The following is a 115,343-nucleotide window of genomic DNA, read 5'->3' as shown; positions in this document are numbered from 1 at the left end:
TTTAGACAAAAGTCTAAAAATCTATGAAGCTACGATCTGGCTAGGTGCTAGTAGTCCAAGCATGGATAATGAAAATATCACTGAAATTTCAAATGTAAAAGAGCTAAATTTAGAAAAACTTGAAGCCATTAGAGATGAGTTAACCGGCAAGATAAGCTACATCCCGCCAAAATTTAGCGCCAAGCACGTAAATGGTACAAGAGCCTACAAGCTAGCTAGAAACGGCGAAGAATTTGAGCTAAAGACAGAAACGATGGAAATTTTTGATAGCCAAATTTTAAACTATTCTCACCCATTTTTAACCATTCGTCTAAGCGTAAGCGAAGGAAGTTATATCCGTTCGTATGCAGAAATTTTTGGAAAAAAGCTTGGTTATAATGTAACTTTAAGCTCATTAAAAAGGATAAGTGAAGGCAAATTTTGCTACGAAAATGAAAAATTTTTGAATATTTGTGATTTTTTAAACATTCAGAATAATACATACTTTGGGGACATAAATGATATTCTTGATGGTAAGAAATTAAAAATTAACGATTTTGAAACACAGAAGCAAGGAATTTATTTGCTAAATTATGATAAATTTATGAGCGTAATCCAAATCACGGATGATACTATAAATTACACTCTAAATAAGGTTGAAAAATGTTAATCCTAGCAAGAAAAGAAAATGAAGAAATTTTAATAGGAAATGACATAAAAGTTGTCATAGTAAATATTTCAAAAAATACTGTTAAACTCGGTATCGAAGCGCCACGAAACACAATGATACTAAGAAGCGAACTAGCAAACGATATCAAAAACGAAAATATCCATGCCACAAAAACTGCAAGTGAAGCCGATATTCATGAGCTAGCTAAAAAAATCGAGAAATGAAAAGCTTTGCAAAGATAAATATATTTTTAAAGATAGTTGGCACTAGAGGCAGCTACCACGAAATTTTATCGCGCTTTATCCTCTGTGAGCAGCTTTTTGATGAAATTTATTTTGAAAAGTCAAATTCTTTTACTATCGAATGCAACAACAAAGAGATAAAAGAAAACATCATCCAAAAAGCGATAGACGAGCTAAAAAAAGCTGGCTTTTTAAACGAGCTAGATGAGTTTTTTAGCTCTCATAAAATCATCATCAACAAACAAATCCCAATAGGTGCTGGTCTAGGAGGAGGCAGTTCAAACGCCGCCACCTTTTTACTTATGGTAAATGACGAGCTAAATTTAAATATAAAACGTGAAAAGCTAATGCAAATCGCTGCCAATATTGGCGCAGATGTAGCTTTTTTTGTGAGTGGCTACAAGGCAGCAAATGTGAGCGGCATAGGCGAGATCATAGAAGAATTTGACGATGAAGTACCAAATTTAAATATTTTCACACCAAATGTTTTTTGCTCTACACCTATGGTTTATCAAGAATTTAGAAGCAATTTCTTACAATATATAGACGTTAATGTTGCAAAAAAGATGCAAAATTTAAAGAGCAAAAAGCTACTTGAAATTTATAAAAATGGGGAGTTAAACGATCTTTTTGCGCCATGTTTTAACCTCTATCCACAGATGAATGAGTTTAGAGATAAATTTCTAAGTGGCAGTGGCAGTAGTGTATTTAGTGTAAATTAAAAGGTAAAATTTTGATAAAAGATCTAGCAAAAAACAAGAAAGCTTTGCATGACTTTAGCATACTTGAGACCTTCGAGGCTGGTATTGTACTAAAAGGCAGCGAGGTCAAAGCACTAAGGGCTGGCAGGGCAAATTTAAAAGATAGCTTTGTGCGTGTCATAAAGGGCGAGCTTTTCTTACTAAACGCCCATATCAGCTATCTTGAGACTACACACAGCGCATTTCGTCCAAATGAGCGAGCAGCTAGAAAACTTTTGATGCATAGAAAGCAGATTGATAAAATTTTTGGTCAAGTCTCGCAAGATGGACTAGCACTAGTTATTTTGGCACTTTATCTAAGCGATAAAAACATCGTAAAAGCAAGACTAGCTCTTGCAAAAGGTAAAAATTTACACGACAAGCGCGAGACTTTAAAAAGACGCGAGGCAGACAAAGAGGCAAGAGCTGCCATAAAAAGATATGTTTAAGGGATAAGATGAAAAATTTGCTTGTTTTAATAATCGCTTTATTTGCTTTTTTTGGGTGCGGTGATGATGAGAGTAGCAGTGCAAATTTTAAAGAATTTAGTCCAAATGAAGAGGTGAAGCTCGTAGATGTGAGCGGCAAGGAGCTTACTTTAGTTAGAAAAGATCACGGCTTTGCTATCAAAAATGATGAAAATAAGGTTTTAATGATCGATATTTTTGGTACATTTTGCCCGCCTTGTCAAAAAGAGGCAGCTGAGCTTACAAAATATCAGCTTGAAAACAAAGATAAATTTACACTAATTGGACTAACTCACTTTGAAAATGTCACAAATGAGTATGTTTTGCACGAATTTATGCAAAAATTTAACGCCTATTATTTCATAACAAACGATCAAAAGATAAATGACAGACTTGCCGAGCAAATCGTAAGAGACATCGAATACAAACACGAGATCGCACTACCTTTTAAGGTCGTGATAAAAAATGGCGAATATCAAATTTTAACAGACGTAGATAGCGGACAATACGGGGTAAAATACTATCTTGGTGGTATAAAAGTCACAAAAATGAAAGAAGATCTGGCAAAAATTTATGAGACAAAATAAATTTACCCTATATTTGGAACATCGTTTGCTTATAAAAATGTGAAATTTCATAAGGATTTTAAATGTTTGTTTTAGATAAATCAAAATCTAGCCCACTTGTTGAATCAGCTCTTGCAGGCAGAGAACTACGCCAAAAACTAATCTCTGGCAATCTTGCAAACGTTGATACACCATTTTATAAAGCTAGAGATATAAGATTTGAAGATGTTTTAAAAGAAAAAGCAAATGAAATTTATAACACTTCAAGCCAAAAAAAACTACAACTTGCTAAGACAAACGAAGCGCATATGGCTGTGGTTGATTTTCCAAAAAGCGATACGGCTCAAATTTTCTTGCGTGATGGTCACATGGCCAGAAATGACGCCAACACGGTTGATCTTGATGTTGAGACAACAGAAATAGGCAAAAATACAGTTATGATAAACGCCCTTGATAACGCATACAAGGCTCAAAGCAATATCTTTAAAAGCGTAATAGACGCAAGCGCTAAGAACTAGGAGAGATGATGTCATACTTAAACGATTTTGATATTAGTGGATACGGACTAAGCGCACAACGCTTCAGAATGAACGTCATCAGCTCAAACATAGCAAATGCTCAAACTACAAGAACGGCTGAAGGTGGCCCTTACAGAAGGCAAGAGGTGATCTTTAAAGAGATGAATTTTGATAAAATTTTAAACGATCAGCTTAAAAGCTCACAAAGTCTGCTCGAGTATGAAAATCCACTAGATGATCCAAGCTCACCAAGAAATGCTTACCCTGCCCTAACTAGCGTGATTGTGGATAAAGTAGTACGTGACGATAAGGACTTTCAGCTAAAATATGACCCAAGTCATCCAGACGCAAATGCAAATGGCTACGTCGCATTTCCAAATATAAATCCAGTCATCGAGATGTCTGACCTACTTGAAGCAACAAGGGCATATCAAGCAAACGTGGCAGCCTTTCAAAACGCAAAAACAATAGCACAAAGTGCGATATCACTTATTTCAGGACAAGCATAATGATAAATAGTATAAATTTAGACAAAATAAATAAAAATGAAAATTCAAATAAAATAGCAAAAGCAGGCGAAGGAGGCGGCTTTGAAAATGCCCTAAACGACTCTTTAAAAGAGCTAAACAAGGTTCAAATAAACGCTGATAAAGCCATAGCCGATCTTGCGACTGGCGAGGTAAAAGATCTTCACCAAGCTGCTATTGCGATAGGCAAAGCAGAGACTAGCATGAAGCTTATGCTAGAAATTCGCAACAAAGCACTAAGTGCTTATAAAGAAATTTCTAGAACACAAATTTAAGTCATTAATGAATTCCAGAAAATCAAAAATAACCATACTTTTTTTATTAATTACTTTTGGAATTTCAATATTTGTACTTGTCATATTTTATAGAGCAAGTATCGAGCGAAAGCTTCCTAGGCTTCAAACAAGCGATATAAACACAGCAATTCGTGGCAATATAATCACAAAAGATGGCTTTAGCATCTCTTCAAGCCAAAAACTCTACAAAGTGATGCTTGATACTAGAAATATTGATCCTAATAAAAAAGAGATGTTTATCAAGCTATATTCGCTTTACAGCGGCGACGATCCAAACAAAGTAAGAAAGATCATAAATGGTACAAAAGGCATCGTTACACTCTCATATAGTATTGATGCAAAGGGTGCTACTTATCTTCAAGAGCTCTCAAGAAAGCTAAATCGCAAGAGCATTTTGGTTTCATACCTTGATCCAAAAACAGGACTTGCTTCATTTCAGGGCATGAGAGTAATGGAGAGCGGCCAAAATCGTAAATTTATGTCAAAAGATGCCCTCACACCAGCTATTGGCTACGTGAGCAAAACTGAAAGTGACGCACTTACAAAAAGCAAAGGCGTAAAAGGTCTTGAGAGATATTATGAAGATTATTTAGCCCCTATACAAAATGCAAAAATTTTAGGGCCTCGCGATATTGGAAATAATATTATTTTAACAAGTGACTCAAATTTAGCAACAAGAGTAGATGGCTACAATGCAGTACTTTCTATACCATTAAAATTTCAAACTAAACTAGAGCAAATTTTAGATGAAAAGCGTGAATTTCTAGATGCAAAAGAGTTAGTCATCTGCATAATGAATAGCAAAAATGGAGAAATTTTAGCCCTAGCTTCTAGCTCAAGATATGATCCTTCAAACATAAGAAAGCAAGATTATAGCGCTCTAAATTCGACCGTTAGTGAATATGCTTATGAAGTTGGCTCAGTTTTTAAGCCATTTATATTTTCCATCTTACTTCAAGAGAAGAAAGTAAATCCATTTGAGCTTGTAAATACCTATAATGGCCGATACCAACTTGGCAAAAGGATAATCAAAGATACCCACCCAGAGCCTTTTATGAGTGCTGAAGACATAATTGTACACAGTTCAAACATCGGCATGATTCAGCTTGTTGAACGTTTAAATGGGCCACAAATTTATCAAGGACTTTTAAATTTTGGCTTTTCAAGAAAAACTGGCATAGATCTACCTTACGAGCAAGTAGGCATGATGCCAACAGTTACAAAGCTAAACTCATCGACATATAAGGCGACTGTGAGCTACGGATACGGCTTGCAAGCTACATTTATGCAGCTTTTAAAAGCCTATAATACATTTAATAATAAAGGCATTGAAGTTACTCCTCACATGGTTGCCTACTTAGAGAGAAATGGAAAAAGATATGATTTGCCAAAGTCCGAGCCAGCTCAAGTTATATCACAAGAGACCGCAAAGATAATGAAGAGAATTTTAATAAAAACGGTTGAGAAAGGTACTGGACTAAAAGCCTTTACGCCAGGACTTGAGATAGGTGGCAAGACTGGAACTGCACACATTGCCTCAGGTAGTGGTGGATACAGCAATACCTACAATGGCTCATTTTTTGGCTTTGTAAATGATACAAGAGGCAATAGCTACACAATAGGCGTTTTAGCAAGGGATCCTAAAAGACCTTACTACTACTTCGGTGCTCAAAGTGCCTTGCCTATGTTTAAAAAAGCAGTTGATCTGATGGTTGAGGATGGATATTTATTTCCTGATGCAAATGTAATAGCTGAGTTTGAAGCCAAAAAAGATAAGCTTAAAAATGATAAGGCAAAACAAAAACCTGCTTTGGACTAAAATTTTAAAAACAAGAAAGATATAAAAATTTCTTTTGCTTTTATTGCTTTTAATAAATTTCTCTAATTACAAAGTCTTTAATACTCTTAAAATACTTTTAGTTTCTAATAGCAATTAAATTATAAATAGAAAATCTAAACTGATCAAAAAATTTAAAGTCTTTAATATTTTTAGAAGTTATCTCTTTGTCATCTTTGTAGTTCTTTCCGCCTAAAAAGATTAGATAAGTAAGCGGCGTAACATAATTAAACCTTAAGAAAAGCGCTACAATGCAATGAAAAAAGCCGTGATTATATTTGATACAAACATAAAAGCCATAAATTATATAAGCTATCATTAGAATCAAAAAAGCATAGAATACAAAGCTTAAACCAGCATAATCTGAAATATTTAAAAAGCTACAAACTAAAATAAAAGTACCTACCAAAGCAGGTAATATAATGATTGGAAAAATTAGATGAAGTCCGATTAGATCAAATTTACTCGCATAAACCTTTATATTATATCTACCTGCTGGGATTATCAAAAATATTGGCAATACGATTGAAAAGAAAATAAGAAATATCACATAGATAGAATCAATATCATAAGAACTCATTTTTATACCAAATTTAATTTTAAGATATTTTAACTACACTTTTTTTAATAAATTTATCTACGATTTTTGCGATTTTCTATGCCGATTTTTTCACTCTCTTCTATTTCGACAATGTAGCTTGGATTTTTCTTTTTAGCCTCTTTGTCTAAAAAACTAATGAGCTTTGCATCAGAATTTTTATGAGAGCAGATTAAAATTATAAAATTTATATAGTTATTTGCCTCTTTTGGCATGACTTGGTTATTTTTAGCTGGTATACTAAAATTTCCTACAAAAATTTGAATAAGTTCGAAAAGCTCGTTTTTACTTAGACTATTATCACCCGCAAGCTTTTCAAGCTTTTCGATCGTTATCTCTTCTTTTTCTAATGCAAGTTCCTTTGTTTCGGTGCTATAATCCCTATTTCTTAAAAGTATATAGATTAACACACAAATTGCAATTAATAACAATACAACAAAGAAAACTATTAGGCCTTTTATTAGCATCTAAAGCCTTGAGCAAAGTGATCGCTTTGTAAATGCTAAAACACTCATAAGCACCATTATTACGATACTAATCCAGACAAAATCAGGCACTGGTAATGGATCGCCAGCTGCATATGAGTGCATGCCAGCTAAATAAAAATTTACGCCAAAATAAGTCATAATAATCGACCAATAAGCAAAGAATGAAGCCACCGCAAATGCATACTGGTTGTTTAGCTTTGGAATAAATCTTATATGAAGAACTGCGGCATAAACAAGTATCGAAACTAGCGCCCAAGTCTCCTTACTATCCCAGCCCCAATATCTGCCCCAGCTCTCGTTCGCCCAAACACCGCCCAGGAAATTTCCAAGAGTAAGCAAGCTAAGTCCTAGTATCATTGCCATCTCATTTATACGGGTAGCTTCGAGGATATTGCGAGAAATTTCTGGATTTGGCTTTTTCTTATTTTGTAAAATGATAAGCAATAGTGTAAAGCCACCAAGTAACGCGCAAAGCCCTAAAAATCCATAACTTGCAGTAATGACAGAGACATGTATTGTTAGCCAGTAGCTTTGAAGCACTGGCACAAGTGTAGTGATCTGCGGATCCATCCAGCTAAGGTGCGCAACAAACAATGTAACACCAGCCAATATAGACGTAAGAGCAAGAGCGATAGGACTACGTTTTGCAAAGACGATACCAGAAAATCCTAGAGCCCAAGCGATATAGACCATTGATTCATAAGCGTTACTCCAAGGCGCATGCTCAGCAATGTACCAACGAAGTCCAAGTCCAACAGTATGAGCAAGAAAAGCCAGCAAATTTACAATGTATACAACTCTTACAATACCATTTATCTGAACCTTTGGAGCTAGCATTTTGACAAAAACAAAAAATAAAAGCGCAAGGCCAGCCAAAAGATAAACTGGCGTCAATCGCTCAAAAATTTGAATTTTATTAAACAAAATTTCTATATTTATCTTTTCTTCACTTGGCATTACAGCAGAGCCATACTTTTGCTGATAGGCTGAAATTTTATCAAGTGCAGCATCAGCCTTGCTCCAATCATTATCTTTTGTTGCCGCATCAACTGCTGCAAAATACTCTCTCATCATATTGATGACCAGATCAGCCTCTTTAGGCGGAAAGTACATCATTGCACTAGCAGGCGAATACCAAGAGTTTGATGGGTCATCTTGTTTTGGAAAAATTTTAAAAATTTCACCAATAAATATCATATAAAAAACGTTCAATCTCTCGTCAATCTTTATCACATCTTTATCAAATGTATTGCGTGATCCAGGGTGCTTACGATTAGCAATTTCGGCAAATTTTGTGAGTTTATATTCACTTCCACCATCTTTTGTGGCTCTAAAAAAATCATTAAAACTTGCATATTTTGCATTTTCATCTATGCCAAGCTCTTTTTTTAGCTCCTTGCTTTGTCCAAGTGAGATAATTTTTTCACTTCGCCAAAAATCAGGCGTTACCATTATTGAAAGCATCGCTTGATTCGAGTTTAGGCTATTTATGTTCTCGCTTCTATGTATTTTATTTAAAATTTCTTTGCTAAGAGTGTCAAATGGCTTCATTCTACCATCTGAGCTTTGTACAATAAGTCTAGAAAGCTTTTGTGTGTGCTCTTTGCTGATATTAGGCAAAAAGTCTTCAGCCTTTAATGAGCTAAAATTTAAACTTAAAAGCATAATGGCAATGATAGCAACAATCTTTTTACTGCCTTTTGTTGATTCATTATCGATTAACTTAGCTAGTTTTCTAAAACGGCTACCAGGATTTACAACATTTAACACAAAGCCAAGTCCAAGCAAAAAGTAGCCGATATAAGTTGGTATCTTGCCTGGATCTTTATTGACAGAGAGAATGGTTCCCTTTTCATCTGTATCGTATGAACTTTGGAAAAATCTATAACCATCATAGTCAAGCACGTGATTCATATAAATTTTATAGTCAAGCCCCGACATGTTTGTATCATCTTTTACAATAACTTCACTTGAATAGCTCATAGGAGAATTTGAGCCAGGATATCTTTTAAGCTCAAAGTCTTTTAAGTATAAGCTAAACGGAAGTTTAACTTGCTGCGCGCCCCATGAAGCGTTAAATTTTTGTCCAGCCACAGCCAAGCGTGAAGGCTCTGTTAGGTTATAAAAAATATGCATCTCTTTACTCTCGCCTTTATAATTTAATTCAGCTATCAAGGCGTTAAATTCGCTATCTTTTGTACTAACTAGCTTTCTTGAAGCATGAGTCGAAACTAATCTTGGAGCAAAATTTATATTTGAAATAGTATAAAGACTGCCTATGCCAAAATCACTTACACTACCAGCTTTTAACTCAGTTTTTGAACTATCACTCATTGTAAATTTTGAAAGATCAGCATTTGAAGTAACTGTGAAATTTCCGTCCACTAATTTAAAAAGCACATATTTTTTGCTCTCGTCTGGCTTAGCATTAAAGATAAAACTAATATCTGCAACTCTTGCTTCCTCTTCTTCTAACAAGAAGATTTCTTCACTTTCGCTCTCGTTTGAAACCACAAATTCCACTACTGGTTGCCCATTTTTATCATCTACAAACTTATAACTTGCATTTGGCACAAATTCTTTAAATTTTAAATTAGCTTCATTATCTGCTATTTTTAGCTTTAGATCAAAACCTTTTTTTGCATCAGAAAGTCCTAGTGGCAAAGCAGCGTTTAACTCTTCTCCATTATCGTTTAATGCGGTTAAATTTAAATAGGATATTTTTGTCGTAACGATATTTGACTGAGTTTTTTCTCTTATATGCATATCAGCCTCAAAGCCAATGTATCTTGTTGTACCAGCACCTATTAAGATAACGATAAAACCAAGATGGAATATAAGCGAAGGGAGTTTTTTAGGATCTATTAAGTTGTATCTAAAGATATTATAGGTCAAATTTATGCCAAGAAGTAGTTGAATGAGAGCAAACCAGCTAGCACCATAAACATAGTACCATGCAGCTTCTGTGCTAGTTTTACTTTCTATTATCGTAGCGGCTCCGCTAGCTATGGCAAAGATTATCATCAAAATGATAGCTGAGCCCATACTTAAAAATAATGATTTTGGATTTAACATCTGCTTCCTTTTATTTACATTATGACAAAGCTATCAAAGTGAAACTTATCTTAAATAACTGCCTTGCTTTGTTTGGGTAGAGACTGGCTTGTTTTCATTTGTGTCTTGTTCAGCAAAAGCATCTTTGCCTTTTAGATAGGCAAGAATCGCGCCAAGATCATTATTTGAAAGAATTTTAGCTTGGTTTTGCATTACATTTTTACCGCTTCCACCAAAACTTGAGTCGCTTCTATAAGAGATGATACTATCTTCAATATCCTTAGCATCCATATTTTTTAGAGGCGTTGAACCAAATGGTCTTTTATCAGCATTTTCACCATGGCAGCTAGCACATTGCTTTTCATAAAGCTCCTTACCCAAAGAAACACTATATCTGCCCTTTCTATCAACGCCCAATTTTAAAATTCTATTATCTTTATAGCGTCTTGGATCTTCATCGACATAGACATTTACTTTTTCATTTCTATCATTAGCCTGCTTTTTTGCCATTTCAGCAAGTTCTTTACCAAACTCACCACGAGCTTCTATATAGTAGACTTGTGAAGCTGCAAAGGCATTTGCCACCAAAAAACACGCCAAAAAAGAAATTTTAATACTTTTCATAACTTTCCTTGAAATTTTGCTCTAAATTTAAAAATCCCGGATCAGATTACTCCGACCCGGGATTATATCATAAGTTGATTAATGAGCTACGATTAGAATGAGTATTTAGCTTCAAATCTGAATTGATCTTCTTTGTTTTTAGCCTCATCAGCAAATTTTGAAGTTTTGAATGCATAGTATGAGCTAAATGTTAGCTTTTTGCTATATTCATATGCAAATCTTGGGGTAACCTCTTCAACTTTTTCTTTACCATTTTCGCCAGCAGCTGCAGCATGTTTAATGTGACCTTTTATATAATCAACACCAACTGTAAATTTATCAAATGTATATCCAGCTGTTCCATATACTAGGTTTGCTTTTCCATCAGCCCAAGTTGGATCAAGTGTAAGCTCACCAACATCTATTAGACTACCTTTATCCTCAAAAGCAAATGATGTTACGCCTTTATTATCAACTTTCCAACCCATATAACCAGCTCTCAAATCAAAGCCGAATAATGAAGCTGTAAGTTCGCCAGCATAGAAGTTACCATCATTATAGTTTGCAACGCCATTAGATTCACTTATAGCTTTAGAAAGATGTGCTTTTGCACTTTTATCTACAGTAGTATTTATATAGTTAACTCTACCACCTAAGCTAACATCATCATTAATAGCAAAATTTGCTGAAACATCAGCTGCAAGTAGGTCAGCTAGATTTGTTAAGCTAGCATACCATAGTTGGAAATTGATAGGATCATATGAACCAGCGATGCCAGCTGCATATAGATTACCTGCATCATAATCATTTAAATTATTTGTAATTTCATACAACTCGCCATCACTTTCAACACTATCACCCTCAATTGCGTCAAAAGCTAGAGCTGTTAGAGTAAGTCCTTCAATATCTTCATTTACTACTCTTACACCAGTACCAATAGCATCATCTGTAAAGAATGAGCCGATCTCTTGTTTGCCAGCTGTTATAGTAGTGTTTCCAGCTTTATAACCAAGATAGAACTGATGAACTCTAAATGGCTCAGTTGTATTAGTTTTATCTGTGCCAATTCCTTGACTACCTTGATCGTTCTGAGTATTATCACCAGAATTATCAGTAGCGTTATATCTTAAACCAATAACGCCAAAGAAGTTATCATCAATGGCAGCTTTAAAATTTGCTACAGCTTTAAATTGATGACCAGCTTTTGAGCCAGACTCTGATTTTGTATTAGAAAATTCACCGTGTTTTTTATCGTTTGTGTATCTATATCTTGCAAATCCTGAAAGATCTACATTTTTTATAGCTTCTTCAAGTGGAGTAGCACTTGCTACGCTTGAAAATGCACCTAAAGCAACCAAAGTGGCTAAACTAATTTTTGTTAGTTTCATTTTTTCTCCTTTTAAGGTTTTGTGCTGACGATTATAATCAATAAAATTTAACATGAAGCTTAAAATTTTTAATTTCAGTTACCGATCGTTTACCGTAATTAATCAAAAATAGGTAAAAATTGATAATTTTAAACAAACTAAGGATAAAAATTAAAATAAGTAAAAAGAAAAAGGGGCTATTGCTTTGCCCCTTAAAAGGAGTTCTAGTTTTGATTGCTGTTGAAATTATATAAGCAAGCAGTAAATCAACGGTAATTAAAAAGAAATTTTTTCCTCTTTTGGTACTTCGATATTTGTTTTTACACTTTTTCTTTTAATAACCACTTCATTTTGCGGCTTTTTTATACCATTATATAAGCCACTAGAGCCACCCTCTTTTATAAGCAACATATCTATAAGTTTATCTGCATAAAAGGTCGCATAGACCAAGTCACCTTTATCATAATAGTATCTATTTGCACAAAAATTTGCTTTATTGAGTTTGTGATTTTTTATATCGCTCGCCACTATTTCATAGCAGTATTTTGAATCTTTATAAGTAACCTCTTTTATAAAACCTTTAATCGAGCTTTTTACTGGCGTATTTTGCATGACCTGTCTTGGCTGTTTTCGTACTGGTGGGTTATCCTCAAAAAATGAGCAACCCAAAAACATGATAGTAGTTGTCAGTGGAAGTAAAATTTTAGCTTTCATCTCTTATCCTTAGTGTAAAACGGCGAAGTATAACTTTTAAGATTAAATAAATTTTGCGGGAAATTAAAGGCTCGTATCTAAATTTATATACACGATCATATAAATTTATCTTAGGCGAGCCTGCCTAAGATAGTTAAGCTGAAACATTTAAAACGTTACCGCCAAGCTCGGCGATCTTTTTATCAAGTGTCTCAAGAGTCTTTTCGATAGTCTTTTGTGAAATTTCAGGAAGCTCACCTCCCCAAATTTTCTTCGCATCCTCAAAACCCTTTGCCGCGCCCTCTCTACCAGCTTTTAGTTTTTCCACGTCATCGCCTGCACCATTTAGCACAAAGCTAGCTATCCTATCAGCCGTATTTGCGATACCAAAAAATCCATTCTCGCTAATAAGATCATTTGCCTCGTCACTACTTAGCTCGTTTAAAGATTTACCGTTATAGCCGATACTTGTAAGATCAAGGCCTGATAAAATTTCTGATAAATTTTTAGGCGCATTAAAGCTTAAGCCACCTTGAGCTAATAAATTTGAACTACTACTTTTAACGATCTCTTTTTGATACTGCAAAAAGTAGCCATTTGAAATGTCTTTGGCTGTTAAATTTGTAATTTCAGACTCTTTTTTAGAAATATCCTTTTCATCTTTATGAAGTGAAATTTCTGATTTTACATTTTCTTTTAGACCTAAATTATCGTATGAGTTTGCAATTTGAGAAATCTTCATTTTGGCTCCTTAGAATTTATAAAATCAATATCGCCAAAAAGTAGAATTTATTTAGGTAGAGCGGGAAAACTCCCGCTAGTAGTTATTTGCTAAGTGTTGCGTTTAGCATCCAGATCGCTTTTTCAAATTTTGCGATTTGATCTTGTGCATACATTTGAGTTGTTGTATCACCTTCTGCAAGCTCGTCAAGCTTTTTAAACTCACCCAAAAGGTGTTTATAATCAGCCAAGACAATCTCTAAAACCTCAGTTGGAGTGTAAATTTCTTTTGGCTCGTGTTTGATATGAGTAACTTTTGCTAGCTCCTCAGCCTTGACGATAGGTCTGCCACCAAGCATAAGAGCTCTCTCAGCTGCATCGTCAAATATCTCACTCATATCTTCGTAAGCTTTTTCTGTGTATTCATGAACGCTAAAAAATTGAATACCTTTTACATTCCAGTGAAGATCGTGAAATTTAATATAAAGTGCATTTGCATCAGCCTGAATAACATTTAATTGTAAAATAACTTTTGACATTTTGTCTCCTTCTTTATTGTAAATATGATGAAATTATATATAGCTAGAGTTAATCGGTGGTTAATCAAATAATAAATTTTATTATTTGATATAAAATTTGACTACAAAATAAAATTATCTTGTAGTCAAACGTAGAATCATAAATTTTTCTATTTTTTATATGGTGTAGTTTTGTAGCCTTGCTCGATCAAACTGCTCATACCTCCATCTAAATTTATTATCTTAAGATCTGAGCTATCTATTGCTGCGGCTGCTGCTGTGCTTCTTCTGCCACTTCTGCAAACAAGAGCAATAGGTTTTTTGATATCGACTGCCTTTGAAAGCTCCTCTAAAAATGCACTCTTATCATTTGGATTAAAAGTTATAGTCTTTGCACCTGCGATAACGCCAGTCTCTTGCCACTCAGATGGAGTTCTAATATCAATAATCTGATCATATTTTTTGATCTCATCTGGGCTTATATTAACGGTTTTAACATCAGCTGACAACATACAACAAACAGCTCCTAAAAGTAAAATTTTTTTCATCTGCTCTCCTTAAATAAATTTTTGAAATGTTAGCACAGATTATTAAATATATAAAAATTTTTGTTGATAAAATTTATTAGTTTAGATAAAAATTAATAATATAACGTGTTGATAAAAAAGCTAAACCCACTACGAATACATATATAGATAAACCGACTAGATTGATGAAAATATAGTCATTTACCATTACGCTTTTTATAAAATTTCTTTGATATTAGTGATCTTGTTTGCATATAACTTATAATCTTTTTTATAAAGTCCATTCTTTGCATTTTTTCTTTTACTCTATTATACTGATCAGCATAAGAGCATTTTTATAAATTGCTATATCTTATTATACGTTTTAGTATATTTTAAAAAACACTTGTTTGAGCACTTTGTATTTTACAAAGATGATTGCATGATGGATGGTGTCCCCAACAGGATTCGAACCTGTGGCCTTAGAATTAGGAATTCTACGCTCTATCCAGCTGAGCTATGAGGACAATTCACATATTTTGTAGATAGATTTTATCAGAATAAATAATTTTTGAAGGACAGATTACTCTGCCCTTCTTTGGTTAATTAGCCATTTCTCTTTTTAATGATTTCATCACTTACGTTTTTAGGAACTTCTTCATAGTGATCAAATTCCATTGAATAAGTTGCACGACCTTGAGTCATTGAGCGAAGATCTGTTGAATAGCCAAACATTTGAGCTAATGGACAATAAGCTGCAATGATCTTCACACCATTTCTATCATCCATTGAATTTACTTGACCACGGCGTTTATTAAGGTCGCCTATAACATCACCCATATACTCTTCTGGAGTTTCAACTTCAACCTTCATCATAGGCTCAAGAATAACAGCACCTGCTTTTCTAGCACCTTCCTTAAAGCCCATTGAAGCAGCAAGTTTAAATGCCATTTCAGATGAGTCAACTTCATGGTAGCTACCATCAAAAAGGGTAACTTTAACATCTTCGACTGGATAACCAGCAAGAACACCGCTTTGAAGTGCCTCTTTGCAACCTTTTTCAACAGCTGGGATATATTCTTTTGGAACAACACCACCTTTGATATCGTTAACAAACTCAAATCCACTAGCAGCTGGAAGCGGCTCAATACGTAAAAATACGTGACCATATTGACCACGACCGCCTGATTGTTTAGCATACTTATACTCTTGCTCAACTGTTTTGCGGATAGTTTCGCGGTAAGCAACTTGTGGTTGACCAACTTCAGCATCAACTTTAAATTCACGAAGCATACGATCAACTATGATCTCCAAGTGAAGCTCACCCATACCGCTAATAATAGTTTGACCACTCTCTTCGTCTGTACTAACTCTAAAACTTGGATCTTCTTGAGCTAGTTTTTGAAGTGCTATTGCCATTTTTTCCTGGTCTGCCTTTGTTTTTGGTTCAACTGCAACACTAATAACTGGCTCAGGGAAGTCCATTCTTTCAAGGATAACTTTATCTTTCTCGCTAGCTAGAGTATCACCTGTTAGAGTATTTTTTAGACCAACAACAGCACCGATCTCACCAGCAAAAAGCTCAGTAATCTCTTCACGTTTATTTGAGTGCATTTTTAGCAAGCGACCGATTCTCTCTTTGCAGTCTTGAACTGTGTTGTAAGCATAGCTACCACTTTCAAGGCTTCCTCTATAAACACGGATAAATGTTAGCTGTCCAACAAATGGGTCAGTCATAATCTTAAACGCAAGAGCGGCAAATTCGCCATTATCTGTACTTTCAACAGTTACTTCAGCGCCATCTTCATAAACACCATTTATTGCTGCGATCTCATCTGGAGCTGGTAAATAATCAACAACAGCATCAAGTAGAGGTTGGATACCTTTGTTCTTAAACGCAGTTCCGCAAAGCATAGGCGTGATAGTCATTCTCAAGCAGCCTGCTTTTATGCCTTTTTTGATCTCTTCTTCACTTAGCTCTTCACCAGCAAAAAATTTCTCCATCAAGCTATCATCTGTCTCTGAAACTGCTTCGATTAGTTTTGCACGGTATTCCTCTGCTTTATCTTTAACTTCAGCTGGAATTTCTTCTTCAACATAGTCAGTTGGCTTTTTCTCATCATTCCAAACATAAGCTTTCATTCTTACAAGGTCAACTACGCCCCTAAAGTTATCCTCGGCGCCTATAGGAATTTGAATAGGAATTGGGTTTGCTTTTAGTCTTTCCCTGATCTGCTCTTCAACTCTAAAGAAATTTGCACCGATTCTATCCATTTTATTAACAAAAACGATTCTTGGTACGTGATATTTATTTGCTTGTCTCCAAACAGTTTCTGATTGTGGTTGAACACCGCCAACAGAACAAAATACTGAAACAGCACCGTCAAGAACACGCATAGAACGCTCAACTTCGATAGTAAAGTCAACGTGTCCCGGAGTGTCGATTAGGTTTATTTGATAACCCTTCCAAAATGCCGTAGTTGCAGCTGAAGTAATAGTAATACCACGCTCTTTTTCTTGTTCCATCCAGTCCATGGTAGCAGCACCATCATGAACTTCACCTATTTTATGGCTCATACCAGTAAAGAATAAAATTCTCTCGCTAGTAGTTGTCTTTCCAGCATCAATGTGAGCCGCAATACCGATATTTCTTACCTTATGTAAAGGCGTTTTTCTCTCTGCCATATTAATTCTTTCTTACCAGCGGTAGTGAGCAAATGCTTTATTAGCCTCTGCCATCTTGTAAGTATCTTCCTTCTTCTTGAAAGATGCACCTTTTGAGTTTGCCGCATCTAAGAGCTCATTTGCTAGTTTATCTATCATAGTTCTTTCGCTTCTTTTTCTGGCGTAAGTTATAAGCCAGCGGATAGCAAGAGCTTGTTGGCGAGCTGGGCGAACCTCAACTGGTACTTGATAAGTAGCACCACCAACACGGCGTGATTTAACTTCTAAAATAGGTTTTACATTTTCAATAGCATCATTAAAAACGTCGATGCCTTTAACCTCAGCATTTTTCTTTTCTATGGCTTTAATAGCACCATACATTATCTCAGTAGCGACGCTTTTTTTGCCATCATACATAAGAGAATTAATAAATTTAGTGATTATTTTATTTCCGTAAATCGGATCAGGTAAGACTTCCCTTACAGGGGCTTTTCTTCTTCTCATTTTGATCTTTCCTTCAAATTTTTATGAAATTTTACTCAAACGTTTGCAAATTATAGCAACGTCTGCGAACCTAAATTTTTACTTTTTTGTTGCAGCTGCAGCGCCAGCTTTAGGGCGTTTTGCACCATATTTAGAACGAGAAACTGTTCTTTTTGCAACACCAGCAGTATCAAGCGCACCACGAACGATGTGATATTTAACACCTGGTAAGTCTTTAACCCTACCGCCGCGAACTAAAACGATACTGTGTTCTTGTAGGTTGTGACCTTCACCACCGATATAGCTGATGACTTCAAAACCGCTTGTTAGCCTAACTTTGGCAACTTTCCTCAAAGCCGAGTTTGGTTTTTTAGGAGTTGTAGTATAAACCCTAGTGCAAACTCCTCTTCTTTGAGGGCACTCTTTTAACGCTGGAGATTTTGACTTAACAGTCACTTTCTTGCGTTCTTTTCTGACCAATTGATTTATGGTTGGCACAATAATTCCTTTCAACTAAATTTATTAAAAAGACCTAATTTTATTTAAAATAAACTTAAATAACGGTTAATAAGTTAGACTTGTTCATCTAATTCTTGATTTTATAAAAACTCTGCTGTCTTTATTTTGTATTAGTCTTGTTTGACAGCATATTTGCCACTACCTATCAAAAGAATACAAAGTGAAATAGCAATATAAAGGTAAATAAGCTCTGATTTAAATCCATTAACCTCGTTTAATGCAAATAAATTTGCAAATCCATAGTACGAGTATAAAATAGTAATACTAGTACCTAAAACTAGGATAGCGCCTACCCTTGAATAAAAACCAATAATTAACATAATTGGCGCTAAGACCTCTCCAAGGTAAGAAAAATATGCCAAAAATCCAGGTAAACCAGCATTTACTAGTATACCTTTTACCCCACTAAGTCCATGTAAAATTTTACCAAAACCATGCATAAAAAGGCAGATACCAAGTCCTAAACGTATAAATAAAAGTCCAAGATCAATGTTTTTCATAAATTCTCCATGATGTGATTTAAAGATAAGGATTTTATTAGGTGATAGTTAATAGCTTGTAAATTTTTAATTGATTTAATTTTATAAAGAGGTTAAGCCCCAAAATAGGGGCTTGAAGTATTAGTTTTCTTTGATTTTTACTTTTTTATCCTTATAAAAACCAGTTCCAACTGGGATCATACGTCCAAGGATGACGTTCTCTTTTAGATCTTCAAGATAGTCAAATTTAGCAGCAATCGACGCTTCTGTTAAGACTTTAGTTGTCTCTTGGAATGATGCAGCAGAGATCACGCTATCACTTCCGATAGCCGCTCTTGTAACACCAAGAAGGATTGGCTCAGCAATAGCTGGCTCGCCACCCATTTTCATTATGCGCTCGTTCTCTTCTTTAAATTTGTTTCTTGAAACCATATCGCCAACGATGAAATTTGTATTTCCACTATCAACAATTTTAACTTGGCGAAGCATTTGAGATACGATGATCTCGATATGCTTATCAGCGATCGCAACACCTTGACGGCGATAAACTTGCTGAATTTCGCTGATTAGATAGTAATGAAGCGCTTTCTCGCCAAGAATTCTTAAAATATCGTGGCTTGAGATTAGCCCATCAGTTAGTTTCTCACCAACATGGACAAATTCACCGTCTCTTACTTGTATCTGACGACTTTTCTCGATCAAATACTCAGCAGTTGTGCCATCTTCAGCTTGGATGATTATGCGCTCTTTTGAGCGAAGTGGCTTGTCGAATCTAACCACACCATCAATCTCTGCAACAATAGCTGTATTTTTAGGGCGTCTTGCTTCAAATAGCTCACTAACTCTTGGAAGACCACCAGTGATATCTTTTGACTTAGCGACGGCTTTTGGAGTCTTAGCCAAAATATCAGCCTGTGCTACTTCATCTCCGCTTGAAACAAAGATCGCAGTTTTTGGATCAAGCGGATACTTGATTAAATTTCCTTTTTTAGTAGCGATAATAATCGCAGGTTTTACACCGCTTGGCAAATACTCATTGATAACAAGACGTCTTTGTCCAGTCGCCTCATCTGCTTGCTCAGTCGCACTATATCCTGGTTCAATATCCTCAAAGCTAACCACACCAGCTTCTTCAGCAATAGTTGGAGTTGAGTATGGGTCCCACTCAGCAATAATCAACTTATCATCTTTTTCAGGTAACGAAACCACTGTCGCTCTCTCAACTGTATCATTATCAGAAACTTGAATGATAGAATTTCTTGGGATATAATGGCGAACCGCCTCACGTCCATCTTTATCAGAAACAACTACAAAGAAACCTTTTTCAGTTACTTTGTGACCTTTTTTGATATCTTTAACCCTATCAAGATAATCACCTTTTAATATGAAAAATTTAACTACACCATTTGCGTCAGCTAAAATTTTACGAGTTACCGGATCTCCGTCTGAAATTTTAAGTTCACTAGCGTATGGGATACGATTTGGGATATTCCAACCCTCTTTTATGATCTCAACGATACTTTCATTCTCTTTTACTTTATCGCCACTTACATAAGGTATATACATCTTTCCTTCGATCTTTCCGCTAACACCAGCTAATTCATTTGGCTTAGCAAGATCGTTTCTTCTAATTGTATATTTAACCTCTTCTTTTTTACCTTTTATCACGATATTTACATCTTCGTGGGCATATTCGATCTCTATTTTGCCGTCAATCGTTGATTTAATCTTTGGCTCAACAAGTAGCACAGCCGCGCTTCTTCTATTTGCAACGATCTTCTTATCGCCATTATCATAAGTATTAAGGTTATAATATCTGATGAATCCCTCTTTTTGAGCGATTACTTGGCGATCTTGTTGCTCAGTAGAAGCCGTACCACCGATGTGGAATGTTCTTAATGTTAGCTGCGTACCTGGCTCACCGATAGACTGAGCTGAGATAATGCCAACTGCTTCACCTGGTTTTACAAGTTTGCCCTCGCCCAAGTTTAAGCCGTAGCATTTTGCACAAACACCTTTTGGTGCCTTGCACGTAATAGGCGTTCTAATGCTCACTGATTTTATGCCAGCTTCTGTTATAGCTCTAGCTTTTTCTTCATCAAGTAATGTGCCTTCGCTAAATAAAATTTCATTTGTTATAGGATCGATCACATCATCTGCTAAAACACGCCCCAAGACTCTCTCTTCAAGGCTCTCTATTAGCTCGCCACTCTCTGTGATATCTGTGATCTCAACACCCTCGTGCGTACCGCAGTCGTGCATTGTGACTTTAACATTTTGAGCAACGTCGATTAGTTTTCTCGTTAAATAACCAGCGTTGGCTGTTTTTAGCGCGGTATCTGCAAGTCCTTTTCTAGCTCCGTGGGTAGAGTTAAAGTACTCCATTATATTTAGACCTTCACGGAAGTTTGAAATGATTGGCGTTTCAATGATCGAACCGTCAGGTTTTGCCATAAGACCACGCATGCCAGCTAGCTGGCGAATTTGCGCTGCACTACCTCTCGCACCTGAGTCTGCCATCATATAAATCGAGTTAAATCCACCTTTATCGTTTTGGATAAGTTTCATCATCTCGCTTGCAACGCTATTGTTTGTATCTGTCCAGATATCGATAATCTTGTTGTATCTCTCACTATCTGTTAAAAGACCAGCGCCGTATTGCTTTTGAATTTCTCGAACTTTTTTCTTAGCTTCGTCAATATATTTTTGCTTGCTATCAGGCACGATGATATCAGCAATAGAGATAGAAATTCCCGCTTTTGTAGCATATCTAAAGCCTAAATTTTTAAGCTTATCAAGGAAATCGGCCGTTACTTCAAGGCCGCCATTTCTATAAACATAATCAACCAAATTTGCAATGTCTTTTTTCTTCATGATCTTATTCCACATATTTTCAGGGACAAAATCAGGAAGTATCGCTCTTAAGATCAAGCGACCAGCTGTTGTAAAGATGATCTTGTTATCAACCATTGTCTTAATTTTAGCGTGAAGACCAAGAGTATTAGCCTCTTCAGCGATCATTACTTCATCAACGCTTGAGAAAATTTTATTTGCACCTTTTTCGTCATTTCTCTCTAGGCTTAAATAATAAATTCCTAAAACCATATCTTGTGAAGGGACTGCGATAGCCTTACCACTTGCAGGAAGCAAGATGTTCATTGAACTAAGCATCAAAATTTTGCACTCAGCGATAGCTTCCTGCGATAGTGGTACGTGAACAGCCATTTGGTCGCCGTCGAAGTCAGCGTTGAACGCCGCACAAACTAGTGGATGAAGTTGGATAGCCTTGCCCTCAACAAGCACTGGGTGAAATGCCTGGATAGAAAGCTTGTGAAGTGTTGGAGCACGGTTTAGCATAACTGGATAGTCTTTAACGACCTCTTCTAGGCACTCCCAAACCTCATTTGTCTTATCTTCTATCATCTTTTTAGCTTGCTTAACAGTTGTTGCATAGCCTTTTTCTTCAAGGCGAGCAAGCAAATGTGGCTTAAATAGCTCTAGAGCCATCTTCTTTGGAAGACCGCACTGATCCATCTTTAGCTTTGGACCAACGACGATAACAGAACGTCCAGAGAAGTCAACACGCTTACCTAGCAAATTCTGGCGGAAGCGGCCTTGCTTACCTTTGATGATCTCACTTAGTGATTTTAGTGGGCGTTTGTTTGCACCTTTTACTGCATTTGCTCTGCGGCCATTGTCAAATAACGCGTCAACTGCCTCTTGAAGCATTCTCTTTTCATTTCTTATAATGATCTCAGGTGCGTCAAGCTCAAGTAGACGTTTTAGACGACTGTTTCTGTTTATTACACGGCGATATAAGTCGTTTACGTCTGAAACAGCAAATTTGCCACCATCAAGGCTAACTAATGGTCTAAGATCAGGTGGAAGAACTGGTAAATTTGTTATCATCATCCACTCTGGGCGGTTACCTGAATTTAAAAAGCTCTCGATAACTTTTAGACGTTTTACGATAGTTTTTTTCTTAGCCTCAGAATTTGTAGACTCCATCTCTTCTTTTAATTGATTTAAAATTTCCATCAAATCAAGCTCAGCTAGCATGTCATAGATGACCTCGCCACCCATTCTAGCTGTAAAACCAGTCTCTTCGTATCTTGAAGCTAGGCTTTGATATTGCTCTTCGTTTAAAACGTCGTATTTTTCAACTTTTTTAGAATTTTCATTGTCGTAATAAGCCTCGCCAGCATTATCAACAATGTATGCCTCATAGTAAAGTACGCGCTCAAGATCTTTCATCTTAATACCAAGAAGTGCGCCAATACGGCTTGGCAAGAAATTTACATACCAAATGTGAGCTACTGGAGTTACAAGCTCGATGTGGCCCATGCGAGAACGGCGAACTTTAGATGTCGTTACTTCAACACCGCACTTTTCGCACTTGATGCCTTTATAACGCATCTTTTTATATTTGCCACAAAGGCACTCGTAGTCACGGATCGGTCCAAAAATTTTCGCACAAAATAAGCCGTCACGCTCAGGTTTTAGCGTACGGTAGTTGATAGTCTCTGGTTTTTTAACCTCGCCATAACTCCAAGATTTTATCTTCTCAGGACTTGCTAAACGAAGTTGAAAAGCTTCAAAATCACGAGGTCTATGCTCTTCTTTTATCTCAACTGGTTTTAAATTAGTTAGTTTCATTTGTCTCATCCTCATCATATACTTCTACATCAAGAGCTAGTGATTTTAGCTCGTTTGTTAGAACAAAGAACGTCTCAGGGATACCAGTCTCAGGAACGTTTTCACCTCTTGTTAAAGCTTTGTAAGCAGAAAGTCTTCCCTCAACATCATCTGATTTTACAGTTAGCATCTCTCTTAGTGTATGAGCGGCACCATAAGCCTCAAGTGCCCAAACCTCCATCTCACCAAACCTTTGACCACCAAATAGCGCCTTACCGCCGACAGGTTGCTGTGTAACAAGGCTATATGGTCCAGTGCTTCTTGCGTGAACTTTTTCATCAACCAAGTGGTGAAGTTTTAGCATATACATACAACCAACATTAACACGTTCTCTTATCTTTGAGCCTGTGCGTCCATCGTATAGCTCAGTTTTACCATCGCTATCTATCTTTGCCATCTCAAATAGTTTTGCAAATTCGTCAGCCTTAACGCCTTCAAAAATCGGAGTTGCAAATCTTACGCCATTACTCCAATCTTTTGCATACTCAAGAAGCTTCTCATCACTCATCTTACCAAGAGCTTTTTTAGCATCCATTAGCTTAGCAACACCCGCTATCTCTATCATCTTAGCTCTTAGCTCTTTTATCCACTCGCCTTTTTTGGTTTCAAAAATTTCATTTATCTGCTCGCCTAAGCGGTAGCCAACAAGACCAAGGTGGCTCTCTAAAATTTGACCAATGTTCATACGGCTTGGAACGCCAAGTGGGTTTAGCACGATATCAACGATCTGACCGCTTGGAAGATACGGCATATCGACTTCTCTTACTATATTTGAAACGATACCTTTGTTACCGTGACGTCCAGCCATTTTATCGCCGACTTTTAGTTTGCGTTTTGTAGCTATGTAAACTTTTACAAGCTTTACAACGCCGCTTGGTAAAATGTCATCTTTTTCTAAAATTTCTATCTTAGCATCGTGCTCTTCTTTGAGCTTTTTCTTCTCATTTTGGAAGTAATTTTTTAGCTCGTCATATTTCTTTTGGATATCTTTTGAAAAGCTTTTAACGATAGCATTTAGGGTAAATCTATTTATATTTTCAAGATCAGCCTTATTGATCTTTGATCCTTTCTTATACTCTTTTTTATTTACCTCTTGATCACTTGCTAGTGGATTTTTAGAAAGAAGTGCTGTAACTTTTAGCATCTCTTCGCGGTCTAGCATAAGTAGTCTATCGTGATGTTCTTTTTCTAAAAGAGTCTTCTCTTCTTCGTAAGCTTTATTTGTTCTGCTATCTTTTTCATAACCTTTTTTGGTGAAAATTTTAACATCAACAACCACGCCTTCCATCGAAGCTGAAGCGTAGAGCGATTTGTTTACAACGTGACCAGCCTTTTCACCAAAGATCGCACGAAGCAACCTCTCTTCTGGAGTTGGCTTAACTTCGCCTTTTGGAGATACTTTGCCAACAAGGATCATACCAGGCTTAATCTCTGTACCAATTTTGACAATACCACTTTCATCAAGGTGCATGAGATCCTCTTCTTTGACGTTTGGTATATCTTTTGTTATCTCCTCAACGCCGTCTTTTAACTCACGAGCTTCGATCTCTTTTTCATAGATATGAACACTCGTAAAGGCGTCTTCACGTATCATTTTTTCACTAATGACGATCGCGTCTTCGTAGTTGTAGCCATTCCAAGGCATAAATGCTATTAGTGCGTTTTTACCAATGGCTAGCTCGCCTTTTTCCATACTTGGACCGTCAGCAATTATTTGACCAGCAACGATCTCATCGCCTTTTTTAACAATTGGATGTTGTGAAAATGTCGTATTTTGGTTTGTTCTTAAATTTTTCTCTAAAGAGTAGTGATCGATATATGGACCAGCTTCGTCTTCGCCTAAAATGAATATATTTTTATTATCAACCTTTTCAACCACACCACTACGTCTTGCTTTTACGCTTTCCCATGCATCTCTTGCAATAACGCTTTCCATACCTGTTCCAACAATAGGAGCAGTTGAGCGAAGTAGTGGTACTGCCTGACGTTGCATGTTTGAACCCATTAGAGCACGGTTAGCATCATCATGCTCTAGGAATGGAATAAGTGAAGCCGCAACACCAGCTATCATACCAGAACAAAGGTCGATCAAAGTAACATCTTCTCTACGCGCAAGCATCATCTCGCCATCTTTTCTAACCTCAATCAAGTCCTCAACGATATGCCCATTTTCATCAAGTTTGGTTGATGCTGGAGCTATAACATTACCCTCTTCTTGAGTTGCGGTTAAATAAACTATCTCATCAGTTACTTTGCCATCTATAACTTTTTTGTAAGGAGCTTCAACAAAGCCAAGATCATTTACTTTTGCATAGGTTGAAAGCGTATTGATAAGACCAATATTTTGACCTTCTGGAGTCTCAACTGGACAAATTCTACCGTAATGAGTTGGATGAACGTCGCGCACTTCAAATCCAGCACGCTCTTTTACTAAGCCACCCTCGCCAAGTGCAGATAGACGGCGCTTGTGAGTAACTTCACTAAGTGGGTTTGTCTGGTCCATAAACTGGCTTAGCTGACCGCCTGTGAAAAATTCCATAATTGTGGCAGTAATCATTTTTGGATTAATGAGGTCATATGGCATAATCTCTTCAGTATTATTGCTTAAGCTTGTAAATTTGTCACGGATTGCCTTTTGCATCTTTACAAAACCAAGGTGAAGTTCGCTAGCGAGTAGCTCACCGATTGACCTTATACGGCGGTTACCAAGGTGGTCGCGATCATCAATGTGACCTTGTCCGTTTTTAACCTTTATAAGATATTTTGCAGTTTTTATGATATCTTCACTTGTTAGTAAAGTAACGTATTCTGGCACATCAAGAGAGAGCTTATGGTTCATTTTCATACGACCAACTTTTGTTAAATCGTATCTCTCGGGGTTAAATAGCATATCATTTACAAAACTCTTTGCAGCCTCTTTTACAACTGGCTCTCCTGGTCTCATAACCTTATAAATTCTAATAGCCGCAAGATCATTTTCATCATCCACGCCCTCAGTTTGTTTTAAAACCTTAAGCATATCGTTGTCAGCTATAAAAGAATTTATAATTGCATCATCAACACCAGCAGCAGAGTTATTTATAATCTCAATACTTTCATGCTCAGCTAAAATTTTTGCAAGTTTATTCTCGTCAAGAGCAGATAGTGTATCATATAAAATTTCTCCACTCTCTGTATTTATTACAGGATTTGCCAAATATCTACCAATAAGTGCTTCAACTGGGTATTCAACAAATTTTACTCCATCCTCGATCAACTTGTCAGCTTTTTTCTTAGTAAGACGTTTGCCTGCTTGGTGAAGAATTTCTCCATCTTCGTTTTTTATATCATATTCAACTCTTCCCAAATAATCTTCAGGATTAAAAAGAGTTAAAAATTTGTTATTTTTAATAATTAAATTTTGTATCGGGTAAAACAACTTAATAATATCTTGTTTTTTATATCCAAGTGCCCTAAATAATATAGTTACTGGTACTTTTCTGCGTTTATTTATCCTAACATATAAAATATCTTTTGTGTCATATTCAAAGTGTAGCCAAGAGCCACGGTCTGGTATTATTTGAGCTGTATAAATTAATTTATTTGCAACGGTCGCGCTCTCTTCTTGTTTAAAAATAACACCTGGGCTTCTATGAAGTTGATTTACAACAACACGCTCAACACCATTTATAATAAATGAAATTCTATCAGTCATTAGTGGAATTTCACGTATAAAAATTTCTTGTTCTTTTATATCTTTAACACCGACTTTATCACCTGTCTTATCATCTTTCTCATGAACGATAAGGCGTATTTTCATCTTTAAATTTACAGAGTATGTAAGACCTCTTTCTATACACTCTCTGATCGTATATTTTGGTTTTCCAATTTCTGAGCCAACATATTCTAAAGTCAAACGATTTTGCGGATCATGTATTGGAAAGATTGATTTAAAAACTTTTTCTATACCGCTTTCTGCTTGATTGTTATTTAAATTTAAAAAATTATCAAAGCTCTTTTTTTGTAGTTGTAGTAGGTTCGGAACGTCTATCTCCTTAACGACATTAGAGAAGTCAACCCTAAGACGATTTCCTGAGTATAAGCTATTTAACATTGCATCTACCTCGTGGTAATTTTGAAAGAAAAGTATAGCCTTTTAAAAAGGCATCTAAAATTTAAAAAAGAGAGGGGCTTTGCCCTCTCTTGAAATATTAAGCTCAAATAATAAAAAATTATTTAAGTTCAACCTTAGCACCAGCTTCTTCAAGCTCTTTTTTAGCTGCCTCAGCCTCATCTTTGCTAACGCCTTCTTTAAGAACAGATGGTGTTCCCTCAACTGCGTCTTTAGCTTCTTTAAGACCAAGACCAGTAAGCGCTCTAACAACTTTAATAACGTTGATTTTCTTATCACCAGAATCTACCAAAACAATGTTAAATTCTGTTTTTTCCTCTGCTGCAGCTGCTGCACCACCTGCTGCAACAGCACCACCTGCTACCATTACAGGAGCAGCGCTAACACCAAATTTCTCTTCGAACTCTTTTACAAGTTCACTAAGTTCAAGTACAGAAAGATTAGATATAAACTCTAATACATCTTCTTTAGTAATTGCCATTTTTAATCCTTATTATTTTTTTTAATTTAAATTAAGCTGATTGTTCTTTTTTCTCTTTAAGCGCATTCAAACCAATTGTGAAATTTTGAATTGGCGCATTCCAAACTTGTAAAAGCATCGCAATAAGCTCATCACGGCTAGGCATTTTAGATAGAGCTTTAACTTTATCAACGCTAGCAACTTCGCCATCAATATAAGCTGTTTTTATTTTGAAAATATCAGCATTAGACTCTTCAAATTTTGCGGCTACTTTAGTTACTGCTAATTGATCTTCGCTCCAAAGATAGATATTTGTATCTTTGAGTTCCATTCCGACTTTATCAGAATTTTTAAGAGCAATATTTGCAAGAGTATTTTTAATAACCTGAACTTTTACATTTTGTTCTTTAGCAGAATTTCTTAAAACTTCAAGTTTCTTTACTGAAAGGCCACGATAGTCACAAACTATAATAGCTTCAGCAGTTTTAAATTCACTCTCTAATTTTGCAACAACTTCAGTTTTTTCGTTACGTGTCACTTTTTCTCCTTTCCGACCGGTAATTTCAAGCAGAGCGGGTCGAATCAATTAAGCCCAATGGCCTCGGCTATCTCCAATCTAAGATATAAATTTTAATTTTTAGTTTTATTTTAAGTCCATAACTTCTTGAGTATCAAGAGCTATAGATGGGCTCATTGTCAAAGACAACGAAGCATTTTTAACATATCTACCCTTTGCAGTTGCAGGCTTATGTTTATTGATCGCTTTAATAAATGTTGAAATATTTTCATTTAATTGTTCTTTAGTAAAATTAACTTTACCAAGGCCTGCATGTATATTTCCTTGCTTATCAACACGGAAATTTACTTGACCACTTTTTGCATTATTAACTGCTTGTGCAACATCCATTGTAACTGTACCAGTTTTTGGATTTGGCATTAATCCTTTTGGTCCTAAAATTCTACCGACCTTACCTACAAGGCCCATTAAATTTGGAGTAGCTATAAGAACATCAAAATTCATTATACCTTTTTGAATATCTTCAACTAAATCATCTGCACCAACAATATCAGCACCAGCTGCTTTAGCCTCATCAGCTTTAGCATCTTTTGCAATAACAGCAACTCTTACAGTTTTACCTGTACCAGCTGGCAAAACTACTGAACCACGAACCATTTGATCAGCATGTCTTGGATCAACATTTAATTTTAATGCGATCTCAACTGTTTCATTAAATTTAGCAGAAGCCAGAGTTTTAACTGTGTCAATAGCCTCGCTAAGGTTATAAATTTTATCTTGCTCTACTTTTTTGAGCAATTCTTGAAATCTCTTGCTAGTTTTTCCCATAAATTTCTCCGCATATATATTGCTTCCGTCTTTTGCTAATCAACCTGACGGTAAAGGCTTTAGTCTACTACTTCGACACCCATTGAGCGAGCTGAGCCAGCAATAATCTTGGCTGCTTGCTCTTTATCATTTGTATTCAAATCAACAAGTTTTTTCTCAACTATTTCCAGAACTTGAGCTTTTGTTAATTTACCTACTTTATTTTTTAAAGGATTATCAGTTCCTTTTGTTATACCTGCAGCCTTTTTAATAAGATCTGTAGCAGGAGGCTGTTTTGTGATAAATGTAAAACTCTTATCAGCATAAACAGTTATAACAACTGGAATATTAAACCCAACCATGTCTTTTGTTCTTTCATTAAAGGCTTTACAAAATTCCATAATATTAACACCTTTTTGTCCAAGAGCTGGACCAACTGGTGGACTAGGATTTGCTTTTGTTGCAGCAATTTGTAATTTTATTTCACCTATAACTTTTTTAGCCATTTCTTGCTCCTTAAATTATCTTCTCAACTTGTGAATACAAAATATCAACAGGGGTACTTCTACCAAAAATAGAAACATTAAGTCTAAGTTTACCATGTATCATGTCATATTCTTCAACAATACCTGTAAAGTTAGCAAAAGGACCTTCTGTTATACGAACACTCTCACCATCCTCAAAGAATATCTTAGGTTTTGGTGCAGCCCTTTTTTGAACTTTTTCCAAAATAGTATTTATATCTTTTTCAGATAATGGCGTAGGTTTTTTGGCCTCACCAATAAAACGTCCAACTTTTGGTAAAGATTGAATCCTGTGCCAAAGAGCCGTATCAAGATCTAAGCACGCAAAAGCATAACCTGGGTAAAGAGTTCTTTCGTTGATTTTTTGCTTACCATTTTTTATTTCTATTACGTCTTCTGTAGGAACTATAATTTCTTTTAGTTGATCTTCTATTCCATGATCTTTTACTAAATTTTCAATTCCTCTTTTTACTGCCATTTCGCTTCCAGCGTAAGTCTGTATAGCATACCATTTATGTGACATTACTTTTTCCTTATATCATATAACTTTAGATAAAACAAAGGACATAATAACATCAACAAGAGCTAAAAAAAGTGATACAACAGCAACTACGATAAAAACTGCAAAAAAAGCATTTCTAATTTGTTCTTTTGTAGGATAGATAACCTTCATTATTTCCAATTTAGAAAGCCTAATATAATTTATAATTTTTTCCATAATCTTAACCTTAGTCGTGGCAGGGCAAGAGGGATTCGAACCCCCAACCATTGGATTTGGAATCCAGCGCTCTACCGTTGGAGCTATTGCCCTAATAGCTTCTTAATTAACTTTTTAATTTAACTTCTTTGTGAATAGTATGTTTTTTTAATCTCGGGCAATACTTTTTAAGCTCAACTTTGTCTGTAGTAGTTTTACTATTTTTTGTTGTTGTATAATTTATATCACCACTTTCGGAGCATTTTAAACCAATTTTAATTCTCATATAAGTCCTTATCAAGATATCAAAGGGAATATCCTCCCTTTGACAAATTTTTATAAATTAACCAAGTATTTTTGAAACAACACCTGAACCAACGGTTCTACCACCTTCACGGATAGCAAAACGAGTGCCTTCCTCAAGTGCTACTGGAGCAATCAATTCAACAGAAATTCTTACATTATCACCTGGCATAACCATCTCTGTTCCTTCTGGAAGCGTAATTGAACCAGTAACATCAGTTGTTCTTACGTAGAATTGTGGTCTATAGTTATTAAAGAAAGGAGTATGGCGACCACCTTCTTCTTTTGTCAAGATGTAGACTTCGCCTTCAAATTTTGTATGAGGGGTAATTGATTTAGGCTTGCAAAGAACCATACCACGCTCAACATCCTCTTTCTTAGTACCACGAAGAAGAACGCCGACATTATCACCAGCTTCGCCTTGATCCATCTCTTTTCTAAACATTTCAACACCAGTAACTGTTGTTGTTTGAGTTGGCTTAATACCAACAATTTCAATTGTGTCACCAACCTTTATAACACCTTTTTCAATTCTACCAGTTACAACTGTACCACGACCTGAAATCGAAAAAACATCTTCGATTGGCATAAGAAGGTCTTTATCTGTTGCACGAACTGGAGTTGGAATATAGCTATCAACTGCATCCATTAATTCCATAATTTTTGCTGACCATTCGCCATCTTGACCAGCTTTTGCCTCTTCAAGAGCTTTAAGTGCTGAACCAGAAACAATAGGTGTATCATCGCCTGGAAAATTATACTCATTAAGTAATTCGCGGATTTCCATTTCAACCAATTCAAGAAGCTCAGCATCATCAACCATATCAGCTTTGTTCATAAAAACAACAATGTATGGAACACCAACTTGGCGTGATAACAAAATATGCTCTCTAGTTTGTGGCATTGGGCCATCAGCTGCAGAAACAACCAGAATAGCTCCATCCATTTGTGCAGCACCTGTAATCATATTTTTTACATAGTCGGCGTGACCAGGGCAGTCAACGTGAGCATAGTGGCGTTTCTCTGTCTCGTACTCAATATGTGAAGTAGCAATTGTAATACCACGCTCTTTTTCTTCTGGAGCATTATCAATATTATCATAATCTTTTAGCTCAGCAAGTCCTTTGCGTGAAAGAACAGCAGATATTGCAGCTGTTAATGTAGTTTTACCATGATCTACGTGACCAATAGTACCTATGTTTACGTGCGGCTTGTTACGTGAAAATTTTTCTTTAGCCATCTTTTCCTCCGTATGTGATATATGTCTTTTTCTTACCAAATTTGTATAATCATAATAAAATCATATTAACCAGTGGAGCTCATAGCGGGACTTGAACCCGCGACCTCTTCCTTACCAAGGAAGTGCTCTACCTCTGAGCCATATGAGCGAAAAACGCTTGGCAGAGATGATTCCAATTAAATAATACAAACAACTAAAAATTTTGAAAATAAAGTAAGGAATAACTGTGTTTAGTAAAATCTAGATACAGCTCCCAGTTTATTTTCCCAAATTTTGGAGCGGGAAACGGGGCTCGAACCCGCGACCCTCAGCTTGGAAGGCTGATGCTCTAGCCAACTGAGCTACTCCCGCATAACAATGGTGGTGAGACGTGGATTCGAACCACGGAAGACATAGTCAGCAGATTTACAGTCTGCCCTCGTTGGCCGCTTGAGTATCTCACCTTAAACATTAATAAACTATTTTGGTATTTTCTGGTCAAACACTGTTACAAAAAATGGAGCTGGTGAACGGACTTGAACCGCCGACCCACTGCTTACAAGGCAGTAGCTCTACCAACTGAGCTACACCAGCACCTGTTTTGTGAAGTGGCAATTATATATCAAAACAATGTAAAAGTCAAGGGAAATTTAAAAAATTTTCATAAAAATTAAAATTATAAAATACAGCCATTTAAGAATACAAATTTTTATTAGATTTAAATTCATAATACATCATTAAGCATTTATGAAAAATGTATAATTTTTATAGTTTTATTTTTTTTAAAAGCTAAAATTTCTATAATTACAAAAAATATATAAGGATTTAATATGCAATTTTTACCTTGGGCGATAATTTTATTACTAATTTACGTAATTTATTTTCTAATGATACGTTATGAAAAAAGAATATCAACTCTTAGCAAATTAATTGAACAAAATAGTGATGGTATTAAGGAAAATAGGGATTTGATTGGACAAAATAGATCACTTATTGAAAAAAATAAACACGATATCGAAAAAAATACAAAAGACATCATAACAAATGTTGAAAAAGTAGATATCGATTTGGAAGACTAAAGTTTCTGATTTCTTATCTCGGCTATTAATAAATTTGCTAGAATTTTTTATTTAAGATTTTAGCAAATCATTTTTTATTTGAGAATTTTATATTTATTGTATTCTTCAGCTAGTAAAAGTTGTGTATGTATTTGTTATGAGCGGATGTATAAAAATTTATAGTTTTTGAAGAAGAATCTTAATTTTTAAAAAATAAGTCAAGATTTTATGCGTCGAGCTGCTTCATCAAAAGCACAAGCCCTATTCTATCCTTTACATTTAACTTACTATAAATCGAGCTTGTATGTGCTTTGACTGTTCTTAGTGTAATGCCTGTTTTTTCTGAAATTTCATTATTTGTTAGACCCTGATAGATTAAATCTGCAATTTCTCTTTCCCTTGAACTAAGCTCAGAGAGGTCGGTCTTTTTGTCTACCTTTTCACTTTCGCTATTAATATATGAGCCGGTTAGCTCACTAATCATTGCCTGAACAAATTCTTGGTAAAGCCATATATTTCCATTGAAAATAGTTTCAAAAGCATCTTCAAAGTGAGTCTTTCTCATGTGAGAATTTGCATAGCCCTTGATTCCAAGCGTAAGCAGATGCTTGCCTTCGTTTATCGTTGGCCTATTTGAGAGTATGAGTATTTTTATATTTGGGGATTTTTCAATTATATTTTTTATAACATCATCAATATTATCTTTAAAAACATCAATATCAATGCCTATAATATCAACATCATCATTTATATGAGAAAAAAACTCTTTTCTATTATGTATAAATTTCACATCGCTATTGCCAGTAAAATAGCTTCTCCAAATATTGTTTAATGCACTATTTTGTGTAAATAAAATAACTTGCATTACCTTTCCTTGGATTATTTATATGATTCTTTCATAAATTTTTTTACTATTTATAAAAAATTCTACGTGACGACTTTCGCCATTTTTGTGTATCTTGTAATCTATTGATGAGAAAAATTTAGTAACCACTGAGGATTTTTCTTCTAAAAAAATAGTCATTTCAAAAAAATCTTGTGATATAGCATATTTATAAGGAGTATTTAAATTTAAAATTCCAGGATCAAAGTCAAATTTATCCAAACTCTGGTCAAAGCCTTTTATTAAAATTTTAATGCTTCTTACTATATCATCTTGAATTTTTATACTTTCAAATAGTTTTTTATGTCTACTAGCAACATCTACTAATCGTAAAAAATCTATTTCACAATCACTAAATTTAAATCGTTCAATTTCATCATTAACTATATCGCAGCAATGATCATCTTTTACGAGATAGAAATTTTGTAAATTTTGAAATTTTTCAATATCGTATTCACCAAATTTCTTATCATAAAAAGCGATCTTGCCCATTACCTCTCCGTTAAGGCATTTTGTTTTGCCTTTAAAATAGGCTTTAATAAATAATCAAGTATTGTCTTTTTGCCGGTAATGATATCAGCTGAGACTATCATACCAACTTTTATCCTAAGTGGCTTTTCTTCGCTACCAAGATAATTTTTCTCAGTTTCTATCCTGACCAAATAATAGCTCTCGCCAGTTTTTTCATTAGTCTCTGTATCGGCACTAATCTGCGTTACTTTGCCTTTTAAACCACCGTAAATACTAAAATCATAGGCCGTAAATTTAACCATCGTATCAAGCCCAGGCCTCAAAAACGCAACATCGGCTGGTTTTACTTTTACTTCGGCAACCAGTTTATCCTCAAGAGGAACGATCTCGGCAATATTTTCACCAGGCTTGATAACTCCTGATACGGTATGAACCATCATTTTGCTGACGATACCATTTACTGGAGATCTTACATATGTTCTTTCCACTCTATCACTTAGACTGATTTGTGATTCATTTATCCTTGCGATCTCTGCTGAAACTTCATTTAGCTCTTTTTTTGCATTATTTTTAAATGCAAGTTTTGCTTCTTCGATCTTATTTTTAGCTTCTTTTATAGTTGATTCAACTCTTGGCACAGCAAGAACGGCTGCGTCAAGCTCGCCTTTTAGGTCATTTACGCGTCTTTGAAGCTGGATATACTCGACCTCGCTAACAAGACCTTTTTTAAAGATAGGCTCCATGATAGCTTTTTCTTTTAAAACAAGGTTGTAGCTATTTTGAGTTTGAGAAATTTTATTTCTAAGCTCATTTAGCTCACTTTGGCGTTGATGGATCTGCTCTGTTAGAATTCCTATTTGCTCATTTAAGTGATCGATGTTTGAGTTGTGCAAGCTTATCTCGTATCTTACGGCCTTGCTATTGTTGGCATCTCTTGTTTCGTTATAGTCAAATTCTTTATCATTGGCTTCAGCGTCAAGCCTCATAAATTTTGCTTGAAGTTCATCAAGTCTTAGTTTTGACTCACCATAACTACTCGTAAAATTTTTATTATCTAGCCTTATTAGAATTTGATCTTTCTTAACCTCATCACCCTCTTTTACAAAAATTTGATCGACTATACCGCCTTCGAGATTTTGTATCGCTTGGTTTTTTCCAGATGGGATGATTTTACCACTGCCTCTTGTAATCTCATCTATTTGTGCCCAAGAGGCCCAAACAAGAAGCCAAAACATAGTTATAGCAACCGTATAGAGTATCTTTTTAGATGTAGATGGGGCTTTAGCCAAAACAGCCTCAGAAAGACTTGACATAAATTTCAAATCATAAGCATCATAATTTTTTGTTTGAAGATTCGACTTTATATCATCTACGCTATTTAAAATTTTATTACTAGCTTCTTCTTGTTCTTTTATGTTATTTTCAGAAATTAATCTTTTTTCAGTTTTTGGATTTTCATTTTGTTTATTCTTGATATCTTCTTGCATGATCACTTCCCACTAAGTCTTGCTAAAACTTCATCTCTTGGTCCGTCCAATAAAATTTTGCCATTATCCATAACTATAAGTCTATCAACAAGATCTAGCATCGACGTCCTATGTGTAACAAGCAGCATCGTTTTATTTGCTGTATTTGTCTTTAAATTTATTTTTAACTTATTTTCAACTGTATTATCAAGAGAATTTGTTGGCTCATCAAGCAAAATAATAGGACTATCTAGCAAAAATGCCCTAGCCACAGCTATGCTTTGACGCTGTCCGCCACTTATGCCGTCACCTCTTTCAAAGACTGGCATGTCAAATCCAAGTGGATGGGCATTTACATATTCATCAACTCCGCTTACTTTAGCTGCTTTTATAATCTGAATATCATCAACATATGGCGCTTTTTGAACAATATTTTCTCTAACCGTTCCTTTAAAAAGTACAACATCTTGCGGAACGTAGCCAATGTTTCTCCTAAGATCGGCTGGATCAATTTGATTAATATCAATACCATCGATTAGCACTGAGCCCTCAGTTGGTGAGTAAAGTCCCAAAATGAGCTTTTGTAAAGTAGTTTTTCCAGAGCCATTTTTGCCTATAATGCCAACTTTTTCACCTGGCTGAATAACAAAATTTATCCTATCAAGCGAACCCTTTGTGGTATCTGGATATGTAAAGCTTACATTCTTAAACTCAATCTTTCCATCAAAAGAATTTCTTCTAACAAATTTTTTGCCTTCTGGCCTTTCAACAGGCATTTGCATAATCTTACTAAGACTTTGATATGCTGTTTTTGTCTGCTCAAAATTTGCAGCAAGTGAGGCTACCTGTCCCATAGGAGCGATAGCACGAGAGCTAAGCATAACCGCAGCGATAAGACCACCCATTGTAAGATGTGTATCTTGTATCATATAGACGCCAAGAACGATGATGGCAATAGTATTTAATTGCACTAAAAAAGATGTAACAGTGGTTATCGAAGTTGTGATAATTTTTGATTTAATGCTTCTATTTGCTATCTCACCAGTTGCCTCTTCCCAGTTCCATTGTATATGGCCACTAGCACCAAGAGTTTTGATAGTCTCAAGACTACTAAGGCTCTCTATTAAAATTCCATTTTTTATAGCCGAAGCCTCAAATGTACTCTTAATAGCATTTTGAAGTGGATCTTTTATAAAAAACGTATAACATAAAATAGCTATCATAATAACAATCGGCACAAGTACGATATAGCTTCCTATAAAATAAGTAACTATCAAGAAAATGATCGCAAATGGAAGATCGACAATGGCTGCCAATGAGGCTGATGAGAAGAAATTTCTAACCGTATCAAACTCTTTTAGATTACTAGCGAATGAACCAACAGATTTTGGTTTATTGCTAAATTTCATATCCATAACGCGCTCAAATAAAATAGAGCTCATTATGATGTCACTCTTTTTGCCAGCAATCTCAAGAAAATATGATCTTACAAATTTTAAAAAAAGATCTATGCCATAAACTACACTTACACCAAGTGCCAAGACCCAAAGTGTCTCAACCGCATTATTTGGCACGACACGGTCATATACGTTCATCGTAAAAAGTGGACTAGCAAGAACAAATAAATTTATAATAAAACTTGCAAGAACAACATCAAAATAAATCTTTTTTGAACGTTTTAGAGTTCCCCAAAACCAGTGGTCATTGCCAGCATCAATTAGCTTTGTTGAGCTAGTATCCTCTGGAACAAACTCGCGCTTTAGATAGTATGCATAGCCTAAATATTCTTCTTTTAATTTACTTATTTCTATCGTGCTAGTACCAGTTGAAAGTTCTGGTGTTATGATATTTGCTGTCTTTTTATCTTTACTAAAAGATTGCAAGATGCAAGCTTTTTTGCCTCTAAGCATTAAAATGCAAGGTAAAACTAAAGGAGAGATTTGTTCAAGATCTTTTCTTACAAGAGTAGAAGCAAAGCCAGCACGAGAAGCAGCACGAGAAAATAAAGACCTTGAGCTTTTAAGTGAAAAAAGCTCAATCTCATCGCCATCTTTTACTGGCAAGCCAATAGTTAAAGCATCGGCACTGTATGGATTATTATGGAGCTTGGTAAAAATAACCAAACATTGAAGCAACTCATCTTTTATCTTATCACTATGCATCTATCATCCAATGTTCTTAATTTCATCTATATAAATTCCTTGCATATTTTTAATGCCAAGATCGATTAACTTTTTCTTCTGCTCTTCGCCTTCAACACCGATTGCGATCAAAATAATGTCTTTTGAGCTTAAAACAACATCAAGTGATTGTTTTGTATTTACTCCTGACTTATCACTTAAGAAGTCAATCAAGACATTTGACTGAATTTTTACATAATCAGGGTTAAATTCTTTTAGTTTCTCGATACCTTTTGCGTTAAGCTCGAAGTGGTCAAAACCAAATCCAAAGCCAAGTTCTTTTAATTTTTTAGTAAGCTTAACTATACTTTCTATGCTAATATCGTCTTTATTTGGAATTTCTATATAGTTTTTATATTTTGAAATTTGACTTATCTTTTTAAGTGTAGCTTCGAGTTTTGAAAAATTTTCATCTGAATTTAATATCTCTTTTCCCAAATTTATGGCTAAATTACCGCTTGGTAAGATATTCTCCGGTAAAATTCTGGCTACCCTATTTAAGATATGAAGATCAAGCATTGCACCTAAATTTAGCTCATTAACCATCGGCATGAAATATGAGGCCATACGCCATACGCCATCTTTATCAACAAGCCTCAAATAAAGCTCATACTGCTCAAAATTTGAATTAAGATCAATCACTTTTTGAGCTGCAAATTTAAATTCATCCTCTTTTATTGAGTCAAAAATAAGCTCTTTATACTTCTCTTTACCAATCACTAAAGTATTTTGATTTTCATTAAATACCTTATATGTAAAGCTTCCAGCAAGTCTTGAGCTAGCCAATGTAACGTCAGCTGAAGTAAGAAGTGTCTTAATATCAGAATTTGGTGAATACTCTACTATCGCAGCATTTACTGGATACTCACTATCATTTAGTGCAAAATTTGCATAAAGCTTTTTAAATTCGTTCATAATTTCATCACATAGAGCCAAGAAATTTGATGAATTTCTACCATACGAAAGTACGATGAAATCATTATCGTTGAGCCTTGCAACAACCGCATTTTTATCATTATGAATTGATTTTTCTTGTAAAATTTGAGCTATTTTCATTACAACGCTTTGCCATTTTTCAAAGCCAAGCGTACTTTTTAAATTTATTAGATCTTTAAAACTAACAAGTAAAGCAACACCACTTGAATATTCTTCACTTGCTAGATACTCACTAAATTTAGTTTGAAAAAATCTTCTGTTATTAGCACCGCTCATTGTATCTTTATATAAAAGTTCTTGATACTTACTAAGTGTGGCTGCCTCTCTCTCAAAAATGTCTTTTACCTTGCTAACCATAGAGTTCATAGCTAGAACCATTTTTTTAAGATCAGCTGTAAATGGAATTCTTTTCTGAATAATAAATTTATTATCAAGTATGGCCTCAGCCTGATCTTGAACCTTCATAAGCGGTCTAAAAATAGCTTTTAGAGCGAAATATGCCACCACAAGAGTGACAATTATCATTAGAAGAAGAAAATTAAAAATATTTTTTGAGTTAGTATAAAGCTCATTGTAGGCAAGTGCAGTGCTACCTTGAACATAAAGAGTACCAAATTTTGCCCAGCCAGTCATAATCTCACTATCTGCTATTGGTGCTTCGAACTTGGCTATTTTGTAAAACCACTCAGGAATATCTTTAACAACAGTTTGTTGAGAATTTTCAATAAGAACCTTACCATCAACATCTTCAAGCTTGATAAGCTTGTATCTGCCGCTGTCAAACATAGAATTTATCATTGTTTGAGCCAAGGACATATCGTCTGGATCGATAATAGGCTTTAAAGCAAGTCCAAGCGAATTTGCTGTATGCCTTGCATTTTCACCAAGCTGGTCATTAATATATCCATTTAGGCTCTTAAAATTTAAGTAGCCAACAGCCATAAAAATCATGATACCAAAAGTTATCACGGCGATCATAATTTGTTTAAATAGCGTCATAAATCCTCTTTTCCTATCCTATCTATTAGTTCCACCCACTTAGGATTTTGTTTTTTATTTCCACCTGGTATTGCTTGACCAAGACCTTCTTGTTTTGCCAAGTATAGCGAATCACCATTAAAACTATAAACTGGAACAAGGTCTGTTCTTTGAGTTGCGATTTTTATTTTACCATTTATGTTATCTAAAATTAATGGAATAGATTTTGGTGTATCATAGTATGCTAAAACCATATGAGCTTGATTGTATCTTAAGGCTTTAACATATGTGAAGTATAATTTTTGAGTTGGAATTCCTAGCTGCTTTAGTGTAAAATATTTTGCAATAACGTAGTCTTCGCAGTCACCAGCACCTTTTCCTATAAATTCCATTCTAGTAGCCCAATAATCCTTTTTGTGCCAAAGCTGCATATCATCAACCCATCTAAAAGAGTTAAAAAAGTCATTCACTTTTATTAATTTCTCTTGTTCAGTTGCATCTTGCAATGAAGTCATTAAAGAATTTAGAGCAGAGGCCCTTCTTCTTGCATCTTCTCCATAAATTTTAGCTACCTTTGCTATAGTTGTTGATTTTATAAAATCTCCAATAGCACTCGCTAATAATAAAAAAAGGACGCTTACAATAAGCGTCCAAAAATTTGTCTTGACCCTCATGGTCATTACTTTTTACATTTTTATCTTAAATCGTTTTGAATGCTGCAAGCACCTTGAATGTATCTCTTTGCAAAACCTGGTTCAAAGCTATCTGAGATCATTCCCATATTATCTAACAGTCTGTATCTTGCATAAGATAGTGCTGTCTCAGTTGTAGCGATCTCTTTTAATGCAGAGTTGTATTCATTTTCGGCATCAAGCAAGTTTATAAGATCACGACGACCGATTCTAAATTCATCCTGATAAGCATCAAGTGTAGCTTTAGCATATTCAACGTGTTGATTTAGATATCCCATTTTTTCTTGATTAAGAACATAATTTTGCCATGAAAATTCCAAAGATTCTTTAAGCTCTCTTACAAGATTATCTAAAGTTTGTTGCTCTTGTTGAACGGCAAGTTGGCTTTTTTCTTTATCTAGTTTATCATTACCTTTATTGTAAAGGTTATAGTTTAGTCTTAAAAGTGCGTCAAATGTTTGTTCTTCATAATTGTCATATAAAACATTTGAATGATCATACGCACCAGATACAACAAGATCTAATTTTGGTAAGAAAGGCGCATTTTTCTCTTTTACAACTGACTCTGCCATAGCAATATTTGATTTTTGAACCAAAAGTGACGGATTGCAAAGAATTGCTTTGTTATAAACAGCTTCTTTTGTGCTAGGCAAAGGAAGGCTAAACTCAGGCATTACTAAATTTTTAGCTGCAACTTTTTTTCCATATAATTTCTCAAATGTAGAAAGTGCATCTTCATAGTTATTTTTAGCGGCTGTATAGTTTGATTGAGCTAGAGTATAGCGCGATCCAGCTTGTCTCTCTTCGGAAGCTACGCCATAACCTGATCTTGCTCTATCTTTAATTTGACTATAAATTTCCTCATGACTCTTTACGTTTTCTTCTTCAATGTCTAAAATTCTCTTAGTTTGAAGAACTTGCAAGTAAGCATTCGCAGCATTTAATGTAAGTCTATCTGCAGCTTGTGCTACTGAATAAGCAGCTGAATCAAGCCTTGCGCTTTGGGAATTTATTCTATTTTTATCAGCACCACCATTGTATAAATTTTCAACTAAGGTTAGAGATGTGCCAGAAATTCTTCCATCTCCTCTTCTTGTAGAAACTCCATCATCAAGGCGTTTTTTCTCATATCCCACTCTAGCAGCAGCGTCAAGTGTTGGATAATAGGCATTTTTTGCTATTTTTAGATCTTTGCCAACTTGTAGATAGTTAAATTCTGTAGCTTTTAAACTTGGATTTTCATTTAAAATAGTCTTTATAACTTGATCTAAAGTCAAAACTCCATCATCAACTTGTGCTACTGGTTTTACTTCAGTTGATATAGCTTGTTCTATATTAGATTTTTTTGTTGTTTGAGTATCAGCTACAGGTGCTTTTGGTCTCATTAAAGCATCCTTATAGCCTGATTCGTTTTGAACTTTAACTAATAGACTATTAGCTTCATCCTCAGAGACTGGGGTTGTGTCAACATATAAAAATTTTCGTCCACCAACCTCATAGATGCCTGTGGTCAGCCTACTGTCAGAAATTTTACTATTAACTTTATTAATAGCACTGTCGATTCTAGCCTGATTATCATCTTGTGCAAATGAAGCTAGAAAAATCCTATAAGGAACATCTTGAGCTGACAGCACAGTTACTGCCAAAGCACTAATTGCTAACATCTTTTTCATAACTAAGATCCTTTTACCTTTATTTATTATTAAGTCTATACTTAAAATTTTAATGCGAATTATACATCAAGAAATATTAAACGTATTTTAAATATCTTATGACAAAAAAATAATTTTTATATAGTTTTAGAAAAACGCCTTAAATTCTCGGGAATTTTCTTTAGATATTCATCAAAACACATTGCAATATTTCGTATTATTAGCGTACCTGTTTCATTTATGTTAATTTTTGTGGGTGTAACATCAACAAACTCACTTAAATTTTTTAGCTCCACAAGCTCTTCCTTGAAGTGTTCAAAGAAATTTATATTAAATTCATCCTCAACTGCCTTGATATTAAGTCCAAAATTACTCATTAAGTTCATAATCACGCTCTTTCTAAGCAGATCTTCATCACTTAGATAAATTCCCTTTGCATATGGCAGCTTTCCACTATCAATTGCCTTTTCATACTCATCCATATCTTTATGATTTTGTGCGTAGTGTCTTTTGCATTCGCCTATGCTGGTCACTCCAATACCAATCAAGTCAGCACCACCTTTTGTTGTGTAGCCCTGAAAATTTCTATGTAAAGTGCCATTTGCTAAAGCGCCAAAGAGCTCGTCATTTGGTTTTGCAAAGTGATCCATGCCTATCATTTTATAGCCATTTTTAGTTAAAAACTCAGCTGTAAATTTCAAAATCTCAAGCTTTACTTCAGGATCTGGCAATGTCATCTCATCAAATTTACGCATTGATTTTTTTATCCATGGCACATGAGCATAGTTAAAGACTGCAAGTCTGTCAGGATCAAGCGTGAGAGCTAGCTCGAGTGTCTTTTTAAAACTATCTAGACTTTGATACGGCAGACCGTAGATTAGGTCCATATTTATCGACTTTATGCCCTTTTCTCTAGCCATTTTTACAGCATTTTGAGTGATCTCATAGGGCTGAATTCTGTGAATTTCTTTTTGCACCTTTTCGTCAAAATCTTGCACGCCGTAGCTTATGCGGTTAAATCCATGAGAAACAAGTACATCAAGCTGCTCTCTTGTTAAAAATCTTGGATCTATCTCGCAACTTATCTCAGCCTCTTTTGAGAAATTTTTAAATTTAGATTTGATTAATTTAATTATCTCATCAAGCTGTACTGCGTTATAAAATGTAGGTGTACCGCCACCAAAATGCATCTGCAAGACCTCAGTGCTGGTGTCCAGGTGACGAGCTAAAATTTCAAGCTCTTTTTCTATATATCTTATATATCTTTCTTTGCGGTCCTCTTTGCTAGTGTAAATGACGTTACAGCCGCAAAAATAACAAGCACTTCTGCAAAATGGCAAGTGCAAATATAGTGAAAGCGGTCGCTTTAGATCACGGTCTTCAAGCTCTTTTATATATGCCTCATAGCTAAATTTATCACTAAACTCTGGCGCTGTCGGATAGCTAGTATATCTTGGCCCTGGCCTTGAATACTTCACATAAGCACTAAAATCAATCATCTGCCCTACTCCTTGCCATTTGAATCACCTCTTTTATGTCTACAAATAAATTTGGATGCTCTTTTTTGATATTTTTTACCAGCTTATCAAGGTCGATGTTAAACTGCCTGCTCTTTTTATCGTGAGCGATCTTTTTTATCTCATCCATAGCAACTACCCAAACATCACTAAAATCAACCGGTATATTTTGCCAGATCGTCTTTTCAAGCCTTAGATCAAAATTTTCTTTTTGAGACTCTTTGTAAGCCTCAATCAAAGCCGAAAGCGATTTTACAGAGATTACTGTGTGTAAATTTTGATTTTCATCAATACCAAACCATGGTTCTTTTGAATCCCAAGAGCCACTTTTTAAATTTAAAATATGCTCATTTGGATTTTTGGTTGAAACTATCTCAAAGATCGTCTTTTCAGGATTACTCAGCCCAAGACTATTGCCGATCTCATCTATCTCATCATATATACTTTTCTCTTTGCTCATATTCTTCTCTCATTTAGCCAGACCATAACGCCTTTTTGGGCATGAAGTCTGTTTTCAGCCTCGCTAAAAATTTCATCCGCGTGCTTCTCAAAAACTGTCTCGCTCACCTCATAGCCTCTATAAGCTGGTAGGCAGTGCAAAAATATCGCATCTTTTTTAGCTAGGCTCATCAAATTTTCATCCACGCAGTATCCAGCAAAGTCTTTTAGTCTCTTCTCTTTCTCGGCCTCTTGCCCCATCGATACCCAAGTATCCGTAGTCACTACATCGGCACCATTTACCGCTTCTTTTATATCATTTGTGATAAAAATTTTCGCACCTGAAATTTTTGCGTTTTCATTAGCCATTTTTAAAATTTCAGCGTCCGCCTCATAGCCTTTTGGCGTAGCCACTCTTAGTTCAAGTCCAAGTTTGCTTGCTAGCATGAGCCACGAGTGGGTCATGTTGTTGCCATCTCCTACGTATGCGACCTTCTCGCCTGCGCTAAATTCAAGCATAGTTAGATAGTCTGCCATGAGCTGCACTGGGTGAAATTTATCGCTTAAGCCGTTTATCACTGGCACACTTGAAAATTTAGCAAATTCTTCTAACGTCTCGTGCCTATCGACCCTTAGCATAGCCATGTCGCACATCCTGCTTATCACTCTAGCGGTATCTCGTATAGGCTCGCCGCGGCCTATTTGTATATCATTTTTGCTTAAAAATAGCGCATATCCGCCAAGCTCGTGCATGCCAACATCAAAGCTAACTCTAGTTCTAGTTGAACTTTTTTCAAATATCATCGCAAGCTTTTGGTCTTTAAGATATGGCTTAAATTCTCTAGCTTTCGCCTCTTTTTTGATCTTGCGGGCTAAATTTATCATCTGCTCGATTTCATCTTTGCTAAAGTCATTTAGCGTCAAAAAATGCCTCATCTTAGCCCCTTAAAATTTTGGCTGCTTCTTTTGCGTGATAAGTGATGATCAAATTTGCCCCTGCTCTTTTAAAGCCGATAAGCGTCTCCATCATAACACGCTCGTAGTCGATGATGCCAGCTTTTGCGCCAGCTTTTAGCAGTGCATACTCACCGCTTACGTTATAGACGCAGATTGGTAGAAGGGTTAAATTTCTAAGCTCTCTAACAACATCAAGATAGGCTAGCGCTGGCTTTACCATCAATATATCAGCGCCTTGCGCCTCGTCCTGCAAGCTCTCATTTATGGCTTCAAGGCGGTTTGCGCTGTCCATTTGGTAACTCTTTCTATCGCCAAAGCTTGGTGCACTTTGCGCCACGTCACGAAATGGTCCGTAGTAGGCTGAGGCAAATTTAGTCGAGTATGCCATCACTGGTAAATTTTCATAGCCATTGCTATCAAGCGCCTCTCTTAGCGTTGCGATGATACCATCCATCATACCGCTTGGTGCGATCATATCAGCGCCATTTTGAGCGTGTATCAAGGCTTGTTTGGCTGAAATTTCAAGTGTGGCGTCGTTGTCAATGGTGTTGTGCACGTGGTCGATAATGCCGCAGTGGCCATGATCTGTGTACTCGCAAAAGCAAAGATCTGTGATGACAAATAAATTTGGAAATTTATCTTTTATGGCTCGAAGTGTCGTGGCGATGATACCGTCGTTGCTTAGTGCGTCGCTGCCAACGCTATCTTTTAGGCTTGGTATGCCAAATAAAATGATCGATTTTATGCCTAAATTTACTATCTCTTCGCACTCTTTTAAAATCTCATCGATACTCATTTGATAGACGCCTGGCATTGAAGAAATTTCGTTTTTAATGCCCTTGCCTTCGACTACAAAGAGTGGATAAATAAAATCATTTACGCTAAGGCTCGTCTCTCTTATCATATCTCTTAGGGCTGGATTTATTCTCAATCTTCTAAAACGTTTAAACATATTTTTGCCTTTTCTTTGTTAAAATGCTTGATTTTTAGCTAGTTTAGCATAGTTGGAGTAAATTTAAAATGAAAATAGAAATTTCAAATGTAGCAAATCTACCCTCAAGATTTGGCACTTATAAGGTTCAAGCCTTCAAAGAAGGGGCAAAAGAGCACCTCGTGATCTACAAAGAGCCTCTAAGCGAAGTGGTAAATCTTAGAATTCACTCCGAATGCCTAACTGGCGATGCGATCGGAAGCCTAAAGTGCGACTGCCGCGACCAGCTCGAAGCGAGCCTAAAATATATCGAAGAAAATGGCGGCATGGTCATCTACCTACGTCAAGAGGGTAGAAATATCGGGCTTTTAAACAAGATAAACGCTTACAGCCTCCAAGACAAGGGCTTTGACACGATAGAAGCCAATCACCAGCTAGGTTTTAAGGCTGATGAGAGGACATACGAAGTGGTTGACTTTATCTTAAATCACTACGGCATAAAAGAGGTAAATTTACTCACAAATAACCCATTAAAACTTCACGGACTAAACTCAGTAAAGATTGTAAAACGCGTGCCTATCGTCATAAAACCAAACAAATTTAACGAAGGCTACTTGAAAGTAAAAAAAGAGCAAATGGGACACATCTTGTGATGAAAAATGAGCTTTGCTTGCCAGCTGAATTTAACAAAAAAGTAAAGGCTTACGCTCAAATTTTTGCTAAATTTAATAAGGTTCATAGCTTAAGCAATTATAAAGACATAAGCGAGCAGGTGCTTGATAGCATAAAGCCGCTTGAAATTTTTGATCTAAGTGCTAAAACTGCGATCGATGTTGGCAGTGGGGCTGGCTTTCCAGCGATATTTCTAGCACTTGCGATGCCGCACACTAAGTGGCACCTTTTTGAGCCGATAGCCAAAAAGTCATCATTTCTAAGCTACGCTAAGATCGAGCTTAGCTTGCAAAATTTAGAAGTTCATAGCCAAAAGATCGAGCTTGCAGATAAATTTACGGCTGATCTCATCACTTCAAGGGCGCTTAGCAAGACAAAAGAGCTTATAAAAATTTGCAAGGGATTTTATGATGAGAGCACTAAATTTCTCATCTACAAGGGCTCTAGCGTCATGGAGGAAATTTCAGGCATAGACGCACAAATTTATAATGAAAAAAACAGAAACTACATATTTTTTAATCTCAAAAACCGAGGGGAGATACATTGAAATACTTGCTTTTTGTAGCGATTTTGGTTGCGATTTACATCATATTTTTTAAAAATAGAAAAAAAAGCGACAAGATAAGCACCAGCAACTTCGAAGAGTGCAGCAAATGCGGCGTCTTTAGCGACATCGATCAAATGGTGCTAAGGGACGGAAAATACATCTGCAAAGAGTGCATAAAGGGTGAGAGATGAAAATTTTAGGTGATGAGCTGATCAAATTTGAGCCACTGTTTCTTTGTGAGGGCGAGGCAGATGTGCTAAGTGGTAGGCAAAATCTTTTTAAATTTGATAGAAATTTGATAAAAAAAGCGTTAAGTCTTGGTGCTAGCTTTAGCGTCCTTGTCTCAAATTTAAATGAAGCTATCGTCGCAAACGCTGCTGGAGCAAAATTTATTATTGCCGATATTGACATTGCAAAAGATTTAGCAAAGATTGCTGAGAGTTATTTATTTGACGCGCTTATAGCTGTTTTAATAAAAGACGAAATCGAACTGACACAACTTGTAAAATTTAACATCGATGCTGCGATCTTGCCAAATGCTATAAAAGAATAAGGACAAAAATGGAAATTTTTAAAACTGCTTTTTTAATGGTTACTTTAATGCTGATTTTTATCGCTGTTGGCGGATATATTGGCGGTGAGCATGGCATGATGATCGCCTTTTTGATAGCAACTGGCACAAATATCTTTTCATATTTTTTTAGTGATACTCTGGTGCTTAAAAGATATAACGCTATCCCAGTCGATGAGAGTAACGCTCACGGGCTTTATGAGATCGTATCTCGTCTCACACAAAAGGCAAATTTGCCTATGCCAAAAATTTACATCATACCAGAAGAGGTACCAAATGCCTTTGCCACGGGCAGAAACCCAAGCCATGCAGCCGTTGCAGTAACCGAGGGGCTTTTAAAAATTTTAAATGAAAACGAGATCGAGGGTGTGCTAGCTCACGAGCTAAGCCACGTAAGGCATTACGACATCCTAACTGGCTCAATCGCTGCCATACTAGCTGGCGCTATCGCAATGCTTGCAAATTTTGCTAAGATTGGTGGTATTGCTGGGCAAAGCAGCGGTTCAAGAAGAGGTGGCGGTAATGCCATCGTTATGCTAGCACTTGCTATACTCATGCCAATAGCTGCCACAATCATCCAAATGGCGATCTCAAGGGAGCGCGAGTACAAGGCGGACAAAGGCGCAGCCTATCTAACAGGACACCCAGAGTGGCTTGCAAGTGCTCTAAGAAAGCTTGAGAGCTACTCAAATTCTTACATTATGCAAAATGCAAGCGAACAAAGTGCTCATATGTTTATCGTAAATCCATTTGGCTCGCTAACTAACAAGCTTGGCGTACTTTTTAGAACGCATCCAAGCACTAGCGATAGGATCGCTGAGCTTCAAAGGCTTGAGCAAGAAATAAAAAGAAGTATGTAAAAATTTAGCCTTTAGTAAAATTTGGGCTAAATTTCTTTTTCTGTCATCTTTTTTGGCTTTAAATTTATAAATTTACAAAAATTTTAAATTTCATGAGCGAGTAATTTCGGCTCTGATTTTAGTGGCAAACTTTTCGAGGCCTAAAATCAGTAGTCGATTCTTGTAAGTAAATAGAATTTTAAAATTGTAAAGGATCAAATTTTCAACCAAAAAACCGAAATTTAGCCCCAAATTTCACTGCAATATCTTGCAGTCACGATCTTCTATAGTATACTCAAAAATAAGCTCACCATTTTCTGAATAGAAAAGCTCATCCAAGGTGACACCGATGCTTAGCATATTTAAGATCTCTTTATCTTTGCAAGCAGTTCGCAAATTCTCTTTTTTGATAGCTTCGATAAATTCTAAAAGCTCTTTCTCTTCAAGCCTTTTAATCTCTTGCTTTCTTGCGTGTTTGATGGCATATCTATAAATGAGCGTATCACCGATATTTAAGATATCATTAAGCGTAAGTGTTGGCGTGCAGATAAATGGGAGCTTTTTTTTGTAGTAAGTTGCATGATTTTTCGCTGCCATATCTGGCGTAAGAGCCAGGGCAAGCGAGTAAAAAAACAGTAAAAAAATGACTACTCGCAACTACTTTTATCCAAATTTATATCAAAAAAATGCCTACCCTCAAAGCTGTAACTACCACTTAGAGTGATGCCACGATTTAGCACAGCTCTTGCCATACCTGAATTGCAAAGCGCATCTTTTCCATTTTTATAAAACTCATCTTTTAAAGCTAAAATTTGAGCTTTGTTGTAGCCTTTTATTCTCTTTGTCTTGGTCTCGTTTAAAACAAACTCACCGTGTATGTTTAGCCCGCTGCTGCTTACATCTTTTAGCGTAATCATCTCATCGACCCTGCTTGGCAAATTTGGCTTTGCAGTTTGGACGACAAAAGCTGGGATCTGCTTAGTATCAAGCTGATTTAATATCTGCTCATAAATTTTAAACTCACTCTCTTGCACACCAAAAGCAAGGCTAGCAAGAGCTAATAAAACAATCTTTTTCATATATTGCCTTTATATAAATTTCCTAGTGATATTTGGCGAGAGCTTTACTAAAATATCATAACTTATCGTATCAAAAAATTTTGCCCAAATATTTGCATCCTCAAAGACACAGACCCACTCGCCGCTATCTTTACAACTAAAGCTATCCATAGAAATTTTGCCCAGTATTGGCTCGTTATTGGCAAGTCTTAGCTCACCACATCCATTGTATCTTAGCAATCCATCGCCATATCCAAGATCATAAGTGGCTACATTTATATCTTCTTTTGCGCTAAATTTAGCGCCATATCCAACACTTTGACCACTTTTTAAAATACGCCTACTAACTCTTTTTGCCCATAGTGAAAGTACCGGCTTTAAGCCCAAACTATCACCAAACTGAGCGTATCCATACTGAGCGATGCCAACACGCACCATATCATCATCGATTTCGCTTACTCTTTCAAGAGCAGCTGAGTTGTGAGAGTGAAAGATCGGTTTTTTTATACCAAACTCATCGCAAAGAGCTAAAATTTTCTCTTTTGCTACCCTAAAATTTTCCCTTTGCACAAAATAGTCAGCATTTAGCTCATCACTTGCACGAAAATGAGTATAAGCTCCAAGAAGCTCCAAATTCCTTCTTGTTAAAATTTCAAACGCATAATCAAGCTCGCTAATATCAAGCCCATTTCTATGCATACCAGTGTCAATTGCAAGGTTGATTTTTGAGCCATCTTTTATCTTTAAAAGCGCCTCTATATCATTTATCGCATAGATAAATTTGCTGCTTTCATTTCCAGTTGGGATATGTGAGAGAATGAGAATATTTTCAAATATGTCAGAAATTTCATTTGCCTCAAACTCACTTTTTACAGCACAAATTTCTATACCAAATTTTTTAGCTTCATTTGCAATAAGTCTTGCGCCATGACCATAAGCATTGTCTTTTAATACAATTATTACTTTTTCTTTACCACCGGCTTTAGCACAAATTTGAGTGAGGTTATGAATATATGAAGCTTTATTTAGGCGTATTTCAGACATTAAAATTCACATTAAAAGCCGTATAAACATCCGGTAAAAGTTTTCTTACGTTGTAATCAAATGCATAAAATTTAGCGTAAATTTCTTTCAGATCAGCCTCTTTTACTTTGCTAAAATCAAAAACATCAGTACCATTCTTCTTTGGAACCTGACGGTCAAGCTCAGCAAAAAAAGCAGCTCTTGCCTCTAAAATTTTTTCGATTTTTTCTTTTACTTCTTGAGATTTTTCCACTTTTACTCCTCTATAAAAATTTTCATATCATCGTTATAAAGCTTCACATAAAGCGTCTTTTGCCCAGCAAATTTGTGCGTATCTGAAACATAATCCTCATAAAAACTCACACGAAAAAGCCTATCATTTTTAAGATTTGGATAAGGCGTGATGAGAAAATTTGAAAAACTAATGCGTTTTTTCTCTTTTTTAGAAAAAATAGCCCGCTTCATACTTTTAAATTTTTCCAAGCTCATACCATCGTATCGCTCAAAGTTTTTATCGTAAAATTTAAGATAGTTTTCAATGTCGCTCTCACTCCATGTCTTTTTCCAGCCCAAAAGTCCAGAAATGATAACTGCAATATCTTTTGCGCTAGCTTCTGGACGCTTATCTTCATAGATAAATGCAAGTGTTTTTTTGTGATCCACAATATCATCGAATTTCATCAAAGTATCATTTTGCATAGCCACGCAGCCTTTTGTTTTTAGCTCATCTGTCCTTTGACCATCAAGTGGATAGCCATGTATCCAAATGCCACCGCCATTTCGCTTTGCAAGCTTATCAAGCAAATTTGGGTATGAAAGCGAAAATGCAAGTGGGCCAAGATATCTATCATTTGGCGTAAATCTACGTGTAAGCTGATACACTCCAACCGGTGTTTTTAGATCGCCTTCAAGAAGCTTATCACCATTTTTGCCAACTATAACGCTTGAGCTAAAAAGCTTTTTTGTAATGCCGCCATTATAAGAGATCACTTCAAGCTTCTTTTTAGTTTTATCAACTACACTTAGAAGTATCTCGTTGTCATAATATCCATATCTTACATCCTTGCCCTCAAGCTTTTTTAGCCAGTAATCCTTACTTAAAATATTTTTTTCGATGGCATCAATAACAGCAGCTGAGCCATTTTTTAAGTAAATTTCTTCGTAATTTTGGGCAAAAAGACAAGGCGATAACGCGATGAAGAAAAATATAATTTTTTTCAAGTGAAATATCCCAAAAAGTAAAATTTAGTCCGTAATTATATCCTAAAAAATTTATATTTTTAGGTTTTAAAGGTAAATTAAGTAATCCTAAGTGTATAATGTGAAAACCATTATTAATTTTATCACAAAGGAAAAATATGAAGAAATTCGTTTTTGGTGCGATGCTTGTAGCTTCTACCCTTATAGCGGCTGATATCAGCCTAGAAAATGTTAGAGCTAGAGATACAAAACCTGGCACAAACAATAGTGCAATTTTTATGGATATAAAAAATGCTTCAAATTCTGATGTAAAGCTTATTGGCGCTCATTCAAGCGTTTGCAAAAGTACAGAAATTCATACACACAAAATGAATGATGGTATGATGGCTATGGTTCAAATCGAAGATGCAGTGATCCCAAAAAATGGCGAAACAAAACTAGCTCCTGGCGGTTTACACATTATGCTTATGGATCTAAATAAACCATTAAAAGATGGTGATAAAGTTGATTTAGAGCTAAAATTTAGCAATGGCGAGAGCATAAAGCTTGATAATATCGGAGTAACTAAAAACTTTAAATAATGAAAAAAATCATAATTATTTTTTCATTTATCTTTATTGTTCTAGGTGCTTTTTCGATAGGCTATAAGCTTATGACAACAAGCAAAGAAGATCCACCTGAATTTGCCGATGTAAACACATCGCTAGATCCTTTAAAATGTGATCTAAACAACAAATCTTGTGAGATGGAATTTAAAGGCGTAAAGCTAAAAATAGACATCTCACCAAGACCTATTTATGCTATGAGGCCTTTTAGCTTTAAAATCATTAACGGTAAAAATTTAGGGCTAAAAAATCCTAGTCTTGAAATAGACGGCATAAATATGAATATGGGATCGATTAAAGCAAGGCTTGAGCCAAGAGGCGATAACTTAACTGCTCAAGTAGTGCTAAGTGCTTGCGTTGTCGAGCTTATGAGATATAGATTTAAAGTGCTTGATGACGAAAAAGAAACTGGTTTTTTTGTAGATTTTGATCTAAAATTATAGAGGGTAACGATGAAAAAGGCATTTTGGGGCTTAATAATAATCTTAATTTGTATAGGTGTTGCACTTTTGCTAATAAAGCCAAACAAGTATGATTTTAAGGCACTTTCACAAAATGGTGAAGTAAGTCTTAAAAATTACGACGGAAAGTACAAAGTTATATATTTTGGTTATCTTTTTTGCCCCGATGTCTGCCCTACTGCGCTCTCTTTGATTGGCGATGAACTAAACAAGCTAAAAAGAGATGACTTTGAGCTACTTTTTATTACACTTGATCCTGAACGCGATACTCCTGAAAATTTAACTCTAATGGCAAAAAATTTCTATAAAGATGCCGATGGATTAAAACTAAACGCCTTAAAAGAAGTGGCAAAAACCTATGGTGTAAAATTTCAAAAAGTCCGTCTTGAAAACTCAGCCATGGGCTACTCTGTTGCTCACAGCTCTTCAATATATTTAATAGACAAAAAAGGAAATTTTTATAAAGAAATTTCAAATCTAACAAATGAAAATATTGGAGAAAATTTATTAAATTTGATCAAAGATAGACCTTAGGCTATAAAATTAGTAAGCCAAAAATGGCCTACCAAAATTCTTTATGCAAGCATCATCTCAAGATCTTCTAAGCTAAAATTTAATTCACTTACTATAACTTTTGATTTTAATGCTTGCTGAGTAATTTTTTTCACCCGAAATCTATTAACCCTTGAACATAAATTTAATCTACAAGCCAAACAAAGTTGATTAAATATAAGCAGTACTAGCAATGAATTTGTTAAGAAGATCTATACGAAAGGTAGGCTTTTGCACTATAAATTTTAATCACAATACAAAAGCTAAAAATTTAAGTTTTACTATTTCACTCTATGATGTACGCTGCCGCCATAAGTAATATCCTCAGCCTTTACCTCATCACTTGTTAAAATTTCACTTATCTTGCCATTTTCTTCTAGTTTTTTCCTATTTTCTTCGGCATCTTCTTGATAGCTATAAACCATCGCAACGCTCACTACTCCGCTGATAACTTCTATCTTTTTAAAATTTTTTATCTCATCTTCAATACTATCTGAGCTAACTACCACTACGATTCTATCGTCTGCGTCAGTTATTATTTCACACTCTTTTAGCTTTTTTATTTCGTTTTTTACACTTTCATTTTTATTGTCCGTATAAACTATCAAACTTGAAATATTCATTTAATTCTCCAAAACAAAATTTTATTCTCATAGGCTGAAGTTACGACTTCGTTATCGCTTATAAAAACTATGCTATTTATCGTGCTTTGTCCAGTTTTTAGCATTGCGATATTTTCTAAGCTTTTGCTATCAACTAAATTTACATCGCTCATCTCATCGCTCATATAAGCCGCCACTCTGCCATCATCGCTAAGGCCGACGCCATAGACCAAAAAGCCAGTATTTATCTTTTTTAGGCTTCCAGCTGAAAATATCCCCACGATCCTGTCGGTGCCTCCGCTGATCATGACGCCATTTTTATATGAGATGTCGTAGATATTGTCTGTATGAATGTCTAAAATTTGATCCATTTTTTTAGCTTTTATGTTATAAAAGTAGACCTTCCCACTCTCGCAAGCGATAGCTAGCGTGCTTCTATCTTCGCTTATCTCCATATCTGAAAGCATCGCAATTGAAATTTTAAAGCTATCATAAATTTCGCCACTTTTTAGGTTTAAAAAGTAAATTTCATTGCTAATTGAAGCAAGTGCAACATGCTCATTATCTAAAAATAATGCCTTTTTTATCGCTTGATTATCCATTTTTATGCTTCTCATCTGCCCATTTTCTCTTAGATGAAGCACCTTTGTAGCGTAATCACCTTCGCTAAGTATAAGAGTTTTGCCATCAATTTCATCAATGCTTAAAATTTTTGGTCTTTCATGATCACTAACGTAGGTTTTTATATCATCCATTTTGATGATCTCTTCAAATTTAGACTCTTTAGGATCATAAATTTCAACCGTCCCTCCATCAGTTGCAATAAAAAGTTTGCCATTTATTAACGTTGTGCTTAGCACATTTGCACTAGCCTCTATTTGCTTATATGGAGTGGTGATCTCGCTTGCAAAGATAAAATTTAATAGACAAAAAATAAAAAACAAAGCTCTCATAAGGCCTCCATTTGAAGTGAATTTTTAAAGCAAACATCAAAGCACTCGCCGCAACTTACGCAGTTTTGATTAACAATAGGTCTAAAAACGCCAAGAAATTCGACTGCTTTAAATTTGCAAGCATCAAGGCAGTTGTAGCAGATTGTATCGTTCCATGCTAGACAGCTAGAAACATCGATGCTAACTTTTGCATTTATACTCTTTGGTGAGTTTAAGCTTAATGTCTTCTTACCAAGACTCTCACAAGCCTTTGCGCACTCTTCGCAAAAGTCACAGCCCAGCTTTTTAACTTTAAAAACTACCCTTTCATTTTCAAAGCTAAGAAGCTCTTTTTCACAAGCATTTACGCAGCTAGCATCGCATCCACCGCAGTCAAACTCTCCGCTAAAAAATGGCGGAGTTATAAATTTGGGAGCAAATTTTGCCCCCAAAATTTTACTAAAAAGCTCTCGCCTGCTTTGCATTATTTAACACCATCGTTTAAAACATCTAGTAAGTTTGACTTATGAGTGCCGTTTTTATCTCTAAAGTCAGGCTTAAATTTATTACCAACCAGCTGAGTTAAGCCAGTTTGTTGCTCAACGTGGCATGTTGTGCAGTTATATCTTTCATCATCAAGCTTGCCTGCAAGATCTTTTTTATTTCTGATGTCATAAAGATGAGATGATGGTATCGGTGTTGCTCCACTATCTTTTGCAAACTCAGGCATATGGCAGGTTACGCACATATTCATATCCTTTGTGATAGGTACTAAACCCTCAGTATCGTGTGGGATAAATGGCGGTGCATTTTCAAAAGACCTATCAAATTTCTTTGACATACCAGCTGGCTCTTTTGTGTAGTTCACATCTTTTAGTACAACGTCTTTATCGTCTAGCAAATCGATATTTCTAAAGCCGATTTGCGAATCACTAATACTTGGATTATTAAAAGTACACGCCGCAAAAAACGCAGCACACAATCCTCCAAGCATCATTATTTTTATTTTCATTTTTCTCTCCTTAAATTTCTAATACTAAATTTCAAAGCTCCGTCTCCACAAACATCAATGCACCTGCCACAGCTTATGCACTCGCTTGAGCTTACCGAGCGGCTCTCTTTACCGATCATGTCAAGCACTTGCATCTCTGGGCAAATAAGCTTGCATTTCATACATTTTGTGCAAGCCTGGGCATCATGTTTTACTCTAATTAGGGCAAATTTTGAGATGATGGCGTAAAAGGCACCAAGCGGACAAACGTGCGAGCAAATACCACGCTTTAACACAAACATATCAAAAGCAATGATCGCAACCGCTATGCCTAAAGCACTAGCTGAGCCGTAAATAACGCCACGCTGAATAATGCCAATATAGCTAACGCTCTCAAATACTGGATAAGATAAAGCAAGGCTTAATATAAGAGCAAGAGCCAGCAAATAATAACGTAAATTTTTACTCACATTTAAGACCTTCTCGCCCTTAAAACCAAATTTCTCTCTTAGTTTAAAAGCAATATCAGTTAGCAAATTTATCGGGCATATCCACGAACAAAACGCTCTTGGAGCAACCAGTGCATAAAATGCAAAGATAATGCCAGCTCCAATAATTGCATTTATGCCAGCGCTAAAGCTCGCAAGTAAAATTTGAACCAAAGCAAATGGATCGCTTAGTGGAATTTTTCCAAAAAGCAAAGATGAGCTTAAATTTCCGCCAAGTATCTTAACTCCGTAAAAATTTCCTAGGACAAATAGTGCTAGGATAGAAATTTGAGTTATTCGTCTTAAGATTAAAAATTTCATAGCTCACCACCATTTAGATAATCAGTCGCCTTTTTAATGTCAAGCTTTATTTTGCTGTCTGCATCGTCTATGCGTCTTTCATCTTCTTTTATCCAGCCTTTGACGTAGTTATCGCCTACTTTGCCAAGCACCGCATCGCGGTTTAACACGGTAATGGCTGCTTTTTTAGTGATACAGGCTCGCTCGCATAGGCCACATCCGGTGCAGATGTCGCTATCGACCACTGGAAGCAAAAAGGCATGCTTTTGCGTCCTTTCGTTACGGCGATATTCAAGATACAAGGCTTTGTCCAAAAGAGGACAAGCCCTGTAACAAGCATCGCACTGTATACCCCAGTGTGCCACGCAGTTTTTCATATCGACCACCGCAACACCCATTTTGGCCTTATTTATGTCAAGCTTACCTTTTGTGCTTACTAAATTTACGTCCAAAGCTCCGGTCGGACAGGCTGGCACACATGGGATATTTTCACACATATAGCAAGGAATTTTTCTAGGCTCAAAATAAGGCGTTCCAATGCTTATGCCATCTTCTAGCGATGAGAGCTTTAGCGTATCAAATGGACAAGCCTCTACGCAAAGCCCACACCTAATGCAGCTTTGTAAAAATTGCTTCTCTTCTTTTGCACCAGGAGGCCTAAGAAGCATAAGTGGCGAAGCTTTAGCGCTAAGCGACCAAACAAAGCCTCCACCAAGTGCTAAAATCGCAGCCTTAGCTCCAAATTTTAAAGCCTCTCGCCTACTTGAAAATTCCATATCAGCCATATTTACGCCTTATAAATTTTAACCGCACACTTTTTATAATCAGTCTCTTTTGAGATTGGGCAAGTAGCGTCAAGGCAGACTTTATTTATAAATACGTTTTCATCAAAGAAAGGCACATAAACAAGACCTACTGGCGGCTTATTTCTGCCTTTTAGATCTACTCTTGCTTTTACCTTGCCACGGCGTGATTCGACCCAAACGATCTCGTTTTGAAGTACACCAAGTTTTTTAGCGTCATCTTCGTGCATGTAGCAAAGCGCCTCTGGGACGGCTCTATAAAGCTCAGGAACACGCATAGTCATCGTACCTGTATGCCAGTGTTCTAGAACACGGCCAGTACATAGCCAGAATGGATACTCTTTGTTTGGCATCTCGCACGGATCCATGTAAGGGCGGAAGAAAATTTTTGCTTTATTTGCAAGAGATGTTTTATCTTTATTTGTAACGCCTTTTAGATCTCCTGTTGGAAGTGCTGCATTTTTGTTGCCATAGAATGCAAATTTCTCATTTGGAGCAGCTTTTTTAGCATATGGGTCAAATTTAGTATTAAATCTCCACTGAGTCTCTTTGCCATCAACTACTGGCCATCTAAGACCTCTTACCTTATGGTATGTGTCAAAGTCGGCTAGGTCGTGGCCGTGGCCAACGCCAAATTTTCTATACTCTTCCCAAAGATATTTGTGAACGAAAAATCCATATCCTTTAAATTCTTTACCATCTGAACCGATCACTTTTCTGCTATCGCCAAATACTTCTGTATTGTCGTAGTTTTCCATAATAGGATCGTTTGCACTAAATTTCTTAGCCTCTTCGTTAGCAAAAAGTACATCAAATAGCGTATCTTCTTCGCTATATCCCATAGCTTTTGCAGCATCAAGCACGTTTGGAAGTGTAACTTTGTCATTTACTTTTTTCTCACCCCAAACATCTTTTAGCTTAAAGCGCTTACTAAACTCCATCATTTGCCAAATATCAGGCATAGCCTCACCAACAGGAAGTACTTGCTGTCTCCAGTGTTGCGTTCTTCTCTCAGCGTTACCGTAAGCACCCCATTTTTCATAGATCATCGCAGTTGGAAGAATAAGGTCGGCTACTTTTGCAGAAATTCCTGGATAAGGATCACTTACAACGATGAAGTTATCCATCTCACGAGCTGCTTTTATCCAGTGGTTTGCGTTTGCAGTATTTTGCCATGGGTTGTTTACTTGAACCCAGATAAATTTAACCTTGCCATCTTCAAGATCACGCATCATTTTTACGTAGTGAGAAGCGAGTACACCACTTAGTGTTCCGGAAGGAAGTTTCCAAATTTTTTCAGTTATCTCTCTATGTTTTGGATTATCAATAACCATGTCAGCTGGCAAGCGGTGAACAAATGTTCCAACCTCTCTTGCTGTACCGCACGCACTTGGTTGACCAGTTAGAGAAAATGCTCCTGAGCCTGGAAGTGCTTGTTTACCGAGTAAGAAGTGAACCATATAAGCTTGCTCATTTACCCATGTACCACGTTGGTGTTGGTTAAAGCCCATCGTCCAGAAACTAACAACTTTGCGGTTTTTCTCTATATAAAGATCAGCAAGTGCTTTTAGTTTTGCTTTAAACTCATTAATATCTTCGTTAGGATCGCCTTTTGCTACCTTTGCTGTAAAGTCAAGCGTGTAAGGCGCAAGAGCTTTTTTAAACTCTTCAAATGTTATTTGCCAATGTGCGCCAGCTTTTGCAGCATTTTTATTTTCTAGTGTATCGCCAGCTTTTAGTCCAAGATATGCAAGTGTAACACCCTCAGCCTCACTTACCACCTTTGACTTCTCGGTAGCAGCAGTGTCTAGTTCGCTTGGAGCATATTTTTTATGATTAATGTCTGTGCGAAGACCATATCCGATATCGGCTGGACCGGTTGTAAATACACAGTGTTTTTTAACAAATTCTTCATCAATCATCTCTGGGTGGTTATAAACTATCTCACGAGCAATGTAGTTCCAGATAGCCAAGTCAGATGATGGAGCAAAAATGATCTCGATGTCAGCTAGGTTTGAAGTTCTAGTTGAATATGTGCTTAAATTTACTACCTTTACTTTATCAGGATCGCTAAGCTTTCTATCGCTCACGCGTGCCCAAAGGATTGGGTGCATCTCAGCCATGTTTGCGCCCCAAGCTACAATAGTATCTGTAAGCTCAATGTCATCAAAACAGCCTGATGGCTCGTCTATACCAAATGTTTGCATGAAGCCAACGACCGCACTTGCCATACAGTGTCTTGCGTTTGGATCAATACTGTTGCTTCTAAAACCACCTTTTATAAGCTTAACGGCAGCGTAACCTTCTGGAATAGTATATTGACCAGAACCTAAAACTCCGATACCGTGAGGTCCTAGTTCATCATATGCTTTTCTAAACTGAGTCTCCATGACATCAAATGCTTGTTTCCAGCTTACTTGCTTAAATTTGCCTTTTTTGTCAAATTCTCCTTTTTCGTTTACACGTAAAAGTGGATGAGTTATCCTATCCTCACCGTACATGATTTTGGCGTTAAAATAGCCTTTGATACAGTTTAGACCACGGTTTACAGGTGCTTCTGGATCTCCTTTCACAGCTACTATCTTGCCCTCTTTGGTTGCGACCATGATGCCACATCCAGTTCCGCAAAATCTACAGGCAGCTTTGTCCCAACGCCAGCCTTTTTCTGCTTCGCTTGCTGCACTTAGCGAGCTTGGCACAGCTATACCAGCACTTGCGCAAGCAGCACTAGCCGCAGCACTTTTTATGAATTCTCGTCGATTCATTCTTTCTCCTTTAAAGATTTAAAACAAATTTAATTGATATTAACCTTGCAAAACTTATTTACAACTGATTTATATTTACAAAAATTTCAAAAAACTTAAGCTAAAAATGTAAATATTTTTCTACATAAAAATATTAATTTTCTCACAAAGTACGATTTTAAAAGAAAATCCTATTTAATAAAATTTAAAAATTTTAGAGTAGTTATCAAAAAGCTAAAGAAAACAAAGTAAAATTGTTTTTAAATACTTGAGTAAAAAAGTAACATAAAGTATTATTAAAAATTTTATCTCCTTACTGAAATATCAATAATTGCAAGAATAAATTCTAATAATTTTCATTACTTTACGGCAAACATAATCTATAAAAATTTAACTAGCAATATCACTATAAAGCTATAAAAATTAGATAATTTTTAAAAATTTTATTATATTTAAAAAACAAAAAATAATTTTAAGATTATAGATAAAAAGGAGTTATTTTCATCCTCAAATTTTGAGGATGAAATATTAATAAAATTTTAGGTGTTAAGCTATAAGGTTAAAATTTATTCTTTTTAACATCAGCTACTATTGTCTTAGCCATTTCATCGATTTGGGCGGTGATTTCATTCGTTGAGCTCACGATATCAACATTTTGCTTTGTAATGCTATCTATCTGGCTTACGCTTTGATTTATCATATTTATGCCTTCGCTTTGCTCTCTGATGCTCTCACTCATCTCGTTAATGCTTTGAGTAAGTATATTTGCATTAGTTTCGATCTCACCAAGTGATTTTTGAGTTCGTTCAGCTAGTTTTCTAACTTCATCTGCGACCACAGCAAAGCCTCGTCCATGCTCACCAGCACGCGCCGCTTCGATAGCTGCGTTTAGAGCAAGTAAATTTGTTTGATCGGCTATATCTCTAATAATAACGATGATGTTTTTAATCTCTTCAGATTGTTTTATAACATCTACAGTCTTTTGGCTAATTGCGCTCATTGAGCTACTCATTTGCTCGATCGCAGCAGCACTTTCTTGGAGAGAATTTGCCTGTGTGCTAGCACCTTGAGTTACTTGCTTCATTGATGCATCTAAATTTTTAGCTTTTTCTTCTAAGAATTGTGCTTGTTTTAAGTTAAACGCAAGCATATTAGCTATCTCTTCGCCAAGCTCATTTGTTACTAGTTCGACATTGCCTTTGGCATCCAAAATTCTTGAAGTAAAATCAGAATTTCTAAAATCATTAAAAGTTTTTTGGATCATATTTAAATCGCTACCGACTCTTTTTTCCAAAACATCTAGCATTTTATTTAAGACATCTTTTAATTCAATTAGTTTTGGATTAGCTGGAACATCTACTATTCTTGCTTTTAGATTTCCATTTTCTATCGCCTTTGCAGTCTCAACAGATTGAGATACCACTCTAGAGTCTTGATCGGCATTGTCAAAAATTTTAGTAATATTATCATTTATTAGTTTGCTCATTACGCCAAATTCATCTTTTGTTGCCACCTTTGAAACAACTGGCTCTTTTATCTCAAAATTTAAAAATCTAAAGAAACTAACCAAAGCATCTGTAATAGTTTTAATCGGATTAAGCGATCTTTTTAGTAAGAAATATACGAATGCAGACAAGACAACTATAAATATAAAGGCTAAAATAATTTGAACTTTTAAAATAGGCAAAGTATGCGAGCTAAAGATATTTTGATCCATAGCTGTTATTGCCAACCAACCTTTATCATTTATCTCTAACATATAGACATAGACATCTTCGCCTTTTGTATTTTTATATGCTATTAATCCATTTTCATCAAATTTCTTTTCATTATATTGTTTTATTAGACTCTTTGCGATCTCATGAGGTTTGCCGACTAATTCTTTATTTGGGTGCATTATTACGTTGCCATTTTGATCTGTAACAAAAGCATAGCTGTATTCAGTCTTACTGATTTGCGATATATTATTGCTCAACTCCTCAATAGATGTATCTATGCCCGTAACTCCAATATTTTTAATAGGTGCAGCAAAGGTTATAACCATTGCATTTAATGAAGCTGCCATATATGGATCAGTATATATTGGTTTATTCTCGGCTTTAGCTTGTTTATACCATCCTCTAACTCTTGGATCATACCCAGCTTTATTTTGCCCATTTGATCTAAACATAGCCCCATTCTCATATCCAGCGTAAACAAGAGTGATCTCTTTTCCAGATATAGCTTTTGCTTGAGATAAAGCTAAATTTATGCCATCAGCATTCATCGAGCCATCACTTTTCTCGCTTATTTTACTAAGAGTCTCAGCCATTTTCTCTATAGCATACTGATTATTAGTAAAAAAGCTATTTAGTGCGATTTTCACATCTTTTAAGATTTGCTTTTGAGTTTGTATTACTAACTCAATGGCTTTATCATGAGCTGTGCTATAGCTAGCTAAAGATATTAGCGAGAATGATATGAATAATGCCAGTATGAGCATTAAAGATATTTTGTTTGCAATTGATCGCATTTACTTTCCTTTTACAAAAAATTAAGATACGATTTTATATTTTTTTATATTAAATAGTCTTAAATAATATTAATTACAAAATAGTGATGTATACATTAAATAATAATTTTGAATTATTTTTTTATTTTAGATAGTTAAAATCAGCGAGATAAAATTAGAATTTAGGGGAAGCAAACCCCTAAATTCGGTCTAAGATTAAAATTTATTCTTTCTAACGTCGGCTACTATTGTCTTAGCCATGTCATCTATTTGGTCAGTAATTTCATTTGTTGTACCAACAATATTAATATTTTGTTTTGTAATACTGTCGATCTGACTTACGCTTTGATTTATCATATTTATGCCTTCGCTTTGCTCTCTGATGCTCTCACTCATCTCATTGATGCTTTGAGCTAGAACATTTGCATTAGCTTCGATCTCACCAAGTGATTTTTGAGTTCGCTCTGCTAGTTTTCGCACTTCGTCGGCAACTACCGCAAAGCCTCTACCGTGCTCGCCCGCTCTAGCTGCCTCTATAGCTGCGTTTAGAGCAAGTAGATTGGTTTGATCGGCTATATCTCTAATAATAACGATGATATTTTTAATCTCTTCGCTTTGTCTTGTTACGTCGCTGGCCTTTTGACTAATGGCGTTCATAGAACTGCTCATCTCTTCTATAGCCGCCGCACTTTCTTGGATGGAGTCGGCTTGCTTATGAGCTCCGTCGGTTAGGGTTCTCATGGACTCTGCTAGGATTTTAGCTTTTTCTTCTAGAACCTGAGCTTCTTTTAAATTTTCCCTTAGCATATTGCTTACTGCGTCGCCCGCGCTTTGAAGGCCTACTATCATATCTCTTAGATCGCTTTCAAGCTCCGGTTTTAGCTCTAGTCTAGGAGTGTAGTCGTTTTTATTGTAAGAAGCTAAAACTACCGCTATTCCTTTTAAATTTTCAGAAATTGACGCAAAGAATTTATTTAGCAGATCTTTTAACTGAACTAAAGCCGGATTATTAGGGACGGAGTTAATCTTAGCCCCCATGTGTCCTTTTATCATGAGATTTGCTATACCGTTCATCTCCTCTATTAAGGCGCTGTCTTTTTTAACGCCGTTAAGGACTTTTTCTATATTATCGTTAATAGATTCGCTCATTCTGCCGAATTCGTCTTTGGTAGTTACTACTAGCTTTTCCGGAGCGTTAGGGGTTTCGTAGGTGATGAATTTAAACGCGTCTTCAAGCTTGGTTTGAATAGTTCTAATAGGGCTAAGGGATTTTTTAAGAAGAGTAAATACGATAGCCGAAAGTATGACTATAAAAGCTACGGCTAGGATTATTTGAGCTTTTAATAAAGGTAAGGTATTAGACGAAAAAGTATCTGCTCCGATAGCGGCTACGGCCAGCCAGCCCTGATCATTTATAGGAAGGACTTTAGCGGTTACGTTTTCGCCTTTATAGTTTGTATAAGGGATAAGTCCATTTTCATCAAATTTTTTAGCTGCAAAAACCTCAGCAATATATTTGCTAGCAGGAACGGTTTTACCAACATTGTTTGGGTCATTGTGCATTAGCATTAAGCCGTCTTTGTTCATTAAAAAGACGTAACCGTATTTCGTTTTACCCATTTCGAGAATTTTTTTACTTAAAGCATCTATATTTAAATCAAGCCCCAAAACACCATCAAAATTTCCATTTTTATTTACTGGAGCGGCAAAGCTAATTACTAAAGCATTAGACAAGGCAGCTTTGTAAGGTTCGGTATATATAGCACCATTTGCACTCTTTGCTGCTTTATACCAGCCTCTAGTTCTAGGATCGTAGTTATCGGCTGGAGTTGTTCTAGTTCCATCTGATTGGAAAAAATGTCCATCACTCTCGCGACCATAAAAAATATCAGTAACTAGATGACTAACGCTTTCTTTTTGCATTTTTGTTTTTTCCATGTACGAGTCATCATTATTTGGTATTTGTGCTATATCTGAAGCAGACTTTTTGGCAACTTCTAAATAATCTTCAAAAAAAGAATCCGTAGTAGCTTTGATGTCACTTAGAATCTGATCCTGGGTCTGGCTGACCAACTCTACTACCTTACTTTCCGCTGTATAGTAGCTGACTGCTGAAATAGCAGCAAACGAAATAACTAGCAATGAGATGATAATCATCGCTATCTTTGAAGTTATGGACTTCATCTTTCCTCCTTTAAAAAGTTATAATCGCTTTAATCTATCGAAAAAGAATTAAAATTAGTATTAAATTTACCCTCTATTTAATGCTTTTTAAAAATTAATAAAGATATCTTGATAATTAAAAATTTTTGAATAAATTTTAGATCACAAAATGCCATTAAATAAGCTAGTTTTGTTTTTTGTTATTTTGCTAGATATAGAGTATAAATTTTTACTTGAAAATCAATAAAATAACGCCTGAAATAATAAGACAAATGGCTAAAATTTCTTTGTAATTTAGCCTCTCACCAAGAAAGATGACAGCCAAAATAATAGCAATCACAACGCTAAATTTATCAACCAGCGCCACTCGATAAACCTTGCCAACTTGCATCGCTTTAAAATACATTAGCCAAGATAGCCCGGTAGCTATGCCACTTAGTATGAGAAAGAGCCAGTTTTTAGGGCTTAGCGAGCTTAGTGGCTGCCATTTTTTAGCCACACTTAGAAGTAAAACAAGCATAAAGACGACAACAATCGTTCTTATAAATGTTGCAAAATCGCTGTCGATGTCCTTTACGCCAAGCTTTGCAAAGAGTGCAGTGAGTGCAGCAAATATAGCCGAAAGGGCTGCGTAAATAAACCACTCTGGCATTTTTATTTAAAATTTAAAAGGGTAAGTTGCCTCACCCATTTAAATTTAGCCCTCATAATCGCTTAACATATCAACTGTTGGCACAAAATATAGCGCACCAGTAACAGGTGTGCTAAAGTCAAGTAGCCTATCTGAGTTGCCCTTTGGCTCGCCGATAAACATCTTTTTAAGCATAAGCTCAACTGTTGAAAATGTGCTCGCATAAGCGATGAAGTAAGTGCCAGTTTTGCTACCCTCAGTAAATGGCATATTGCCGCGCACAACCTTTTTATCATCGCCTACGTTTGCAGCAGCTGAGTGTGAATTGCTAGGTTTTACATCATCGCTCATCTCGATATCAAGTTCTTTTGAGCGGCCTATAACCTTTTCTTGCTCGCTTACGCTTGTGGCGTTCCACTCTTGCATTTTATGAAAGTATTTTTGCACAAAAACGTAGCTTCCACCCTTAAATTTAGCATCCTCGTCGCCAACTTTAGCAAAGAAATCTCTCTCCTCGCCCTCAGGATTTTCAGTGCCATCAACAAAGCCTATTATCGCCCTACCGTCATGATACTTAAAGCCTTGCGTCTCGTCTGTAAGCTCTGCAAATTTAAAAAGCACGGCCTTTATCGCTTGAGCCATATCGAAGCAATCAGGCGCATTTAAGGCGCGGATATGGATGTGGATATCGCCCTTTGTGCTAACAGCCTCATGTTTATCGCCTTTTATTGCTTTAAAATTTACAAGCTCTTTTGGCAGATCTTTTGAAATTTCAAGCTTTTTCCAAGCATCATGACCCACGCCAAGGACGCAGTTTACATTTTCATTTGCGCCAAATCTAATCTTGGCAGTTTTATTTAAATTTACAACCAAGGCGCAAAGCTCGGCAAAACCCTCTTTACAAGCCTTTTTATCATCTTTTAAAACCCAAGTTTGAAAGACCGTGTTGTTGCCTGGTGTCTGCGTGACTTCCTGTGAATTTACGCTCATTTTTTCTCCTTTTTAAAATTTTATGCAATATTTTCTAAATTTAGTTGCGAGCCGATCTGCTCATCATTATCGTCAAAAATAAACTCAACTTTGTTTGCCCCAAAGCTCTTTGCGATCGCTTCAAGCGTATCGCGAGCTGATTTATGAATTTTACTTTGAAGCTGTGAGATAAGGCGAACGCTCATCTTTTTGACTTCGTTTCTAGCTTCTTCTATTAGTCTATTTTTATCTTCTTCTGTAAAAGTGCTACCAAAAAAGCCATTTAGCGAGTCAGGCAGTAAAAATGGTATAAATTTGCCGTTTTTCTCATCGTAAAATTTCATATCGGCGATTGAGAATTTATACTTGCAAGGAGGCATTTTTATCTTATAGCTAGAGTTTGCGATCTGCGTGATCTCGAGCTTTGGGCTAGTTAGATCGTAGATGAAATTTATCTCAAACTCAAATATCATCGAAAGCTTCTTCTCGCTTATAAGCCATCTTAGATACTCTTTGCCAAAATTTCCAAACGCATGATCGGTTTTTGTGACGATCTCTTTGCTATAAACTTGAAAAACTGAAAGCTCGCCAATGCTTTTAAGCTGTGAAATTTCAGTGCTGACTGAGAGATTTTCGCTATCATCTTTTGCCTTTTTTAACGCCTTATTTGACCTATAAAATGCAAATGCCAAAACAGCTAGTAAGATAGCTAATATCAAATTTGCATATTCGCTCATTTTTTCTCCTTTAAAGCTTGCTATTTTAGCTTAAATTTGTAAAGCAAAAGGAATTTTAGCTTGTTTTTTTGCTACCTTGAAATCCACAAAATAGCAAAAAATTTTTAAAACAATTGAGAAAATGAAAAACCACTTTTTTCAAGCACTTCTTTGATCTTTTCTTGATGCTCAAGACCCTTTGTCTCAAGCGTGATCGTAATACTTGCATCGCCATAATCAAGCCTTGTTGAGAAGCGATCGTAGTCGATCTTGACGATGTTTGCATTTGCTGATTTTAGGCTATCAGTTAGGCTCATGAGCGCTCCTGGCTTATCCACAAGTGTGATTTGCAAGGTCATCTTGCGGTGAGACTTGATAAGACCCTTTTCGATGATGATAGAAAGCACCTGCACGTCGATATTTCCACCACTTAGCACCACACCTATCTTTGCACCTTTTTTAAATTTGATCTTATCATGCATAAGTGCTGCCACGCCAGCTGCACCAGCTCCTTCCACAACGATCTTTTGCGTCTCTAGCAAAAACAAAATCGCAGTTGCGATCTCCTCATCATCAACTTGCACAAATTCATCAACGCACTCAATAATATTTGCTAATGTGATCTCGCTCGCATCACGCACAGCGATGCCATCAGCTATGGTGCGGACTGATTTTGAGTTTATGCTCTTTTTAGCACCGTAGCTATTAAACATCGCTGGAGCGCCTTTTGCACCGACACAGATTACTTTTGTCTTTGGATTGACCTGCTTTATACAACTAGCCACACCACTAGCTAATCCGCCTCCACCAACTGGGACGATGACTATATCAAGGTCGCTTATCTCATCAAGCATCTCAAGCCCCACAGTGCCTTGTCCTGCCATGACATACTCGTCGTTAAATGGGTGAACAAAGGTCATACCCTTATCTTTAGCGTAATTAACCGCAAAAGCGTACGCCTCATCGAAATTATCACCTTTTAAAATAACCTCTGCGCCAAGGTCTTTTGTACCAGCAACCTTTAGAAGCGGGGTTGATTCTGGCATGATGATACAAGCGTGTACGCCAAATTCTTTCGCGCTTATCGCTACGCCTTGAGCGTGGTTGCCAGCACTTGCAGCCACGACACCACGCTTTCTCTCCTCATCACTTAGGCTAGCTATTTTATTGTAAGCGCCTCTTATTTTATAAGCTCCGGTTCGTTGTAAATTTTCCTCTTTTAGATAGATGCTTGCTCCCAAATTTTTACTAAGTTTTGCACTCAGAGCAAATGGAGTTTTATTTACGAAATGACCTATCGTAATCTTTGCTTGGATGATTTTATTTAGTGAAACCATTTTTTATTTTTCCTTTTTTAAATTATTCCTTTGCCCTTAGTAGCACGCCACACTCGATGTGATGAGTGTTTGCAAACTGATCAAAAATGGCAAATTTTATCACTTTATGGCTTTTACAAGGCTCTTTTAAATTTTCTTTTAGAGTCTCTGGGTTGCACGATATATAGATGATATTCTTAAAATTTTTGATGAAATTTACGACACTTTCGCTTAGTCCTGCACGAGGCGGATCAACAAGGACATGAGAGAAGTTAAAGTCGCTTAAATTTATATCCTTGAGCCTATTAAATTCCCTAACACCAGCAAATGCGCTCATAAGCTCATCAGCATCCATACGCAAAAATTTGATGTTTTTAGCCTTGTTTAGCTCACAATTTTTAAGGGCATTTGCGATCGAGCTCTTTGAAATTTCAGTGGCGAGAACGTTTTTAAATTTAAACGAAAGCGGAATAGTAAAATTTCCATGTCCGCAGTAGAGCTCAAGAAGGTCAGCACCGCCTTGTACGCACTCTTTTGCCCAAGCTATCATCTTTTCGTTTACGGCTCTATTTGGCTGGATAAAGGCATTTTCAGATAGGCTAAATTTATAAATTTCACCGCCAACGTCTAGCTCATCAATCAAATTTAGCTCACAACTTAGCAGCTTTTGCCCACGAGATCTAGCAAGTATGGTGACACTAAGCTTGTTAGCTAAAATTTTCATAGCTACCCCAAACTCGCCATCAAGCCTTTTATGATAAAGAAGTGTGACCAAAATACCGCTTTTACAAGATATAAATTCCACTCCAAAAAGCTTTGCGCGCAGTATTTCACTCTCTTGCAAGTTATAAAGCAAGCTTGGCATAAGCTCTGAAATTTGCTCGCAAACCTTTGGACAATCATCTATAAAGACCTTTTTACCCTTTTCGCTTGCATGCATCGTATAGCAAAGCTTGCTGCCTTCGTGCCAGATGCCAAACTCAGCTCTTGTGCGGTAGTGTTTTGGCGTTGAGCTAAAAACATCAAACTCACCATCATAAAACTCTGAAAAATTTTGTTTTACAAGGTCAGTTTTAAATAAAATTTGCTCATCGTAAGGAGTAAAAAGAGTGCAAGAGCCGCACTCTTTTAAATAATTGCAATCCAAATTTATGCTTCTACTTTCTTTCCAACAAATCTAACTAGTGCCCAAATCGCTAAAAATCCGCAAGGAAGCGCGATCCAAACGCTAAGACCAAGTGCAACCGGCAAGTAACCAACTAGCACACAAACCGCACAAACGCTAAGCGCATAGACCATTTGAGTCGATACGTGATCGATATGGTTACATCCTGCGCCCATTGATGAAAGTATCGTAGTATCCGATATCGGTGAGCAGTGATCGCCAAAGATCGCACCTGTAAGTACGCCTGAAATATTTACGATCATATATGCATGCATCGCATCGCCCTCTAGGCCGTAGTTTTTGCCGACAGCATAAGCTAGTGGGATAGCTAGAGGCATTAAAATTCCCATCGTGCCGTAGCTTGTTCCAGTCGAGAAGCTAATAAACGAACCAAGGATAAAAACAGCAACTGGCAATATAAATTTAGGTGTAGAAGAGCTTAATAAATCAACCAAATATCTTGATGTGCCAAGCTCTTTGATAACAGCACTAAGGCTCCACGCAAGAAGTAAAATCACAACCGTAATTATCATAGTCTTCCAGCCTTTTACCCATGTGCTGATAGCCTCTTTTACGTCAAAAATTTTACGCCAAACGCCCATTGTGATAGCTACGATACTAGCAAGTAATGCTGCTTGAAATAGCGATGTAGCTGAGTCTGCTGCGCCAAAAGTATCTTTAAATGTAGAAAATGAAAGCGGATTGGCAAGTGCATTTTTAAGAGCATCACCCTCAAGTGCAGCAAGACCACTAAAGTAAAAACTAGTAAAAGCACCAATAACTAGCACAAGAAGTGGCACGACAGCGTTTGAGGCACTTAGTTTTACGCCTTCTTTTGGCTCAAGAGTTTTGTCTTCAAGGTCTTGAATTTGAGTTTTACCTGAGTGAAGTTCGCCCTTTCTAGCACGTCTTTCAGCTAATAGCATTGGGCCGTATTCACGTTGCATCAAGGCAGTACAAACGATGAAAAACAGTATAAAAAGGTTGTAAAATCTATATGGAATTGTCTCGATAAATATAGAATAAGCGTTAATTCCAGTCTCTCCAACTAGCTCATATCCCTTTTCAATGAGTGAAACCTCAAGGCCAACCCATGTCGAGATGATAGCAATACCAGCGATCGGTGCCGCAGTAGCATCGATGATAAAAGCTAGTTTTTCGCGGCTTATTTTAAATTTATCGCTTATTGGTCTCATAATAGGGCCAACGATTAGGGCATTTGCGTAGTCATCGAAAAATACAAAAATTCCCATGAGCCAAGTTGAAATTTGAGCCGAGATACCTGTTTTTGCCTTTTTGCTAAGCCAAAGAGCGACCGCCTTTGTACCGCCCATCTTTGTGATGAGTGCGACCACACCGCCGATACAAAGTACCTGAAGCAAGATACCAGAATCAGTCTTATCAGCCATTGATTCAACGACCCTTGAGACGATACCTGTAAAGCCTTTTACGATACCCATAAAGATGTTTTCATTGATGATGTTTATGAGAAACGTTCCGCTAAAAACACCGATAAATAGCGACAATATAACGTCTTTTGTGATAAAAGCAAGTGCTATTGCCACAACAGGCGGTATAAGCGTGAAGACGCCGTAAATTTCAGCGTTTCTCTTTGCCACTTCTGGATCGACACCAAAAAGCGCAACGCTAAAAAAAAGTAATAATAAAATTTGTCTCACAAGAACTCCTTAAAATTTTTCTATCGCAAGCCCAGCCCAAGTCTGCGTATTTGCCATGACTTCGACTCTATTTATGTTGACACTTCCGGGCATATTTAGACAATTTACCAAAATCGTCGCGATATCCTCAGATGTGATGAAATTTGTATTTTCATAAAGACTATCCGCCTTTGCCTTATCTCCTCTAAATCTAACCTCGCTAAATTCGGTCTTACAAAGCCCTGGCTCGATGTTTGTGACTCTAATATTTGTGCCGACTAGATCGTTTCTTAAATTTAGACTAAACTGCTTCACAAAGGCCTTTGTAGCACCATAAACGTTACTTCCAGGATATGGCCATGAGCCAGCTGTCGAGCCTAGGTTAAATATATAGCCCTTTTCTTGCTTGTAAAGTAGTGGCAAAACCGCCTTTGTTGAGTAGATAAGACCCTTGACATTTGTGTCTATCATCGCCTCAAAGTCCTCCACCTTCGCATCTATCGTCTTCTCAAGCCCAAGCGCCATGCCAGCGTTGTTTACAAGCACTTCTATGTCCTTAAATTTATCAGGCAAGCTCTCAACCGCTTTAAAAACAGCCTCTTTGTCGCGTATGTCAGCTACGATAATATGCGTATCGCCAAGCTCTGCTGCAAGCTTCTTTAGCCTATCTTCGCGCCTTGCAAGAGCGACTATCTTGTAGCCCTCTTTTGAGAGTCTTCTGGCGATCGCCTCGCCAAATCCAGATGTTGCACCAGTTACAAAAGCTGTCTTTTTCATGATTTTTCCTAATTGAAATTTGGTTTTAAACCTAAATTTTCTAAAAATTTGATCGTATTTTCGTTTTGTTCTTTCATGGCATAGTCAAGCGCGTTAAATCCAGCATCATCAGTGGCGTTAATATCAGCACCATTATCCATCAAAAGCTTTAAAATTTCTGGCGTTGCATGAGCTGCTGCGTGCATAAAAACGCTTCTATTTGTGTGTTCTAATCCACATGTATCTTCGACTTGCGTCATACCCAAATTTATCATATTCATCTTGGCATTTTCATCTATGTAGCTCTCATTGGCATTGGCACCATTTTTTAGCAAAAGCTCACAAAGTGGCTTATCGCTAAACTGCACAGCATAAAAAAGCGCACTTTTTCCAAAGAAATTTTTGTGATTTACATCGGCTTTATTTGCAAGTAAAATTTTTACATTTTCTATATTTTTTAAAGCAAAAAATAGCGGCGTCTCATCACCCAAATTCACATCGGCCCCACGCCTTATGATCTCTTTTATCATATCGCTACTTTTTTCGTTTAAAAGTGCGATATTAAGTAAATTTGTAAGCTCAGCGGTACTGAAATTTTTCGAGTAGAGTAAATTTGCCAGCTCATCGGAATTTATCCTTTGAGCCATTATATTTTGCTCAGGTGTTAAAATTTTAGCTTTATTTACACTTTTACCGACACCAAAAGTCAAAAACTCATTTACTACGCTAGTTGCGTAGTAAGCGGCACTTGGCGTATCAAGTCCAAGGCTTTCATAAAATTTTACAAGCGGAGTTTGAGCGTTTTTGTAAGCTTCGATAAATTTTTTATATTTTAAAAAATTAAACAAGCTCTCGTTTGCCCAGTATCTAAGATACTCCATTCTAGCGTCTTTTTCGCTCTCAGCAACCTCTGGCTTTGCAAGCTCTTTTTGATAAAACTCGGGAGCAAATGATGCTTTTAGCAAAAGCCATCTAAGCTTATTTAAATTTTCTTTATAAACTCTATTACCAACGCAGCTTTGAGACTCGCTTCTCACAGCCACGCTTGCATCAAAAAGCTCTTTTACCTCTTTTAAGTTTAAAAGTGAGTCATCACAGTAAAATAGCCCTTCATTCGTGTAAGCAAGATCGTTTGGAGTAGTTTTAAAGCTCTCTTTTTTGGCAAGATCACTGCACTCTAAAGCGTGTAAATTTATCAAAGAACAAACGCTAAAAAAGAGAAAAAAAACTACTTTTTTCATCAAAGCTCCTTAAAATTTCGCGATATTGTAACAAATTTATATACTAAACTCGCTTATTTCATTAAAATTTAGATATTTATAAATTTCATCTTTATTTAAGCTAAGGCTATCTTTTACTATCTTTTTATATTCATCTACACTTGGTAAACGCCCAAGTAGCGCACAAACAGCGGCTAACTCGGCACTTCCTAGATAGACCTTCGCACCCATACCCATTCTGTTATCAAAATTTCTAGTTGATGTAGAAAATACCACTGCATTGTCGTTTACTCTTGCTTGATTGCCCATACAAAGCGAACAGCCTGGCACCTCTGTCCTTGCGTTTAATCTTTTAAAAATTTCATAAACGCCTTCATCTTCAAGTGTGCTTTTATCCATCTTTGTCGGCGGTGCTATCCAAAGTCTAGTTGTAAGCTTGCTCTCATGCTCCAAAATTCTAGCAAGTGCTCTATAATGACCGATATTTGTCATACAGCTTCCCACAAAAACTTCATCGATTTTATGCACTCTTTTGTCATCAGCTAAAATTTCACTTAGCGTTGCCACATCGTCTGGGTCATTTGGACACGCCAAAATCGGCTCATCTATCTGAGCTAGATCGATCTCCAAAATTTCAGCGTATTTTGCATCTTTATCGGCTCTTAAAAGAGTTGGATTTTCAAGCCATTTTTGCATTTTTTCTTTTCGTCTAAGCAGAGTCTCACGGCTCTCATATCCAGCCTTCATCATCGCGTCAATTAGCGCAATATTTGATCGAACGTACTCCACAACGCTATCAACGCTTAAATTTACCACACAAGCCGCGGCCGAGCGTTCAGCCGAAGCATCACTTAGCTCAAACGCCTGCTCTACTTTTAAGCTCTCAAGCCCTTCTATCTCTAAAATTTTACCCGCAAAAACATTCTTTTTGTTTTTCTTCTCAACGCTTAAATGCCCTCTTTTGATCGCAAAATAAGGTATCGCATTGACAAGATCGCGAAGTGTCACGCCCTCTTTTAGCTCGCCTTTAAATTTGATCAAAACCGACTCTGGCATATTTAGCGGCATCATGCCAAGCACCGCTGCAAACGCCACTAGGCCGCTGCCCGCTGGAAAGCTGATACCAATAGGAAATCTCGTGTGACTATCTCCGCCAGTACCAACGCTGTCAGGCAAGACCATGCGGTTTAGCCAAGAGTGGATGACGCCATCGCCTGGTTTTAGACTCACACCACCACGTAAATTTATAAATTTTGGCAAGCTCTCATGCATCACAAGATCACTTGGCTTTGGGTAAGCAGCCGTATGGCAAAAGCTTTGCAAAACAAAATCCGCGCCAAAACTAAGGCTTGCAAGCTCTTTGACCTCATCTCTAGTCATCGGCCCAGTGGTGTCTTGTGAGCCAACAGTTAAAATTTCTGGCTCCACGTATGCCCCAGCTCTAACGCCAGCTACGCCACAAGCCTTGCCAACCATCTTTTGAGCCAGCGTATAGCCACCGCTCTGCTCTTTTGGCTGATCTGGCTTTATAAAAATTTGCTCCTCGCCAAGCCCTAGAGCCTCTCTAGCCTTTTTGGTCACTTGCCATCCTATCATAAGCGGTATCCTGCCACCTGCTCTTATCTCATCGCTTAGAGTATTTGGGTTTAGTTTAAAATTTGCCACTAGCTTTTTCTCGCTGCCAATAAGCTTATAAATTTCGCCTTTAAATGGATAAATTTCTATCTCATCGCCCATCTCAAGCTCATTTACGTTTGCAACTATCGGCAGTGCGCCGCTATCTTCGGCGGTGTTAAAAAATATCGGAGCTATGGTTGTGCCGATCACGACGCCACCCGTTTTTTTGTTTGGCACGCCCTCTATCTCATCGCCAAGGTGCCACTGGATCGAGTTTATACCGCTCTTTCTGCTGCTGCCAGTGCCGACCACGTCGCCAACATACGCCACTTTTTTACCACGAGCTTTAAGTTCTTTTAAAATTTCTAAACCCTCAGGCATCTTTTTAACAAGCATTGCTTTTGCATGAAGTGGTATGTCAGCCCTTGTGTAAGCCTCGCTCGCTGGACTTAGGTCATCAGTATTTGTCTCACCTGGTACCTTAAAAACGACAGCGTTTATACAGGCTTCAATTGGCTTTTTATGCGTAAACCACTCTGCATTTGCCCAAGAAACAAGCACCTCTTTTGCAAATTTATTGTTGCTACTTAGCTTCACTATCTCGTCAAAATATTCATGCACCAAGATAATATTTTTTAGCTCGTTTGCTGCGGCAAGTGCAATATTTTCATCGCTATTTTTTAGCGCTCGCACCAAAATTTCCACGTTATATCCGCCAAGCATCTTGCCTAAAATTTTAATGGCACGCATAGCGTCAAGACCGCTAACGGCAAGCCCATCTATCACTTCGCCAAGAAAGTTTGCCTTTATCTTCGCTGCGTCATCAACGCCAGGATTGATACGAGTTTCAAGCAAACTTATAAGAAATTTTAGCTCGCTTTGCGCCTTTTCGTCGCCACTAGACTTGCTGGCAAGCTTTATTAGCTCGCAAACTTCACTTGTTTGCTTGGCATTTAGCGCAAGCGGTGGCACGCCCTCTTTTTCTCGCTCGCTCACATGTTTTTCGTAGTCGGTAAAAAAGCTCATAAAATTCCTTTGTGGTTTTTGCTCGTTATTTTTAGTCTAAAAATCGCTAGTTTTGCTTGCATTTTATCAAAAAGCAAAACAAACTAAAGTAAAATTTGCCCAAATTTTCAAATTTCAAGGAGCAAATGTGTCAAAAGCTTACCTAAAATCTCCCATTGGAATTTTAGAGATTGTTGCCAGTAAAAATGGAATTTGTGAGATAAATTTTGTAGATAAATTTAAAAAAATAGCAGTAAAAGATGAAAATTTAAGGCTTTGTTTAGATGAGCTAGAGGCTTATTTTAAGGGTGAGCTTAAAAAATTTAGCATTAGACTTGATATAAAAACAACTAATTTTAGAGCAAAAATTTACGAGGCCTTACAAAAAGTACCATACGGAGAAACGACCACATACGCAGCTCTTGCACTTGCTGTAGGTCACAAAAATGCCTACCGAGCAGCAGGATCAGCCAATGCTAAAAATCCAGTGCCTATCATCGTCCCTTGCCACAGAGTGCTAGCCAGTAGCGGACTTGGTGGCTACTCTGGCGGAGATGGTCTACCAACTAAAATTTGGCTTTTAGAGCATGAAGCAAAGCATAAATAGCTAAAATTTACAGCAAAAAGTCTATCAAATTTTAAAATTTATGAACGAGCATATCACGGCTCTAAATTTAGCAGCGAGCTTTGTAAGACCTAGATTTTGTAAAAACATCTTTACAAATTTAATAGTCTGCCAAAGCAAATAGGCAAAGTTTTAATATTTATTTTTTATTCAAGAGTAAACAAGCTAGCCTAAATTTTTACTTCGTAGTATATTTATGAAAATTTCCTAGCCCCAAGTGAGGCTAAATGGGGCTAGGATTTGGATTATTTTTTAGTTACAAGAGCGTTTTTTAAGACATCCTCTATCGTATCTACGGCAATGATCTTCATGTCGCCCTTTACTTCAGCTGGGATATCTACAAGGTCGCGATCGTAGTTTTTACGAGGTATCAGAGCTGTTTTGATACCGGCTTTATGAGCAGCGATGAGCTTCTCTTTTAGACCACCGATCGGCAGCACTCTACCAGTTAGTGTAATCTCACCAGTCATTGCTATATCGTGTCTTACCTTTGTGTCGGTTAGTATAGATGCGATCGCGGTTGCCATCGTGATGCCAGCACTTGGGCCGTCTTTTGGTACAGCGCCCTCTGGCACGTGCAAGTGAAGATCGTAGCGCCTATAAACATCGCTGGCTTCGAGCTTACGCTTATCCTCATCTAGTTTTGGTACGATCGCCATCGGTACTTTTAGCTTTTTGTTATCTATCAGCACTTTAACGACGCTAAATGCGATGTGAGCGCTCTCTTTCATCACGTCGCCTAGCTGGCCAGTGATTTGCATACTACCTTTGCCCTGGATCCTTATGGCCTCGATCCTTAACACGTCGCCACCGACACTCGTCCACGCAAGGCCATTTACCAAGCCGATCTGATCTTTTTTATCCGCCGGCTCGATCTCATAGACCTTTTTCTCTAAAAATTCTTTCAAATTTTTAGCCGTGACGCTGATCTTGCCCTCGCTTTTTTTGGTGAGGATATTTTTGGCGACTTTTCTTAGTATGTCAGCGATCCTACGGCGTAAATTTCGCACGCCACTCTCTCTTGTGTAGTCGCTGATTATGAGCTCTAATGCATCTTTGCTTATGCTAACATCACTTGGTTTTAGTCCGTGCTTTTTAAGCTCCTGGGGCAAGAGATATTTTTTTGCAATCTCAAATTTCTCTTGTGGGGTATATGAGCTAAGCTCTATAAACTCCATCCTATCTCGAAGTGCGGCTGGGATCATACTCACATCATTTGCTGTGGCGATGAAAACAATCTTGCTAAGGTCAATATTGAAATTTAGGTAATAATCTCTAAATTTGTTATTTTGCTCAGGATCTAAAATTTCAAGTAAAACCGCAGTCGGATCGCCTCGGTAGCTTCTGCCAACCTTATCGATCTCATCTAGTACAACTACTGGATTCATCTGCTTGGCTTCGATGAGCCCTTGCACGATGCGGCCTGGCATAGCGCCTATATAGGTGCGGCGGTGGCCTCTTAGCTCGTTTACATCCTCAAGTCCGCCAAGAGCGATCCTAACTAGTTCACGCTTTAGCGCCTTTGCGATCGAGTTGGCAAGGCTTGTCTTACCAACACCTGGAGGGCCTGCAAAGCATAAAATAGCACCATTATTTACCTTTTCGCCAACGCCTCTAAGCTCCAAAAGCTCACGCAAAGCAAAATACTCTTCTATCCGCTCTTTTGGCTTTTCAAGACTGTAATGATCGGCATTTAGATGCTTGCTCACTTCGGTGATAGAGGACTTTTTCTTAGCTATATTTTCAAATGGAATTTCTAACACCCAGTCAAGATAGCTTTGCAAAGTATTTGCATCTGCCGAATCTGGGTGCATACGACTAAGTTTATCTATTTGTTTTTTGATCTCTTTGTAGGCGTCCTCAGCCATAAATTTTTTCTTCGCATCAAGCTTTTTGCGGTACTCTTCAAGCTCCTCTTCACGACTCGTATCAGCACCAAGCTCTGCTTGAATTTGCTTTAGCTGCTCCTTTAAAAAGTACTCTTTATTTGTCTTGTCGATCTTTGAATGGACTTTATTTTTTATCTCTTTTTGAAGCTTATTTGCCTCGATCTCTTCGATAACATAGTCGATGAGCTTTAGTAGGCGTTGCTCTAAATTTTCCTCTACAAAAAAGCTATAGGCGATCTGTTTTTTTAGGCGAAGTGCACTTGAGACTAGATCGCAAACCCTGATCGCTTCAGCACTCTCTTCGATAGTTTTTAAAAGATCTGGTGGAAAAAAGTGGCTAAACTGCGAAAGCTCTCTTACTTTTTCTCTTAAAACAACGATTAGTGCATCAGTTTTTACCTGAGAAGGGCGTTTGACATGGAGCATATCGACGATAGCTCGAAGTGGGTTTATGCCTGATTGTTTTAAAATTTTACCTTTATCAATGCCCTGGAATAGTACTTTTACGCGTCCGTCAGGTAGCGGCACACGGCGCATTATCGTGCCAATCACTCCAGCATCATATATGCCCTCAAAATCCCTAGCACCATCTTGTTGAGGTTTTGTAGGCACTACAAGTATCGGAGTCTCCTCTTGTATAGCAAGTTCAAGTGCCTTTAAATTTTCTTCATCGCTTAAAAAAAGCGGAGTTATCATAAATGGATATAAAAATAGCTCATCCTCAACAATGATGGGAATTTCGGTTGGGAAGCCTTTATTTTCGTTTATTTGCAAAATTTCTCCTATTCAAACAGTTTTCTATACCATGCCACGTCAGGTTTGATAAGATCTGAGTTTCTAAACGGCGACTCTTCAAGTTTTTGCTCATAAATTTTAGCCGATACGTCCCTGCCTGTTCTATTATAAAGATCAGCTATTTGCATATCTAAAAAGTAAAGTGCGAGCTTAAATTTTATAAGCATTGTCTCGATTAGTGGCTTGTATTCAGTATTTGGGTACATATAAAGAAATTTTTCGATCTCAGTTACGCTATCTTCCATAAGCTTTTGATTACGGTTTGGTTGAGTGAATGAGTCAAAATTTGCTTTTATCTTTAGGTACTGAGCAAACTCTGTTTTTGGGCCATTATCGCCGTATCTTTTGATGTACTCATCAAGATAGTGATTTGCCATTAGATACTCTTCATCATTTGCGTGAGCTTGGGCAAGGATAAGTAAAATTTGCTCCAAAAGTGGGCTTGCTACGTGTTCGCTTGCCATTGAAACATAGTGTTTATCGGCCGCTTCAAGATCACCATCTTTTATATCAGCGATAACCTGAGCATACCACTCATCAGGAGTTAGATTGTAAAGCTCGGTATATTTTTCAGCACAACCACTAAAAAGCCCCAAAAGAGCTACAACTGCTAGAATTTTAGAAAATCTTTTCATGCTTTTCCTTAAAAAGTTTAAATCCTCGTATTCTACATTTTTTGCTATTATTTTTGTATAAATTTTTTAAAACTATGATAAAATACGGCAACTTTACAAAATAGGAGTTAGTATGATTTTTAGTGTTAAAAGCCCTATTTTAGGCTTTGAGCATATTAAGACGATGGAGTTAATTGAACTTGATAAATTTTTTGTTAAGCTAGCAAGCAAAGATGATGAGACATCTTTTACAATGATAAATCCTTTTGCATTAAGAAGCTACGAATTCGATATTCCAAGCTATTATGAAGATCTTATGGAGATTAAAGAAAGCTCTCAACTTAGAATTTATAACATTATCGTTGTTGCACTCCCGCTTGAAAAATCAACTGTAAATTTTATAGCTCCTATCGTTTGCAATATGGACAACATGACCTTATCTCAAGTCGTTTTAGACATTGCCAAATATCCTCAGTATGGGCAAGCTGAAATGATAGAAAATTTTATACAAAAATAGTAGCTAAAGGCTTTTAAAAATCTAAGGAGAGATTTTTCTTGTTATTTAGAGGATTGTTGTGAAGAAGATAGTATGTTTACTCTGCTTTATTGCCACGTTTAGTTTTTCTGCACCAAGAGCTTGTACGACAGCAGAAGCAGCTTCTATTGGTTGTAGTGGAACAAATTATTCTTGCTTTATAGACGCTGAAGAGTACCAAGACAACTCTTCTAAAAATATCCCACATTGCATAAGAAAATTCACCAGAACCTGGACGATAGACACCAATAGCTTTTCTTCGGGTTTGGCACAAGATCATTATCACATTTATGCAAGACAATCTTCTCCGTGGGGACATGAACCATTAATTGGCATGTGGGATGATCACTCTAAAGGCTTAAGACAAAGATCAATAAATGGTAATCTAAATACCAGAGTAAATGGTGATATAGCTACCATTGGTGCTACTATTATGATTCCACAATACACTGGATATAATTTTGTTCCAGATTCATCTAACGTAACAAAAACATCATCTACAGCCGATAGAATATTTTTAAATACTGGTAGTTTTGCGTCTAGTAATTACACGCTTTGTCAAAAAACATATATTTATAATCCTAACAAGTATCCTTATTGCCAAAATTCATCCTCGTCCACATTTGATTTTAGTGAGAAAAATACCTTTATACAAAATAATTTAAAAGGTAAAAACGTAGTCTATGCCAGACTTTACTGGGGTGGCTCTCTTTATCAAAACTGGGTAATAAAAAATATTGGGTCAAATTTATATGTAAGCGCTTTAAATTACATAAAAGGATATAGCAGGATTGATTTTAAAGCTCCTGGAAAAAATGCAATCACAATAGATGCTGATCCAAAAGATGTCTTTTGGTTTGGTTCATTTAGTGAGTATAAACCAAAATCAATGACCCTTGAATCATACAATCAAAACGAGTCTAATAGCTACTATGTAAAGGCTGGAATAAACTACCAATATGTAGCAAGCGCTGATGTAACAGATATAGTTAGAGACTCTCTTGGTACTAGTGAGTCAGATAGGACATTCTATGCCGGTAATATCAGATCCACTACAATTCCCTTTAGTGATGAATTTATAGACCCAAATGATGGCATATATAAGGTAAACAACTCTACTAATAGAAAACTAAAAAAAACATACGGCACGCTACTATTCTCACCAGTTCAAGGGCAAAACGGTTACTGGATACAATCCATTGCACCACAATTTGCTGCTTGGAGTTTAGTCATCATTTATGACTTTGATGATAAAATCGCTGCAGCAAACAATATAGAGCCAAAGCTTGTTAGTATATTTGATGGACTAGAAAGACTTGCAGCAGACTGGATGAAGTCAAGCGATCCATTTGGTACTGTAAAAAGCTCAACCGTAAATGTAAAATTTGAAAACATCTATACGCCAAAAGCAGGAAATATAGATGCTTCGCTTACAATGTTTTCCTTTGGCGGCAAGCCAGAAACAAAAGGTGAAGATATCAAGATAAAAAATGGTGGCAGTTATCAGAGTATTACCAGCGGATATAACGCGCAAGGCGATCAGTTTAACTCAACTATGACAAAATTTGGACAACTTATAAATCCAGGTAAAAAATTTCACTCCCAAGCAGACTTGGATATATTTGATATATCGGACAAAATGTCATATGCTCAAAAAGAAGCGGATATAAAATTTACAGTTACAACGATTAAGAGCTCAGGCGGTGCCAATGTTGTAAGTGCTGACCGTATAAATTTAGCTCTAGTTGGCTTTTCTACTCGTATATATAAGCCAGATGTTTGTTATATGGAATATATTTATGCGAAAAAACCTAGCGATAGTACTTTTACAAAGGTGCAAGAAAATACTCCGACAGTAGTGCCAGCAAATACTATTTTAAAAACTTTCGTTGAAGTTACAAATAATACTAATGAAGCTGCCCAAGACTTTGCTCTAAAAGCTACAATAGATCCAAGTCAAATTTATAATCCAAACTCAACTTACATATACGCAGATAAAGCATCACAAGGGCCCAGTGATCTACTTACTATGTCAGGACAAGTACACTATAATGACAACACAGGCTTGCAGCAACTAAGTGGAAATGACTTAACTTTTTATTTGGGACAAGGTGCGGCTGCAAATAAGGGTGGAGAAATGCTAATTCATCAAGGCAACTACGCTTATGCCATATATGAAACCACCCTTAAGTCTAAATTTGAGCCAAATAGTTACAAAGCCACAGTTGCAAATGCTGATATAAATTTACAGCCCTATGACACATATATAAGAAGATGTAATAATCAAAACTACAACATTACTTTAGGTGTTAGTGCCAGTCCAAATAATTTCGTCGCAAGCAATAGACAAGACGATGGCTCGGCAGCTTTTAAAACTAAATTTAAAAATAGACTTCTAACTAAAATCGTTTCTACGCCATTTAATGTCTATATCACAAACTATGATACAGATGGCAACAAAAAAGTACCAGATGCCCCAGTAGATGTAAAAGTAGAGTTGGTCGAGTCTTGTAGTGCTCCAACAAATTTATATGAACAAGATATAACATTTAATGGCGTAACTGATATTTTGTTGTCAGGCATTAGTATTGACAGAGCCTATAAAAGCGTAAAATTTAGAATTTCTCATCTTGATCCAGTGACAAATACTACAAAGGTTGAATGCGAAAAATTAGATGATTTTGCCATAAGGCCAAGTCACTTTAGGCTATGGGATACTGACAAGAATACGATCAATAATAACAATGTTTTAATAGGTGGCAAAGTTTATAATAACATTGCTCTTGCGGCTATGAAACCTCTTGATAGTGGCTTAGCAAATGGTTATATAAACAACATAAGTGGCTCAAATGGAGAGATAAAACTTGTACCAGCATATAGTGCAACTTGCGATCCTAGCATTATAGAGAGCGAGAACAAACTAAGCGTAGATTTTAACGATCCAAATAAAGCATTGGGTAAAATTTTTCGTCACACATCAAGTGGACCTGTTGGCTTTTCTTACTCAGATATAGGCGATACATATTTTTATGTATTAGACAAAGACTATACAGCAACTGATCAACATGCGCCATCAAAAGCTGATGATTGTGTAAAAAACTCAATTAGCAACGATCCATCACAAGATACTGCTCAAGAAGGAAGGATCGGATGTAGTATAAAGCTAGAAGGCAATAGAGATTATTTATTTAGACCAAAAGATATACAAATAAGCAAGTTAAAGATAACAAAAGATAGCGATATAACATACCTTGATAATGAAGGCATACAAAAAGCAAAGCTTGACTTTGAAGTAACTGCTAGGCTGTTTAACGATGATCCTGCAAAACTTTATAATGAAGATTGCTATGCAAAAAATATGAACTTTGATATAAAGCTAGATAGAGTTCCTTTAAATTTTACAGATAATGATGGCAATGCCGGCACATTAGCAAAAGCAAATGAAGAAATTTTGTTTTTTGAAATTCCTGGCTCAAATACTAGAAAAGCAATAGATCCAAGTGCTACAAAATCAACATTTTATGTAGAGAAAAACACTTTTGTAAATGGCGTAGGCAAAGGTGAAGTATATTTTAATTTTGAAAGAAAAGTAAATCATGCTAAAAATCCTTTTACTATTTCAAGTAATGATTTTAGCTTTAGTGGAATGTCAGATAGTACCGATACAGTAAAAAAATATGAAAAACCAACAACAGAAACAACGGCAAAATTTTACTTTGGTAGGGTTTATGCACCATTTTATGAAGGGCTTTATAGTGGCTTTTATGCCAAAATTTATTATGGTGCCTACTGCGATGGGTGCAATAAAAATATCTATATGAAAGATAATGGCAAACTATGGCAAGACTTTCCAGCTGCACCATTTTGGGCTACCAATCCAAAACATAGCGCAGGAGTACTTAACTATCATGACTTTAGCTTTACAAACACTTACAGCGGTACTGTTTTAAGAAATGATGTAAGTAGCATAAGCAATGGCGAGCAAATAATTTTTATAAGAAACCCTTCGGCAGTTACTGATGTAGCTAAAATGAGAGCACCTAGCTGGCTTCTTTATAGTGAATTTGATGAGAAACCTGAAACAAATAATTTCAATCTAAATTTTCTAGTACCAAATGGTGAATGGGCTGGTAAAGTCCTAAAGAGCAATAATATAGAAGATAAGACAAGCGGTGCAGTTGGAGGTTTTATAGGAGTAAAATCAAATAGTGATAGTAACCTAGATATAAGCGATAAGACAAACAGGAGAATAGAGTGGTAAAAAGAGGTGGCTTTTCATTGATAGAGCTTATCTTGTCAGTGCTTGTAGTGGCCATAGTAAGTGCAAGCCTACCACTAGCAGTAAGAACTACTTCAAATCTAAGCGAGCAATCCTTAATGCAAGAAGGATTAATGAATGCTAAAACCTATATGTCATTAATATTAAAAGCACCATTTAGCGATCAAGTCTTAATAGCCGGTAAAAACACCATGCCATCATCTATAACCACTCAAGAGGCTATAATTTTTCCTCTTATTATCTGCGACCAAGGGGCAAATCCGGATTTTTATGAAAAAAGCGGTGTAAAAGGAGAGGGACATAGGATACTTGCATATCCAGTACAAAATTCATCTGCATGTGCCACAAGGCCTAGTGATTCAAAGCTTCCAGAATCAATCAAAAGCGTAAATTTTAAAGTAAAATCTATCAAAAATTTTAATACCCAAAAATCCATCTCGCCAACTGCTAGCACTACCAAACGTGACTTTATCATAGATACAGAAACGACTCCAACCATAACAAATGGAGCTGATAAATTTGTAGTTAGCACTCCTTTAAACGATAGTGATGTTTTACAGATAAAGCTAGATACGACTATGAAAACTACAAAAGAGAGCAAAAGCGTACTTTATGGATATGCCTTTAATATAGGTGAAAGCAGTACTCTAAGTGTAAAAGAATGGAAATGAAAAAAACAAAAAAAGCTTTTACATTAATTGAGCTAATAATAGTCATCACCGTACTTGGTGTTATCTCACTTATGAGCTTTAACACGCTTATGAATTTATATCAAAACTATTTTCAAAGCAAAGTAATAAACGAACTAGAAACACAAAGCGAAATCGCTCTAGAACAAATTTCAATGCTACTTAGCCACAGAATCAAACAAAGCGTTATCGCTAGAAAAAAAAATGGAGATTACCTAGCTCTAAATGATAGTGGCGTAAATTTAAGTAGCGACTTTGAAATTTTAGAATTTATCCCAGCTGCTTATGAGTTATTTGATGGTATAAACGAATATAAAGGAGATGATACTAACGGAGATCCAATCATCGAAGAAGGCATATATAGCGGATATGTAGATCTTGCAAATAGCTCTGTTGCAAATGGATTAAAAAGCCCTGGAAGCAAATTTAATGATGCTTTTAGAAATGGCGTAATGGACTTGACCTGCGAAAATGATAGCAATGAAGAAGATGTAAATAGCGGCTCTAGGTGCATAAACGCCGATAATGAAAATGGTGGTTTAGTAGCGATATTTTCTAGCATACTTTATAGAGTTGGTAGCAGTTTTGGCTATCAAGAAAATTTAGACCAAAGGCACTTAGATATCGCAAAAGTTGGCATACAATCAATCGACACACTTAAAATTTCAAGTGATTTTAAAAATAAAAAAATTTCAGAACAGTATAAGCTAGCTTACACAGCCATTGCCATAGCACCAGCTGAGCAAAGTGCCGAGGATATACAAAATGGCTCTTTTGACCTTAAAATTTACTACAACTATAGGCCATGGCTAAATGAAAGCTTTAAAAAATTTAACTCAACATCTACAAAAGCTATCAAAGCCGAAAGTGCAACACTAGCTAAACATGTAACAAGATTTGTCTTTACAGAAAAAAATGGAGTCATCGCGCTAAAGCTTTGCCTTAAAGCAGAAAAATCAGAAATAACCATTTGCAAGTCAAAGGCGGTTTATTAATGAGAAAAGGATTTACGTTAATAGCAGCGATATTTTTTCTAGTTGTAGCAGCTTCTATCAGCACTCTTGCTCTTTCGATAGCTAGCACATCAGCTAGACAAAGCAGTGAAATTTATCTAAGAGAGCAAGCACAACTCGTTGCTCAAGCAGCAGCAGAGTATGCAATGTTTGAAATTTTTAGAACTGATTTCTCAAACAAATGCTTAGATAAAGTAGATGGAGAATTTAACGATATGTTCGACTTTAATGTAACAATAACTTATTTTGGAGATATCGGCATATGCACTCCACCGACCATCATGCCAGGAACAAACGGAGTCGCAAGTACTGGCAACATGATCTTTGATGTTTTTGTAAAATCAAAAGATAAAAAAACACCAAATCCTATAAATTTTCACAAACGAACTCTTCAGAAACTTTAAAATTTTATAAAGATTTTAGTTTAATTTGTTTTTAGTTTTAGCGTGTTATAATCATCTTACTTTCTATAAAGGAGATTACGATGAACATAAGCATTGTAGGAAAACAATTTGAACTAACAGAGCCAATCAAAAACTATATCCAAGACGCTTTTGATACGCTTGGTAAATACAATCTCGACATCATCTCAGCAAGATGTGTTGTAGCAGCCGATGAAAAACAAGGAAAAAAAGGCTTTAATGCAGAATTTTCTCTAAATATGGCTCATAAAGATACGATAGTCGTTCGCCAAAAAGATAAAGATCTTTATGCTGCGATCGATCTTGCTATCGAAAAAGCATCAAAAGTTTTAAGAAGAGAGCATGATAAGAAATTTACCGTAAAAGGCAAGGCTGACGACAAAGAATTTCGCTCAAGAATAGGCGAAGAAAAGATCGAAGGTGTCGAGGAGATCGTGCCTATGGAGCTTGAAATTTACAAACCACTTGAGGTCGAAGAAGCACTTGAAAAACTAAAATCAAGCGATAAACAATTTTACGTATTTAACGATGTTGACGCAAAAATGCGTGTGATCTACAAAAGAACAGACGGAACTTTTGGTCTTTACTAAAATTAGGGGCAGCTTTGCCCCTAAAATTTATGCTAACTCACTATAAATTTTCTTTCTGAAATCTAAAAAGTCCTGTTATAAAAACTGATACGCTAGCAAATGGCTTTAAATTTTCAAAAATAGAATAGATATCCTTGCGTAAGATAGATCTAGATACAAGAAGGCTTCCCTGTAAGCCATTTTAAGAAGATCTTGGCGAAATAAAGGTCGCAACTGATGAATAGCAAGACGAAGAAGTACATGCCATAAAAAGTGGGTGATTTTCTTAAAAATAATTGCAAACATCAAGTTGTGAAATTTTATTTTATAGACTGGAAGAGCGTAGGAAAATATGGCAAATAGCGCAACGGAGCAAAAAAGCTAAAAATATACTTGATAGCACTAGAAATTTTTAGAGACAAAAGAGAGACAAGGCTCTCTTTTTGATTTTTAAAATATCAAATAGCTAAAACAAATGCTATCTATTTCTCTAAATTTTCACTAGTTTTTGGTCTAAAGGCCTTATTTATCTTTCTTATCCAAATGATTAGCGAGATAAACAAGATAAAGTAAAATATATAGCTAGCTACCGGCCAACTAGTATCTGTGCCACTTTCTTTTAGTGAGATGACATTTCTAAACTCTTGAAGCATAGAAATTCTATATCCATAATATTTTACAGTTACGTTTTTATCGCTATTTGCAAAGCCCTGGGCTTTAGCTTGCACATCGGCTGAGTTAAATTTAAAATAAAACGGAAATCCCCATGCAGTATCTTCATTTCTATAAGCCATGACCTTATTTGAATTATTAGAATCTTTAGTATAGATAAAATAAACATCTCTGGTAGGACCATCTGCCGGATTTTTAGCGTCGATGATACCATCTTTGTCCATACGCTTGACATCGCCACCTGTGATTTGCACATTTGCATAGTGTGGAAACGAATAATCAACTACAAGAGCCAAAAAAGAGTGTAAGAGTACGATAAAAATAACGCAAATTCTTTTAAAAAATGTAATCATTTCTTTCCTTTTAAATTTGCGTTATTTTATGAAAAGATAGCTTAATAAAGGGGCAAAATACCCCTTTAGTTTTAAGCTTTTTTATTAAGCATAAATTTTAGAAGTTGTGCAAGGAAGCTAATTCCACCGATTATTAAAATCGTATCGCCAATCATTCTTACCCATCTTAAATTTTGCAAGTGTGATTGTTGTAAAAGCTCAGCGCTTCTTGCATACCACATGCCCTGCTCCAAGCTTGCAAATGCTTGATAAATTCCTATTGGAAGTAGTGAAAGTACGATCATTAGCATAAGACCTATATTTAGGCCCCAAAAGCCTACTTTCATAAGTTTTTCATCAAATTCTTGACCTTTGAATAGATAAGTAGCTACTAGCCAAACAAATCCAAGTGCCAAAAATCCATAAACACCAAATAGTGCAGCATGTCCGTGAACTGGGGTCGTATTTAGGCCTTGGATATAAAATAGTGAAATTGGAGGATTGATTAAAAATCCAAATACACCAGCACCTAGCATATTCCAGAAAGCAACTGCTATAAAGCAGTAAAGTGGCCATTTTAATGTCTTAGCCCAAGTTTGAGCAAACTGAAGTCTATAGTGCTCATAAGCTTCAGCGCCAAGCAATACAAGAGGAACTACCTCAAGTGCTGAGAAGCTAGCGCCAACTGCCATTATAGGTGTTGTAGTACCCGCAAAATATAAATGGTGGAAAGTTCCTGGAATTCCGCCTACTAGGAAAAGTGATGCACTTGCAAGCGTTGAAAACGTAGCAAATCTCTTTGAAACAAGACCAAGACTAACAAACACAAAAGCAAGTGAAGCGGTAGCAAAGACTTCAAAAAAGCCTTCAACCCAAAGGTGTACAACCCACCAGCGCCAGTATTCCATCACTGGAAGTGGACTTCTTTGGCCATAAAATAATCCTGCTCCGTAAAATAATCCAACTGCAACAGCTGAAGCTGCAAAGATAGCAAGTAAATTTTTGTCACCTTTGTTCTTAAATCCGCCGATAAATCCGCGAAGTAAAAGTAGCATCCAGATGACAAGACCGACAAATAAAATAATTTGCCAAACACGTCCAAGCTCGATATATTCATATCCTTGATGTCCAAACCAGAAGCTTAAATTTATAGGCATAATATTTGCGATCGCTAAATACTCGCCAGCAAAACTACCAACTACAAGGATTAGTAGTGCGTAAAATAATAAATCTACGCCAAGCTTTTGGAATTTTGGATCTTTACCGCCATTTATAATAGGTGCTAGGAAAAGACCGCCTGCTAAAAATCCTGTCGCAATCCAGAAGATACTAGCCTGAATGTGCCATGTTCTAGCAAGTGAATAAGGAATATAAGCTGATAAATTTATACCGTAAAATTCTTGTCCTTCTACTGTATAGTGAGCTGTAAAGCCGCCTATTAAAATTTGGAATGCAAAAAGAGCCAAAGTCACAAAAAGATATTTTTTAAGAGCTTTTTGAGATGGAGTTAGGCTTAATTTACTAAGCGGATCCTCGCTAATAGCTTCCAACCTTTCATCATCTTTTTTACCATAAAAAGAGCTAAACCAAACAAGAAATCCAATACCAGCAATAAGTATTACAACGCTTGCGATTGACCAAAAGATATTTTCGCTTGTTGGTACATTATCTATTAGTGGCTCGTGTGGCCAGTTGTTTGTGTATGTAGCATCGCTATTAGGTCTGTTTGCTGCGGTTGCCCAGGCTGACCAGAAGAAAAAGTTATTAAGATCATCTCTATCAGAAGCATTTGGAAGAGTATTTTCTTTCATCGCATAAGCTTCTCTTAAAGATTTAAACTTAGGGTCATTTCCAAAAAGTGATGAATACTCTTGGCTTACTTGTTTCATAGCCTTTAATCTATCACTACTAAGTACGATCTTATCGTCTTTTACGCCATTTTCTCGGTACTCTTTTTTAAGTAGAACTTTTAGATTTGCCTTTTGCTCGTCATTCAAGTCAGCATATTTTGAGTGATAAATTTCATCTGCTTTTAACTCTAAAAATATAACTAACTCTTTATGAAGCCAGTCCGCACTCCAATCAGGTGCTTGATATGCGCCGTGTCCCCAAACAGAGCCAACTTGCATACCTCCTATGCTTTGCCAGGCCTCTTGACCTTTATAGATGCTCTCTTTGTCAATCACGACATTGCCATTCTCATCTGTAAAATTTACAACTGGTGGCGAGCTTCTATAAACCTCAACGCCGTAGTAGCCTAAAATACTAAAGCAAATTACTAGTACTGCAACAAGTGCTAGCCAATACTTTTTGTATTCACGCATTGATTCTCCTTTTTTTAAAAATTTTAAGGCGAAGTTTATCTCATTTTAAAAAAGCAAATAATGACATATGTCAATAAAAGGAGAGAATTTATCCCATTAGTTTTATAAGAATTTACAATATATGCAAATTCTTCATAATGTATATGCAAAATTTACATAGAATTAATATAAATATTATTAACATACATGTTTATACTTCAAAAATAAAGGAAAAAATATGCAAACAAATTTTATGCATAAAGTAACCAAATTTAGCCTTGTTGCTTCACTATTTATGGCTCTTAGCCTAAACGCAGCTGAGTCTGCAAGAAGCATTACCGATATGCAAGGCGTCAAAGTAAGTGTCCCTGAAAAAGTTGAAAAAATAGCTGCACTTTGGCACGCAAACAACGAGATCATCCTAGCACTTGGCGGCATGGATAAAGTGATCACCACAACAGATCTTATCAAGAAAAACAAATGGTTTGCCCTTGTCTATCCAAAGGTAAAAGATCTCCCAGCCGCACTAAATGGCAAAGATATCCAGGTAGAAGAGCTAGTTAAACTCGCTCCTGATGTTGTCATAGTTTCTAGCAAAAATTACCAAGAAGAGCTTACTAAAAATGGCTTTAGCGCAGTAAATATGATATATAGAGACTATCCAGATATGGAAAAAAGTATCTATGCAACAGCTGAAGTTATCGGCACTGACAAGGCTAGAGCTTTGGCCGAAAAGCTTTCAAACAAGATCCACGAGAACTCAAAATTTGTAGAAGCCAAAACAAAACAAATTTCCGCCGACAAGCGTCCAAAAGTACTTCACCTTCTTGGTGGTACAAATTTATTAAAAGTTGATGGCACAAACACTATCCAAAACACTTGGATAAATTTAGCTGGCGGCAAAAACGCAGTGACAAAAGAGGGGTCTATGATCGAGCTAACAGCTGAAGAGATCATCAACGCAAACCCTGATATCATCATCGTTGGCGGCAATGACACAGACGCTTTGATCAAAAATGTCAAAGAGCACCCTGCATTTTCAGGCTCAAATGCTGTGAAAAACGGCAAAATTTACGGCAATCCAAAAGGTGTATTTGCTTGGGATAGATATGGCGCTGAGAGTGTGCTCCAAATTTTATGGGCGGCAAAAACTATCCAGCCTGATCTTTTTAAAGACCTAGACATGAAAGCAAAAACAAAAGAGTTTTATAAAGAGTTCCTAGGCCACAAGCTTAGCGACACCGAGTATGGCTACATGCTAAAAGGTCTAAATCCAGATGGCAGCAGCAAATAATATATGAAAAACGCAAATTTTTCATTAGTTGCTATATTTTTAGCCCTGCTCACCATTGTTTGCGCCTTTGTAGCCCTTGGTATTGGTAGATTTTACATACCATTTAGCGATGTCTTTAGCGTGCTTGCTCACGGCTTTGGCTTTGGCGATGGCGCAGCTAGCAACATCACAAATGTGATAGAAAATTTGCGCATACCTCGCATCATCGCAGCCATCCTTGTTGGAGCCGCTCTTAGCGTGAGCGGTGCTGCCTATCAAGGCGTCTTTAAGAACCAGCTAGTAAGCCCTGATCTACTTGGTGTTTCTGCAGGTGCCTGCGTAGGAGCTGCCACCGCGATCATCTTTGACCTATCGTTATTTTGGGTACAGGCTTTTGCTTTTGGCTTTGGTCTAGCAGCCGTTGCTATCACGCTAGCCATACCAAAGATGATGGGACGCACTAGCACACTTATGCTGGTTCTCTCTGGCATCATCGTAAGTGGTCTCATGGGCTCAGTGATCGGCTTTTTAAAGTATGTCGCAGACCCTGAGACGAAGCTACCTGACATTGTTTATTGGCAGCTTGGTAGCCTTGCAAAGCTTGATGGCGAAAATTTAAAATTTATAGCCCCAGTGATGATCATCTGCGCTATTTTGCTAATAGCCATGAGCTGGCGCATAAATTTGCTATCTCTTGGCGACGAGAGTGCGGCAAGGCTAGGCGTAAATGTCGCTTTTGAGCGTGCTATCGTTATCATTTGCGCTACGCTTCTTACAGCATGCAGCGTCTGCATAAGCGGAATAGTCGCTTGGGTGGGACTTCTCATGCCGCACCTAGCGCGGATGCTAGTTGGTGCAAATAACATAAAAAGCATGCCAGCAAGCATATTTATGGGTGCGATATTTTTGCTATTTGTCGATACTCTAGCACGTAGCATAAGCGTGAGCGAAGTGCCTCTTGGCGTACTTACCGGCTTTATCGGCACAGTATTTTTCGTCTGGGTCTTGTGGCGAAATAAAAAGGTTGCGTGATGCTTGAAGTTAAAAATTTAAACTTTAGCTACCCAAATGGAGCTGGCAAACTAGAAAATGTAAATTTAAAGATAGGCGCTGGGGAAATTTTAACCATACTTGGTCGAAACGGAGCTGGCAAATCAACAACTTTGGGCTTAATAAGCGGCTCGCTAAAGCCAGTTTCTGGAGAGATTTTCCTTGATGGCAAAAACGTTGATAGCCTAAGCAACAAAGAGCGCGCTAAGATCATGGCGTATGTCGCTCAAAGCGAGGTTACCGAGTATGACTACACAGGGCTTGAGTTTATCACGATGGGTCGTGCAGCACACCTTGGTATCTTTGCAAGACCCAGTAAAGAGGACGAGGAGATCGCTAAAATTTATACTAAAAAGCTTGAGATCGAATATCTTGAAGAGCGTTTTATTACACAGATGAGCGGTGGTCAAAAGCAGATGTGCATGATCGCTCGTGCGATGGCTGCGCAACCAAAGATGATTATATTTGACGAGCCAACGAGCGCGCTTGACTTTGGCAACCAGTATAAATTCCTACGCACCGTCAAGTGGCTAAAAGAGCTTGGCTACTCGGTCGTGCTAACCACTCACAACCCTGACTTTGCTGTGCTTCTTGGCGGATATGTCGCACTTGTAAAAGGTGATGGAAATGTTGAGTTTGGCTCAGTCAGCGAGATCATTAAAAGTGAAAATTTAAGTAAACTTTATGGACTCGATCTAAATGTCAGTTACATCGACAAAGTCCAAAGAGAGTGCTGCTTGACATATCCGCTTTAAATTTATCTGCTTTCAAAAGAATTTATCCTTTTGAAAGCACTTTTTGTACTTTTTTGTTATTTCACACATACCGCCTTTGGAGTAAAAATGAAAAAGTTAGTTTTGATTTTATTTTTTGTATTGATAGCAAATGCGGCTAATAAATTTGATTGCTCTAAACGCTACTGCAAAGAGATAAAGAGCTGTGAAGAAGCATATCACTATCTAAGAAACTGTGGACGCAGTGGCTTTGACCGCGACCATGACGGCATACCATGCGAGAATATATGCAAAGAACGTAGAGTAGAAAAATAGTTTTATTAAAATTTACTCTACTAAAAATTTAAAGCTAACAAAATAAAATCAAAAATTTAAGTTAAACTGAAAGCAACTAGGCGTTATTTTTAGCAAGCGCCGCCACTCTAGCCTTTGCATCCTGTGTGATATCATCCTCGTAGTCATAGAAGTTAAATGTCGCTCCATGCTGTACAAAGCCGTTTAGTATGTCACCGCTTTGGCGGTTTTTCAGATCAAGCTCGGCCACCTTAAAGCCGTCATTTGTTGCACAAAATTCTTTTAACCTAGCAGGCGTCTCTTTTAGCTTGGTAAACAAAAAACAGTATCCATCGCCGCCATTTCGCCCTACTCTACCACGCAGCTGATGAAGCGTGGCAAGCCCTAGCCGCTCAGCCCCTACGATCACTATCGTATTTAGCCTTGGTAGCGAAATTCCGACCTCAACAACAGTGGTTGAAAGCAAAATTTCGCCCTCTTCTCTAAATCGCCTTAAAATTTCCTCTTTTTCTTTATCTTTGCCGTGCGTGACGAAGACATTTTTGAAATTCTTTAGCCAAAAACCATGTGCCTCATTTAGGCTTTGGTAGTTTGAGCTCTCACTGCTCTCAACTAGCGGATAGATGATGGCTATTTGAAAGCCGCCCGCAAGCTGTTTTTTGATGTGAGCGAGCAAAAAGCCAAACTCGCTAGCGCCTAAAATTTGGCTCGTTATATTTTTCTTAAATGGCATCTGCTTTAAAAAGCTAAAATTTACAATCTCAGACTGAATGAGGCTTAGCGTCCTTGGTATCGGCGTGGCTGAAAACTGTACAAAATTTGCCCGCTCATTCTCGTTTGAGGCGAGCTCTTCTATCTTTTTGCGCTGATTTGAACCAAAGCGGTGCTGCTCATCGACCATGACAAGTGGCGAATTTGGCAGCTCGTGAAAGAGCAGCGCATGCGTGCCAACGATCAAATTTACCCCGCTAAAGTCTATCTTTTTCTCCCCGCTTCGCACGAGTATGACCTTCATAAAAGGCGGCAGTAGCCTCTTTGCTTCATTATAAATTTGCTCGCTTAAGATGCTTGTTGGCGCCATCAAAATGGCACTTTGCGGATAGACGCTAAGAGCAGCTGCTAGGATCACTAGCGTCTTGCCGCTTCCCACATCGCCCATTATGACGCGCCTTTTTGCCTGCACAGCACTAAGGTCGTCTCTGATGTCATTTACTGCGTTTAGCTGGTCATTTGTCGGCGTAAATGGCAAGCTCTTAAGCCAAGAGCTTATATCAAGAAGCTTGATTTTTGGGCTTTTAAAGTAGGTTTTTTTCGCACTTAGCTTTTTTATGTAGTTAAAAATTTCTACAAATTTTAAAATATGCACGCCCTCATTGTCATTTTTTAGGCGGTATAAAATTTGCACGCTTTGCTCGTCTAGCCGCTGCAAATCAGCTAGAAATTTAGCCTCTCGCTCACTTAAGCCCTCAGCTAATAAATTTTTTAAATTTATATATTTTAAAACAAGTTTTTTGACTTCATCATCTTTTAACTCGGTCTTAAATTTAGGCACGATCTGGCCTATTTTTGTGGTGATTTTTGGATTTACGATCTGCCACGAGCCAAAGGCATAGGAGCAAAGCCCATATATCGCCATCTCTTTGCCGACCTTAAAAGCGCCGTAGTGCCAGGACTTTGCGTTAAAAATGACGATCTTTACGCTACTTTGCCACTGCTCGCAAAAGGCAAGCGCCGTTAGCATGCTAGGGCGCGAGGCGAGCGAGGTGATCTTTACATTTATGCAGACCTGCCCCTCTCTTGGGCTCTTAGCGATCGTCGTATCCTCAAAGCCCTTTGGCAACACTAGAGCAAGGTCAAGTAGGCTAAGCACGCCTATTTTTAGAAGTTTTGTCCTGTCGCTTGCTTCAAATTTCATTTTTTAAAACGCAAAAACTTAGCTGATTGATCTCTGCGTGGGCTTTTATGAAGCTGTTTAGCTCGCTTAGCGAAAGGGCTGAAATTTTATCCAGATCCTTCAAAAATGCCCCAAGCTCGCCGTGCTCATAAAACTCGCTTTGTGCGATATCAAGGCGTTTAAATAGCGTCTCTAGCCTAAGAGGTAACGAACCAAGTAAGAATTTCTTTGCCTGCTCAAGCTCGGCATTGCTAACGCCTTTTTTACTAAATTTTAAAATTTCCTCTTTTATAACAGCGATAGCCTCATCTTTTTTTTCATTTTTTGTCTGCATGTAGCCGTATAGCTGGCTGTAAGAGAGATTTAGCAAATTTCTAGCGTAGGCGCTATATGCAAGCCCTCTTTTCACGCGGATCTCCTCCATGAGCCTCGAGCCAAAGCCACCCTCACCCAAGATAAATGTCGCCACTGCGGCCTTGTATTTCTCCTCAGGTCTTACGTTAAATGGCGCGCCAAAGTAGATGTAGGCCTGCTCGCTTTGTCTGATAATCTCACTGTTTTCGCACTTATCACTTGGGATAAAGCGCTCTAGTTTTCGCACCTTGCCAGGCTTTAGGATCTCTAGAACGCTAGCAAGCTCTTTTGCCTGCTTCTCGTTGATGTCGCCACCTAGCACGCAAAGCAAATTTGAAAGGTCTAAATGCTCGTTTAAAAATTTCCTCACATCTTCAAGCGTGATAGCTTTTATGCTCTTTTTAGTGCCGATACTTGGCTGAGCAAGCACGCTTTTTGGGTATAAAAGCTCAAAAAGCCCCTGCCTTGCCACGTAGTCAAAGTCGTTTTCATTTGCTGCGATCTCGCCAAGTGTGACAGTTTTACACCTATTTAGAATTTCTTCTGTTAAATTTGGAGCGCTTATAAGCTCTTTTAGCTTACCGCATGCAAAGGCAAAGTGCTCTTTTAGGCAGTTTAGATCGATGCAAAATGTCTCAAAGCCACAGCTTGCATTTAGGCTGATCGCTCTTACTTCAAGCTCTTTAGCGAATTTAGCTGAGCCTAGCTTCATATCGCCTTCGTTTAGTAAATTTGTGCTTAGTCTTGCAAGGCCTGCGAGCTTGCCATTTTGAGAGCTACCAGCTGCTTTGAAAACAAGTCTGAGGCTCACTACTGGCATCGCTTTTGAGCTTTCAAAAACGACTGGGATTTTTACATTTTTTACATTGATATCTAAAATTTTCATCTAAAATTTCTCCAAAATATCATAGTTTGTGTTGCGCTTAGCTGGAATTTCTCCGACATCTTTTATAAGCTCGATCATCTGATCTTGATTCATCCTAAAGCTCGCTCCTGCGGCTTTTACGACGTTTTCTTCCATCATTGTGCTACCAAGGTCGTTTGCGCCAAAAAGAAGTGCGAGCTGACCAACGTAGCTGCCCTGTGTGACCCAGCTGCTTTGGATATTTTTAAAGTTATCCAAAAAGAGCCTTGAAACGGCAAGAAGCCTTAGATAGACGTTTGAGCTTTGCTTTTTGATCTCTGGAAATTCTTGCATGAGCTTTGTATTTAGCCCTTGAAAGCTCCAAAGTATAAATGCCCTAAATCCAGCCGTCTCATCTTGTAAATTTCTGATGTGCTCCCAGTGCTCCACGATCTCACGAGTGCTCTCAACCGTACCAAACATCATCGTGGCAGTCGTTTTCATGCCAAGCTCGTGTGCCTCTTTGTGTATGCGAAGCCAGTCTGCAGTGTCACATTTTTTTGGCGCAATGATGTCACGCACTCGGTCGCTTAAAATTTCTGCTCCAGCGCCTGGCATCGAGTATAGGCCCTTTTCGTTTAGGCGTCTTAAGACCTCTTTTGTAGAAATTTTTGAAATTCTTGCGATGTAGTCGATCTCAACTGCCGAAAAGCCATGTATTGTGATGCTTGGATAGTGTTTGCTGATGTAGCTTACAAGCTCCTCGTACCACTCGATTTTTAGCTTTGGATGAACGCCGCCTTGAAATAAAATTTGAGTGCCACCAATGGCGATTAGCTCCTCGATCTTCTTGCCGATCTCTTCAAAACTTAGCACATAAGCGTCTTCCTCTTTTGCATGGCGGTAAAATGCGCAAAATTTACAATCCACCCAGCAGACATTTGTATAGTTGATGTTGCGATCTACGATGAAGGTCGTAATGCCCTCTGGATGAAGCTCTTTTTTTCTAGCTAGTGCCATCTTGCCAAGCTCGTAAAGCGGTGCATTTTCTGTAAGATCGATGGCCTCATTTACACTAAGTCTTTTCAAATTTAACCTTTTATTTTGCTTATTTTTGGGCGAGAGTTTAGCTAAAAATGCTTTTAAATCTGATAAATCATGTAGTTACCAAATTTTAATTTTTAAAAGATAAAATAGGAAACTTTTTGAAGGAGTAAATATGAAAAAGATAGTTTTAGCCGCAGTTGTAGGCCTATTTTTAGTTGGTTGTGCCAAAAATGAGCCAAAGCCAAACGAAGCTGGACACGCAGAATGTGGCTGCCCTCACCACCAAAACATGGCGACAAAAGATAAGGGAAGTTGCGAACACCACGGCGACATGCAAAATGGCGGCCATGCACATGACCACCAAATGATGCATAAACATTAATAAAAGTGCCAACTGGCACTTTTACCCAACTATCACCTTGTCGCCTTTGGTGCCAAGAACTCGCACCTTCTCTCCGTTAGCTAAATTTCCGTCATATTTCCAAAGCGTACCCTTAAAATAGACCATATTTTCTCTGATCTCGCCAACGCCGGCCTCGTCTAAAAATTCCTCATTAAAGCTCTCTTTTCTAGACATAAATTTGCTCTTTAGCGGTGCTTTTAAAAGCACAAGCAAGATAAGCGCAAGTGCTGAGACGCCTAAAATTTGATATGGCCACTCAAAGGCAACTCCAAAATTTACTACTCCAACAACAATAAAAGCCAGTCCGAAAAATAGCAAATAAAATGAAAAAAGCGTAAATTCAAGTGCGCATAAGAGTGCACCAATAGCTATCATTATATAAGGGCTGATCACGCCTTATCCTTAGCTAAGAAATTCTTTAAAACGCTAAGCGAGCCAATTAGCTCAGTCGCCTCGTAAGGGACTAAAATTTTATCTTTTGAGCTATTCTTAGCTAGCTCGCTAAATGCCCCAACCCTGTCACGAGCAAGCAAAAATTCAGCCGCATTTGCGTTTTTGCTCATGCTATCATTTATCATATCCATAGCCTCTTTTTGAGCCGTTGCGATGGCGATTTGCTCATATTTTTTCGCATCAGCCATACGCTCTATCGCCTCTGCTTGAAGCACTTTTTCTTGCTTTAGCGCCTCTGCGTTGCGTATTAGTGCCTCTTTTTCAGCCAAGGCCTTTAGTTCGATCGCGCGCTTTTCACGCTCAGCTTTCATCTGCATATTCATCGCCTCTTCGATGCCAAGCGGGACAGAAATTTCAGAAATTTCAACCCTCATGATCTTTACGCCCCAGTTGCCAGCTGCATCGCCAAGAGCCACTTGAAGTGCGGCATTTAGGCGGTCACGTGAGCTTAGCGTGTCGTCAAGATTCATCGCGCCTATTTCGCCACGAAGTGTTGTCATGGCTAAATTTGCTATGGCGCGCTTATAGTTATCTACGTTATAAACAGCCATTTTTGCATCAAATACCTTTAAAAAGACGATGCCATCGACGCTTATGTTTACGTTATCTTTTGTGATGACTTGCTGTTTTGTGATGTCTACAAGCTGTTCTTTTACGGTGATTATCGCTCTTATTTGATCTACAAATGGGATAATTATGTGAAATCCACCGTCAAGCACTTTGTGAAATTTACCAAGTCGCTCGATGAGTAGATTATCAGCTTGTGAGACGATCTTGATACCAGCCTTTAAAAACAAGAACGCAAAGATAACCAGAACTACGACTAAAACGCCAAATGCTTCGATTTGCATTTTTACTCCTTTAATTTATAATTTGTTATTTTCTTAAGTATTATAATACATTTTAAATTTTATTTTCAAAAAGGATTAGCATGAAAAATTTTATATTTGCACTAAGTGCGGCTCTACTTTTGGCAGGTTGTGCCTCATCTAGCCAAAACACAAACGTCCCACAAGGCAAATGTGAAGTAAAAAGTAGCTGCGAAGCTCCAATTAACAGCATCGAGGGTACTTATAAAGCATTTTTACCTTGCGCTAGTTGCATGGGTATTGATTCACGCTTAACATTAAAAAAAGATGGTACATTTGAAAGCGTGATGGACTATAAGTCAAAAGACAACTACAAAGCCGTTAGTAAAGGCAAATACTCAATCGAAAATGGCGTGATAACAACGATTGATGAGTATAAAGAAAAGAGCTTTTATAAGATAGAAGGCGAGAACCTAAAAATGCTAGATATGGATCAAAAAGAGGTCACTGGCGAGCTAAAAGATAAATACATCTTTAAACGCGTAAAATAAATTTTAAAGGCAAAATGATATAATTTTGCAATTTTTAAGGAGTTGCAAATGAAATATCTTTTTGCCATACTTATCTCATTTTTCATCCTTGGCTGCGCAAAAAATGAAAATTTAGAGCCAAAACAAAGCACACAAAATGCAACAAAAGAAGACAAACCGCTAGTTCAGGCAAATACACCCAAAAAGCCAGAAAAGCTAATACTTCCAAACTCAATTTATAGTAGTTTTCACACTATTTTGCCTTGCCCAAACTGCGAAGGCATAAAAACTATCATTACGCTAAATAAAGATAAAACCTACACAAAAACAATGCTTACTATGGATAAAGAAGTAAGCTTGGTTGAAAAAAATGGCACATTTGATGTTGATGATAGTGCTATCATTTTAAAAGATGAAAATGGCAATCTTAGCTACTTTGCGCCAAATAAAAACTCACTTCTTCAACTTGATGACAAGAAAAATAAGCGAGTTGGCGTGCTAGCTCAAATTTATAATTTCGAGCCGGTAAATAAAGCTTACAAAGATAGTTTTTTTGCTAAATTTTATAAATTTAAAAACAAAGATAGTTTTTTAGATATCGTAATCGTACCAAGTAAAAATGGTGCAAAAATAAGCTTTTATTCATCATTAAAAAATGGCTCGCCACTTTGCGAGTTTAGCTCTGAGCTACTTTACGACAAAGGAATTTTTTACCTTTTAGATGAAAAAGGCATTGCTCTAAGCATACACAGAATAAATAATGCAATTTTTCTAGTAGCAAATGACAAAATTTGTAAAAATGCTCACATAAGCGGACGATATAAAAAAGATAAAGATCAAAAAAATCTCTTTGGCAAAGGCTTTTTTGCAGAGCTGACAAACGAATCAGCAAATAGAGATGTGATAAAAATTTATGGCTCAAAAAACATAAAACGGGATAACACAAAAAAAGAAAGCAGTTACATCGTAACAAACAAAAATGAAAGAATTTTTGAATACACCTTGCTAAATGGCATTATCACAAGCATTGAGATTTACTCAAACGAGTTTAAAACTCCAGAAAATATCAGCCTTAAATCAAATTTCAAAGATATAAAAAATTCTCTCGTTATCTCTAAATTTAGTAGTGACAAAAACAATATCTATCTAAAAATAGATAGCCACGATATGTTAATCACACTAAAAAATCCACTTGCCAAAGAGATAACAAGCCTAAACGATATACCAGATGAAACAAAGATAGAGCAAATAACGCTAATGTGGAATCAATAAGTTGAAAGAATATCTTAAACTTTTAAAAGAAGAGAAAAATTTTCGCCTCTTAAGCATCATTCAGCTTATATGCTATTTTGGCGTATGGTTTTCGCACACAGGTATTTTTACACTTCTTATCAAGCTTGACGCTCCTGTTTGGGCGATTACTCTAAGTGCAGCGATGGCATTTATCCCAGGTGTTGTCATAGCTCCGTTTAGTGGAATTTTAGTTGATAAATTTAGCCCAAAACCGATGCTTGTCATCATGATGGCGGTTGAGACGATAAGCGTTTTCATGCTTCTTTTTATAGACTCACTTGATTTTTTATGGCTACTTTTACTTATCATTTTTGTTAGAAATGGCACTGGAGGAATGTATTTTCAAGTAGAGATGAGCGTGCTGCCAAAAATTTTAAGCAAAGAAAATCTCAAACTCGCAAACGAGATCCACTCTATCATCTGGGCGGTCTCATACACTGCTGGCATGGGGCTTGCTGGAGTTTACATACACTTTTTTGGCATTAAAAGCGCCTTTTTGCTTGATGGCATACTATACATTCTTAGCTTTGGATTTTTATATTTTTTAAATTTACAAAGCCTAAAGCCAGAATTTATAGAAAAACCACTAAAAATGCTAAAAAATGGCCTTGTGTATTTAAAAGAAAACAGGCTTATCGTGCATCTTATATTTTTGCACGCATTTGTTGGCATTACTGCTTATGATGCATTGATCGCACTTTTAGCTGATTACAAATATGCAAATTTGCTCTCGACATCGCTAATTATAGGATTATTAAATACCTCAAGGTCCATTTCGCTTATGTTTGCTCCAGCCATACTTAGTAAATTTATAAATAAAAACACGCTTATTTTCGTATATATCGGTCAAGGCCTTGGTATCATTATTTGGGCTTTATCGCTTTGGAATTTTTATCTATCGCTTATTGGCATTATCTTTGCTGGATTTTGCACATCAAGTCTTTGGAGCTACACCTATACGATGCTTCAGCAAAACTGTAAAAAAGAATTTTATGGCCGAGTGATTGCATATAACGATATGGTTTTTCTTGGCTTTAGTGCTCTCATTTCATTTATCATTGGTCTGCTTTATGATATTGGACTTAGCGTTGAGATGATTGCAAGTTTTATGGGAAGCCTCTTTTTTATAGGAGCTTTTCACTATCACATAGTATTAAAAAGCTACAAAATAAGGTGATTGTTTTTAAATTAAGTCGCCTAAGTTAAAAGGCGACTTGGTAAATTTTTATTTTTTCAAATAGTAGGTAGTTCCATTTGAAAAGCGTTTTTCATAAGCTGGAGTGTAAGGCACAAGATCGGCGTGCCCAGCATAAAGCCTACCATCTGGCTTAAGCAATTTATGAAGCCTCTCAACACATTTTAATCTAAAATCATCATCAAAATAGATCATCATATTTCTTGAAAGCACGATATCAAATTTTCCTAGATTAAAAATAGCATCATCAAAAACATTTAAAATTTTAAACTCACACCTTGGTAAGTTTTCTTTTTTTATCTTAAATTTATCATCGACTTTTGTAAAAAATCTCTCTTTTTGAAAATCGCTTAACCTATGCAAGCTCCTCTCACAAAAAATACCATTTTGACAGCTTGCTATGGCTTCTGAGTTTATGTCTATACCTACGATTGAAATTTCATGCTGTTTAAATCCCATCTCATAAGCAAGCATTGCAAGAGAATATGACTCATCTCCAGTAGAGCAAGGAGCACACAAAATTCTAGCTCCTCCAAGCTCCTTTGCATAATATATCACATCTTTAAGTTGAGGCAACTCTCTATAAAAATAAGTCTCATTTACAGTTACTAGATTTAAAATGTCTTGTCGCAAGCTTGAGTTATATCTTATCATCGAAACAAGATCTTTAAAGCTTTTTATCTGGCGATCTCTAATAAAAATGGTAATTCGCTGCAATGTGATATCTCTTTTTGGCTCCAGATCAACTCCGCAAAGAGTTTTGATAACATTCATAAATTCATTAAAACTATCCATATCTTGTGAAGTATTTGTTTGCATTGTTTTTGTATCTTTTGCGTCATTAGTTAATAGCATTTAAAAAATCCTCCAGCTCTTTTTTTATCATAGTTAGATTTAATGATTTTAAGCTTTGATTTAGCTCTTTTGCACGTTTTGGCATACCATAAACTATCGCGCTCTCTTCATTTTCAGCTATACATTTTGCTCCAGCCTTATAAAGCTTATCAAGCCCAGATGCACCATCATCTCCGATGCCAGTTAGCAAGATAGCTAAGACATTTGCGCTCTTACAAATTCCAACTCCAGATTTAAACAACACATCAACATTTGGCGTATATATAGTCTTTTCTTCTGTATTTGGCTTTGCACTGATTGGTAAATTTGGCGACACCACTACATTTTGTTCACAGACATATACGGTATTTTCTTTTAAAATTTTCCTCTCATTTAAAATTTCAACATCCAAGCCGCACTCTTTTCCGATTTGCATAGCAAAAGAATTTATAAACATTTTATTCATGTGCTGGGCTATCACAATGATAGCTCCATTTAGTTTTACGTTTTTTAATAACTTTTTTAAATGTCCAGGCCCGCCAGTAGATGCCCCTATTAATATTAATTTTTGTGCCACAAATAGCCTTTAAAATTTTAATTTAATATTTAGCTTACGCCACTTTTTGTATATCGTCAATATCCCTGCCACTCTTTATATGCCTTGCTAATTTTTAAGCAAATTCATAGATTATTTCTTTGTAATCTTATATAAAAAGCTAAAAATTTCAGCAACAGCTTTATATAAATTTGGTGGAATTTCTTGATCAACTTCAACCTTGCTTAAAATTTCAATAAGATCAGGATCCTCTTTGATCGGTATATCATGCTCTTTTGCAAGATCAATTATTCTATTTGCTATCTCTCCAGCGCCACTAGCCAGCACTCTTGGAGCATTATCTTTAGATCTGTTGTAGCCAAGAGCTACTGCTTTTTTCTTATTTACTTGCATTAAATTTTCTTATCAAAGCCCACATCAAGGCCACCAAATTTTTTAAATCTATCATTTAGCTTCACTTTTGACAAAGTTTTGATATTAAAGTTTGAAACTATAAGTCCAAGCTTTGATATTGCTTGTTTTAATTCGCTAGAGTTTGAGAGGATTAGCTCCTTAAACTCATTTGTTTGCGTAGCTACCGAAAGATCGATGTATCTTTTATCAATAAGTCCAACCATCACATTTATCTGTCCAAATTTCTTAAAAGTTAGATCGATCTGAGCGTAAAATTTATCCTTTTTGCCTTGCTTAAATGCGATATTTCCACCCTCAACGCCATCCCAAATATAAGGCATATAAGTTTGAATCCCGCCTTGAAGGCTTGATATCATTTGATGCATCTCGATCTGTGAAATCATCTTATTTGCGGCATTTACGCTTTGCGGGTTTTGACTCTTTTCACTGATATTTAAAAGCGTGCTTTTTATATCTTGGCTTAGCACTTTTGAAATTTCGCCACTATTTTTAGTCGTAATGTTATTTATATCGTTTGTGGCGAGATTTAGTTGTTTTAAAAGTGCCTTACTCTCACTTAGCTCATTTTTAGCCAAACTTGCCTTAGCATCAGCAAGACTTAGGCTATGAGCAAGACGTCTCGCCGCACTTTGAAGCTTATCTTGCAAGCTGCCATCCTTTGAAACATCGCTCATCTCATTAAACGCTTTTACAAGCCCTGCTTCATCGCCTATATTATTTAGCGTTTTTAGATCGTTTTTTATGCTATCAAGGATAGTTTTTAGCTCTTTGTGATTTTGGCTAAAACCAAAATTTTGATTTAGCTTTTCATTTGCTAGGCTTGCGACTTTCTCGCTTAAATTTGAGATGAAATTTTGCATTTTGCCTATTTGATTTTTTACTAGCTCGCCATTTTGATCTTTTGAAAAATTTTTATCTAAAAATTTAACCACACTATCAAGCTTATCAACATCTTTTAAAAGGGTTTTTATATTTGAGTTATCAAGGATGTTTTTTGCATTGCTACTCGCTTTTTCAAGTATAGAAGCAAGCTTTGAAAAAGAGTTTTGATTGTCTAATTTTTCATCATTTAGGGTTAAAATTTGATTTAGCAAATTCCCGCTTGAGAGATTTTTTATATCGCTTAGTAGCTTCTGAACCGAGCTTGGAAGCTTCTCTGGACTAAGTGCATCTTTTAAATTTGCTTCAAGCATTACGCCTGAGTTTTTGATCTGATCATTTAGTGAGCCAGCTTTTAGATCGGCTATTGGTTTTAGAAATTCTTTTAGCTTTAGTGCAAGGCTCTTTATCTCAGGGCTTTCATTTTGCGTTGCTTCTACTTCTAAGCTTTTTGCAAGGTCTGATAGCTCGCTGGCTAAATTTGGAGCGATTTTTGTATCTTTTGCCTGAGATAAAATTTGTTCAGCCTTGCTAAGACTTGAAGCACTTTTTAGATCATCAAGCACTCTTGCAACGAGTTTTCCAACATTATCAAGTGTCTCTGAAATGCTCTGCTCACTAGGCGTTTGTACGCTTGGCTGATTTTTAAAAAGCGAGCCTTCATTTTTACGAACTGGCACATTTTGAGTAGTATTTTGTCCAGTTTGAACCGAAGTATTTGATATATTCAAAGAATTTCCTACGTTCATTTTTTACTTTTTATTTTTTCTATCGGCAAAATTTCCATTTTGCTCAATAGTAGCTATGCCAGCCGTCCTTGCAACGAGCCTGTCGTTGTACTCTTTTCTCATATGCTGTGGTATTGTCTTTTGCGTTAGTGCAAATAAAATAAGTCCAGCAAAAAGTACCAAATAAACATAGATAAAGCCAAATGCTCCAAAAATTTTCATCGCATAGCTCATAAGAAGCGGCGAAAAAAGCGAAGCCAAAGAGTAGCTAAATAGCAAAGCACGTGCGACTTGCACACTCTTTGTCTTGTCTGTGATCTCATCATTTGCCCTAGCCAGAGAAAGTCCATATGTGCAAAAAATTCCAGCTCCAAAAAAGAATGAAAGCAGATATTCAATCGTCAAATTTTTGCCATTTAGCAAAAACAAAACCGCACTTATTAAAGCCACGCTACTACAAAGCAAAATAGCTGGCCTTCTGCCATATCTATCAGAGAAACTACCGATAAAAACTTGAGCTAAAAAGCCTCCGATCATCGCAACCGTCATAAAAAATGACGCCTCTTTTGTGCCGTATCCTTGAAGCAAAACAAAAAGGCTTGCCATCGAAAAAAAGCCGTTTATTGCTAAGCCTGCAATGAGCGCGCCAACAAGAGCGAGCGGAACGATACCAAAAATTTTTGGGATATTTATGGGCTGACGCTCTGGGATTTGAGGCTGATTTATACGGATCAAATTTAATGGAATGCTTGAGAGCATGATAAAAGCTGCACTTATTATGAAAATTTCAAAGGTATTAAGATTAAGCGCCAAGATCAAAATGCCAAGTCCAAAACTTGTGTAAAAAACGCCTTCATAAAAGGCTATCACGCGAGATCTTATTTTATTTGGAATTTTTGCATTTAGCCAGCTTTCTATAACCATCAAAAGCGCGTAGTAGCAATATCCCAAAAATGCACGCAAGATCGCCCAGAATACTAAATTTTGATTTACCGCATGAAGCATAGCTGAGACTGCAAAAATGGCTGAAAAGATGGCAAAGGCTCTTATGTGACCAGTAGTTGAGATGACTCTGTGAGCTGTAATAGTGCTAATTAACGCACCCACAAAAAAGCCTGTATTGATTAATCCAATCTCTAGCTCACCCACTCCGTTTTGCTTAAGAAGTGCACTACAAGATGCGATAACTAGGCCATTTCCGATAAAAAGCAAGCTCATACCTAAAAATAGTGGCCCCATCGAGCGGATAATCCTAAAGCTACTTGCCATCAGTATCCTTTGCGGTATTAAATTTATTCTCCATAAGCCCAAAGACAAAAGCACCAATAGGCATCGGAGCAAGCCCCACTAAAAAGCCAGGCACGTTTAGTAAATTTTCATTTTTTAAAAATATAAATCCAAAAAAAAGTATCGCATAAGCCACCAAGCGGTAAGGCATAAAGGCTGCTAAAAAACTCTTATCTTTAAATGAAAATTTTTGCTTTTTTAGCCTTGCTTTTTCGTCTTTTAAGCTAAGCTCTTTTACCTCATTTTGGGACAAAATTTCTTCGTCCTCTTCATCCTCTTCTTCTATATTGGCTAAAATTTCATCTCTTGCATTTTCTAGCCGAGAATTTATGCGGTTTTTATAGGCAAAAAAACTAGCTGTTAAGATGATAAGTGAAGCAAAAAATGAAATTTGTGAGCTTATGAAAAATTGATTTGATATAAATTTGCCAACCACGCTAAGAGCCAGCCAAAGCGCAAAATAGCAAATCAAAAGCCTACTAATCGTCCTCATCATCGTCTTTTGTGTGGCCTTTGTATCTGCTTTCATCTTTTAGCTCATCTAAGCTTTTTATCTGTGCTTTGTAAGCTTTATAGACGTTTAAAATAGCAGCTGCGATGCCAATAGCAAAGCCTATCCAAAGTGCTGGCGTGAAATTTGTAGCCTTTTTTACAAGATATCCTAGCCCAGTGCCAAGCAAGATCGCAACTACGATTGAAACGCCAAGGCTTAGCTGCTCAGCCCCTGCTACGATATCTTTTATCTTAAATTTTGTCATTAAGCTTTTATCTCCAAAAATGCCTCTTTAGCTGCATTTACCGCTAGATCGATATCCGCTTCACTCATCGCATCGCAGACAAATCCCGTCTCAAACTGGCTAGGTGCTAGATAAATTCCGCGTCTAAGCATCGCTTGGTGAAATTTAGCAAAGAGCTTTGTGTCGCTCTTTAGCGCATCGTCGTAGTTTTTTACGGCATGATCTGTAAAAAAGTAGCCAAACATAGAGCCACGAACATCAGTTTGGATGGTGATGCCAGCGCTTTTTGCTGCCTCTTTGAAGCCCTCCATTAGTTTTTTAGCTAGTTTTTCAAGTCTAGTGTATAAATTTACGTCGCTATTTATCTTAGAAATAGCCGCTATACCAGCGCTCATCGCCACTGGATTGCCACTTAGCGTGCCTGCTTGATAGACAGCGCCCTCTGGGCTTAGGCAGTCCATTATCTCGGCCTTGCCACCAAATGCAGCGACGTTCATGCCTCCGCCTATAACCTTGCCAAATGTGATGAGATCAGCGTCCACCTCGTGAAATGGATATGAGCCAAGGCGAGAAGCTCTAAAACCGCTCATAACCTCATCAAGAATAAGCACAGCGCCAAATTTATCGCAAAGCGCTCTAAGCTCCTCTAAAAATTTCTTATCAGCTGGTACAAGCCCCATATTTCCTGCGATTGGCTCAATTATGACGACGCCGATTTTGTCTTTATTATTTTCAAAGATGGCTTTTACACTCTGGATATCGTTATAAACTGCTAGATAAGTGTTTTTCACAACATCTTGTGGCACGCCGCTGCTTGAAGCGTTGCCGTATGTCGTAGCGCCACTTCCTGCTTTTATAAGAAGTGCATCGCTGTGTCCGTGATAGCAGCCTTCAAATTTTATTAGTCCATCTTTTTTAGCATATCCCCTAGCCACTCTGATAGCGCTCATAGTGGCCTCTGTGCCAGAGCTTACGAAGCGAATTTTATCTATTTGTTTAAACTCATCACATATTAGCTTTGCTAGAGCTGTCTCTTTTGGAGACGGAGCGCCATAAGATACGCCTTGTTTTACAGCAGAGATGATAGCTTCTTCGATATCTTTGTCACAGTGGCCAAATATGAGCGGACCCCAGCTTTGGATAAAGTCAAGGTATTTTTTACCCTCGACATCGTATAGATAAGCGCCCTTTGCATGATCTATCATCACAGGCTCACCACCAACACTACCAAATGCGCGCACTGGTGAATTTACACCACCTGGGATATATTTTTTGGCTTCGCTAAATGCCTCTTTATTTGTCATTTTTTATCCTTTTGATTTTGTGTTTTTAAATTTGTTTTTTGATTATCTTTTGGGTTTACAGCTGGTTTTGCTGCTGACTTTGGTGCTTGTGTAGTGACGGTTTTTGCTGACTCAGCTGGTTTTACTGGGGTAGTTTTAGCCAACTCTGCTGGTTTTGTAGCAGGGGCGGCTTTGGAAGATTGCTCTAGCTGTTTTTGCGTCGTATCAGTGGAAACTGGCTTGCTTAAATTTTGCGCTTTTACTGCTTTTGAAGGAGTATTTATCTTATTCGTAATGTATTCATAAAGAATCGTAGTCTCCTCGTCTGTCAAAAAGTAGCTTGGCATGACACCTTTTGGCTTAGTTAAAGCGGCTTTAAAGCTTTCAAAATCTATATCATTTATCTTTGGTGCTCTAAGCTCATCGTCAACCGTTTTGTTTGCCTTTTTATCAAAGTGTTTGTATTTAGAGATTAGACTGCCCTCGCCCTTTGTGCCGTGGCATTTGTCACATCCTATGCCGCGTGGATTTAGGTAGAGCATCTTGGCGTACTCGGTCTTTGTGATAAAATCAGCACCAAAAATCGCCACACAAAAAAGCAAAAACAAAAAAATAGACCGCATAAACCTCTCTTTTAAAAATTTAATTTAATTTTAGGTATGATACCACCCTTGTGATTAAAAAAGCTTTTAAATAAGGATCCAATATGAAAATTTTAGACGGCAAAGCCGTATCTTTAAAGGTCAAAGAAAGCGTAAAAGTAAGAGCTGAAGAACTAAAAAAATTTGGCGTAGAGCCTACATTGGCTGTTATCCTAGTGGGCGAAGATAAAGCATCTCAAACATACGTTAGAGCCAAAGAAAAAGCCTGCAATGAATACGGCATAAAAAGCGTAGCTCACCGCCTAGGTGAAAATACAACCCAAGCAGAGCTTCTAGCACTTATAAATGTGCTAAATTTAGACGATAGCATCCACGGTATCTTAGTGCAGCTACCACTTCCAAAACATATAGATACAAACACCGTTTTGGCAATGATCGATCCAACAAAAGACGTAGATGGCTTTCATGCTGTAAATGTTGGCAAACTTGTTAGCGGCCTTGATGGCTTTGTGCCTTGCACACCGCTTGGCGTGATGGAAATTTTAAAAGAGTATGGCATTGATGTGGCTGGACTAAACGCGGTGGTGATCGGTAGAAGCAACATTGTTGGCAAGCCTATGGCAAATTTGCTTTTAAACGCCTCGGCAACCGTTACCGTGACTCACAGCAAGACTAAAAATTTAAAAGAAATTTGTAAAAACGCTGACCTTATAGTCGCAGCCATTGGCAAGCCATTTTTCTTAAAGGCTGATATGGTAAAAGATGGCGCAGTGGTCGTTGATGTGGGCATAAACAGACTTGATGATGGCAGGCTTGTAGGCGATGTGGATTTTGAGAAAGTCGCACCAAAATGCTCATACATCACACCAGTTCCAGGAGGCGTGGGTCCGATGACTATTGCGATGCTTTTAAATAATACAATCCTTGCAGCCCAAGCAAAGATAGCTAGCCACAAAAGAGCGCAATAATGAAAAAATTTTTTACTAAATTTTATGACTTTTGCTCGAGCTGGACTGGCACTATTATCATTGTTTTACTAGTCATTTTTTTTGTAGCTCAGGCCTTTGTTATCCCTTCAGGATCAATGAAAAATACACTTTTGGTTGGTGATTTTTTATTCGCCAAAAAATTTGTTTATGGTATACCAACACCAAGAATTCCATGGCTTGAAGTAAAAATTTTACCCGAGCTAAATGACAATGGGCATCTTATCACAGGCGATGGTCCGGCAAGAGGCGATATAGTTGTCTTTCGTTATCCAAAAGATGAAAAGACCCACTTTGTAAAACGCTGCTTTGCCACAAGCGAAGATGAGATAGTATTTACCGAAAAAGCCTTGTATTTGCGTCCAAAAGAGGGAGATGATTTTATAAAGGCAAACTGCCGTGAAAATTTAAATGGTAAAGAGAGCAAATTTGGCTACTCATATAGCGATATAACCGAGCTTGATGGTAAGCTTTTCATAAAAGAGCCATATAGATTTAGCGGCATCCACTACGATGAAAATGTAAATTTATTTGAGCAGATGATTTTCATGCTAAATACAAATAAAGATAGTGTTTTTATGAAGCCAGTGCCCATTAGCTCACTTCCTCAAAATCCAAATTTTAACTTTAACGCATTTTACGTCAAAGTGCCAAAGGATGAGTACTTCATGATAGGCGACAACCGCGATCACTCAAATGATAGCCGTTTTTGGGGAAGTGTGTCATATAAAGATATAGTCGGTCAGCCTTGGTTTATATATTTTAGCTGGGACAAGAACTACAATGTGCGCTGGGAGCGTATCGGACGCTTTGTAGATACGATAGAAAATGATGAATTTTTTACAAACAAAGCTCTAAAAGAAGGTGAAGTAGATGGACTTCACTAATATAGATCCGGTTAGAATAGCTAGCATTGTAATAGCACTTGTCATCGCCATTGTAGGCCACGAAATAGCTCACGGCTATGTTGCATATAAATTTGGCGATAACACTGCAAAAAATCTTGGTAGGCTTAGCATAAATCCTATAAAACATATCGACCCAGTGGGCACCATAATAGTTCCTTTGGTGCTTTATCTAAGCACTGGTATGATGTTTGGCTGGGCAAAACCAGTGCCTGTAAATACCTACACAGTAGTGCGAAATGGCGGCTACAAGGCAGCTATCTACGTAAGTCTAGCTGGCATCTGCTACAACGTCATCTTAGGCATCTTGTCGCTATTTGTGCTAAAGGCTTTATTAAATATAGAAACCTTTGAAATTTTACTTCAGTTTTTATTTACGCTTGCGCTTTTAAATTTGATGTTAGCCATCTTTAATCTCTATCCGATCCCGCCACTTGATGGCTTTCACGCGCTCGAGTATGCGCTTAGAAATTTTGGCTTTCACGCACTGGCTGAAAAGCTAGAGGGCATCTCGCGATATGGCTTTGTCATCCTTATCATCATCCTCATCTCGCCTTTAAAAGATACTATCTTTTATCCAACAAGATACGTTTTAGATATCGCAAGCGCCTTTATAAATGGCTAAATTTAGAGCAAATTTGCTCTAAATTTTTGGCTTTGTGATCTTGTAAGAGTACTCTTTTTTAAATTCCTCTTTTGGTGCAAGGCTAAATTTAAGCTCCACCTTGCCATCTTTGCTGATATCTTTTTTATCAAAGCCCTTTATCTCGACCTTTACCGCCTCATCAGCAGATACTGGCACGCGCTCCACCAAAGTGACATCAACACTCTTACTTGAGTTATTTTTGACACTTATCTCATAGCCCTCTTCGCTTATGCGCTCTTTGCCAAGAAGCGAGCTCTTTTTAAATTTATTTAAGCGCTCTTTTTTAAGCTCGATTAGCTCGTTTTGTCCTAAAAAGAGCTGAGAGGCCTCATCTTTAGCTTTTATCTCAAACTCGCTAGGACTACCAACACTCACACCATTAACATAAAACTGCGTTTTAGCTGGAGTTAGATCGTCATTTAGCTTAAAACTAGCCACATTATATGCCTTTAGCGAGCCGTAAAAATCAGCAAAAACACTAAAATTTGCATCCATTTTTTGTGTGTCATAAGTTATATATTTGCTCTCACCTTTTGCTAAATTTAGCCCATCTATCTTCCAAATTTTGGCAAATTCATTCTCATCTCTTTGCACACGCATATCAGCGACCTCAGCGGTGACTTTTGCAGCCCTTAGCATATTTTTTGAAGCACCATATCCATCAGCCTCCGCCTCGCTCTCCTCGTACCAAGGGTAAAACTTGCTTGGAGCAAGCGCTTTTTGATATCTGGTCGGATAGATAGCAAGCTTTAAATTTTTAACATCGCTGGCAAATGGGTTGGTGAGCAAAATTTCTTGTTTTATCAAGATATTTTTGTTTTTTGTGTCTGCATAAATTTCATTTAGCGTCTTTGGGGCCTCATCATCCATATATGAAAGCGTCGCCTCTTTTGGATCACAAGCAAATTTCATATCAAGCTGCAAAAATCCAGCCATCTCGCTTTTTGGCTCATTTTCTTTAAGCGCTTCAAGCTCACTTTTAGCAGCTGAAATTTTCTCGATATTTTCTAGGCTAAATTTATAAAACTCATCAGCCCTTTTTGTCACATCGTTACTTTTATTTTCTTCTACCAAAGCTTGCTCTATAAACCTACCTCTTGCATTTAGCGCCTCAAGCTTATTGTTTAAATTTGCGACTTCTTGCTTCCATTTTATGTAATTTGGGCTATTTTCTTCGCTGATCTTTTTTAGATAAGCATTCGCGTCACAATCCCCATTTATAGTGATGTTCTCACTCTGCACACCCTCTGGCACAAAGGCGCTAAAAGAGCTATTTGCGTCACTAAATTTTTGAGTGATGATGGTTTGATCTGTGTAGATCTCTATTAGATTTTCATTTGCAAAGGCTAGCACTGAAGCCATTAAAAAGAGCGTCTTTTTCATATTTTTCCCTTTTAAGAATTTCACAAATTATAGCCTTTTATCATATGCAAGCAAAATTTTATTTTAATGCAACTTTCACTATAATCTGTAAAAAATTTATTGGATTTTTCATGAAAATAGATAAAATTTTTATCGCTTGCGATCACGCTGGAGTAGAGCTAAAGGCAGAGCTAAAAGAAGTCATAAAAAAGCTTGGACATGAAGTCATTGACCTTGGCACGAATGACAAAAATAGCGTTGATTACCCTGATTATGCGCATTTGCTAGCGAGCAAGCTTGAGCCTGACTGCTACGGCGTGCTCATTTGTGGCACAGGTATCGGCATCTCAATCGCTGCAAACAGGCATGAAAACGTAAGGTGTGCCCTTTGTCACGACGAATTTACCGCTAGACTTGCGAGAGAACATAACGATGCAAATGTTATCGCTTTTGGCGCAAGAGTGATCGGTGCTGGCGTTGCCACAGCAGCACTTGAAACATTTTTAAAGACAGAGTTTGCAGGCGGTAGACACGAAAGAAGAGTCAAAAAAATAGAGATTGAGGCAGACAAATGATAGGCGAGTGGATCGTTTTTACTGCTCTTGTTTGTGCTGCGATCTACCTAACTGTTATGGTTTTTTACTTCAAAACGCTTCTAAAAAAAGAGCGTGCGACAAAAGATTTTATGAAAAATAACCTCCAAGACACCGAGGTCGTCATAAGAAAATTTCAGATCCAACTTCAGCGAAGCCTCGGTAACATCGACATCTTAACAGACGAGCTAAACAAAACTAAAAACGACGTGACCTCGCTTCGCACAAGAAATTCCCAGTACCGCTTAGAAAACGACAAGCTAAGACAACGCATACGTGAGCTTGAAGGCAAAATCGAAGCGCTACTTTAACATCAAATTTAAGGAAATTTATGAAAATTTTAGATCAAAAAGGCAAAGAATTTTTACTAAACTCTATTCGCTGCATAAACGACTTTCCAAAGCCTGGCATAGTCTTTCGCGACATCACGACACTACTAAACAACAAAGAAGCATTTAACTTTTTGATAGATCATTTAGTGGCGAGATACGAGGGTGCAA

General features: G+C 37.0%; 115 protein-coding genes, 6 tRNA genes and 2 pseudogenes (2 of these 123 cut by a window edge). 39 read left to right on the top strand and 84 right to left on the bottom strand.

What is annotated here, in order from left to right:
* The 9 genes from truB to F3H00_RS02465 form a co-directional block, all read left to right on the top strand.
* A protein-coding gene (gene truB / locus F3H00_RS02505; protein WP_148798327.1) for a tRNA pseudouridine(55) synthase TruB crosses the window boundary here: on the top strand, positions 1 to 649 show its 3' portion. 173 nt of this gene lie to the left of the window's left edge; the window shows 649 of its 822 coding nt (coding positions 174-822); its start codon lies off the left edge, out of view; its stop codon occupies positions 647 to 649.
* On the top strand, positions 643 to 873 hold the full coding sequence (gene csrA, locus F3H00_RS02500) for a carbon storage regulator CsrA (protein ID WP_021090864.1): 231 nt from the start codon (positions 643 to 645) through the stop codon (positions 871 to 873). The genes truB and csrA overlap by 7 nt, the downstream gene beginning before the upstream one ends.
* A complete protein-coding gene (locus tag F3H00_RS02495) occupies positions 870 to 1,613 on the top strand; it encodes a 4-(cytidine 5'-diphospho)-2-C-methyl-D-erythritol kinase (protein ID WP_148798325.1) in 744 nt (247 codons plus the stop codon). The genes csrA and F3H00_RS02495 overlap by 4 nt, the downstream gene beginning before the upstream one ends.
* A gap of 14 nt (positions 1,614 to 1,627) precedes the next feature.
* The gene (gene smpB / locus F3H00_RS02490; RefSeq protein ID WP_148798644.1) at positions 1,628 to 2,080 is read left to right on the top strand and encodes an SsrA-binding protein SmpB; all 453 of its coding nucleotides are present in this window, start codon (positions 1,628 to 1,630) and stop codon (positions 2,078 to 2,080) included.
* An 8-nt stretch (positions 2,081 to 2,088) separates the two neighbouring features.
* Positions 2,089 to 2,685, top strand: a complete 597-nt coding sequence (locus F3H00_RS02485; RefSeq protein WP_012139980.1) for a thioredoxin domain-containing protein — start codon at positions 2,089 to 2,091, stop codon at positions 2,683 to 2,685.
* A gap of 62 nt (positions 2,686 to 2,747) precedes the next feature.
* Positions 2,748 to 3,182: a flagellar basal body rod protein FlgB gene (gene flgB, locus F3H00_RS02480; RefSeq protein ID WP_148798323.1), complete on the top strand. Its 435-nt coding sequence runs from the start codon at positions 2,748 to 2,750 to the stop codon at positions 3,180 to 3,182.
* 8 nt (positions 3,183 to 3,190) lie between these two features.
* Positions 3,191 to 3,691 (top strand): flagellar basal body rod protein FlgC, encoded by a 501-nt coding sequence (gene flgC, locus F3H00_RS02475; protein ID WP_103589479.1) that lies wholly within the window; start codon positions 3,191 to 3,193, stop codon positions 3,689 to 3,691.
* A complete protein-coding gene (fliE, locus tag F3H00_RS02470; RefSeq protein ID WP_148798321.1) occupies positions 3,691 to 3,984 on the top strand; it encodes a flagellar hook-basal body complex protein FliE in 294 nt (97 codons plus the stop codon). Before flgC ends, fliE begins: the two co-directional genes overlap by 1 nt.
* A gap of 7 nt (positions 3,985 to 3,991) precedes the next feature.
* The gene (locus F3H00_RS02465) at positions 3,992 to 5,824 is read left to right on the top strand and encodes a peptidoglycan D,D-transpeptidase FtsI family protein (RefSeq protein ID WP_107695921.1); all 1,833 of its coding nucleotides are present in this window, start codon (positions 3,992 to 3,994) and stop codon (positions 5,822 to 5,824) included.
* Positions 5,825 to 5,921: 97 nt separating this feature from the next.
* On the opposite strand, the gene F3H00_RS02460 is transcribed toward F3H00_RS02465, so the two are convergent.
* From F3H00_RS02460 to F3H00_RS02320, 29 genes are all read right to left on the bottom strand, one after another.
* On the bottom strand, positions 5,922 to 6,422 hold the full coding sequence (locus F3H00_RS02460; RefSeq protein WP_148798319.1) for a hypothetical protein: 501 nt from the start codon (positions 6,420 to 6,422) through the stop codon (positions 5,922 to 5,924).
* Positions 6,423 to 6,475: 53 nt separating this feature from the next.
* Complete coding sequence (locus F3H00_RS02455) at positions 6,476 to 6,907, bottom strand: fatty-acid--CoA ligase (RefSeq protein ID WP_107776102.1); 432 nt, start codon at positions 6,905 to 6,907, stop codon at positions 6,476 to 6,478.
* On the bottom strand, positions 6,908 to 10,003 hold the full coding sequence (locus F3H00_RS02450) for a cytochrome c biogenesis protein CcsA (RefSeq protein ID WP_148798317.1): 3,096 nt from the start codon (positions 10,001 to 10,003) through the stop codon (positions 6,908 to 6,910).
* 45 nt (positions 10,004 to 10,048) lie between these two features.
* Complete coding sequence (locus F3H00_RS02445; RefSeq protein WP_087578611.1) at positions 10,049 to 10,606, bottom strand: c-type cytochrome; 558 nt, start codon at positions 10,604 to 10,606, stop codon at positions 10,049 to 10,051.
* 92 nt (positions 10,607 to 10,698) lie between these two features.
* Positions 10,699 to 11,973: a major outer membrane protein gene (locus F3H00_RS02440; protein ID WP_148798315.1), complete on the bottom strand. Its 1,275-nt coding sequence runs from the start codon at positions 11,971 to 11,973 to the stop codon at positions 10,699 to 10,701.
* Positions 11,974 to 12,228: 255 nt separating this feature from the next.
* Entirely contained in the window at positions 12,229 to 12,666 is a 438-nt protein-coding gene (locus F3H00_RS02435) for a hypothetical protein (RefSeq protein ID WP_107686538.1), read from the bottom strand.
* 133 nt (positions 12,667 to 12,799) lie between these two features.
* Entirely contained in the window at positions 12,800 to 13,387 is a 588-nt protein-coding gene (locus tag F3H00_RS02430) for a hydrogenase-4 component G (protein ID WP_148798313.1), read from the bottom strand.
* A gap of 82 nt (positions 13,388 to 13,469) precedes the next feature.
* Positions 13,470 to 13,904, bottom strand: coding sequence for a Dps family protein (locus F3H00_RS02425; RefSeq protein WP_021090517.1), 435 nt, complete (start codon positions 13,902 to 13,904; stop codon positions 13,470 to 13,472).
* Positions 13,905 to 14,053: 149 nt separating this feature from the next.
* Positions 14,054 to 14,431 (bottom strand): rhodanese-like domain-containing protein, encoded by a 378-nt coding sequence (locus F3H00_RS02420; protein ID WP_021090898.1) that lies wholly within the window; start codon positions 14,429 to 14,431, stop codon positions 14,054 to 14,056.
* Between the two features lie 408 nt (positions 14,432 to 14,839).
* Positions 14,840 to 14,916, bottom strand: a tRNA-Arg gene (locus F3H00_RS02415).
* A gap of 79 nt (positions 14,917 to 14,995) precedes the next feature.
* Entirely contained in the window at positions 14,996 to 17,074 is a 2,079-nt protein-coding gene (fusA, locus tag F3H00_RS02410) for an elongation factor G (protein WP_103600667.1), read from the bottom strand.
* A 12-nt stretch (positions 17,075 to 17,086) separates the two neighbouring features.
* Positions 17,087 to 17,557, bottom strand: a complete 471-nt coding sequence (gene rpsG / locus F3H00_RS02405; RefSeq protein ID WP_021090980.1) for a 30S ribosomal protein S7 — start codon at positions 17,555 to 17,557, stop codon at positions 17,087 to 17,089.
* A 78-nt stretch (positions 17,558 to 17,635) separates the two neighbouring features.
* Positions 17,636 to 18,034 (bottom strand): 30S ribosomal protein S12, encoded by a 399-nt coding sequence (gene rpsL, locus F3H00_RS02400; protein WP_021090705.1) that lies wholly within the window; start codon positions 18,032 to 18,034, stop codon positions 17,636 to 17,638.
* 131 nt (positions 18,035 to 18,165) lie between these two features.
* Complete coding sequence (locus F3H00_RS02395) at positions 18,166 to 18,555, bottom strand: DoxX family protein (RefSeq protein WP_054196410.1); 390 nt, start codon at positions 18,553 to 18,555, stop codon at positions 18,166 to 18,168.
* A gap of 120 nt (positions 18,556 to 18,675) precedes the next feature.
* Entirely contained in the window at positions 18,676 to 23,190 is a 4,515-nt protein-coding gene (gene rpoC / locus F3H00_RS02390; RefSeq protein ID WP_148798311.1) for a DNA-directed RNA polymerase subunit beta', read from the bottom strand.
* Positions 23,177 to 27,322, bottom strand: coding sequence for a DNA-directed RNA polymerase subunit beta (rpoB, locus tag F3H00_RS02385; RefSeq protein ID WP_148798309.1), 4,146 nt, complete (start codon positions 27,320 to 27,322; stop codon positions 23,177 to 23,179). The genes rpoC and rpoB overlap by 14 nt, the downstream gene beginning before the upstream one ends.
* Before the next feature lie 118 nt (positions 27,323 to 27,440).
* Positions 27,441 to 27,821: a 50S ribosomal protein L7/L12 gene (gene rplL, locus F3H00_RS02380; protein WP_021090592.1), complete on the bottom strand. Its 381-nt coding sequence runs from the start codon at positions 27,819 to 27,821 to the stop codon at positions 27,441 to 27,443.
* 31 nt (positions 27,822 to 27,852) lie between these two features.
* On the bottom strand, positions 27,853 to 28,338 hold the full coding sequence (rplJ, locus tag F3H00_RS02375) for a 50S ribosomal protein L10 (protein WP_148798307.1): 486 nt from the start codon (positions 28,336 to 28,338) through the stop codon (positions 27,853 to 27,855).
* A 105-nt stretch (positions 28,339 to 28,443) separates the two neighbouring features.
* Positions 28,444 to 29,145, bottom strand: coding sequence for a 50S ribosomal protein L1 (gene rplA / locus F3H00_RS02370; RefSeq protein WP_021091006.1), 702 nt, complete (start codon positions 29,143 to 29,145; stop codon positions 28,444 to 28,446).
* Between the two features lie 59 nt (positions 29,146 to 29,204).
* Positions 29,205 to 29,630, bottom strand: coding sequence for a 50S ribosomal protein L11 (gene rplK / locus F3H00_RS02365; RefSeq protein WP_021091067.1), 426 nt, complete (start codon positions 29,628 to 29,630; stop codon positions 29,205 to 29,207).
* A 10-nt stretch (positions 29,631 to 29,640) separates the two neighbouring features.
* A complete protein-coding gene (gene nusG, locus F3H00_RS02360) occupies positions 29,641 to 30,171 on the bottom strand; it encodes a transcription termination/antitermination protein NusG (RefSeq protein WP_021090793.1) in 531 nt (176 codons plus the stop codon).
* Between the two features lie 15 nt (positions 30,172 to 30,186).
* Positions 30,187 to 30,366, bottom strand: coding sequence for a preprotein translocase subunit SecE (gene secE / locus F3H00_RS02355; RefSeq protein ID WP_035167317.1), 180 nt, complete (start codon positions 30,364 to 30,366; stop codon positions 30,187 to 30,189).
* A 17-nt stretch (positions 30,367 to 30,383) separates the two neighbouring features.
* Positions 30,384 to 30,459 (bottom strand) — tRNA-Trp (locus F3H00_RS02350).
* Positions 30,460 to 30,472: 13 nt separating this feature from the next.
* A complete protein-coding gene (gene rpmG / locus F3H00_RS02345; RefSeq protein ID WP_035167196.1) occupies positions 30,473 to 30,631 on the bottom strand; it encodes a 50S ribosomal protein L33 in 159 nt (52 codons plus the stop codon).
* 57 nt (positions 30,632 to 30,688) lie between these two features.
* Positions 30,689 to 31,888 carry an elongation factor Tu gene (tuf, locus tag F3H00_RS02340; RefSeq protein ID WP_021090663.1) on the bottom strand — a complete coding sequence of 400 codons (1,200 nt, stop codon included), beginning with the start codon at positions 31,886 to 31,888 and terminating at the stop codon, positions 30,689 to 30,691.
* A 73-nt stretch (positions 31,889 to 31,961) separates the two neighbouring features.
* A tRNA-Thr gene (locus F3H00_RS02335) sits at positions 31,962 to 32,036 on the bottom strand.
* Positions 32,037 to 32,162: 126 nt separating this feature from the next.
* Positions 32,163 to 32,239 (bottom strand) — tRNA-Gly (locus F3H00_RS02330).
* A gap of 7 nt (positions 32,240 to 32,246) precedes the next feature.
* Positions 32,247 to 32,331: transfer RNA gene (locus F3H00_RS02325), tRNA-Tyr, on the bottom strand.
* Between the two features lie 54 nt (positions 32,332 to 32,385).
* Positions 32,386 to 32,461: transfer RNA gene (locus F3H00_RS02320), tRNA-Thr, on the bottom strand.
* Positions 32,462 to 32,697: 236 nt separating this feature from the next.
* On the opposite strand from F3H00_RS02320, the gene F3H00_RS02315 reads away from it, so the two are divergent.
* Positions 32,698 to 32,946, top strand: coding sequence for a hypothetical protein (locus tag F3H00_RS02315; RefSeq protein ID WP_021090800.1), 249 nt, complete (start codon positions 32,698 to 32,700; stop codon positions 32,944 to 32,946).
* A 205-nt stretch (positions 32,947 to 33,151) separates the two neighbouring features.
* Here the strand turns inward: F3H00_RS02315 and F3H00_RS02310 are convergent, their stop codons facing one another.
* The 11 genes from F3H00_RS02310 to hemB form a co-directional block, all read right to left on the bottom strand.
* A complete protein-coding gene (locus F3H00_RS02310; RefSeq protein ID WP_149703680.1) occupies positions 33,152 to 33,790 on the bottom strand; it encodes a response regulator transcription factor in 639 nt (212 codons plus the stop codon).
* Between the two features lie 18 nt (positions 33,791 to 33,808).
* Positions 33,809 to 34,300, bottom strand: a complete 492-nt coding sequence (locus F3H00_RS02305) for a DUF5416 family protein (RefSeq protein ID WP_149703679.1) — start codon at positions 34,298 to 34,300, stop codon at positions 33,809 to 33,811.
* On the bottom strand, positions 34,300 to 35,766 hold the full coding sequence (locus F3H00_RS02300; RefSeq protein WP_148798306.1) for an HlyD family type I secretion periplasmic adaptor subunit: 1,467 nt from the start codon (positions 35,764 to 35,766) through the stop codon (positions 34,300 to 34,302). Before F3H00_RS02300 ends, F3H00_RS02305 begins: the two co-directional genes overlap by 1 nt.
* A gap of 2 nt (positions 35,767 to 35,768) precedes the next feature.
* Entirely contained in the window at positions 35,769 to 37,907 is a 2,139-nt protein-coding gene (locus F3H00_RS02295; protein ID WP_084040698.1) for a type I secretion system permease/ATPase, read from the bottom strand.
* Positions 37,908 to 37,910: 3 nt separating this feature from the next.
* The gene (locus tag F3H00_RS02290; protein WP_148798304.1) at positions 37,911 to 39,860 is read right to left on the bottom strand and encodes a bifunctional diguanylate cyclase/phosphodiesterase; all 1,950 of its coding nucleotides are present in this window, start codon (positions 39,858 to 39,860) and stop codon (positions 37,911 to 37,913) included.
* On the bottom strand, positions 39,857 to 40,513 hold the full coding sequence (locus F3H00_RS02285) for a transglutaminase-like cysteine peptidase (protein ID WP_107953835.1): 657 nt from the start codon (positions 40,511 to 40,513) through the stop codon (positions 39,857 to 39,859). The genes F3H00_RS02290 and F3H00_RS02285 overlap by 4 nt, the downstream gene beginning before the upstream one ends.
* A gap of 20 nt (positions 40,514 to 40,533) precedes the next feature.
* Positions 40,534 to 42,204, bottom strand: coding sequence for a TolC family outer membrane protein (locus F3H00_RS02280; RefSeq protein WP_148798302.1), 1,671 nt, complete (start codon positions 42,202 to 42,204; stop codon positions 40,534 to 40,536).
* Between the two features lie 116 nt (positions 42,205 to 42,320).
* Positions 42,321 to 43,682: an oxygen-independent coproporphyrinogen III oxidase gene (gene hemN, locus F3H00_RS02275; RefSeq protein ID WP_148798300.1), complete on the bottom strand. Its 1,362-nt coding sequence runs from the start codon at positions 43,680 to 43,682 to the stop codon at positions 42,321 to 42,323.
* On the bottom strand, positions 43,675 to 44,160 hold the full coding sequence (locus tag F3H00_RS02270) for a DUF2603 domain-containing protein (RefSeq protein WP_148798298.1): 486 nt from the start codon (positions 44,158 to 44,160) through the stop codon (positions 43,675 to 43,677). Before F3H00_RS02270 ends, hemN begins: the two co-directional genes overlap by 8 nt.
* The gene (gene argF, locus F3H00_RS02265; RefSeq protein WP_148798296.1) at positions 44,157 to 45,074 is read right to left on the bottom strand and encodes an ornithine carbamoyltransferase; all 918 of its coding nucleotides are present in this window, start codon (positions 45,072 to 45,074) and stop codon (positions 44,157 to 44,159) included. The genes F3H00_RS02270 and argF overlap by 4 nt, the downstream gene beginning before the upstream one ends.
* Position 45,075: 1 nt before the next feature.
* On the bottom strand, positions 45,076 to 46,047 hold the full coding sequence (hemB, locus tag F3H00_RS02260) for a porphobilinogen synthase (RefSeq protein ID WP_148798294.1): 972 nt from the start codon (positions 46,045 to 46,047) through the stop codon (positions 45,076 to 45,078).
* Positions 46,048 to 46,115: 68 nt separating this feature from the next.
* Here hemB and ribA point away from each other — a divergent pair, with 68 nt between their 5' ends.
* From ribA to htpX, 5 genes are read left to right on the top strand one after another with little or no spacing between them, the layout of a single operon-like run.
* Positions 46,116 to 46,679, top strand: a complete 564-nt coding sequence (gene ribA / locus F3H00_RS02255) for a GTP cyclohydrolase II (protein ID WP_148798292.1) — start codon at positions 46,116 to 46,118, stop codon at positions 46,677 to 46,679.
* On the top strand, positions 46,679 to 47,245 hold the full coding sequence (gene rsmG / locus F3H00_RS02250) for a 16S rRNA (guanine(527)-N(7))-methyltransferase RsmG (protein WP_148798290.1): 567 nt from the start codon (positions 46,679 to 46,681) through the stop codon (positions 47,243 to 47,245). The genes ribA and rsmG overlap by 1 nt, the downstream gene beginning before the upstream one ends.
* Complete coding sequence (locus F3H00_RS02245; protein WP_009294554.1) at positions 47,242 to 47,436, top strand: hypothetical protein; 195 nt, start codon at positions 47,242 to 47,244, stop codon at positions 47,434 to 47,436. The genes rsmG and F3H00_RS02245 overlap by 4 nt, the downstream gene beginning before the upstream one ends.
* Positions 47,433 to 47,798, top strand: a complete 366-nt coding sequence (locus F3H00_RS02240) for a hypothetical protein (RefSeq protein WP_148798288.1) — start codon at positions 47,433 to 47,435, stop codon at positions 47,796 to 47,798. The genes F3H00_RS02245 and F3H00_RS02240 overlap by 4 nt, the downstream gene beginning before the upstream one ends.
* Before the next feature lie 8 nt (positions 47,799 to 47,806).
* The gene (gene htpX / locus F3H00_RS02235) at positions 47,807 to 48,676 is read left to right on the top strand and encodes a zinc metalloprotease HtpX (protein WP_148798286.1); all 870 of its coding nucleotides are present in this window, start codon (positions 47,807 to 47,809) and stop codon (positions 48,674 to 48,676) included.
* Positions 48,677 to 48,910: 234 nt separating this feature from the next.
* Here the strand turns inward: htpX and F3H00_RS02230 are convergent, their stop codons facing one another.
* The 5 genes from F3H00_RS02230 to pgp2 are packed head-to-tail and all read right to left on the bottom strand — an operon-like array spanning position 48,911 to position 51,957.
* Positions 48,911 to 49,312, bottom strand: coding sequence for a flagellar protein FlaH (locus F3H00_RS02230; RefSeq protein WP_148798284.1), 402 nt, complete (start codon positions 49,310 to 49,312; stop codon positions 48,911 to 48,913).
* On the bottom strand, positions 49,303 to 49,734 hold the full coding sequence (locus F3H00_RS02225; RefSeq protein WP_103582578.1) for a peptide deformylase: 432 nt from the start codon (positions 49,732 to 49,734) through the stop codon (positions 49,303 to 49,305). Before F3H00_RS02225 ends, F3H00_RS02230 begins: the two co-directional genes overlap by 10 nt.
* A gap of 9 nt (positions 49,735 to 49,743) precedes the next feature.
* Positions 49,744 to 50,757, bottom strand: a complete 1,014-nt coding sequence (locus tag F3H00_RS02220; RefSeq protein WP_148798281.1) for an alanine racemase — start codon at positions 50,755 to 50,757, stop codon at positions 49,744 to 49,746.
* Positions 50,750 to 50,989 (bottom strand): CmeU family protein, encoded by a 240-nt coding sequence (gene cmeU, locus F3H00_RS02215; RefSeq protein ID WP_087576821.1) that lies wholly within the window; start codon positions 50,987 to 50,989, stop codon positions 50,750 to 50,752. The genes F3H00_RS02220 and cmeU overlap by 8 nt, the downstream gene beginning before the upstream one ends.
* Positions 50,990 to 50,991: 2 nt before the next feature.
* Entirely contained in the window at positions 50,992 to 51,957 is a 966-nt protein-coding gene (gene pgp2, locus F3H00_RS02210) for a cell shape-determining L,D-carboxypeptidase Pgp2 (RefSeq protein ID WP_087576820.1), read from the bottom strand.
* A 137-nt stretch (positions 51,958 to 52,094) separates the two neighbouring features.
* On the opposite strand from pgp2, the gene F3H00_RS02205 reads away from it, so the two are divergent.
* The 3 genes from F3H00_RS02205 to F3H00_RS02195 all read left to right on the top strand — a co-directional run bounded on the left by F3H00_RS02205 (position 52,095) and on the right by F3H00_RS02195 (position 53,536).
* On the top strand, positions 52,095 to 52,517 hold the full coding sequence (locus F3H00_RS02205) for a copper chaperone PCu(A)C (protein ID WP_148798279.1): 423 nt from the start codon (positions 52,095 to 52,097) through the stop codon (positions 52,515 to 52,517).
* 71 nt (positions 52,518 to 52,588) lie between these two features.
* Entirely contained in the window at positions 52,589 to 52,984 is a 396-nt protein-coding gene (locus F3H00_RS02200; RefSeq protein WP_181001578.1) for a hypothetical protein, read from the top strand.
* 9 nt (positions 52,985 to 52,993) lie between these two features.
* Positions 52,994 to 53,536, top strand: coding sequence for an SCO family protein (locus F3H00_RS02195; protein ID WP_054196383.1), 543 nt, complete (start codon positions 52,994 to 52,996; stop codon positions 53,534 to 53,536).
* Between the two features lie 299 nt (positions 53,537 to 53,835).
* Here the strand turns inward: F3H00_RS02195 and F3H00_RS02190 are convergent, their stop codons facing one another.
* The 20 genes and pseudogenes from F3H00_RS02190 to F3H00_RS02105 all read right to left on the bottom strand — a co-directional run bounded on the left by F3H00_RS02190 (position 53,836) and on the right by F3H00_RS02105 (position 76,142).
* Positions 53,836 to 54,177, bottom strand: a complete 342-nt coding sequence (locus F3H00_RS02190) for a chaperone NapD (protein ID WP_054196381.1) — start codon at positions 54,175 to 54,177, stop codon at positions 53,836 to 53,838.
* Positions 54,174 to 55,109, bottom strand: a complete 936-nt coding sequence (locus F3H00_RS02185; protein ID WP_148798277.1) for a WD40 repeat domain-containing protein — start codon at positions 55,107 to 55,109, stop codon at positions 54,174 to 54,176. The genes F3H00_RS02190 and F3H00_RS02185 overlap by 4 nt, the downstream gene beginning before the upstream one ends.
* A complete protein-coding gene (locus tag F3H00_RS02180) occupies positions 55,106 to 55,573 on the bottom strand; it encodes a 4Fe-4S dicluster domain-containing protein (RefSeq protein WP_148798275.1) in 468 nt (155 codons plus the stop codon). The genes F3H00_RS02185 and F3H00_RS02180 overlap by 4 nt, the downstream gene beginning before the upstream one ends.
* The gene (locus F3H00_RS02175; RefSeq protein ID WP_084108411.1) at positions 55,573 to 56,100 is read right to left on the bottom strand and encodes a nitrate reductase cytochrome c-type subunit; all 528 of its coding nucleotides are present in this window, start codon (positions 56,098 to 56,100) and stop codon (positions 55,573 to 55,575) included. Before F3H00_RS02175 ends, F3H00_RS02180 begins: the two co-directional genes overlap by 1 nt.
* Positions 56,097 to 56,888 (bottom strand): quinol dehydrogenase ferredoxin subunit NapH, encoded by a 792-nt coding sequence (gene napH, locus F3H00_RS02170; protein WP_148798273.1) that lies wholly within the window; start codon positions 56,886 to 56,888, stop codon positions 56,097 to 56,099. The genes F3H00_RS02175 and napH overlap by 4 nt, the downstream gene beginning before the upstream one ends.
* Positions 56,885 to 57,652, bottom strand: a complete 768-nt coding sequence (napG, locus tag F3H00_RS02165; RefSeq protein ID WP_148798271.1) for a ferredoxin-type protein NapG — start codon at positions 57,650 to 57,652, stop codon at positions 56,885 to 56,887. Before napG ends, napH begins: the two co-directional genes overlap by 4 nt.
* A 2-nt stretch (positions 57,653 to 57,654) precedes the next feature.
* A complete protein-coding gene (gene napA, locus F3H00_RS02160; RefSeq protein ID WP_148798269.1) occupies positions 57,655 to 60,435 on the bottom strand; it encodes a nitrate reductase catalytic subunit NapA in 2,781 nt (926 codons plus the stop codon).
* A 538-nt stretch (positions 60,436 to 60,973) separates the two neighbouring features.
* Positions 60,974 to 61,498 (bottom strand): methyl-accepting chemotaxis protein, encoded by a 525-nt coding sequence (locus tag F3H00_RS10750; protein ID WP_159070040.1) that lies wholly within the window; start codon positions 61,496 to 61,498, stop codon positions 60,974 to 60,976.
* A 627-nt stretch (positions 61,499 to 62,125) separates the two neighbouring features.
* A pseudogene (locus tag F3H00_RS10745) lies at positions 62,126 to 62,896 on the bottom strand (cache domain-containing protein); the annotation flags it as partial.
* 225 nt (positions 62,897 to 63,121) lie between these two features.
* Positions 63,122 to 63,562, bottom strand: coding sequence for a methyl-accepting chemotaxis protein (locus F3H00_RS10740; protein ID WP_374048479.1), 441 nt, complete (start codon positions 63,560 to 63,562; stop codon positions 63,122 to 63,124).
* Between the two features lie 774 nt (positions 63,563 to 64,336).
* Positions 64,337 to 65,062: pseudogene (locus F3H00_RS10735) on the bottom strand (cache domain-containing protein); the annotation flags it as partial.
* A 235-nt stretch (positions 65,063 to 65,297) separates the two neighbouring features.
* Positions 65,298 to 65,720, bottom strand: a complete 423-nt coding sequence (locus F3H00_RS02145; protein ID WP_148798266.1) for an EamA family transporter — start codon at positions 65,718 to 65,720, stop codon at positions 65,298 to 65,300.
* 45 nt (positions 65,721 to 65,765) lie between these two features.
* A complete protein-coding gene (locus F3H00_RS02140; protein ID WP_148798264.1) occupies positions 65,766 to 66,689 on the bottom strand; it encodes a Dyp-type peroxidase in 924 nt (307 codons plus the stop codon).
* Positions 66,690 to 66,709: 20 nt separating this feature from the next.
* On the bottom strand, positions 66,710 to 67,405 hold the full coding sequence (locus F3H00_RS02135) for a DUF4230 domain-containing protein (RefSeq protein ID WP_149703677.1): 696 nt from the start codon (positions 67,403 to 67,405) through the stop codon (positions 66,710 to 66,712).
* A gap of 104 nt (positions 67,406 to 67,509) precedes the next feature.
* Positions 67,510 to 68,721: a threonine ammonia-lyase gene (ilvA, locus tag F3H00_RS02130; protein ID WP_103560567.1), complete on the bottom strand. Its 1,212-nt coding sequence runs from the start codon at positions 68,719 to 68,721 to the stop codon at positions 67,510 to 67,512.
* Between the two features lie 22 nt (positions 68,722 to 68,743).
* Positions 68,744 to 69,847: a tRNA (uridine(54)-C5)-methyltransferase TrmA gene (gene trmA, locus F3H00_RS02125; protein ID WP_148798260.1), complete on the bottom strand. Its 1,104-nt coding sequence runs from the start codon at positions 69,845 to 69,847 to the stop codon at positions 68,744 to 68,746.
* A gap of 2 nt (positions 69,848 to 69,849) precedes the next feature.
* Positions 69,850 to 71,544, bottom strand: a complete 1,695-nt coding sequence (locus tag F3H00_RS02120; protein WP_103648804.1) for a Na+/H+ antiporter NhaC family protein — start codon at positions 71,542 to 71,544, stop codon at positions 69,850 to 69,852.
* A 9-nt stretch (positions 71,545 to 71,553) separates the two neighbouring features.
* A complete protein-coding gene (locus tag F3H00_RS02115) occupies positions 71,554 to 72,300 on the bottom strand; it encodes an SDR family NAD(P)-dependent oxidoreductase (RefSeq protein ID WP_084108443.1) in 747 nt (248 codons plus the stop codon).
* Between the two features lie 8 nt (positions 72,301 to 72,308).
* Positions 72,309 to 73,520 carry an ankyrin repeat domain-containing protein gene (locus tag F3H00_RS02110; protein WP_148798258.1) on the bottom strand — a complete coding sequence of 404 codons (1,212 nt, stop codon included), beginning with the start codon at positions 73,518 to 73,520 and terminating at the stop codon, positions 72,309 to 72,311.
* A gap of 36 nt (positions 73,521 to 73,556) precedes the next feature.
* Positions 73,557 to 76,142, bottom strand: a complete 2,586-nt coding sequence (locus F3H00_RS02105; RefSeq protein WP_148798256.1) for a bifunctional aconitate hydratase 2/2-methylisocitrate dehydratase — start codon at positions 76,140 to 76,142, stop codon at positions 73,557 to 73,559.
* Between the two features lie 127 nt (positions 76,143 to 76,269).
* On the opposite strand from F3H00_RS02105, the gene F3H00_RS02100 reads away from it, so the two are divergent.
* A complete protein-coding gene (locus F3H00_RS02100) occupies positions 76,270 to 76,728 on the top strand; it encodes a methylated-DNA--[protein]-cysteine S-methyltransferase (RefSeq protein ID WP_148798254.1) in 459 nt (152 codons plus the stop codon).
* A 263-nt stretch (positions 76,729 to 76,991) separates the two neighbouring features.
* Here F3H00_RS02100 and lon read toward each other — a convergent pair whose 3' ends face one another.
* Positions 76,992 to 79,409: an endopeptidase La gene (lon, locus tag F3H00_RS02095; RefSeq protein WP_148798252.1), complete on the bottom strand. Its 2,418-nt coding sequence runs from the start codon at positions 79,407 to 79,409 to the stop codon at positions 76,992 to 76,994.
* A gap of 8 nt (positions 79,410 to 79,417) precedes the next feature.
* A complete protein-coding gene (locus F3H00_RS02090; RefSeq protein ID WP_103648809.1) occupies positions 79,418 to 80,065 on the bottom strand; it encodes an outer membrane protein assembly factor BamD in 648 nt (215 codons plus the stop codon).
* Between the two features lie 112 nt (positions 80,066 to 80,177).
* Between F3H00_RS02090 and fliW the strand changes: the two genes are divergently transcribed.
* From fliW to hpf, 6 genes are all read left to right on the top strand, one after another.
* Entirely contained in the window at positions 80,178 to 80,561 is a 384-nt protein-coding gene (gene fliW, locus F3H00_RS02085) for a flagellar assembly protein FliW (RefSeq protein ID WP_054196362.1), read from the top strand.
* Positions 80,562 to 80,619: 58 nt separating this feature from the next.
* A complete protein-coding gene (locus F3H00_RS02080; protein ID WP_148798250.1) occupies positions 80,620 to 84,840 on the top strand; it encodes a hypothetical protein in 4,221 nt (1,406 codons plus the stop codon).
* Positions 84,834 to 85,529: a type II secretion system protein gene (locus F3H00_RS02075; protein ID WP_054196360.1), complete on the top strand. Its 696-nt coding sequence runs from the start codon at positions 84,834 to 84,836 to the stop codon at positions 85,527 to 85,529. Before F3H00_RS02080 ends, F3H00_RS02075 begins: the two co-directional genes overlap by 7 nt.
* Positions 85,526 to 86,542: a type II secretion system protein gene (locus F3H00_RS02070; protein WP_223155227.1), complete on the top strand. Its 1,017-nt coding sequence runs from the start codon at positions 85,526 to 85,528 to the stop codon at positions 86,540 to 86,542. The genes F3H00_RS02075 and F3H00_RS02070 overlap by 4 nt, the downstream gene beginning before the upstream one ends.
* On the top strand, positions 86,542 to 86,964 hold the full coding sequence (locus F3H00_RS02065; RefSeq protein WP_103576256.1) for a hypothetical protein: 423 nt from the start codon (positions 86,542 to 86,544) through the stop codon (positions 86,962 to 86,964). Before F3H00_RS02070 ends, F3H00_RS02065 begins: the two co-directional genes overlap by 1 nt.
* Before the next feature lie 80 nt (positions 86,965 to 87,044).
* The gene (gene hpf, locus F3H00_RS02060) at positions 87,045 to 87,572 is read left to right on the top strand and encodes a ribosome hibernation-promoting factor, HPF/YfiA family (RefSeq protein WP_021090930.1); all 528 of its coding nucleotides are present in this window, start codon (positions 87,045 to 87,047) and stop codon (positions 87,570 to 87,572) included.
* 461 nt (positions 87,573 to 88,033) lie between these two features.
* On the opposite strand, the gene F3H00_RS02055 is transcribed toward hpf, so the two are convergent.
* Positions 88,034 to 88,576 (bottom strand): DUF1523 family protein, encoded by a 543-nt coding sequence (locus F3H00_RS02055; RefSeq protein ID WP_087576793.1) that lies wholly within the window; start codon positions 88,574 to 88,576, stop codon positions 88,034 to 88,036.
* Positions 88,577 to 88,647: 71 nt separating this feature from the next.
* Positions 88,648 to 90,879: a nitric-oxide reductase large subunit gene (locus tag F3H00_RS02050; RefSeq protein WP_148798246.1), complete on the bottom strand. Its 2,232-nt coding sequence runs from the start codon at positions 90,877 to 90,879 to the stop codon at positions 88,648 to 88,650.
* Positions 90,880 to 91,096: 217 nt separating this feature from the next.
* On the opposite strand from F3H00_RS02050, the gene F3H00_RS02045 reads away from it, so the two are divergent.
* The 4 genes from F3H00_RS02045 to F3H00_RS02030 all read left to right on the top strand — a co-directional run bounded on the left by F3H00_RS02045 (position 91,097) and on the right by F3H00_RS02030 (position 94,230).
* Positions 91,097 to 92,152 carry an ABC transporter substrate-binding protein gene (locus F3H00_RS02045; protein WP_148798244.1) on the top strand — a complete coding sequence of 352 codons (1,056 nt, stop codon included), beginning with the start codon at positions 91,097 to 91,099 and terminating at the stop codon, positions 92,150 to 92,152.
* 3 nt (positions 92,153 to 92,155) lie between these two features.
* Positions 92,156 to 93,163: a FecCD family ABC transporter permease gene (locus tag F3H00_RS02040; protein ID WP_149703676.1), complete on the top strand. Its 1,008-nt coding sequence runs from the start codon at positions 92,156 to 92,158 to the stop codon at positions 93,161 to 93,163.
* Positions 93,163 to 93,936 (top strand): ABC transporter ATP-binding protein, encoded by a 774-nt coding sequence (locus F3H00_RS02035; RefSeq protein WP_149703675.1) that lies wholly within the window; start codon positions 93,163 to 93,165, stop codon positions 93,934 to 93,936. Before F3H00_RS02040 ends, F3H00_RS02035 begins: the two co-directional genes overlap by 1 nt.
* 87 nt (positions 93,937 to 94,023) lie before the next feature.
* Positions 94,024 to 94,230, top strand: coding sequence for an excalibur calcium-binding domain-containing protein (locus F3H00_RS02030; protein ID WP_148798238.1), 207 nt, complete (start codon positions 94,024 to 94,026; stop codon positions 94,228 to 94,230).
* Positions 94,231 to 94,306: 76 nt separating this feature from the next.
* Here F3H00_RS02030 and recG read toward each other — a convergent pair whose 3' ends face one another.
* From recG to F3H00_RS02015, 3 genes are read right to left on the bottom strand one after another with little or no spacing between them, the layout of a single operon-like run.
* Positions 94,307 to 96,124, bottom strand: a complete 1,818-nt coding sequence (gene recG / locus F3H00_RS02025) for an ATP-dependent DNA helicase RecG (protein WP_148798236.1) — start codon at positions 96,122 to 96,124, stop codon at positions 94,307 to 94,309.
* Positions 96,114 to 97,343 carry a M16 family metallopeptidase gene (locus F3H00_RS02020; protein ID WP_148798235.1) on the bottom strand — a complete coding sequence of 410 codons (1,230 nt, stop codon included), beginning with the start codon at positions 97,341 to 97,343 and terminating at the stop codon, positions 96,114 to 96,116. Before F3H00_RS02020 ends, recG begins: the two co-directional genes overlap by 11 nt.
* Complete coding sequence (locus tag F3H00_RS02015) at positions 97,344 to 98,390, bottom strand: dehypoxanthine futalosine cyclase (RefSeq protein ID WP_148798233.1); 1,047 nt, start codon at positions 98,388 to 98,390, stop codon at positions 97,344 to 97,346.
* Between the two features lie 130 nt (positions 98,391 to 98,520).
* Here F3H00_RS02015 and F3H00_RS02010 point away from each other — a divergent pair, with 130 nt between their 5' ends.
* Positions 98,521 to 98,730: a hypothetical protein gene (locus F3H00_RS02010; protein ID WP_148798231.1), complete on the top strand. Its 210-nt coding sequence runs from the start codon at positions 98,521 to 98,523 to the stop codon at positions 98,728 to 98,730.
* Positions 98,731 to 98,751: 21 nt separating this feature from the next.
* Here the strand turns inward: F3H00_RS02010 and F3H00_RS02005 are convergent, their stop codons facing one another.
* Positions 98,752 to 99,144, bottom strand: coding sequence for an NfeD family protein (locus F3H00_RS02005; RefSeq protein ID WP_148798230.1), 393 nt, complete (start codon positions 99,142 to 99,144; stop codon positions 98,752 to 98,754).
* A complete protein-coding gene (locus F3H00_RS02000) occupies positions 99,141 to 100,055 on the bottom strand; it encodes an SPFH domain-containing protein (protein ID WP_054196349.1) in 915 nt (304 codons plus the stop codon). The genes F3H00_RS02005 and F3H00_RS02000 overlap by 4 nt, the downstream gene beginning before the upstream one ends.
* An 80-nt stretch (positions 100,056 to 100,135) precedes the next feature.
* Between F3H00_RS02000 and F3H00_RS01995 the strand changes: the two genes are divergently transcribed.
* The 3 genes from F3H00_RS01995 to F3H00_RS01985 are packed head-to-tail and all read left to right on the top strand — an operon-like array spanning position 100,136 to position 103,013.
* A complete protein-coding gene (locus F3H00_RS01995; RefSeq protein ID WP_148798228.1) occupies positions 100,136 to 100,564 on the top strand; it encodes a copper resistance protein NlpE in 429 nt (142 codons plus the stop codon).
* A 48-nt stretch (positions 100,565 to 100,612) separates the two neighbouring features.
* Positions 100,613 to 101,815, top strand: coding sequence for a copper resistance protein NlpE (locus F3H00_RS01990; RefSeq protein ID WP_149703674.1), 1,203 nt, complete (start codon positions 100,613 to 100,615; stop codon positions 101,813 to 101,815).
* Between the two features lies 1 nt (position 101,816).
* Positions 101,817 to 103,013 carry an MFS transporter gene (locus F3H00_RS01985; RefSeq protein ID WP_148798224.1) on the top strand — a complete coding sequence of 399 codons (1,197 nt, stop codon included), beginning with the start codon at positions 101,817 to 101,819 and terminating at the stop codon, positions 103,011 to 103,013.
* A gap of 48 nt (positions 103,014 to 103,061) precedes the next feature.
* Here the strand turns inward: F3H00_RS01985 and F3H00_RS01980 are convergent, their stop codons facing one another.
* The 9 genes from F3H00_RS01980 to F3H00_RS10730 all read right to left on the bottom strand — a co-directional run bounded on the left by F3H00_RS01980 (position 103,062) and on the right by F3H00_RS10730 (position 110,372).
* On the bottom strand, positions 103,062 to 103,886 hold the full coding sequence (locus F3H00_RS01980) for a CheR family methyltransferase (RefSeq protein WP_149703673.1): 825 nt from the start codon (positions 103,884 to 103,886) through the stop codon (positions 103,062 to 103,064).
* On the bottom strand, positions 103,873 to 104,442 hold the full coding sequence (locus tag F3H00_RS01975) for a CheB methylesterase domain-containing protein (RefSeq protein ID WP_021090732.1): 570 nt from the start codon (positions 104,440 to 104,442) through the stop codon (positions 103,873 to 103,875). The genes F3H00_RS01980 and F3H00_RS01975 overlap by 14 nt, the downstream gene beginning before the upstream one ends.
* 111 nt (positions 104,443 to 104,553) lie before the next feature.
* Positions 104,554 to 104,814 carry a FlhB-like flagellar biosynthesis protein gene (locus tag F3H00_RS01970; RefSeq protein WP_021090972.1) on the bottom strand — a complete coding sequence of 87 codons (261 nt, stop codon included), beginning with the start codon at positions 104,812 to 104,814 and terminating at the stop codon, positions 104,554 to 104,556.
* Positions 104,814 to 106,445 (bottom strand): flagellar hook-length control protein FliK, encoded by a 1,632-nt coding sequence (locus tag F3H00_RS01965; RefSeq protein ID WP_187424069.1) that lies wholly within the window; start codon positions 106,443 to 106,445, stop codon positions 104,814 to 104,816. Before F3H00_RS01965 ends, F3H00_RS01970 begins: the two co-directional genes overlap by 1 nt.
* Positions 106,446 to 106,466: 21 nt before the next feature.
* On the bottom strand, positions 106,467 to 107,711 hold the full coding sequence (locus F3H00_RS01960) for an MFS transporter (protein WP_087576777.1): 1,245 nt from the start codon (positions 107,709 to 107,711) through the stop codon (positions 106,467 to 106,469).
* A complete protein-coding gene (locus F3H00_RS01955; protein ID WP_223155226.1) occupies positions 107,701 to 108,258 on the bottom strand; it encodes a hypothetical protein in 558 nt (185 codons plus the stop codon). Before F3H00_RS01955 ends, F3H00_RS01960 begins: the two co-directional genes overlap by 11 nt.
* Entirely contained in the window at positions 108,209 to 108,487 is a 279-nt protein-coding gene (locus F3H00_RS01950; protein ID WP_148798220.1) for an AtpZ/AtpI family protein, read from the bottom strand. Before F3H00_RS01950 ends, F3H00_RS01955 begins: the two co-directional genes overlap by 50 nt.
* Entirely contained in the window at positions 108,487 to 109,770 is a 1,284-nt protein-coding gene (gene hemL, locus F3H00_RS01945) for a glutamate-1-semialdehyde 2,1-aminomutase (protein ID WP_148798218.1), read from the bottom strand. Before hemL ends, F3H00_RS01950 begins: the two co-directional genes overlap by 1 nt.
* Entirely contained in the window at positions 109,767 to 110,372 is a 606-nt protein-coding gene (locus tag F3H00_RS10730) for a c-type cytochrome (RefSeq protein ID WP_148798216.1), read from the bottom strand. Before F3H00_RS10730 ends, hemL begins: the two co-directional genes overlap by 4 nt.
* Before the next feature lie 83 nt (positions 110,373 to 110,455).
* Here F3H00_RS10730 and folD point away from each other — a divergent pair, with 83 nt between their 5' ends.
* The 3 genes from folD to F3H00_RS01925 are packed head-to-tail and all read left to right on the top strand — an operon-like array spanning position 110,456 to position 112,867.
* Positions 110,456 to 111,319 (top strand): bifunctional methylenetetrahydrofolate dehydrogenase/methenyltetrahydrofolate cyclohydrolase FolD, encoded by an 864-nt coding sequence (gene folD / locus F3H00_RS01935; RefSeq protein WP_148798214.1) that lies wholly within the window; start codon positions 110,456 to 110,458, stop codon positions 111,317 to 111,319.
* On the top strand, positions 111,319 to 112,224 hold the full coding sequence (lepB, locus tag F3H00_RS01930; RefSeq protein ID WP_148798212.1) for a signal peptidase I: 906 nt from the start codon (positions 111,319 to 111,321) through the stop codon (positions 112,222 to 112,224). The genes folD and lepB overlap by 1 nt, the downstream gene beginning before the upstream one ends.
* Positions 112,211 to 112,867: a site-2 protease family protein gene (locus F3H00_RS01925; protein WP_148798211.1), complete on the top strand. Its 657-nt coding sequence runs from the start codon at positions 112,211 to 112,213 to the stop codon at positions 112,865 to 112,867. The genes lepB and F3H00_RS01925 overlap by 14 nt, the downstream gene beginning before the upstream one ends.
* Before the next feature lie 18 nt (positions 112,868 to 112,885).
* Here the strand turns inward: F3H00_RS01925 and F3H00_RS01920 are convergent, their stop codons facing one another.
* Positions 112,886 to 114,271, bottom strand: a complete 1,386-nt coding sequence (locus F3H00_RS01920) for a DUF4139 domain-containing protein (RefSeq protein WP_148798209.1) — start codon at positions 114,269 to 114,271, stop codon at positions 112,886 to 112,888.
* A 110-nt stretch (positions 114,272 to 114,381) separates the two neighbouring features.
* Here F3H00_RS01920 and rpiB point away from each other — a divergent pair, with 110 nt between their 5' ends.
* The 3 genes in view from rpiB to apt are tightly spaced (at most 20 nt apart) and all read left to right on the top strand, a layout consistent with a single transcriptional unit that may run on beyond the window.
* Positions 114,382 to 114,825: a ribose 5-phosphate isomerase B gene (rpiB, locus tag F3H00_RS01915; protein ID WP_072594987.1), complete on the top strand. Its 444-nt coding sequence runs from the start codon at positions 114,382 to 114,384 to the stop codon at positions 114,823 to 114,825.
* Positions 114,822 to 115,154 (top strand): hypothetical protein, encoded by a 333-nt coding sequence (locus F3H00_RS01910; protein ID WP_002939538.1) that lies wholly within the window; start codon positions 114,822 to 114,824, stop codon positions 115,152 to 115,154. Before rpiB ends, F3H00_RS01910 begins: the two co-directional genes overlap by 4 nt.
* A 20-nt stretch (positions 115,155 to 115,174) precedes the next feature.
* Positions 115,175 to 115,343, top strand: partial view of an adenine phosphoribosyltransferase gene (apt, locus tag F3H00_RS01905; RefSeq protein ID WP_148798208.1) — the 5' portion only. The gene runs 380 nt beyond the window's last position; 169 of the gene's 549 nt are visible here — the first part of the coding sequence; it begins with the start codon at positions 115,175 to 115,177; its stop codon lies beyond the right edge, outside the window.

Origin of the sequence: Campylobacter concisus, assembly GCF_902460845.1 — a bacterium.
Lineage (GTDB): Bacteria > Campylobacterota > Campylobacteria > Campylobacterales > Campylobacteraceae > Campylobacter_A > Campylobacter_A concisus_X.
This window is presented reverse-complemented; position numbering and strand designations above follow the sequence as displayed.

Coding starts and splice junctions, on each gene's coding strand:
- fusA (WP_103600667.1), bottom strand. CDS start 17,074: ATGGCAGAGAGAAAAACGCCTTTACATAAGGTAAGAAATATCGGTATT.
- F3H00_RS02000 (WP_054196349.1), bottom strand. CDS start 100,055: ATGCAAATCGAAGCATTTGGCGTTTTAGTCGTAGTTCTGGTTATCTTT.
- flgC (WP_103589479.1), top strand. CDS start 3,191: ATGTCATACTTAAACGATTTTGATATTAGTGGATACGGACTAAGCGCA.
- F3H00_RS10740 (WP_374048479.1), bottom strand. CDS start 63,562: ATGAACGCCATTAGTCAAAAGGCCAGCGACGTAACAAGACAAAGCGAA.
- F3H00_RS02285 (WP_107953835.1), bottom strand. CDS start 40,513: ATGAGGGTCAAGACAAATTTTTGGACGCTTATTGTAAGCGTCCTTTTT.
- F3H00_RS02240 (WP_148798288.1), top strand. CDS start 47,433: ATGAAAATTTTAGGTGATGAGCTGATCAAATTTGAGCCACTGTTTCTT.
- recG (WP_148798236.1), bottom strand. CDS start 96,124: ATGAAATTTGAAGCAAGCGACAGGACAAAACTTCTAAAAATAGGCGTG.
- F3H00_RS02090 (WP_103648809.1), bottom strand. CDS start 80,065: ATGAAAAGATTTTCTAAAATTCTAGCAGTTGTAGCTCTTTTGGGGCTT.
- htpX (WP_148798286.1), top strand. CDS start 47,807: ATGGAAATTTTTAAAACTGCTTTTTTAATGGTTACTTTAATGCTGATT.
- argF (WP_148798296.1), bottom strand. CDS start 45,074: ATGAGGCATTTTTTGACGCTAAATGACTTTAGCAAAGATGAAATCGAG.
- tuf (WP_021090663.1), bottom strand. CDS start 31,888: ATGGCTAAAGAAAAATTTTCACGTAACAAGCCGCACGTAAACATAGGT.
- F3H00_RS02045 (WP_148798244.1), top strand. CDS start 91,097: ATGCAAACAAATTTTATGCATAAAGTAACCAAATTTAGCCTTGTTGCT.
- F3H00_RS01990 (WP_149703674.1), top strand. CDS start 100,613: ATGAAATATCTTTTTGCCATACTTATCTCATTTTTCATCCTTGGCTGC.
- hemB (WP_148798294.1), bottom strand. CDS start 46,047: ATGTTTAAACGTTTTAGAAGATTGAGAATAAATCCAGCCCTAAGAGAT.
- lepB (WP_148798212.1), top strand. CDS start 111,319: ATGAAAAAATTTTTTACTAAATTTTATGACTTTTGCTCGAGCTGGACT.
- F3H00_RS02395 (WP_054196410.1), bottom strand. CDS start 18,555: ATGAAAAACATTGATCTTGGACTTTTATTTATACGTTTAGGACTTGGT.
- F3H00_RS02300 (WP_148798306.1), bottom strand. CDS start 35,766: ATGCAAGAAGATATCAAGAATAAACAAAATGAAAATCCAAAAACTGAA.
- F3H00_RS02200 (WP_181001578.1), top strand. CDS start 52,589: ATGACAACAAGCAAAGAAGATCCACCTGAATTTGCCGATGTAAACACA.
- napA (WP_148798269.1), bottom strand. CDS start 60,435: ATGAATCGACGAGAATTCATAAAAAGTGCTGCGGCTAGTGCTGCTTGC.
- F3H00_RS02010 (WP_148798231.1), top strand. CDS start 98,521: ATGAAAAAGATAGTTTTAGCCGCAGTTGTAGGCCTATTTTTAGTTGGT.
- F3H00_RS02440 (WP_148798315.1), bottom strand. CDS start 11,973: ATGAAACTAACAAAAATTAGTTTAGCCACTTTGGTTGCTTTAGGTGCA.
- rpiB (WP_072594987.1), top strand. CDS start 114,382: ATGAAAATAGATAAAATTTTTATCGCTTGCGATCACGCTGGAGTAGAG.
- F3H00_RS02065 (WP_103576256.1), top strand. CDS start 86,542: ATGAGAAAAGGATTTACGTTAATAGCAGCGATATTTTTTCTAGTTGTA.
- F3H00_RS02225 (WP_103582578.1), bottom strand. CDS start 49,734: ATGAAAAAGATTGTTTTATTAGCTCTTGCTAGCCTTGCTTTTGGTGTG.
- flgB (WP_148798323.1), top strand. CDS start 2,748: ATGTTTGTTTTAGATAAATCAAAATCTAGCCCACTTGTTGAATCAGCT.
- F3H00_RS02430 (WP_148798313.1), bottom strand. CDS start 13,387: ATGAAGATTTCTCAAATTGCAAACTCATACGATAATTTAGGTCTAAAA.
- hpf (WP_021090930.1), top strand. CDS start 87,045: ATGAACATAAGCATTGTAGGAAAACAATTTGAACTAACAGAGCCAATC.
- F3H00_RS02485 (WP_012139980.1), top strand. CDS start 2,089: ATGAAAAATTTGCTTGTTTTAATAATCGCTTTATTTGCTTTTTTTGGG.
- F3H00_RS02425 (WP_021090517.1), bottom strand. CDS start 13,904: ATGTCAAAAGTTATTTTACAATTAAATGTTATTCAGGCTGATGCAAAT.
- F3H00_RS02450 (WP_148798317.1), bottom strand. CDS start 10,003: ATGTTAAATCCAAAATCATTATTTTTAAGTATGGGCTCAGCTATCATT.
- F3H00_RS02185 (WP_148798277.1), bottom strand. CDS start 55,109: ATGAGAGCTTTGTTTTTTATTTTTTGTCTATTAAATTTTATCTTTGCA.
- rplA (WP_021091006.1), bottom strand. CDS start 29,145: ATGGGAAAAACTAGCAAGAGATTTCAAGAATTGCTCAAAAAAGTAGAG.
- F3H00_RS10730 (WP_148798216.1), bottom strand. CDS start 110,372: ATGCGGTCTATTTTTTTGTTTTTGCTTTTTTGTGTGGCGATTTTTGGT.
- F3H00_RS02050 (WP_148798246.1), bottom strand. CDS start 90,879: ATGCGTGAATACAAAAAGTATTGGCTAGCACTTGTTGCAGTACTAGTA.
- F3H00_RS02040 (WP_149703676.1), top strand. CDS start 92,156: ATGAAAAACGCAAATTTTTCATTAGTTGCTATATTTTTAGCCCTGCTC.
- napG (WP_148798271.1), bottom strand. CDS start 57,652: ATGGCTGATATGGAATTTTCAAGTAGGCGAGAGGCTTTAAAATTTGGA.
- F3H00_RS01960 (WP_087576777.1), bottom strand. CDS start 107,711: ATGGCAAGTAGCTTTAGGATTATCCGCTCGATGGGGCCACTATTTTTA.
- F3H00_RS02055 (WP_087576793.1), bottom strand. CDS start 88,576: ATGATTACATTTTTTAAAAGAATTTGCGTTATTTTTATCGTACTCTTA.
- F3H00_RS02220 (WP_148798281.1), bottom strand. CDS start 50,757: ATGTCTGAAATACGCCTAAATAAAGCTTCATATATTCATAACCTCACT.
- F3H00_RS02190 (WP_054196381.1), bottom strand. CDS start 54,177: ATGAATATTTCAAGTTTGATAGTTTATACGGACAATAAAAATGAAAGT.
- secE (WP_035167317.1), bottom strand. CDS start 30,366: ATGGAAAAAATTATAAATTATATTAGGCTTTCTAAATTGGAAATAATG.
- F3H00_RS02280 (WP_148798302.1), bottom strand. CDS start 42,204: ATGAAAAAGATGTTAGCAATTAGTGCTTTGGCAGTAACTGTGCTGTCA.
- F3H00_RS02315 (WP_021090800.1), top strand. CDS start 32,698: ATGCAATTTTTACCTTGGGCGATAATTTTATTACTAATTTACGTAATT.
- napH (WP_148798273.1), bottom strand. CDS start 56,888: ATGAAATTTTTAATCTTAAGACGAATAACTCAAATTTCTATCCTAGCA.
- F3H00_RS02420 (WP_021090898.1), bottom strand. CDS start 14,431: ATGAAAAAAATTTTACTTTTAGGAGCTGTTTGTTGTATGTTGTCAGCT.
- F3H00_RS02020 (WP_148798235.1), bottom strand. CDS start 97,343: ATGAAAATTTTAGATATCAATGTAAAAAATGTAAAAATCCCAGTCGTT.
- F3H00_RS02295 (WP_084040698.1), bottom strand. CDS start 37,907: ATGCATAGTGATAAGATAAAAGATGAGTTGCTTCAATGTTTGGTTATT.
- F3H00_RS01925 (WP_148798211.1), top strand. CDS start 112,211: ATGGACTTCACTAATATAGATCCGGTTAGAATAGCTAGCATTGTAATA.
- ilvA (WP_103560567.1), bottom strand. CDS start 68,721: ATGGTTTCACTAAATAAAATCATCCAAGCAAAGATTACGATAGGTCAT.
- F3H00_RS02110 (WP_148798258.1), bottom strand. CDS start 73,520: ATGAAAAAAGTAGTTTTTTTTCTCTTTTTTAGCGTTTGTTCTTTGATA.
- rsmG (WP_148798290.1), top strand. CDS start 46,679: ATGAAAAATGAGCTTTGCTTGCCAGCTGAATTTAACAAAAAAGTAAAG.
- F3H00_RS01980 (WP_149703673.1), bottom strand. CDS start 103,886: ATGCTATTAACTAATGACGCAAAAGATACAAAAACAATGCAAACAAAT.
- fliW (WP_054196362.1), top strand. CDS start 80,178: ATGATTTTTAGTGTTAAAAGCCCTATTTTAGGCTTTGAGCATATTAAG.
- fliE (WP_148798321.1), top strand. CDS start 3,691: ATGATAAATAGTATAAATTTAGACAAAATAAATAAAAATGAAAATTCA.
- rpoB (WP_148798309.1), bottom strand. CDS start 27,322: ATGTTAAATAGCTTATACTCAGGAAATCGTCTTAGGGTTGACTTCTCT.
- F3H00_RS01950 (WP_148798220.1), bottom strand. CDS start 108,487: ATGACAAAATTTAAGATAAAAGATATCGTAGCAGGGGCTGAGCAGCTA.
- F3H00_RS10750 (WP_159070040.1), bottom strand. CDS start 61,498: ATGAAGCAAGTAACTCAAGGTGCTAGCACACAGGCAAATTCTCTCCAA.
- F3H00_RS02305 (WP_149703679.1), bottom strand. CDS start 34,300: ATGGGCAAGATCGCTTTTTATGATAAGAAATTTGGTGAATACGATATT.
- rpsG (WP_021090980.1), bottom strand. CDS start 17,557: ATGAGAAGAAGAAAAGCCCCTGTAAGGGAAGTCTTACCTGATCCGATT.
- F3H00_RS01955 (WP_223155226.1), bottom strand. CDS start 108,258: ATGAAAGCAGATACAAAGGCCACACAAAAGACGATGATGAGGACGATT.
- F3H00_RS02455 (WP_107776102.1), bottom strand. CDS start 6,907: ATGCTAATAAAAGGCCTAATAGTTTTCTTTGTTGTATTGTTATTAATT.
- F3H00_RS02195 (WP_054196383.1), top strand. CDS start 52,994: ATGAAAAAGGCATTTTGGGGCTTAATAATAATCTTAATTTGTATAGGT.
- F3H00_RS02035 (WP_149703675.1), top strand. CDS start 93,163: ATGCTTGAAGTTAAAAATTTAAACTTTAGCTACCCAAATGGAGCTGGC.
- F3H00_RS02115 (WP_084108443.1), bottom strand. CDS start 72,300: ATGAAAAAGACAGCTTTTGTAACTGGTGCAACATCTGGATTTGGCGAG.
- F3H00_RS02270 (WP_148798298.1), bottom strand. CDS start 44,160: ATGAGCAAAGAGAAAAGTATATATGATGAGATAGATGAGATCGGCAAT.
- hemL (WP_148798218.1), bottom strand. CDS start 109,770: ATGACAAATAAAGAGGCATTTAGCGAAGCCAAAAAATATATCCCAGGT.
- F3H00_RS02135 (WP_149703677.1), bottom strand. CDS start 67,405: ATGAGCGAATATGCAAATTTGATATTAGCTATCTTACTAGCTGTTTTG.
- F3H00_RS01920 (WP_148798209.1), bottom strand. CDS start 114,271: ATGAAAAAGACGCTCTTTTTAATGGCTTCAGTGCTAGCCTTTGCAAAT.
- folD (WP_148798214.1), top strand. CDS start 110,456: ATGAAAATTTTAGACGGCAAAGCCGTATCTTTAAAGGTCAAAGAAAGC.
- F3H00_RS01970 (WP_021090972.1), bottom strand. CDS start 104,814: ATGCAAGTAAATAAGAAAAAAGCAGTAGCTCTTGGCTACAACAGATCT.
- rplK (WP_021091067.1), bottom strand. CDS start 29,630: ATGGCTAAAAAAGTTATAGGTGAAATAAAATTACAAATTGCTGCAACA.
- F3H00_RS02465 (WP_107695921.1), top strand. CDS start 3,992: ATGAATTCCAGAAAATCAAAAATAACCATACTTTTTTTATTAATTACT.
- csrA (WP_021090864.1), top strand. CDS start 643: ATGTTAATCCTAGCAAGAAAAGAAAATGAAGAAATTTTAATAGGAAAT.
- hemN (WP_148798300.1), bottom strand. CDS start 43,682: ATGATTGATTTTAGTGCTTATGTGAAGTATTCAAGGCCAGGGCCAAGA.
- F3H00_RS02310 (WP_149703680.1), bottom strand. CDS start 33,790: ATGCAAGTTATTTTATTTACACAAAATAGTGCATTAAACAATATTTGG.
- F3H00_RS02435 (WP_107686538.1), bottom strand. CDS start 12,666: ATGAAAGCTAAAATTTTACTTCCACTGACAACTACTATCATGTTTTTG.
- ribA (WP_148798292.1), top strand. CDS start 46,116: ATGAAAATAGAAATTTCAAATGTAGCAAATCTACCCTCAAGATTTGGC.
- F3H00_RS02445 (WP_087578611.1), bottom strand. CDS start 10,606: ATGAAAAGTATTAAAATTTCTTTTTTGGCGTGTTTTTTGGTGGCAAAT.
- rpmG (WP_035167196.1), bottom strand. CDS start 30,631: ATGAGAATTAAAATTGGTTTAAAATGCTCCGAAAGTGGTGATATAAAT.
- F3H00_RS02145 (WP_148798266.1), bottom strand. CDS start 65,720: ATGCCAGAGTGGTTTATTTACGCAGCCCTTTCGGCTATATTTGCTGCA.
- rpoC (WP_148798311.1), bottom strand. CDS start 23,190: ATGAAACTAACTAATTTAAAACCAGTTGAGATAAAAGAAGAGCATAGA.
- F3H00_RS01995 (WP_148798228.1), top strand. CDS start 100,136: ATGAAAAATTTTATATTTGCACTAAGTGCGGCTCTACTTTTGGCAGGT.
- F3H00_RS02460 (WP_148798319.1), bottom strand. CDS start 6,422: ATGAGTTCTTATGATATTGATTCTATCTATGTGATATTTCTTATTTTC.
- F3H00_RS02205 (WP_148798279.1), top strand. CDS start 52,095: ATGAAGAAATTCGTTTTTGGTGCGATGCTTGTAGCTTCTACCCTTATA.
- F3H00_RS02175 (WP_084108411.1), bottom strand. CDS start 56,100: ATGAAAATAAAAATAATGATGCTTGGAGGATTGTGTGCTGCGTTTTTT.
- F3H00_RS02180 (WP_148798275.1), bottom strand. CDS start 55,573: ATGCAAAGCAGGCGAGAGCTTTTTAGTAAAATTTTGGGGGCAAAATTT.
- F3H00_RS02290 (WP_148798304.1), bottom strand. CDS start 39,860: ATGACGCTATTTAAACAAATTATGATCGCCGTGATAACTTTTGGTATC.
- F3H00_RS02495 (WP_148798325.1), top strand. CDS start 870: ATGAAAAGCTTTGCAAAGATAAATATATTTTTAAAGATAGTTGGCACT.
- F3H00_RS01910 (WP_002939538.1), top strand. CDS start 114,822: ATGATAGGCGAGTGGATCGTTTTTACTGCTCTTGTTTGTGCTGCGATC.
- F3H00_RS02030 (WP_148798238.1), top strand. CDS start 94,024: ATGAAAAAGTTAGTTTTGATTTTATTTTTTGTATTGATAGCAAATGCG.
- nusG (WP_021090793.1), bottom strand. CDS start 30,171: ATGTCACATAAATGGTATGCTATACAGACTTACGCTGGAAGCGAAATG.
- rplL (WP_021090592.1), bottom strand. CDS start 27,821: ATGGCAATTACTAAAGAAGATGTATTAGAGTTTATATCTAATCTTTCT.
- F3H00_RS02105 (WP_148798256.1), bottom strand. CDS start 76,142: ATGAGCTTTTTTACCGACTACGAAAAACATGTGAGCGAGCGAGAAAAA.
- F3H00_RS02070 (WP_223155227.1), top strand. CDS start 85,526: ATGAAAAAAACAAAAAAAGCTTTTACATTAATTGAGCTAATAATAGTC.
- F3H00_RS02140 (WP_148798264.1), bottom strand. CDS start 66,689: ATGAGCGTAAATTCACAGGAAGTCACGCAGACACCAGGCAACAACACG.